103 protein-coding genes and 1 pseudogene (2 of these 104 only partly in view) are annotated in these 112,341 nt (G+C 68.1%); 47 read left to right on the forward strand and 57 right to left on the reverse strand.

The annotated features are described in order from the left end of the window. Window positions 1-2: a 2-nt sliver of a DUF1127 domain-containing protein gene (locus AZOLI_RS24535; protein WP_167331756.1), read on the reverse strand. The gene continues 250 nt to the left of window position 1, outside the view; a 2-nt sliver of its 252-nt coding sequence is all that appears in the window; its start codon straddles the left edge of the window (only 2 of its three bases are visible, at window positions 1-2); the stop codon falls past the left edge of the window. A 259-nt stretch (window positions 3-261) separates the two neighbouring features. Beyond that, window positions 262-1,728: an MFS transporter gene (locus AZOLI_RS24540; RefSeq protein WP_014189324.1), complete on the reverse strand. Its 1,467-nt coding sequence runs from the start codon at window positions 1,726-1,728 to the stop codon at window positions 262-264. A gap of 143 nt (window positions 1,729-1,871) precedes the next feature. Between AZOLI_RS24540 and AZOLI_RS24545 the strand changes: the two genes are divergently transcribed. Both AZOLI_RS24545 and mgrA read left to right on the forward strand, forming a co-directional pair. Continuing rightward, window positions 1,872-2,801, forward strand: a complete 930-nt coding sequence (locus AZOLI_RS24545) for a LysR family transcriptional regulator (protein ID WP_014189325.1) — start codon at window positions 1,872-1,874, stop codon at window positions 2,799-2,801. A 77-nt stretch (window positions 2,802-2,878) separates the two neighbouring features. Next, window positions 2,879-3,937 carry an L-glyceraldehyde 3-phosphate reductase gene (mgrA, locus tag AZOLI_RS24550; RefSeq protein ID WP_014189326.1) on the forward strand — a complete coding sequence of 353 codons (1,059 nt, stop codon included), beginning with the start codon at window positions 2,879-2,881 and terminating at the stop codon, window positions 3,935-3,937. 68 nt (window positions 3,938-4,005) lie between these two features. Here the strand turns inward: mgrA and AZOLI_RS24555 are convergent, their stop codons facing one another. Together AZOLI_RS24555 and AZOLI_RS24560 are read right to left on the reverse strand one after the other, a co-directional pair. Beyond that, entirely contained in the window at window positions 4,006-5,418 is a 1,413-nt protein-coding gene (locus tag AZOLI_RS24555; protein ID WP_014189327.1) for a M20/M25/M40 family metallo-hydrolase, read from the reverse strand. 51 nt (window positions 5,419-5,469) lie between these two features. Next, window positions 5,470-6,555, reverse strand: a complete 1,086-nt coding sequence (locus AZOLI_RS24560; protein ID WP_014189328.1) for a ParA family protein — start codon at window positions 6,553-6,555, stop codon at window positions 5,470-5,472. A gap of 202 nt (window positions 6,556-6,757) precedes the next feature. On the opposite strand from AZOLI_RS24560, the gene AZOLI_RS24565 reads away from it, so the two are divergent. From AZOLI_RS24565 to mmsB, 8 genes are all read left to right on the forward strand, one after another. Further along, window positions 6,758-7,114, forward strand: coding sequence for an ArsR/SmtB family transcription factor (locus AZOLI_RS24565; RefSeq protein ID WP_044553106.1), 357 nt, complete (start codon window positions 6,758-6,760; stop codon window positions 7,112-7,114). Between the two features lie 53 nt (window positions 7,115-7,167). Beyond that, window positions 7,168-7,686 (forward strand): arsenate reductase ArsC, encoded by a 519-nt coding sequence (locus tag AZOLI_RS24570; RefSeq protein ID WP_014189330.1) that lies wholly within the window; start codon window positions 7,168-7,170, stop codon window positions 7,684-7,686. Then, window positions 7,683-8,117, forward strand: coding sequence for an arsenate reductase (glutaredoxin) (gene arsC, locus AZOLI_RS24575; protein WP_014189331.1), 435 nt, complete (start codon window positions 7,683-7,685; stop codon window positions 8,115-8,117). Before AZOLI_RS24570 ends, arsC begins: the two co-directional genes overlap by 4 nt. Window positions 8,118-8,129: 12 nt before the next feature. After that, window positions 8,130-9,203, forward strand: coding sequence for an ACR3 family arsenite efflux transporter (arsB, locus tag AZOLI_RS24580; protein ID WP_014189332.1), 1,074 nt, complete (start codon window positions 8,130-8,132; stop codon window positions 9,201-9,203). Continuing rightward, the gene (gene arsH / locus AZOLI_RS24585) at window positions 9,196-9,972 is read left to right on the forward strand and encodes an arsenical resistance protein ArsH (protein WP_014189333.1); all 777 of its coding nucleotides are present in this window, start codon (window positions 9,196-9,198) and stop codon (window positions 9,970-9,972) included. Before arsB ends, arsH begins: the two co-directional genes overlap by 8 nt. A 138-nt stretch (window positions 9,973-10,110) precedes the next feature. Continuing rightward, window positions 10,111-11,610 carry a CoA-acylating methylmalonate-semialdehyde dehydrogenase gene (locus tag AZOLI_RS24590; protein WP_014189334.1) on the forward strand — a complete coding sequence of 500 codons (1,500 nt, stop codon included), beginning with the start codon at window positions 10,111-10,113 and terminating at the stop codon, window positions 11,608-11,610. Between the two features lie 262 nt (window positions 11,611-11,872). Then, entirely contained in the window at window positions 11,873-13,018 is a 1,146-nt protein-coding gene (locus AZOLI_RS24595; RefSeq protein ID WP_014189335.1) for an isobutyryl-CoA dehydrogenase, read from the forward strand. Between the two features lie 189 nt (window positions 13,019-13,207). Continuing rightward, a complete protein-coding gene (gene mmsB, locus AZOLI_RS24600) occupies window positions 13,208-14,098 on the forward strand; it encodes a 3-hydroxyisobutyrate dehydrogenase (protein ID WP_014189336.1) in 891 nt (296 codons plus the stop codon). Between the two features lie 102 nt (window positions 14,099-14,200). Here the strand turns inward: mmsB and AZOLI_RS24605 are convergent, their stop codons facing one another. Next, window positions 14,201-15,106, reverse strand: coding sequence for a LysR family transcriptional regulator (locus AZOLI_RS24605; protein WP_014189337.1), 906 nt, complete (start codon window positions 15,104-15,106; stop codon window positions 14,201-14,203). Window positions 15,107-15,371: 265 nt separating this feature from the next. Here AZOLI_RS24605 and AZOLI_RS24610 point away from each other — a divergent pair, with 265 nt between their 5' ends. Continuing rightward, the gene (locus AZOLI_RS24610) at window positions 15,372-15,899 is read left to right on the forward strand and encodes a hypothetical protein (RefSeq protein WP_014189338.1); all 528 of its coding nucleotides are present in this window, start codon (window positions 15,372-15,374) and stop codon (window positions 15,897-15,899) included. 7 nt (window positions 15,900-15,906) lie between these two features. Here AZOLI_RS24610 and AZOLI_RS24615 read toward each other — a convergent pair whose 3' ends face one another. Beyond that, window positions 15,907-16,641: a DUF3102 domain-containing protein gene (locus AZOLI_RS24615; RefSeq protein ID WP_014189339.1), complete on the reverse strand. Its 735-nt coding sequence runs from the start codon at window positions 16,639-16,641 to the stop codon at window positions 15,907-15,909. Between the two features lie 17 nt (window positions 16,642-16,658). Beyond that, complete coding sequence (locus AZOLI_RS24620) at window positions 16,659-17,411, reverse strand: ParA family protein (protein ID WP_048816573.1); 753 nt, start codon at window positions 17,409-17,411, stop codon at window positions 16,659-16,661. A gap of 364 nt (window positions 17,412-17,775) precedes the next feature. Between AZOLI_RS24620 and AZOLI_RS33675 the strand changes: the two genes are divergently transcribed. From AZOLI_RS33675 to AZOLI_RS24690, 14 genes are all read left to right on the forward strand, one after another. Beyond that, window positions 17,776-23,085, forward strand: coding sequence for a two-partner secretion domain-containing protein (locus tag AZOLI_RS33675; protein WP_275451551.1), 5,310 nt, complete (start codon window positions 17,776-17,778; stop codon window positions 23,083-23,085). Between the two features lie 271 nt (window positions 23,086-23,356). Next, the gene (gene hmgA, locus AZOLI_RS24630) at window positions 23,357-24,661 is read left to right on the forward strand and encodes a homogentisate 1,2-dioxygenase (RefSeq protein WP_014189341.1); all 1,305 of its coding nucleotides are present in this window, start codon (window positions 23,357-23,359) and stop codon (window positions 24,659-24,661) included. 116 nt (window positions 24,662-24,777) lie between these two features. Beyond that, window positions 24,778-25,299 (forward strand): class I SAM-dependent methyltransferase, encoded by a 522-nt coding sequence (locus AZOLI_RS24635; protein ID WP_014189342.1) that lies wholly within the window; start codon window positions 24,778-24,780, stop codon window positions 25,297-25,299. A 64-nt stretch (window positions 25,300-25,363) separates the two neighbouring features. Then, window positions 25,364-28,510 carry an ABC transporter transmembrane domain-containing protein gene (locus AZOLI_RS24640; RefSeq protein WP_014189343.1) on the forward strand — a complete coding sequence of 1,049 codons (3,147 nt, stop codon included), beginning with the start codon at window positions 25,364-25,366 and terminating at the stop codon, window positions 28,508-28,510. Between the two features lie 106 nt (window positions 28,511-28,616). Beyond that, the gene (locus tag AZOLI_RS24645; protein WP_014189344.1) at window positions 28,617-30,386 is read left to right on the forward strand and encodes an ABC transporter ATP-binding protein; all 1,770 of its coding nucleotides are present in this window, start codon (window positions 28,617-28,619) and stop codon (window positions 30,384-30,386) included. Window positions 30,387-30,598: 212 nt separating this feature from the next. Further along, complete coding sequence (locus AZOLI_RS24650) at window positions 30,599-32,458, forward strand: ABC transporter substrate-binding protein (protein ID WP_244442661.1); 1,860 nt, start codon at window positions 30,599-30,601, stop codon at window positions 32,456-32,458. Window positions 32,459-32,464: 6 nt separating this feature from the next. After that, a complete protein-coding gene (locus tag AZOLI_RS24655) occupies window positions 32,465-33,496 on the forward strand; it encodes an ABC transporter permease (RefSeq protein ID WP_014189346.1) in 1,032 nt (343 codons plus the stop codon). A gap of 26 nt (window positions 33,497-33,522) precedes the next feature. Further along, the gene (locus AZOLI_RS24660) at window positions 33,523-34,710 is read left to right on the forward strand and encodes an ABC transporter permease (protein WP_044553304.1); all 1,188 of its coding nucleotides are present in this window, start codon (window positions 33,523-33,525) and stop codon (window positions 34,708-34,710) included. A gap of 266 nt (window positions 34,711-34,976) precedes the next feature. Then, a complete protein-coding gene (locus AZOLI_RS24665) occupies window positions 34,977-36,290 on the forward strand; it encodes a glycosyltransferase family protein (RefSeq protein ID WP_014189349.1) in 1,314 nt (437 codons plus the stop codon). Window positions 36,291-36,328: 38 nt separating this feature from the next. Continuing rightward, window positions 36,329-37,603, forward strand: coding sequence for a glycosyltransferase family 4 protein (locus AZOLI_RS24670; protein ID WP_044553110.1), 1,275 nt, complete (start codon window positions 36,329-36,331; stop codon window positions 37,601-37,603). Next, window positions 37,600-38,715 carry a glycosyltransferase family 4 protein gene (locus AZOLI_RS24675; RefSeq protein WP_014189351.1) on the forward strand — a complete coding sequence of 372 codons (1,116 nt, stop codon included), beginning with the start codon at window positions 37,600-37,602 and terminating at the stop codon, window positions 38,713-38,715. Before AZOLI_RS24670 ends, AZOLI_RS24675 begins: the two co-directional genes overlap by 4 nt. Beyond that, the gene (locus AZOLI_RS33780) at window positions 38,712-39,506 is read left to right on the forward strand and encodes a histidine phosphatase family protein (protein ID WP_014189352.1); all 795 of its coding nucleotides are present in this window, start codon (window positions 38,712-38,714) and stop codon (window positions 39,504-39,506) included. The genes AZOLI_RS24675 and AZOLI_RS33780 overlap by 4 nt, the downstream gene beginning before the upstream one ends. Next, complete coding sequence (locus AZOLI_RS24685; protein WP_014189353.1) at window positions 39,503-40,648, forward strand: glycosyltransferase family protein; 1,146 nt, start codon at window positions 39,503-39,505, stop codon at window positions 40,646-40,648. The genes AZOLI_RS33780 and AZOLI_RS24685 overlap by 4 nt, the downstream gene beginning before the upstream one ends. Next, window positions 40,645-41,394, forward strand: coding sequence for a polysaccharide deacetylase family protein (locus tag AZOLI_RS24690; RefSeq protein WP_014189354.1), 750 nt, complete (start codon window positions 40,645-40,647; stop codon window positions 41,392-41,394). Before AZOLI_RS24685 ends, AZOLI_RS24690 begins: the two co-directional genes overlap by 4 nt. Window positions 41,395-41,468: 74 nt before the next feature. Here AZOLI_RS24690 and AZOLI_RS24695 read toward each other — a convergent pair whose 3' ends face one another. From AZOLI_RS24695 to AZOLI_RS24725, 7 genes are all read right to left on the reverse strand, one after another. Beyond that, complete coding sequence (locus AZOLI_RS24695; RefSeq protein ID WP_014189355.1) at window positions 41,469-42,110, reverse strand: Abi family protein; 642 nt, start codon at window positions 42,108-42,110, stop codon at window positions 41,469-41,471. A gap of 107 nt (window positions 42,111-42,217) precedes the next feature. Continuing rightward, window positions 42,218-42,703: a helix-turn-helix domain-containing protein gene (locus AZOLI_RS24700; protein ID WP_014189356.1), complete on the reverse strand. Its 486-nt coding sequence runs from the start codon at window positions 42,701-42,703 to the stop codon at window positions 42,218-42,220. A 350-nt stretch (window positions 42,704-43,053) separates the two neighbouring features. Next, the gene (locus AZOLI_RS24705; RefSeq protein ID WP_014189357.1) at window positions 43,054-45,420 is read right to left on the reverse strand and encodes a cellulase family glycosylhydrolase; all 2,367 of its coding nucleotides are present in this window, start codon (window positions 45,418-45,420) and stop codon (window positions 43,054-43,056) included. 618 nt (window positions 45,421-46,038) lie between these two features. Further along, window positions 46,039-46,803: an amino acid ABC transporter ATP-binding protein gene (locus AZOLI_RS24710; protein ID WP_014189358.1), complete on the reverse strand. Its 765-nt coding sequence runs from the start codon at window positions 46,801-46,803 to the stop codon at window positions 46,039-46,041. Then, a complete protein-coding gene (locus AZOLI_RS24715) occupies window positions 46,790-47,440 on the reverse strand; it encodes an amino acid ABC transporter permease (protein WP_014189359.1) in 651 nt (216 codons plus the stop codon). The genes AZOLI_RS24710 and AZOLI_RS24715 overlap by 14 nt, the downstream gene beginning before the upstream one ends. Beyond that, window positions 47,433-48,107 carry an amino acid ABC transporter permease gene (locus AZOLI_RS24720; protein ID WP_014189360.1) on the reverse strand — a complete coding sequence of 225 codons (675 nt, stop codon included), beginning with the start codon at window positions 48,105-48,107 and terminating at the stop codon, window positions 47,433-47,435. Before AZOLI_RS24720 ends, AZOLI_RS24715 begins: the two co-directional genes overlap by 8 nt. Window positions 48,108-48,244: 137 nt before the next feature. Further along, window positions 48,245-49,039, reverse strand: a complete 795-nt coding sequence (locus AZOLI_RS24725; protein ID WP_014189361.1) for a transporter substrate-binding domain-containing protein — start codon at window positions 49,037-49,039, stop codon at window positions 48,245-48,247. 210 nt (window positions 49,040-49,249) lie between these two features. On the opposite strand from AZOLI_RS24725, the gene AZOLI_RS24730 reads away from it, so the two are divergent. Further along, entirely contained in the window at window positions 49,250-50,155 is a 906-nt protein-coding gene (locus tag AZOLI_RS24730; protein ID WP_014189362.1) for a MurR/RpiR family transcriptional regulator, read from the forward strand. A gap of 203 nt (window positions 50,156-50,358) precedes the next feature. Continuing rightward, complete coding sequence (pyk, locus tag AZOLI_RS24735) at window positions 50,359-51,783, forward strand: pyruvate kinase (protein WP_044553113.1); 1,425 nt, start codon at window positions 50,359-50,361, stop codon at window positions 51,781-51,783. Between the two features lie 42 nt (window positions 51,784-51,825). On the opposite strand, the gene AZOLI_RS24740 is transcribed toward pyk, so the two are convergent. Beyond that, a complete protein-coding gene (locus AZOLI_RS24740) occupies window positions 51,826-52,251 on the reverse strand; it encodes an Lrp/AsnC family transcriptional regulator (protein ID WP_014189364.1) in 426 nt (141 codons plus the stop codon). 306 nt (window positions 52,252-52,557) lie between these two features. Then, complete coding sequence (locus AZOLI_RS24745) at window positions 52,558-52,965, reverse strand: acyl-CoA thioesterase (RefSeq protein ID WP_014189365.1); 408 nt, start codon at window positions 52,963-52,965, stop codon at window positions 52,558-52,560. Between the two features lie 488 nt (window positions 52,966-53,453). Here AZOLI_RS24745 and AZOLI_RS24750 point away from each other — a divergent pair, with 488 nt between their 5' ends. Both AZOLI_RS24750 and AZOLI_RS31720 read left to right on the forward strand, forming a co-directional pair. Next, window positions 53,454-55,715: a right-handed parallel beta-helix repeat-containing protein gene (locus AZOLI_RS24750; protein ID WP_014189366.1), complete on the forward strand. Its 2,262-nt coding sequence runs from the start codon at window positions 53,454-53,456 to the stop codon at window positions 55,713-55,715. A gap of 548 nt (window positions 55,716-56,263) precedes the next feature. After that, window positions 56,264-56,458: a hypothetical protein gene (locus AZOLI_RS31720; protein WP_162488420.1), complete on the forward strand. Its 195-nt coding sequence runs from the start codon at window positions 56,264-56,266 to the stop codon at window positions 56,456-56,458. 54 nt (window positions 56,459-56,512) lie between these two features. On the opposite strand, the gene AZOLI_RS24755 is transcribed toward AZOLI_RS31720, so the two are convergent. From AZOLI_RS24755 to AZOLI_RS24765, 3 genes are all read right to left on the reverse strand, one after another. Next, window positions 56,513-57,466 (reverse strand): aldo/keto reductase, encoded by a 954-nt coding sequence (locus tag AZOLI_RS24755; RefSeq protein ID WP_044553118.1) that lies wholly within the window; start codon window positions 57,464-57,466, stop codon window positions 56,513-56,515. A gap of 27 nt (window positions 57,467-57,493) precedes the next feature. Continuing rightward, complete coding sequence (locus AZOLI_RS24760; RefSeq protein ID WP_014189370.1) at window positions 57,494-58,717, reverse strand: MFS transporter; 1,224 nt, start codon at window positions 58,715-58,717, stop codon at window positions 57,494-57,496. A gap of 128 nt (window positions 58,718-58,845) precedes the next feature. Continuing rightward, on the reverse strand, window positions 58,846-59,751 hold the full coding sequence (locus AZOLI_RS24765; protein WP_014189371.1) for a LysR substrate-binding domain-containing protein: 906 nt from the start codon (window positions 59,749-59,751) through the stop codon (window positions 58,846-58,848). Window positions 59,752-59,869: 118 nt separating this feature from the next. On the opposite strand from AZOLI_RS24765, the gene AZOLI_RS24770 reads away from it, so the two are divergent. Both AZOLI_RS24770 and AZOLI_RS24775 read left to right on the forward strand, forming a co-directional pair. Further along, a complete protein-coding gene (locus tag AZOLI_RS24770) occupies window positions 59,870-60,622 on the forward strand; it encodes a TSUP family transporter (protein ID WP_014189372.1) in 753 nt (250 codons plus the stop codon). A 712-nt stretch (window positions 60,623-61,334) separates the two neighbouring features. Then, a complete protein-coding gene (locus tag AZOLI_RS24775; RefSeq protein WP_014189373.1) occupies window positions 61,335-62,723 on the forward strand; it encodes a replication initiation protein in 1,389 nt (462 codons plus the stop codon). 72 nt (window positions 62,724-62,795) lie between these two features. On the opposite strand, the gene AZOLI_RS24780 is transcribed toward AZOLI_RS24775, so the two are convergent. Together AZOLI_RS24780 and AZOLI_RS24785 are read right to left on the reverse strand one after the other, a co-directional pair. Next, a complete protein-coding gene (locus tag AZOLI_RS24780) occupies window positions 62,796-63,314 on the reverse strand; it encodes a DUF2442 domain-containing protein (RefSeq protein ID WP_014189374.1) in 519 nt (172 codons plus the stop codon). Between the two features lie 14 nt (window positions 63,315-63,328). Further along, window positions 63,329-63,571 (reverse strand): DUF4160 domain-containing protein, encoded by a 243-nt coding sequence (locus tag AZOLI_RS24785; protein ID WP_014189375.1) that lies wholly within the window; start codon window positions 63,569-63,571, stop codon window positions 63,329-63,331. 1,221 nt (window positions 63,572-64,792) lie between these two features. Between AZOLI_RS24785 and AZOLI_RS24790 the strand changes: the two genes are divergently transcribed. Further along, entirely contained in the window at window positions 64,793-65,497 is a 705-nt protein-coding gene (locus AZOLI_RS24790) for a hypothetical protein (protein ID WP_014189377.1), read from the forward strand. Window positions 65,498-65,623: 126 nt separating this feature from the next. Here the strand turns inward: AZOLI_RS24790 and AZOLI_RS24795 are convergent, their stop codons facing one another. The 4 genes from AZOLI_RS24795 to AZOLI_RS24810 form a co-directional block, all read right to left on the reverse strand. Beyond that, a complete protein-coding gene (locus tag AZOLI_RS24795) occupies window positions 65,624-66,394 on the reverse strand; it encodes a hypothetical protein (protein ID WP_014189378.1) in 771 nt (256 codons plus the stop codon). Window positions 66,395-66,512: 118 nt separating this feature from the next. Next, the gene (locus AZOLI_RS24800) at window positions 66,513-66,938 is read right to left on the reverse strand and encodes a DUF350 domain-containing protein (RefSeq protein WP_014189379.1); all 426 of its coding nucleotides are present in this window, start codon (window positions 66,936-66,938) and stop codon (window positions 66,513-66,515) included. Window positions 66,939-66,963: 25 nt separating this feature from the next. Beyond that, a complete protein-coding gene (locus AZOLI_RS24805) occupies window positions 66,964-68,742 on the reverse strand; it encodes a DUF2491 family protein (protein WP_014189380.1) in 1,779 nt (592 codons plus the stop codon). A gap of 129 nt (window positions 68,743-68,871) precedes the next feature. Further along, window positions 68,872-69,654, reverse strand: a complete 783-nt coding sequence (locus AZOLI_RS24810) for a lysophospholipid acyltransferase family protein (RefSeq protein WP_014189381.1) — start codon at window positions 69,652-69,654, stop codon at window positions 68,872-68,874. Window positions 69,655-69,801: 147 nt separating this feature from the next. Here AZOLI_RS24810 and ftsE point away from each other — a divergent pair, with 147 nt between their 5' ends. The 4 genes from ftsE (at window position 69,802) to hemP (ending at window position 72,401) form a co-directional block, all read left to right on the forward strand. After that, window positions 69,802-70,542, forward strand: coding sequence for a cell division ATP-binding protein FtsE (gene ftsE, locus AZOLI_RS24815; RefSeq protein WP_014189382.1), 741 nt, complete (start codon window positions 69,802-69,804; stop codon window positions 70,540-70,542). Between the two features lie 4 nt (window positions 70,543-70,546). Next, on the forward strand, window positions 70,547-71,440 hold the full coding sequence (locus AZOLI_RS24820) for a cell division protein FtsX (RefSeq protein ID WP_014189383.1): 894 nt from the start codon (window positions 70,547-70,549) through the stop codon (window positions 71,438-71,440). A gap of 13 nt (window positions 71,441-71,453) precedes the next feature. Beyond that, a complete protein-coding gene (locus tag AZOLI_RS24825; protein ID WP_048816581.1) occupies window positions 71,454-72,092 on the forward strand; it encodes a YdcF family protein in 639 nt (212 codons plus the stop codon). Between the two features lie 141 nt (window positions 72,093-72,233). After that, window positions 72,234-72,401 carry a hemin uptake protein HemP gene (hemP, locus tag AZOLI_RS31725; RefSeq protein WP_014189385.1) on the forward strand — a complete coding sequence of 56 codons (168 nt, stop codon included), beginning with the start codon at window positions 72,234-72,236 and terminating at the stop codon, window positions 72,399-72,401. A gap of 91 nt (window positions 72,402-72,492) precedes the next feature. Here the strand turns inward: hemP and AZOLI_RS24830 are convergent, their stop codons facing one another. After that, window positions 72,493-72,693, reverse strand: a complete 201-nt coding sequence (locus tag AZOLI_RS24830; RefSeq protein WP_014189386.1) for a heavy-metal-associated domain-containing protein — start codon at window positions 72,691-72,693, stop codon at window positions 72,493-72,495. Window positions 72,694-73,049: 356 nt separating this feature from the next. Here AZOLI_RS24830 and AZOLI_RS24835 point away from each other — a divergent pair, with 356 nt between their 5' ends. From AZOLI_RS24835 to AZOLI_RS24855, 5 genes are all read left to right on the forward strand, one after another. After that, window positions 73,050-73,484, forward strand: a complete 435-nt coding sequence (locus AZOLI_RS24835) for an SRPBCC family protein (protein WP_014189387.1) — start codon at window positions 73,050-73,052, stop codon at window positions 73,482-73,484. Window positions 73,485-73,547: 63 nt separating this feature from the next. After that, entirely contained in the window at window positions 73,548-74,939 is a 1,392-nt protein-coding gene (locus AZOLI_RS24840; RefSeq protein ID WP_014189388.1) for a GntP family permease, read from the forward strand. A 2-nt stretch (window positions 74,940-74,941) separates the two neighbouring features. Continuing rightward, window positions 74,942-75,601: a CoA transferase subunit A gene (locus AZOLI_RS24845; protein WP_014189389.1), complete on the forward strand. Its 660-nt coding sequence runs from the start codon at window positions 74,942-74,944 to the stop codon at window positions 75,599-75,601. A gap of 17 nt (window positions 75,602-75,618) precedes the next feature. Continuing rightward, window positions 75,619-76,266, forward strand: a complete 648-nt coding sequence (locus AZOLI_RS24850) for a 3-oxoacid CoA-transferase subunit B (protein WP_014189390.1) — start codon at window positions 75,619-75,621, stop codon at window positions 76,264-76,266. Window positions 76,267-76,278: 12 nt separating this feature from the next. After that, complete coding sequence (locus AZOLI_RS24855; protein WP_014189391.1) at window positions 76,279-77,067, forward strand: 3-hydroxybutyrate dehydrogenase; 789 nt, start codon at window positions 76,279-76,281, stop codon at window positions 77,065-77,067. A 68-nt stretch (window positions 77,068-77,135) separates the two neighbouring features. Here the strand turns inward: AZOLI_RS24855 and AZOLI_RS24860 are convergent, their stop codons facing one another. The 5 genes from AZOLI_RS24860 to AZOLI_RS24880 form a co-directional block, all read right to left on the reverse strand. After that, entirely contained in the window at window positions 77,136-77,516 is a 381-nt protein-coding gene (locus tag AZOLI_RS24860; protein ID WP_044553123.1) for a ribbon-helix-helix domain-containing protein, read from the reverse strand. Between the two features lie 107 nt (window positions 77,517-77,623). Then, on the reverse strand, window positions 77,624-78,334 hold the full coding sequence (locus AZOLI_RS24865; protein WP_044553126.1) for a Crp/Fnr family transcriptional regulator: 711 nt from the start codon (window positions 78,332-78,334) through the stop codon (window positions 77,624-77,626). A gap of 77 nt (window positions 78,335-78,411) precedes the next feature. Then, complete coding sequence (locus tag AZOLI_RS24870) at window positions 78,412-79,164, reverse strand: TfuA-like protein (RefSeq protein ID WP_014189394.1); 753 nt, start codon at window positions 79,162-79,164, stop codon at window positions 78,412-78,414. Next, window positions 79,161-80,432, reverse strand: coding sequence for a YcaO-like family protein (locus AZOLI_RS24875; RefSeq protein ID WP_014189395.1), 1,272 nt, complete (start codon window positions 80,430-80,432; stop codon window positions 79,161-79,163). The genes AZOLI_RS24870 and AZOLI_RS24875 overlap by 4 nt, the downstream gene beginning before the upstream one ends. Before the next feature lie 121 nt (window positions 80,433-80,553). Continuing rightward, window positions 80,554-80,751, reverse strand: coding sequence for a hypothetical protein (locus AZOLI_RS24880; protein WP_014189396.1), 198 nt, complete (start codon window positions 80,749-80,751; stop codon window positions 80,554-80,556). 154 nt (window positions 80,752-80,905) lie between these two features. On the opposite strand from AZOLI_RS24880, the gene AZOLI_RS33410 reads away from it, so the two are divergent. Next, window positions 80,906-81,193 (forward strand): ribbon-helix-helix domain-containing protein, encoded by a 288-nt coding sequence (locus AZOLI_RS33410; RefSeq protein ID WP_081506014.1) that lies wholly within the window; start codon window positions 80,906-80,908, stop codon window positions 81,191-81,193. Window positions 81,194-81,232: 39 nt separating this feature from the next. On the opposite strand, the gene AZOLI_RS31735 is transcribed toward AZOLI_RS33410, so the two are convergent. From AZOLI_RS31735 to AZOLI_RS24910, 7 genes and pseudogenes are all read right to left on the reverse strand, one after another. Continuing rightward, window positions 81,233-81,781: a hypothetical protein gene (locus AZOLI_RS31735; protein WP_014189397.1), complete on the reverse strand. Its 549-nt coding sequence runs from the start codon at window positions 81,779-81,781 to the stop codon at window positions 81,233-81,235. Window positions 81,782-81,799: 18 nt separating this feature from the next. After that, window positions 81,800-82,348 (reverse strand): IS5 family transposase, encoded by a 549-nt coding sequence (locus AZOLI_RS31740; RefSeq protein ID WP_244442499.1) that lies wholly within the window; start codon window positions 82,346-82,348, stop codon window positions 81,800-81,802. Continuing rightward, window positions 82,276-82,554: pseudogene (locus tag AZOLI_RS33415) on the reverse strand (transposase); the annotation flags it as partial. The pseudogene AZOLI_RS33415 and the gene AZOLI_RS31740, both read right to left, overlap by 73 nt. Before the next feature lie 34 nt (window positions 82,555-82,588). Further along, window positions 82,589-85,159 carry an ATP-binding protein gene (locus tag AZOLI_RS24895; protein WP_014189398.1) on the reverse strand — a complete coding sequence of 857 codons (2,571 nt, stop codon included), beginning with the start codon at window positions 85,157-85,159 and terminating at the stop codon, window positions 82,589-82,591. Between the two features lie 244 nt (window positions 85,160-85,403). After that, entirely contained in the window at window positions 85,404-87,269 is a 1,866-nt protein-coding gene (gene ilvD / locus AZOLI_RS24900; RefSeq protein WP_014189399.1) for a dihydroxy-acid dehydratase, read from the reverse strand. Between the two features lie 226 nt (window positions 87,270-87,495). Further along, a complete protein-coding gene (locus AZOLI_RS24905; protein ID WP_014189400.1) occupies window positions 87,496-87,840 on the reverse strand; it encodes a four-helix bundle copper-binding protein in 345 nt (114 codons plus the stop codon). 79 nt (window positions 87,841-87,919) lie between these two features. Further along, entirely contained in the window at window positions 87,920-88,366 is a 447-nt protein-coding gene (locus AZOLI_RS24910; RefSeq protein WP_162488421.1) for a DUF2934 domain-containing protein, read from the reverse strand. A gap of 260 nt (window positions 88,367-88,626) precedes the next feature. Here AZOLI_RS24910 and AZOLI_RS24915 point away from each other — a divergent pair, with 260 nt between their 5' ends. Then, entirely contained in the window at window positions 88,627-90,264 is a 1,638-nt protein-coding gene (locus AZOLI_RS24915) for a glycosyltransferase family 39 protein (RefSeq protein ID WP_014189402.1), read from the forward strand. Here the strand turns inward: AZOLI_RS24915 and AZOLI_RS24920 are convergent. Both AZOLI_RS24920 and AZOLI_RS24925 read right to left on the reverse strand, forming a co-directional pair. Then, the gene (locus AZOLI_RS24920; RefSeq protein ID WP_014189403.1) at window positions 90,261-91,199 is read right to left on the reverse strand and encodes a glycosyltransferase family 9 protein; all 939 of its coding nucleotides are present in this window, start codon (window positions 91,197-91,199) and stop codon (window positions 90,261-90,263) included. The genes AZOLI_RS24915 and AZOLI_RS24920 overlap by 4 nt on opposite strands. Continuing rightward, window positions 91,196-92,464, reverse strand: a complete 1,269-nt coding sequence (locus AZOLI_RS24925) for an O-antigen ligase family protein (protein ID WP_244442662.1) — start codon at window positions 92,462-92,464, stop codon at window positions 91,196-91,198. Before AZOLI_RS24925 ends, AZOLI_RS24920 begins: the two co-directional genes overlap by 4 nt. A gap of 449 nt (window positions 92,465-92,913) precedes the next feature. Here AZOLI_RS24925 and AZOLI_RS24930 point away from each other — a divergent pair, with 449 nt between their 5' ends. Then, window positions 92,914-93,798, forward strand: a complete 885-nt coding sequence (locus AZOLI_RS24930) for a GNAT family N-acetyltransferase (protein WP_014189406.1) — start codon at window positions 92,914-92,916, stop codon at window positions 93,796-93,798. A 35-nt stretch (window positions 93,799-93,833) separates the two neighbouring features. Here AZOLI_RS24930 and AZOLI_RS24935 read toward each other — a convergent pair whose 3' ends face one another. The 7 genes from AZOLI_RS24935 to AZOLI_RS24965 form a co-directional block, all read right to left on the reverse strand. Beyond that, a complete protein-coding gene (locus AZOLI_RS24935) occupies window positions 93,834-94,328 on the reverse strand; it encodes a GNAT family N-acetyltransferase (RefSeq protein WP_014189407.1) in 495 nt (164 codons plus the stop codon). Beyond that, window positions 94,325-94,735: a type II toxin-antitoxin system VapC family toxin gene (locus AZOLI_RS24940; RefSeq protein ID WP_014189408.1), complete on the reverse strand. Its 411-nt coding sequence runs from the start codon at window positions 94,733-94,735 to the stop codon at window positions 94,325-94,327. The genes AZOLI_RS24935 and AZOLI_RS24940 overlap by 4 nt, the downstream gene beginning before the upstream one ends. Beyond that, window positions 94,735-94,986 carry an antitoxin gene (locus AZOLI_RS24945; protein ID WP_014189409.1) on the reverse strand — a complete coding sequence of 84 codons (252 nt, stop codon included), beginning with the start codon at window positions 94,984-94,986 and terminating at the stop codon, window positions 94,735-94,737. The genes AZOLI_RS24940 and AZOLI_RS24945 overlap by 1 nt, the downstream gene beginning before the upstream one ends. Before the next feature lie 90 nt (window positions 94,987-95,076). Beyond that, complete coding sequence (locus tag AZOLI_RS24950) at window positions 95,077-95,982, reverse strand: LysR substrate-binding domain-containing protein (RefSeq protein WP_014189410.1); 906 nt, start codon at window positions 95,980-95,982, stop codon at window positions 95,077-95,079. Window positions 95,983-96,005: 23 nt separating this feature from the next. Then, the gene (locus AZOLI_RS24955; protein ID WP_014189411.1) at window positions 96,006-97,043 is read right to left on the reverse strand and encodes a sodium-dependent bicarbonate transport family permease; all 1,038 of its coding nucleotides are present in this window, start codon (window positions 97,041-97,043) and stop codon (window positions 96,006-96,008) included. A 148-nt stretch (window positions 97,044-97,191) separates the two neighbouring features. Continuing rightward, complete coding sequence (locus AZOLI_RS24960; RefSeq protein WP_014189412.1) at window positions 97,192-97,464, reverse strand: GNAT family N-acetyltransferase; 273 nt, start codon at window positions 97,462-97,464, stop codon at window positions 97,192-97,194. A gap of 88 nt (window positions 97,465-97,552) precedes the next feature. Further along, window positions 97,553-98,260: an RluA family pseudouridine synthase gene (locus AZOLI_RS24965; protein ID WP_014189413.1), complete on the reverse strand. Its 708-nt coding sequence runs from the start codon at window positions 98,258-98,260 to the stop codon at window positions 97,553-97,555. Between the two features lie 401 nt (window positions 98,261-98,661). Here AZOLI_RS24965 and galU point away from each other — a divergent pair, with 401 nt between their 5' ends. The 3 genes from galU to pgmG all read left to right on the forward strand — a co-directional run bounded on the left by galU (window position 98,662) and on the right by pgmG (window position 102,489). Beyond that, entirely contained in the window at window positions 98,662-99,531 is an 870-nt protein-coding gene (gene galU, locus AZOLI_RS24970) for a UTP--glucose-1-phosphate uridylyltransferase GalU (RefSeq protein WP_014189414.1), read from the forward strand. 186 nt (window positions 99,532-99,717) lie between these two features. Beyond that, entirely contained in the window at window positions 99,718-101,049 is a 1,332-nt protein-coding gene (locus AZOLI_RS24975) for a UDP-glucose dehydrogenase family protein (protein WP_014189415.1), read from the forward strand. 39 nt (window positions 101,050-101,088) lie between these two features. Further along, entirely contained in the window at window positions 101,089-102,489 is a 1,401-nt protein-coding gene (gene pgmG, locus AZOLI_RS24980) for a phosphoglucomutase/phosphomannomutase PgmG (RefSeq protein ID WP_014189416.1), read from the forward strand. Between the two features lie 60 nt (window positions 102,490-102,549). Here pgmG and AZOLI_RS32730 read toward each other — a convergent pair whose 3' ends face one another. The 10 genes from AZOLI_RS32730 to AZOLI_RS25020 all read right to left on the reverse strand — a co-directional run. Next, a complete protein-coding gene (locus AZOLI_RS32730; protein WP_162488423.1) occupies window positions 102,550-103,389 on the reverse strand; it encodes a hypothetical protein in 840 nt (279 codons plus the stop codon). Between the two features lie 276 nt (window positions 103,390-103,665). Continuing rightward, window positions 103,666-104,793, reverse strand: coding sequence for an ABC transporter permease (locus tag AZOLI_RS24985; protein ID WP_014189417.1), 1,128 nt, complete (start codon window positions 104,791-104,793; stop codon window positions 103,666-103,668). A gap of 3 nt (window positions 104,794-104,796) precedes the next feature. Then, window positions 104,797-107,652, reverse strand: coding sequence for a ribosome-associated ATPase/putative transporter RbbA (gene rbbA, locus AZOLI_RS24990; RefSeq protein WP_014189418.1), 2,856 nt, complete (start codon window positions 107,650-107,652; stop codon window positions 104,797-104,799). After that, window positions 107,649-108,668, reverse strand: coding sequence for an HlyD family secretion protein (locus tag AZOLI_RS24995; RefSeq protein ID WP_014189419.1), 1,020 nt, complete (start codon window positions 108,666-108,668; stop codon window positions 107,649-107,651). The genes rbbA and AZOLI_RS24995 overlap by 4 nt, the downstream gene beginning before the upstream one ends. Window positions 108,669-108,905: 237 nt before the next feature. Continuing rightward, window positions 108,906-109,400, reverse strand: a complete 495-nt coding sequence (trxC, locus tag AZOLI_RS25000; protein ID WP_014189420.1) for a thioredoxin TrxC — start codon at window positions 109,398-109,400, stop codon at window positions 108,906-108,908. A gap of 119 nt (window positions 109,401-109,519) precedes the next feature. Further along, complete coding sequence (locus AZOLI_RS33420; RefSeq protein WP_244442663.1) at window positions 109,520-109,657, reverse strand: hypothetical protein; 138 nt, start codon at window positions 109,655-109,657, stop codon at window positions 109,520-109,522. Window positions 109,658-109,770: 113 nt separating this feature from the next. Next, window positions 109,771-110,514 carry a periplasmic heavy metal sensor gene (locus AZOLI_RS30745; RefSeq protein ID WP_014189422.1) on the reverse strand — a complete coding sequence of 248 codons (744 nt, stop codon included), beginning with the start codon at window positions 110,512-110,514 and terminating at the stop codon, window positions 109,771-109,773. Next, window positions 110,511-110,954: a hypothetical protein gene (locus tag AZOLI_RS25010; RefSeq protein ID WP_244442664.1), complete on the reverse strand. Its 444-nt coding sequence runs from the start codon at window positions 110,952-110,954 to the stop codon at window positions 110,511-110,513. The genes AZOLI_RS30745 and AZOLI_RS25010 overlap by 4 nt, the downstream gene beginning before the upstream one ends. 11 nt (window positions 110,955-110,965) lie before the next feature. Further along, entirely contained in the window at window positions 110,966-111,532 is a 567-nt protein-coding gene (locus AZOLI_RS25015) for an RNA polymerase sigma factor (protein ID WP_044553130.1), read from the reverse strand. A gap of 336 nt (window positions 111,533-111,868) precedes the next feature. Further along, on the reverse strand, window positions 111,869-112,341 hold the final stretch of the coding sequence (locus AZOLI_RS25020) for an efflux RND transporter permease subunit (protein WP_014189425.1). Its footprint extends 2,647 nt past the window's final position; only the last 473 of its 3,120 coding nucleotides appear in the window; its start codon lies off the right edge, out of view; its stop codon occupies window positions 111,869-111,871.

Consider the following 112,341-nt stretch of genomic DNA (forward strand, 5'->3'; position numbering starts at 1 on the left):
ATCGGATCCTCCATAATCTGGCGCACATCGCTCGAACAATCGAGACAATCAGGATTATGAAGACGTAATCGGCGGGGTCAAACGGAACATTGTCACCATTACATTTCCGATATCGGATGTATCTTTTCGGCCACAGGGAGGATTCCGCCACCGGCGGACCGGAGAAACCCCTTGGAATACAAAGAGGTCCAACGATCCGCCCGGAATGGCTCGCCCGTCCGAATGCTTTGTGTGACAAGCGTCACTGCAATGGCGGGATTGTCATGGCTGCATTGTCTCGCCACGAGGCGCGGCAGGGGGCGCTGCAGGGGGCGCTTGCCGAACCGCTCCCCAGGCGATGGCGAGCGCCACGGCCGCCAGCGCGGCCCCGACGGCGAAGGTCATGCGGGTGCCCGCCGCGACGGCGTCCGGCGCAGCGGCGGCGGCGTCCGTCCCCACCCCCAGCGCGAACACCATCCCCATTGCCGAGGCGCCGGTGACGAGCCCCAGATTGCGCGAGAGACTGAGCAGCCCCGACACCACGCCGCGCCGGTCCTTCTCCACACCCGCCATCACCGCCGTGTTGTTGGCGGTCTGGAACAGCGCGTAACCCGCGGTGACCACGGCAATCGGTACACTATACCCGGCCACGCCAAGCGTCGCCGGCAGCAGCGCGAGCAGGATGCAGCCGCCCGCCACGGCACTCAGCCCCAGGATCGTCATGCCCGGCGCACCGAACCGGTCGACCAGCCGGCCGGCCGGAACGCCGGTCAGCGCCGCCACCAGCGGACCCGCCGACATGGCGATCCCCACCGCCGCCGTTCCCAGCCCCAGGGCGCGGGCGAGGTGGAACGGTCCCACCACCAGCGTCGCCATCAGCACGGTCGCCACCAGCATGCTCATCAACAGACGGCCGCTCAGCCCCCGGTCACGCAGCATGTCGGTCCGCAGCAGCGGCGACGCCATCGCCTTCTCCACTGCCCTCTCCACCGCCAGGAACAGCCCCGCCCCGCCGGCCGCCGCCAGCAGCAGCACGGAGTCGAGCCAACCGTGCCCGCCGGTCATCGCCAGCGCATAGGCCGCCAACGTCAGCGCGAGGATCAGCGTGCCGGCGATGTCGAACCTCCCCTGCCCGCTTCCCGCCGCCACCCGGTCGGCCGGCAGGCCATGCCGCGCCAGCAGGAAGGCCGCCACGCCCGGCGGCACGATGACGAGGAAGATCGCCGGCCAGCCGAACGCGGCGATCAGCGCGCCGCCCAGCGTCGGGCCGAGCGCGGTGCCGATGGCCGACATGGTCCCCATCAGCCCCATCGCCCGGCCGATCCGCGCCTTGGGCACCGTATCGCCGACGAAGGCGGTGGCGAGCGCCATCATCGCCGCCGCCCCCAGCCCCTGCACCGCCCTTGCGGCGACCAGCATCCACAGGCCGGACGCCGCGGCGGCCACCGCCGACGCCGCCGTGAACAGCGCGATTCCCGCCAGCAGCAGGCGCCGCCGTCCGACGATGTCCCCCAGCCGCCCGACGCCGACGATCAGCGTGGTGATCGCCAGCAGATAGGCCAGCACCACCCACTGCACCTCGCGGAACGGCACCTCGAACGCCGACGCCAGCGCCGGCAGGCCGACATTGGCGATGCTGATGCCGAGCGAGGACAGCAGCATCGCCAGCGCCAGCCCGGCCAGGCCCCACCGGACCGTCCCGCCCGCCGCCTCCGCGTCCGCATCGCCCTGCGCAACCGCTTGCCTCATGACACTCCTCCATTTTCAGGTCAGGCGCCAAGGCTAGGACGCGGGATGACATGGCGGAATGCGCAGCGGTTGCACTGTATTCGTGCATCCGACGCCATGTCCCGACAGAGGTGATCGGGACAAATCATGGTACGATCCGGCGCATGACCGCACCCGACCTGAACATGCTCGTCACCCTGGACGCCCTGCTGGCGGAGGGCAGCGTCGCCGGCGCGGCGCGGCGGCTGAGGCTCAGCCCGTCGGCGATGAGCCGGGCGCTGGCGCGGCTGCGCGCGGCGACCGGCGATCCGCTGCTGGTCAGGGCCGGGCGCGGCCTCGTCCCCACGCCGCGCGCGCTCGACCTGCGCGACCGCGTGCGCCTGCTGGTGCAGGAGGCGGAGGCGGCGCTGCGCCCGGCCGAGAACCTCGACCTCGGCCAACTCACCCGGACCTTCACCCTGCGAACCAGCGACGGCTTCGTCGAGAGCTACGGCGCCGCCCTGCTGACCCGCGTCGCGAGCGAGGCGCCCGGCGTCCGCATCCGCTTCCTGTCGAAATCGGACAAGGACAGCGGCCCCTTGCGCGACGGCTCGGTCGATCTCGAAACCGGGGTCGTGGTCCAGGACAGCGGACCGGAGCTGCGGGTCCAGGCCCTGTTCCACGACCGCTTCATCGGCGTCGTCCGCCCCGGCCATCCCTTGTGCGAAGGCGGGATCACCGCCGCCCGTTTCGCCGCCGGGCGCCATGTGCTGGTGTCGCGGCGCGGCGACGACCGCGGGCTGGTGGACGAGGCGCTGGAGCGGCTGGGGCTGCGGCGCAGCGTCGTCGCGACCGTCGGCGGCTTCGCCGCGGCGCTGGCGCTGGTGCGCGGCACCGACCTGATCGTCAGCGTGCCCGAACGGCACAGCGCCGGCCTACGCGCCGGCCTCCACAGCTTCGCCCTGCCCTTCCCCGCCCCGGAGGTGACCGTTTCGCTGCTGTGGCACCCCCGGCTGGACGCCGACGCCGCCCATCGTTGGCTGCGCGGCTGCCTCAGGGACGTAACCGCCCTCTTCCGGGGCGGCGGCGGAAGCCAGACACGCGATTGCATATGACCGGCCGCGCCATTGCGCAGCCTCCCACCGGCGCCCTATGCTGATATATCACTAGAACTCAACATCGGGAGAACGCCATGCAGCCGCCCTACCTTGCCGCCGATCAGCGATACGAGGGCATGAGCTATCGCCGCACCGGCCGCAGCGGGCTCGACCTGCCGGCCATCTCACTGGGGCTGTGGCAGAATTTCGGCGGCACCGACGTGTTCGCGACCGGGCGCGCCGTGCTGCGCCGGGCCTTCGACCGCGGCGTCACCCATTTCGACCTCGCCAACAATTACGGTCCGCCGCCGGGCTCGGCGGAGGAGAATTTCGGCCGCATCCTCGCCACCGATTTCCGCCCCTACCGCGACCAGATGGTGATCTCGACCAAGGCCGGCTACGAGATGTGGCCCGGCCCCTACGGCAACTGGGGCTCCCGCAAATATCTGGTCTCCAGCCTGGACCAGAGCCTGAAGCGGATGGGCCTCGATTACGTCGACATCTTCTATTCGCACCGCGTCGACCCGCGCACGCCGCTGGAGGAGACGATGGGCGCGCTCGACCACATCGTCCGCCAGGGCAAGGCGCTCTATGTCGGCATCTCCTCCTACTCGCCGGAGATGACGCGGCGGGCGGCCGGCATCCTGAAGGAGCTCGGCACCCCCTGCCTGATCCACCAGCCCTCCTACTCCATGCTGAACCGCTGGATCGAGGGCGGATTGCTCGACACGCTGGACGATCTCGGCATGGGCTGCATCGCCTTCTCGCCGATGGCCCAGGGCATGCTGACCAACAAGTATCTGGGCGGCCAGTCGCAAGGTGAAATGCCTGCCGACGCCCGCGCCGCCAAGGGCGGCACCCTGCGGGCGCATTTCCTGTCGCCGGAAAACCTGGAGCGCATCCGCGCCCTGGACGCCATCGCCCAGCGGCGCGGCCAGACGCTGGCGCAGATGGCCGTCGCCTGGGTCCTGCGCGACCCGCGCGTGACCTCCGCCCTGATCGGCGCCCGCAACGTCGAGCAGCTCGACAACTCGCTGGACGCGCTGAACAATCTGTCCTTCACACCGGAGGAACTGGCGGAGATCGACACCCACGCCGTCGCCGACGCCGGCATCAACCTGTGGAGCGCCTCCTCCGCCGCGGAAGCCGGCTGAGCATCGCCGCCTGAGAAGACGGTTGGGAGGGGCGGCCCCGGCCGCCCTCCCCCACCCTCCGGCCGATCTCAGTCCGCCCGCCCGGCCGCCAAGCGCCCCAAAATGGCCGCATGGCTGCGGATGCCGTTGCGCAGGCATTTCAGCTCGAACTTCTCGTTCGGCGAATGGATGCGGTCGTCGTCCAGCCCGAAGCCGACCAGGATGGTGTCGAGCCCCAGATGCTCGCGGAACCAGCCGACGATGGGGATCGACCCGCCGCCGCCGATCAGCACGCCGTCGCGCCCCGTCGCCTCCTTCAGCCCGCCGCGCACCGCCTGCATCCACGGCGTATCGGTCGGCACCTCGATGCCGGGGGAGGAGCTGAAGCGGCGGAAGCCGACCGTGCAGTCGGCCGGCAGCCGCTCCTCGAAGAAGCGCCGGACCGACGCCTCGACGGCCGCCGGGTCCTGGCCGGGCACCAGACGGCAGCTGAGCTTGCACGACGCCTTGGCCGGGATGACCGTCTTCGATCCCTCGCCGGTGTAGCCGCCCCAGACGCCGTTGATGTCGCAGGTCGGCCGGGTCCAGATGCGTTCCAGCAGCGTCCGCCCCGCCTCGCCATGGCTGCGGGTCAGGCCGAGCGCACCCAGGAACTGCGCCTCGTCCAGCGGCAGGCCGCGGATCTGCGCCAGCAGTTCGTCGGGCAGCTCGCGCACGCCGTCATAGAAGCCGTCGAAGCGCACCCGTCCGTCGGCGTCGTGGATCTGGCCCAGGATGCCGCTCAGCACATTCAGCGGGTTGGGCACCGCGCCGCCGAACAGGCCGGAATGCAGGTCGTGGCTCGGCCCGGTGACGGTGGCTTCCAGATAGAGCAGCCCGCGCAGCCGCGTGGTGATCGCCGGGGTGTCGACGTCCCAGGCGTTGGTGTCGGTGACGAGGCAGAAGTCGGCCTGCAGCTCCGCCGCATGCTCCTTCAGGAAGCGCGGCAGCGACGGGCTGCCGGTCTCCTCCTCGCCCTCCAGCAGCACGGTGGCGCGGATGGGGATGCTGCCGTGGACGGCGTGCCAGGCCTCGAAGGCTTCCATGAAGGTCATGGTCTGGCCCTTGTCGTCGGCGGCACCGCGGGCGACGACGCGGCGCCCGCGCTCGGCCTCGACGATCGCCGGCTCGAAGGGCGGGCTGTTCCACAGCTCCACCGGATCGGCGGGCTGGACGTCGTAATGGCCGTAATAGAGCACATGCGGCGTCTCCGCCCCCGCCGGCCCCGGCCCCGGCCCCGGATGATGGGCGACCAGGATGGGATGACCGGGGGTTTCATGGATGGTGACGCTGAATCCCATCGCCGCCAGCCTGTCGGCGCACCATCGGGCGGCACGGCGGACATCGCCGGCATAGGCGGGGTCGGTGCTGACCGAGGGAATGCGCAGAAGCTCGCAAAGCCGGCCGACCGACTCCTCGAAGGACTCGTCCACCTTGCGCAGCACGGCATCGACAGGAAGCATGATGGTCTCTTCTTGAAATTGATTTGCGCGTGAGCGGGGAGAGGGAAAATCCTACCCCCCCAGACCCGCCAGCAGCTTGCCCAGAAACGGCTGCCCGACAAAGGCACCCAGCGCGAAGCCGGCGATCAGCCCGATGACCAGCCCCACAAGCCCCGCCCCCATGCCGCCGCGGCCGGACTGCGCGCGCTCCGCCTGCCGGGCGCCGTTGCCCGCGCCCGACGGCTCGTCCGCCTCGTCGAGGGAGGAGGCGCGCCGGGCACTGTAGGAGGTGTCGGTCGCCTCGTGCCACGCCTGGATGCGCTCCAGCGCCGGCTTCAGCTGGGCGTCGTCGGGCGCGCTGCCGCGGCCATGGACGATCTCCCAGGCCAGCGCCGCGAAACGGGAGGTGGTCCGCCCCTCCGGCGTGAAGATCGCCGCCGGCATGCGGCGATAGGTCGCCTTCACCACATCCACGTCATAGGGGAAGGCGGTGCGGAACATCAGGTCGGGGAATTCGGCGCGCAGCTGGGTCATCGACTCGCGCCCCACCTCGTCGTTGGTGATCGACATCATGAGGATGCCGGCCAGCGACAGGTTGGGGTTCAGCCCGTTCTGGATATGCTCCACCACCTGCAGGGTGCGGCGCAGCCCGTCCAGCGCGTAGCGGCCGGGGAACACCGGCACCACCAGCCGGTCCGACGCCGCCAGCGCGCCGGCCGCCAGATGGCCGAGAGCCGGCGGGCAGTCGATGACGACATAGTCGGGCGGGTTGCGCGAGAAATGCAGCGCCTTGCGCAGGCCGCGCTGCGACCCGCCACGGCTGTCCAGCGCATGCTCCAGCGAATAGAGCTTGCGCGCGCCGACGATCATCGACAGCCCGTCGAAGGCGGTCGGGGTGATGGCGTCCTCGACGAAGGTCTCCTGCCGCAGCAGGTCGTTGATGCCGACCTTCGCCTTGTCGCGCAGCAGGAAGTTGCTGGTGGCGCTGCTCTGCGGGTCGAAATCGATCAGGACGACGCTCTTGCCCATGGCTGCAAGCGCCAAGGCCAGATTGACCGAGGTGGTCGTTTTGCCGACGCCGCCCTTCTGGTTGTAGACCGACAGAATGGTCGGCTGCCGTGTCTGCGGCGTGTCGAAAACGTCTTCGTGACTGGTCATGTTGGTTCCGCTTCGCCGTTCTGCGGCAATCCCCACCTCCCGCACCGGATGGCCCGGCCCGGAAGCGAGGGCGCACTATAAGCGCCGCGACGCCGCAAGTCTTCCCGCACGTTCGGGTGTTCCCCAAGCGGTCCTGCGCGGCGCCGGGCCCGTCACGAAACCGTCACTTGTCCGGCTTCCATATTTCGACTATATTCGAAGCATGGAAATGAAAGCAGCCACCAACGCCTTCGCCGCCCTCGCCCAGGAAACCCGCCTTGCCGTGTTCCGCCTGCTGATCGCGGTCGGGCCGAACGGGCTGACGGCCGGCGATCTCGCCCAGCAGGTGGGGGTCCCCGCCTCCACCCTGTCTCATCATCTGGCGACGCTGGAACGCGCCGGCCTGCTCCGCTCCTGGCGGGTGCAGCGGCAGATCTTCTACGCGTCCGATTACGAGGGCACCCGCCGGCTAATCGCCTTCCTGATGGAGGATTGCTGCCAGGGCCGCCCGGAACTCTGCTCCACCGACCTGACCCTGGCCGTCCCTTGCGGTCCCGACGGATGCGACCACGAGGCCTGAACCCCCGACCCCAACCGCCGCGCGCGCCGCGGCATGGATAAGGCGACCCAGCGATGACCGACCGCGTCTACAATGTCCTGTTCCTGTGCACCCACAACAGTGCCCGCAGCGTCATGGCGGAATGCCTGCTGAACCGCGAGGGCAAGGGTCGCTTCCGCGGCTTCAGCGCCGGCAGCCAGCCCTCCGGCCGCATCAACCCCTATGTCCATGACCTGCTGGTGCGGCTGGGCTTCCCGACCGCGGACCTCCGCTCCAAGACCTGGGACGAATTCGCGACGGCGGACGCCCCGCACATGGATTTCGTCTTCACCGTCTGCGACAACGCCGCGGGCGAGGTCTGCCCGATCTGGCCCGGCCAGCCGATGACCGCCCATTGGGGCTTCCCCGACCCGTCGAGCGCCCAGGGCACCGACGCGGAGAAGGCCGCCTTCACCGCCACGGTGTTCGGGCAGATCCAGCGCCGCATCCAGGCCTTCGTCAGCCTGCCCATCGCCTCGCTCGACCGTCTGGCGCTGAAGCGCAAGCTGGACGACATGGGCAAGACGTCCGCCACCACGGAGGCGGCGCGATGACGCCCGTCACCATCTATCACAACCCGGCCTGCGGCACCTCGCGCAACACGCTGGCGCTGATCCGCAACAGCGGCGTCGAGCCGACGGTGGTCGAGTATCTGAAGACGCCGCCGACCCGCGGCGAGCTGGCCGACCTGATCCGCCGCATGGGCGTGCCGGTGCGTGCCGTTTTGCGCGAGAAGGGCACGCCCTTTGCCGAACTCGGGCTCGGCGACCCGGCGCTCGGCGACGACCAACTGCTCGACGCCATGATGGCGCACCCGATCCTGATCAACCGGCCGATCGTGGTGACGCCGCTCGGCGTGCGGCTGTGCCGCCCGTCCGAAGCGGTGCTCGACATCCTCCCCGATGCCCAGCGCGGCGCCTTCGCCAAGGAAGACGGCGAGCAGGTCGTCGACGCCGCCGGACAGCGCATCGACAAAGCCTCCTGACGGACACCGATCATGACAACCGACATCCACGCCGCCCCGGCGGCCCGCCCCGCCATGGGGCTTTTCGAGCGCTATCTCAGCGTCTGGGTCGCCCTGTGCATCGTCGCCGGCATCGCGCTCGGCCATCTGGTGCCCGGCGTCTTCCAGGCCATCGCCACGGCGGAGGTCGCCAAGGTCAACTTGCCGGTGGCGGTGCTGATCTGGCTGATGATCGTGCCGATGCTGCTGAAGATCGACCTCGGCGCGCTGGGGCGGGTCGGCGAGCATTGGCGCGGCGTCGGCGTGACGCTGTTCATCAACTGGGCGGTCAAGCCCTTCTCGATGGCCCTGCTCGGCACGCTGTTCATCGGCAACCTGTTCGCCCCGCTGCTGCCGCAGGACCAGATTTCCTCCTACATCGCCGGGCTGATCCTGCTGGCCGCCGCCCCCTGCACCGCCATGGTCTTCGTCTGGTCGAACCTGTGCGAGGGCGAGCCGCACTACACGCTGAGCCAGGTGGCGTTGAACGACATCATCATGGTCTTCGCCTTCGCGCCGCTGGTCGGGCTGCTGCTGGGCGTCGCCTCGATCACCGTGCCGTGGGACACGCTTCTGCTGTCGGTGCTGCTCTACATCGTCATCCCCGTGGTCGCCGCCCAGCTCTGGCGCCGCAGCCTGCTGGCCACCGGCGGAGAGGCCGCGCTGAAGCGCGTGCTTGACCTGATCCAGCCGGTGTCGCTGCTGGCGCTGCTGACCACGCTGGTGCTGCTGTTCGGCTTCCAGGGCGAGCAGATCCTGGCCCAGCCGCTGGTCATCCTGCTGCTGGCGCTGCCGATCCTGATCCAGGTCTATTTCAACGCCGGGCTGGCCTATTGGCTGTCGCGCCGCTTCGGGGTGGCGTGGTGCGTGGCGGCGCCGGCGGCGCTGATCGGCGCCTCCAACTTCTTCGAGCTGGCGGTCGCCGCCGCCATCAGCCTGTTCGGCCTCGGCTCCGGCGCCGCGCTCGCCACCGTGGTCGGCGTGCTGGTCGAAGTGCCGGTGATGCTGTCGGTGGTGAAGATCGTCAAGGCGACCAAGCCCTGGTACGAGGGACGCACCCATGCATGATGTCCAGCACGTCGAACACGACTCCTTCCCCAGCCTGGACGAGCCCTATCTCGATGCGCCCGACCTTGCGAAGCTGACGCCCACCCAGCTTTCGACCCACCCGCCGCGCATCCTGCTGCTCTACGGTTCGCTGCGGGAACGCTCCTACAGCCGCTTCCTGGCCGAAGAAGCCGCCCGGCTGCTCCGCCGCATGGGGGCCGAGACGCGCATCTTCGATCCCGCCGGCCTGCCGCTGCCCGACAGCGTGCCGGCCGACCATCCCAAGGTGGCGGAGCTGCGCGCCCTGTCGCAATGGTCGGAAGGCCAGGTGTGGGTCAGCCCGGAACGGCACGGCACGCTCACCGGCATCCTGAAATGCCAGATCGACTGGCTGCCGCTGGAAAGCGGCGCCATCCGGCCGACGCAGGGGCGGACGCTGGCGGTGATGCAGGTGTCCGGCGGCTCGCAATCCTTCAACGCCGTCAACGCCATGCGGGTGCTGGGGCGCTGGATGCGGATGGTGACCATCCCCAACCAGTCCTCCGTCGCCAAGGCCTATCAGGAGTTCGACGAGGCCGGGCGGATGAAGCCGTCGCCCTATTACGACCGCGTGGTGGACGTGATGGAGGAGCTGGTCAAGTTCACCCTGCTGGTGCGCGACCGCAGCGACTATCTGACCGACCGCTACAGCGAACGCCGCGAGGCCGGGCTGAAGGCCGAAACCGAGGCGCAGGCCCTCGCCGCCGCCGCCATGAGCGGGGAGAAGGCCGGCGGAGGCAAGCCCGACTGATCCAATGCAGCAGGCGTCCCGGCCCGCCGCCGGGACCCTTGCCGCATTCCTGCACAACGGTTGCGCAAAGTTTCGGGTCGATCCGCAAGGCCGCTCAGGTCCACATGGTGACAAACAATCCCATGGGAGGACAATAGGATGACCACCGAACTTCAGCACCTGATCGGCGGCAAGCTGGTTGCCGGAACGTCGGGGCGGTTCGCCGACGTCTACTCCCCGATGACCGGCGAGGTGCGCGCCCGCGTGCCGCTGGCGAGCGTGGAAGAGATGCGCGCCGCGGTGGAGAACGCCAAGGAGGCGCAGCGCGGCTGGGCCGCCACCAACCCGCAGCGCCGCGCCCGCGTGCTGATGCGCTTCCTCGATCTGGTCCAGCGCGATTACGACGAGCTGGCGCTGCTGCTGTCGCTGGAGCATGGCAAGACCATCGTCGACGCCAAGGGCGACATCCAGCGCGGGCTTGAGGTGGTGGAGTTCGCCTGCGGCATCCCGCATCTGCTGAAGGGTGAGTTCACCGACGGCGCCGGCCCCGGCATCGACATCTATTCGATGCGCCAGCCGCTGGGCGTCGTCGCCGGCATCACGCCGTTCAACTTCCCGGCCATGATCCCGATGTGGAAGTTCGCCCCGGCCATCGCCTGCGGCAACGCCTTCATCCTCAAGCCGTCGGAGCGTACGCCGGGCGTGCCGGTCAAGCTGGCCGAACTGATGCTGGAGGCCGGGCTGCCGGCGGGCGTCCTCAACGTCGTCCATGGCGACAAGGTGGCGGTGGACGCCATCCTCGACGACCGCGACATCAAGGCGGTGGGCTTCGTCGGGTCCACCCCGATCGCCGAATACATCTACAACCGCGGCTGTGCGGCGGGTAAGCGCGTGCAGTGCTTCGGCGGCGCCAAGAACCATGCGCTGGTGATGCCCGACGCCGACCTCGACCAGGCGACCGACGCGCTGATCGGCGCCGGCTTCGGTGCGGCGGGCGAGCGCTGCATGGCGATCTCCGTCGTCGTGCCGGTCGGCAAGAAGACCGCCGACGCCCTGATGGAACGCCTGATCCCGCGGGTGGAGAGCCTGAAGGTCGGCCCCTCCACCGACAGCAGCGCCGATTTCGGCCCGCTGGTGACGCGCGAACATCTGGAGCGGGTGAAGTCCTACGTCGATCTCGGCGTCAAGGAAGGCGCCAAGCTGGCGGTCGACGGCCGCGGGTTCAGCATGCAGGGCTATGAGAACGGCTTCTACATGGGCGGCTGCCTGTTCGACGAGGTGAAGCCGGACATGCGCATCTACAAGGAGGAGATCTTCGGCCCGGTGCTCTCCGTCGTCCGTGCCGACTCCTATGAAGAGGCGCTGGCCCTGCCGAACGATCACGAATACGGCAACGGCGTCGCCATCTTCACCCGCGACGGTGACGCCGCCCGCGACTTCGCATCCCGTGTCGATGTCGGCATGGTCGGCATCAACGTTCCGATCCCGGTTCCGCTCGCCTACTACACCTTCGGCGGCTGGAAGCGTTCGGGCTTCGGCGACCTGAACCAGCACGGCCCCGACGCGGTGCGCTTCTACACCAAGACCAAGACCGTCACCTCCCGCTGGCCCTCGGGCGTCAAGGAAGGCGCCAGCTTCGTCATTCCGACCATGGATTGATGGGTCCTTAGCCTCCCTCTCCCGCCCCGGGAGAGGGCGTGGAGCCGACGGCCGCAGGCCGGACGAGCGCCGAAAGGCGATCGTAGGCGGAATGCAGTCGCGAGGCTTGCGAGCGACTTCGGGGCCCATGCGCAGCATGGGAAGGGTGAGGGGGACGACAAGGATCGTTGCGCTTATCCTTGGATCACCCCTCACCCTCCCCACCTTACGGTGGGTCCCCTCCCTCTCCCGGGGCGGGAGAGGGCCTTGATTGAGGTGACGCATGTCCTTTGAACTGACCGAAGACCAGGTCGCCATCCGCGACATGGCGTTGTCCTTCGCCCGCGACGAGCTGGCGCCCAACGCCGTCGAGTGGGACCAGAAGAAGCATTTCCCCGTCGACACGCTCCGCGCCGCCGGCGAGCTCGGCATGGGCGGCATCTATGTGTCGGAGGACCATGGCGGCTCGGCGCTGAGCCGCTTCGACGCCGTGGTGATCTTCGAGGCGCTGAGCCAGGGCTGCCCGACCATCGCCTCCTACATCTCCATCCACAACATGGTGGCGGGGATGGTGGACAATTTCGGCAATGACGAGCAGAAGGCCCATTGGCTGCCGAAGCTGTGCAGCATGGAATGGCTGGCCAGCTATTGCCTGACCGAGGCCAACGCCGGCTCCGACGCCGCGGCGCTGCGGACCAGGGCGGTGCGCGACGGCGACAGCTACATCCTCAACGGCGCCAAGCAGTTCATTTCCGGTGCCGGCAGCTCCGACCTCTACCTCGTCATGGCCCGCACCGGCGAGGACGGTCCCGGCGGCATCAGCGCCTTCCTGGTGCCCAAGGACACCCCCGGCCTCTCCTTCGGCGCCAACGAGCACAAGATGGGCTGGAACGCCCAGCCGACGCGCGCCGTCATCATGGAGGACGCCCGCATCCCCGCCTCCGCCCTGCTGGGGCAGGAGGGGATGGGCTTCAAGTTCGCCATGAAGGGTCTGGACGGCGGCCGCATCAACATCGCCGCCTGCTCCATCGGCGGCGCCCAGGCCGCGCTCGACAAGGCGCTGACCTACATGAGCGAGCGCAAGGCCTTCGGCCAGACGCTCGACCGCTTCCAGGCGCTGCAGTTCCGCATCGCCGACATGGCGACGGAGCTGGAGGCCGCCCGCACCTTCGTCCACCGCGCCGCCTCGGCGCTGGACGCGAAGAGCAAGGACGCGACCCGCCTCTGCGCCATGGCGAAGCGCTTCGCCACCGATACCGGCTTCGAGGTGGCGAACAATGCCCTGCAGCTGTTCGGCGGCTACGGCTATCTGGCCGATTACGGCGTGGAGAAGATCGTCCGCGACCTGCGCGTCCACCAGATCCTGGAAGGCACCAACGAGATCATGCGCCTGATCGTCTCGCGCAGCGAGATCGGGCGGATGGCGTAGCGGCAATTGACTCCCTCTCCCGCCCCGGGAGAGGGAAGGGGCCCATGCGGAGCATGGGAAGGGTGAGGGGTGATCCGAACATGGTTCTTGATCCTTGGATCACCCCTCACCCTCCCCGCCTCCGGCGGGTCCCCTCCCTCTCCCGGGGCGGGAGAGGGCTAATAAACCAAAGCAACGGGAGACGCGACGATGGCGGTGATCGGTTTCATCGGATTGGGCAACATGGGCGGCCCGATGGCCGCGAACCTCGTGAAGGCGGGGCATCAGGTGGTGGGTTACGACCTCTCCCCCGCCGCCATCGACGCCGCCAAGGCGGCCGGCGTCACCATCGGCGAGTCCCCTGCGGCAATTGCCGCGGCGGCGGAGGTGGTCGTCACCATGCTGCCGGGCGGCCGCCACGTTCTGGGCGTCTATGACGGCGACACCGGCATCGTCGCGGTCGCCCGCCCCGGCACGCTGCTGATCGACTGCTCCACCATCGACGTGGACTCCGCCCGCAAGGCGCATGCGCTTGCCGCCGCCAACGGCGCCGCTTCGCTCGACGCGCCGGTGTCGGGCGGCGTCGGCGGGGCTGCGGCCGGCACGCTGACCTTCATGGCCGGCGGCGAGGCGGACGCCTTCGAGCGCGCCCGCCCGATCCTGGAGGCGATGGGCAAGAAGATCGTCCATTGCGGCGGCGCCGGTGCCGGTCAGGCGGCGAAGATCTGCAACAACATGATCCTCGGCATCTCGATGATCGGCGTCTGCGAGGCCTTCGTTCTGGCGGAAAAGCTGGGCCTGTCGCATCAGGCGCTGTTCGACGTGTCGTCCACCTCGTCGGGCCAGTGCTGGTCGCTGACCAGCTATTGCCCGGTCCCCGGCCCGGTGCCGGCCAGCCCGGCCAACCGCGATTACCAGCCCGGTTTCGCGGCGGCGCTGATGCTGAAGGACCTGAAGCTGGCCCAGGAAGCGGCGCAGAGCGCCGGCGCCCCCACCCCGCTGGGGGCCGCGGCGGCGCAGCTCTACGCGCTGATGAACGCGCAAGGCGAGGGCGGCACCGACTTCTCCGGCATCATCCGCATGCTGCGCGGCGAAGGCTGAGCTACAGCGTCGTGCGTTTAATATGAAACGCACGACGCTGTAGCTTTATGTTTGGCGATCGGATTCACGCTCCAAATCGATTCCGATTTTACGCGATCCGATCTATGCGGCCGGCGGGGGCAGGAACAGCGCCTGCTCCCGCCGGACCAGATCGGCGATGTAGTCGGCGGTCATGGATATCCGCGCCAGCGACCGCAGATCCTCGTGCACGATCAGCCAGAAGGACCGGGTGATCGTCAGTTCCTCCGGCAGGACCGGCACCAGATCGGGCTCACCGCCGGCGATGAAGGCCGGCAGCATGCACAGGCCGGCGCCCGCCTGCGTCGCCTTCAACTGGGCGACGAGGCTGCTGCTCTTGATCCGCGGCACCACCTCCCCGATGGTCTCGACATAGTCCAGTTCGGGGGCGAAGATCAGGTCGTCGATATAGCCGATGAAGGACTGGCCGCGCAGGTCGGCGCGGCTGCGGATCGCTGGCCGGCTGTCCAGATAGGCCGCGGTGCCGTACAGCCCCAGCCGGTAATCGGTCAGTTTCCGCGCATAGAGCCGCCCTTCCTGCGGGCGCGACAGGCTGATGGCGATGTCGGCCTCGCGCTTCGACAGGCTGAAGACGCGCGGCATGGCGACCAGCTGCACCTCCAGCTCCGGATGCCGTTCGCACAAGGCACCGATGCGCGGCGCCAGGAAACAGCTGCCGAAGCCGTCGGGCGCCCCGATGCGCACCGCGCCGGCAAGCGCCAGATCGCCATCCGCCACCATGCCCTGGGCGAGGAAGGCGGCACTCTCCATCACCTCGGCGGTCTGCTTCAGCCGCTCGCCCTGCGGCGTCAGCGTGAATCCGCTGGGCCGCCGTTCGAACAGGGTGACGCGCAGCGCATCCTCCAGCGCCGAGATGCGGCGGCTGACCGTGGTGTGGTCGGCCCGCAGGCGCTGGGCCGCCGTGGTCAGTGTGCCGGCGCGGGCCACCGCCAGGAAGAATCGCAGGTCGTTCCAGTTGAAATCGGCCATGTCCGCCGGCGCCGCCGTCCGTTCTCTCTGGTGACTCAGGGGCCGAACTGTCCCATCAACCCGCCCCCCTGACAAGAGCGCCAACCCGCCCCTGCGACAACGCCGCACCCGGCGCGATTGGGCACACCGAAAGAGCCTGCCCCGAAGGATTACCGCATCTTCCGGCTAACGCTCCGATTTCGCGTGGACGAAGCGCCCGCCTGCCGCGTTTATCTGTTGGGGAACGCGGCGTTCCTGACCACTGCAAAGACCGAAAGGACGGGCGATGCCGGGCGAGGGCCGGACGAAAAACTGGAGCGGATCGGCCATTGCAAGGACCGTGGCGGCGGCGCTCGCCGTCCTTGTCGCGGCTGCGGCGCTGCCGGCCGCCGCCGAACCGGTGGCGGTTCAAGCGCCGGCAAAACCCCGGACCGACGCCTTCGATTGCTGGCTTCTCGACCCGGACCGGCTGGAGCAGGCGGCCGACCAGGGCCTGTGCGGCGATGCCTTCGCCCGCGCGCCGGACATCGCCTCCCTGCCCGACGCCCCTCCCCTGCCCGCCCTGACGCCGCCGCGCAAGCCGAAGATTCCGGAACGGCGCAGCCGCACATCCAGCCGCAATTCCAGCCACAGCGAAAGCCACGCGATGGGCACGTCGGCCGCGCGGGTTTCCCGCACCGGCGGCGGTGGCGGCGATTTCTTCAGCAACTTCCAGCGCGATTTCCGCGCGCTGACCGACCTGCTGGGCAGCGGAACGTCACCGCGCCGGGGCGACGGCAGCGGCCCCGGCTCCCATACCTCGCACCGGAACTGAGGCCGCCTTACGACGCCTCGTCCGCTTCCGTGCCGACATCCTCCGCTTCCACGTCGATGGTGACGCCGGTGCGCCCCGGCCGGCCATGGTCATGCTCCGGGTCGATGCCGTGGTCGCGCCGCAGCTCGTCGCGGACCTCCGCCATGCGGGTGCTCAGCCTGGCATATTCGGCCAGAAGCTGGCGGCGCCGGTCGTTCGGCGTCACGTCCTTCGGCGGCCGCAGCGAGCGTTTGAAGTCGATCAGCTGGCGGCGGGTCACGTCGGGACGGATCAGCCCCTGCGCCTTCGCGCGCTCCAGCTCGTCCGGCGTCATGGTGACGATCTGGTAGGCGACGCTTTCCGCCCCCGGCAGCACGTCCAGCGACAGCCGGCCGGTGTCCACCGCCTCCGCCACCGCGCGGAAGCGGAAGGCGGTCTCGACCGAAAACGGCATGTCGCTCTCGATCATCGCCTCGAACTCGCCATGCGGCAGAATCTCCTTGGCGCGGTTCAGATAACGGCCGATCGACAGGAATTCCTTGCGGCTGCGGTTCCAGTGGTAACGGATTTCCTGCGCGAATTCCTGCCGGGTGTGGCAGGGCACGATGGCGTCGCTGATGTCCGACGCCCGGCGGTCGGCCTTGGACGGCGCCACCGCCGTGGTCCGCGGCGGCGCGGTGGCCGCGGCGGGCTGGGCAGCCGGCTGGGGAGCGGCCTTGCCCTGCTCCGCCACCTTCTTCATGAAGGATTTCACATTGGCCATCTTCAAATCCCTCGGGTTCAGATCCCCAGCTCGTGCCGGATGAAGTACCAGGCGCCCAGGCATTCGTCGGCGCCGTTCACCGCGCCCACATCGACGATGGAACAGCCGATGTCGTCGACCCGGTGCATGTCCTCGATGTCCGGCACCTCGTGCGGCACCAGCCGGCCGACCCGGCCCAGCTCCAGCTTCGCTTCGCGCAGGCTGACCGAGCGGCGCTTGACCCGGTTCAGCAGGAAGGCGGCGGGGCGGCCGTAATCGCGCAGGAACTCCATCCAGGGGATGACGCTCATCTTGTCGAAACGCCCGACACCGGTCGGCACCAGCACGAGGTCGGCGCGGCGCAGCAGGATCTTGGTCGCTTCGGGATAGAGTTCCACCGACGGCGGCGTGTCGATGAAGACCACGTCGTAGCGGGTAGGATCGATCTGGGCGAGCGCCGAGTCGATCTCCTCCAGCGTGCCTTCGTAATGGTCGATGGCGGCGACGTCGTGCGGACGGCGCAGTTCGTGCCATTGGCCCAGCGTGCGCTGCGGATCGAAATCCAGCGTCGCGACGCGCATGCCGTCCTTGGCCGCCGCGACCGCGGTGTTCTTGCAGCTTGTGGTCTTTCCGGTGCCGCCCTTCGGCGCGCTGTAGACAACCCAGCGGGCGGGCTTCTGCGCGGGTCTCTGTACCGGATCGCCGGCGCTTTGGCCCGCTTGCCTGCCGGACGGTTTACCTGCCGATTTGCCTGCAGATTTCCGTGTGGCGACGGCGGTCGGATCGGCCATCTGTTCCCCCTGCATCGCGTGCCCGTCTTCTGGATGGCCTTCTTATTAGCGGATCGGCCGGCGGGTCGAAAGGGCAAAGGCGGCACCTGGACCATGGAAATAGGAGATCTCTGTACCGAAAAACCATTACCGGTAACGCTTTCCGTGCCAAAGCCGTTACCGGTAACGCTTCCGTCGCGACACACGGCCCCACCCGCGTTGCGGCAACGAAACATTCTGTCACCACTTTGTGCATTTCCGCATCGGTGCGGCGCCGCTAAAATGTTTCGCCTTCCACGAAACCTGACAGGGTATCGCCTTCCCGCACTCTTCAGGGCATGGGGCGGGGCATGGGGTGGGAAGCGGGCTGGGGAACGGATCGGTGATGCGGGGTTCGGGTGTGAAGGACGGATCGTTGCGACAAGCTGTGGACAGCCGGAAGGGGCAGGTCGGGACCGGGTTCAGGCAAGCCCTTTGCCGCACCACCGCATTGGCGGGGACGGCCCGTCTGGCTCTCCTCGCCGCCGTGGCCGCCTTTGGCCTGTCCGCCCTGCCCGCCTTGGCCAATCCCGAAGGCGGCGTGGTCACCGACGGCAGCGCCACCATCCAATCCACCGCCCCCGGCCGGCTCGACGTCATCCAATCCACCTCGAAGGCGGTGATCGACTGGCAGCGCTTCGGCATCCGCGAGGGCGAGCACACCAACTTCCAGCAGCCCGACGCCAACTCCATCACGCTCAACCGCGTCACCGGCCCCGACCCCTCCGCCATCATGGGGCGGCTGACCGCCAACGGGCAGGTCTGGCTCGTCAACCCCAACGGCATCCTGTTCGGCCCGAATGCCCGCGTCGATGTCGGCGGGCTGCTCGCCACCACCCACGACATCCGCAACGAAGACTTCATGGCCGGCCGCCACAGCTTCGAGGGGCGGGCCGGCTCCACCGCCACGGTGGAGAATGAGGGCACCATCACCGTCGCCCAGGCCGGGCTGGCGGCGCTGGTCGCCCCCGGCGTCGCCAACCGCGGCACCATCCAGGCCCGGCTGGGCGAAGTGACGCTGGCATCCGGCCGGCGCTTCGTCGTCGACCTGTTCGGCGACCAGAAGATCAACATTGCCCTCGACTCCCAATCCGACGCCAAAACCGACGCGCGGCCCGTCGGCGCCGACGGCAAGCCGGTGGAGGCGCTAGTCAGCAACAGCGGCAAGATCTTCGCCGACGGCGGCCGGGTGCAGATGACCGCGTCGGCCGCCAAGGGGCTGGTCGACCGCGTCGTCAACATGTCCGGCACCGTCCAGGCCCGGCGAGTGGAGCAGCAGGGCGGCGACATCGTCCTGCTCGGCGACGGCGGCGAGGTGGAGGTGTCGGGCACGCTGGATGCCGCCGGCCACGGCGCCGGCCAGATTGGCGGCTCCGTTACCGTGTCGGGCAATCGCGCGGTGCTGGCGGCCACGGCGCGCATCGACGCGTCGGGCGCCGCCGGGGGCGGCGAGGTGCTGGTCGGCGGCGACGTGCAGGGCGGCAGGGCGTCCGCCGCCACGCTCGCCGGCTACAATATCCGCCCGGCGCGCAAGCCGGTGCCGCCCTCCACCGAAACCGTGGTGGCGCAGGGGGCGACCATCGCCGCCGACGCCACCGGCAACGGCAAGGGCGGCAAGGTCGTGGTGTGGGCCGACGGAACCACCCGCTTCGACGGCACCATCTCCGCCCGCGGCGGGGCGAAGGGCGGGGAAGGCGGCTTCGTCGAGACGTCCGGCAAGCTGTCGCTGCAGGTGCGCGGCCGGGTCGACGCCGGAGCGACGGCAGGGAAGGGCGGGTCCTGGCTGCTCGACCCGACCGACATCACGGTGGCGTCGAGCGGCGGGACCATCACCGCCGAAACCATCCAGACATCGCTGAATGCCGGAACCGACGTCACGCTGCAGACCGAAAGCACCGGCAGCGGGGGCGGCGACATCACCGTTTCCCAGGCCATCGCCAAATCGGCCGGCGGCACTGCGTCCCTGACGCTGAAGGCCCACCGCAACATCTTCGTCACCGAGAACATCACCTCCACCGCCGGCGCCCTGAACCTGACGCTGAATGCCGCGACCGGCACCGGGAACGGCGTGGTGCGGGTGACCGGGCAGGATCAGACGAAGACCGTCAGCATCGCGACCAACGGCGGCAGCTTCATCGTCGGCGGCGGTTCCGACCCGTCGACGAAGCCCGCTGTCGGCCTTTCCGGCGGCTACACCCCGGAGTTCGAGCGGATCGGCGTGAGGTTCCGCTATGCCACCGTCACCACCGGGGCCGGCTGGATCCTCGTCAACGGTGACGGCGGCGAAAACAACCGGGAAGGGAACCACGGCATCGCCCTCTACAACAGCCGGCTGGAAAGCACGGCCGGCTCGATCACGCTGAACGGCAAGGGCGGCAACGGCATCTATGCCGGCAACAACATTGGCGTCCTGCTGTCCGACTCCTCGCTGGTGACGTCCGGGGGCGCAATCGCCATCACCGGCACGGAAGGCGGCGGCGAAAGCTCCGTCGGCAGCAACGCCGTGCACATCGAAGGCACCTCCCGCGTCACCGTTCTGGGCAACGGGCCGATCAACATCGCGGGCGGGACGAATTCGGACGGGGACATCGTCCTGAGCGGTACGGAACTGTCCACCGATGCCGCCGCCATCACTGTGGAGTCGGGCGGAAAACTGCAGCTGAACCAAAGCGCAAGCCTGACGTCCGACGGCGTCGTGACCCTCACGTCGGCGCGCGGAATCCATCTGACCGACAGCACCATCGTGACCAGCGGTTCGCCCGTCACCATCAACAGCAACCGGTCCGGATCCTCCCGGGGCGCCATCCGGCTGATCTCGAGCCGCATCGCCACTTCGGGCGGCGCCATCACGCTGGGGGGCGGCACCGATCCTGTCCAAAATGCAGCCAAGGGCGATTCGGAAAGCCCCGCCGGCGTGACGGTCGCCGACAGCACGGTCGATTCCAACGGCGGCAACATTTCCATCCGTGGCGAAGGTGCCGACTCCGCAGGCGAAGGGCATGGCGTGTCGATCATCGGCGCTTCGACCATCGACTCCGGTGCGGGAACCATCGCCATCCGTGGCAAGGCGGTTTCCGTCAGCGGCTGGAATGCGGGCGTGTCGATCGCTCCCGACGGCAGCGGCCAGAGCGGTACGGTCATCCGGTCGACCTCAACCGCCGCCAATGCCATCACGATAGACGGCGACGCCAGCGAGGTCGATGCCGAGGAGGCCTGGGGTGTCGCAGTCAAGGGTTCGGTGGAAATCGCCTCGTCCGGCGGGATCGCCATCGCCGGCAAAGGCGGAGCATCGACCGCTCTGTACGAGGTTGCCGGGATCGGTCTGGTTGCGGGCACCGGCGAAACCATCCGCATCGCCGCCGGTGGCGGAGAGGTGACATTGCAGGGCACCGCCGGCACCGGCGAGATGGCATTGAACCTGTACGAAAGCGGCAGCGTGACGATCAGCAGCACGCCGGCCCCGCCACCACCACCACCACCACCACCACCACCACCTCCTCCTCCTCCTCCTCCTCCTCCTCCGCCGCCGCCGCCGCCGGTGACGCCGACCGTGCCGGAAGTCCCGACCACGCCGACAACCCCAACCACTCCGACCACGCCCGGAACCGACAGCGGAACGGACACGCCGTCCACCGGTACGGACACTTCAGGAACAGGCACGGGGGGAACGGGCACCGGAGGAACGGGAACGTCCGGGACCGATACGTCCGGCAGCGGGACCGGATCGACGGGCACCGCCTCGTCGGGCGATTCGTCCTCCAGCAGCCAGTCCGCCGTGGCCGGCAACAGTTCCGTCCAGACGGTTCTGCAGACGGTGGCGCAGATCGCTGCGACTCCGACGGCCACGACGACCGCCACGACGACCGCCACGACGACCGCCACGACGACCTCTGCGACGACCGCGACCGTCGCCGGCACGACAGCCCCGACGACCGGCGCCACGGCCGGCGCAACCACGCCGCAGACCTTCCTGTCGTCGCTGGAACAGGCCCCAGCCACCCGGGACAGTGCCACCCAGGACACCGGCACCCAAGGTGGAGAAGGGCAGGGCACCCAGGCGGCGGAAGGCGGATCGCCGTCCGGCACCGGCCCGACGTCCCCGCCGCCACCGCCACCGCCTCCACCCGGCCCGGCAACGGTGGTTCTGGCCTCGGGCCGGTCGGTTTCCTTCACGGCGGAAGCGACCCAGGCCTACGCCTCCGGCGCCACCCTGTCGCAGCCCGGTCCGCAGCTGCTCTCCTCGCCCCAGGTCCAGGCGGCGGCAGGCACCCTGATCCAGGCGGCCGGCAGCGGCGGCATCGTGCAGGCGGTGACGGATCTTTCGACCGGCAGCCTGTCGCTGCCGGAACAGCGCGCCGTGCTGGCCAGCGTTCCGGTCGCCACCCTGATCGGCGGCCTGACCTCCAGCAGCGATCCGGTGGCGGCGCGCGTCGGCGGCATCCTGCAGACCAGCGCGGCGGGCCAGCCGGGCGGCTATGCCCAGGTGCGCGCCGCGGTGACGCAGGCCAACCTGCCGCCGCAGGTCGCCCGCACCTACCTCGCCATGGTGCAGCGGGTGGAGCGCGAACAGCGCACCCAGGCCTTCTCCGGCGCGCTGCGCCAGCTGGTGGCGAACCCGGCGGCGGCGGACATGTTCGGCCGGCCGAACGCCTCCTCGGCACCGCCCAGCCTGCAACAGGCGCGCGGCGGCCGCACCCGCGGCGGCACCATGACCCTGCGCGGCGTCGTCGCCGACAGCGCCAATCTGGCCGAGGCGCGGGTGAACGGCCGCTGGGTCTTCATCGATGAACAGGGGCAGTTCCGCACCAGCATCCCGGTGGAGCCGGGGGCGACCGAAGCCACGCTGACCATGACCGACGAGACCGGCAAGACGACCGAGCAGCGCATCGCCATCGATGCCGCCGCCGCCGCCACGCCCGATCCGGCAGCCCCGCCGAAGCCGCGCAAGATCGCCCTGATGATCGCGGTCGACAGCTACCGCGACACCGGCATTCCCGCCCTGGCCACGCCGGACGCCGACATCAAGTCGGTGGGGCAGGCGCTGAACGACCATCTCGGCTTCGAAACGCGGGTGCTGCGCAACCCGACCAAGGCCCAGATCGGCGAGGCGTTGCGCAAGCTCGGCCGCGAGGTCGGCGAACAGGATCAGGTGATGGTCTATTACGCCGGCCACGGCTATGAACTGGCGGAAACCGGTGCCGGCTATTGGCTGCCGGCCGATGCGGAGACGACCAGCGCCCGCAACTGGGTGTCGAACAACGACATCGGCCGTTTCCTCAGCCGCATGCCGGCCAAGCATGTGATGCTGGTGTCGGACAGCTGCTATTCCGGCGCCTTCACCAAGGAACAGAAGGTCGATGCCAGCCGCATCGCCAACGAGCAGGAGATCCGCCAGCGCCGCTCGGTGATGGCGCTGTCGTCGGGCGGCGACGAGCCGGTGGCCGACGGCGAGGTGAACTCCCCCTTCGCCACCGCGCTGAAGAAGCGGGTGCTGGCGCTGCCGAAGGACAGCAACGGCTTCGCGCTGTACCAGCAGGTCCGCCAGGACGTGACCAGCGAGGCGCCGCAGACCCCGCAATACGGCGTGATCCGCACCGCCGGCTACGACGAAGGCGGCGACTTCCTGCTGGACCTGCCCGATAGAGCGATGAACTGAGGGGGGAGTGGTTGCTATGGGCGCCCCCTCCCTAACCCTCCCCCGCTAAAGCGGGAGAGGGGACTGCCGCTGCTTTGGCAGTGACGTCACGCCGACTAGCGTCCTACCCCCTCCACCGCCAGAGGCGGGGGAGGGAGGGGGAGGGGGCACCCACAGCAACCACTTCCCCAATTTCCACTGGCGCATAGTTTCAAAAGAAACTATATGAGCGACAAATGGTCGCGCCCGGCCCTGTTGCCGGCCGCATCCCCCGGATAAGGGAGCAGCCCGCATGACGCCCTCTGCCTTCACCTACCAGTCCGGCTTCGGCAACGAGTTCGCGACGGAAGCGCTGCCGGGCGCGCTGCCCGTCGGCCGCAACTCGCCGCAACGCCCGCCCTACGGCCTCTATGCCGAACAGATCAGCGGCACCGCCTTCACCGCGCCCCGCGCCCACAACCGCCGCTCCTGGTTGTACCGCATCCGCCCGGCGGTGGTGCATGAGCCGTTCCAGCCGATGGAGTCCGGCAGGCTGACCAGCCGCTTCGACGAGGTGCCGGCCCCGCCGACCCAGCTGCGCTGGAACCCGCCGCCGATGCCGGACATGGCCACCGACTTCGTCGCCGGGCTCGTCACCATGGGCGGCAACGGCGGACCGCAGGCGCAGGCCGGCTGCGGCATCCATCTCTATGCCGCCAACCGGTCGATGGAGGGGCGCTTCTTCTACGATGCAGACGGCGAGCTGCTGATCGTGCCGCAGCAGGGCCGCCTGCGCCTGTTCACCGAGCTGGGCGCGCTGGAGGTCGAACCGCAGGAGATCGCGCTGATCCCCCGCGGCCTGCGCTTCCGCGTCGAGCTGCCGGACGGCACGGCGCGCGGCTATGTCTGCGAGAATTTCGGCGCGCCCTTCCGCCTGCCGGACCTCGGCCCCATCGGCTCCAACGGGCTGGCGAACCCGCGCGACTTCCTGACCCCAGATGCCCGCTACGAGGATGTCGAGGGCGAGTTCGAGCTGGTGGCGAAGTTCGACGGCGCCCTGTGGAGCGCCCCCATCGGCCACTCGCCGCTGGACGTGGTGGCCTGGCACGGCAACCATGCGCCCTGCAAATACGACCTGCGCCGCTTCAACACCATCGGCTCGATCAGCTTCGACCACCCGGACCCGTCGATCTTCCTGGTGCTGCAATCGCCCAGCGACACGCCCGGCGTCGACAGCATCGACTTCGTCAACTTCCCGCCGCGCTGGCTGGTGCAGGAGGATACCTTCCGCCCGCCCTGGTTCCACCGCAACGTCGCCAGCGAATTCATGGGCCTGATCCACGGCGTCTACGATGCCAAGGAGGAAGGGTTCCTGCCCGGCGGGGCCAGCTTGCACAACTGCATGAGCGGCCACGGGCCGGATGCGGAGACCTTCGCCAAGGCCACCGCCGCCGACACCAGCCGGCCGCAGCGGGTCGGCGACACCATGGCCTTCATGTTCGAAACGCGCGCCGTCATCCGTCCGACGCGGTACGCACTGGAAACTGCCGAGCTTCAGCACGATTATTACCGCTGCTGGCAGGGGCTGGCGAAGCGCTTCGACCCGCACCGCCCGTAAGCGGGCAGGGCGGCGGCACCCGCCGGCTCCGACCTCGCGACAATTTGTCTCGACGGCACGCGCGCGGCCTTTCACACTGCGCCCGTGCCGATCCGTGAAGCGCAGGGGAGGGGCCGATGGGGGCCGCCATGGGCAAAGAGATGGAATCCCGGTCGCTGCTCGACCGCATGATCGACCGCCTGACCGTTCAGCGCGACGCGCTGGCCTGGGCCGCGCGTGCCGTGACCGGGCAGGACGGCATGGTGCTGGAGGTGGGGCTGGGCAAGGGCCGCACCTTCGACCATCTGCGCCACCTGTTCCCGCCGCGCGACATCCTGGTCTTCGACATGTGGGTCCGCGTACCGCCGGAGCTGACGCCCGACGACGACCGCCTGTTCGTCGGCGATTTCCAGGAAACCATGCCGGCGGCGGCGGAGCGCTTCGGCCGCTGCGCCCGGCTGGCCCATGCCGATTTCGGCAGCACCGACCGCAGCCACGACGCCCGGCAGGCGGCTTGGCTGGCACCGCTGATCGACGCGCTGATGCTGCCGGGCGGCGTCGTGCTGTCCGACCGGCCGCTGGACCGCCCCGGCTGGACCCCGCTTCCCCTGCCGGCCGACGAACGCTGGCCCTATCATGCATGGCGGGTGGACGGCTGAGCCGCGCGGTGCCCATGCCGGGCTCCGCAGGAACGGACGACGGTCGCGACGCTGAAGGCCTTTGATGGACCGCAATATATTTCAATTCATTTGGAAGCACAGCGGCCGGCAGCAGATCCTGCTCGCCCTGTTGACCATCGCGTCCTTCCCGGTGCTCTACGCATCGCTGGAACTGCCGAAGATCATCATCAACCGGGCGCTGTCCGATCCCCAGCCGGTGCGCGAGATCCTGGGCGTCGCCATGGGTCCGGTGACCTATCTGCTGGTGCTGTGCTTCACCTTCCTGGCGCTGGTGCTCGCCAACGGCGCCTTCAAGATGCGCATCAACACCTTCAAGGGGGTGGTCGGCGAACGGCAGGTGCGGCGCCTGCGCTTCATGCTGCTCGACCGCATGCTGCGCTTCCCGCTGCCGCATTTCTCCAAGGTCAGCCAGGGAGAGCTGATCTCCACCGTCACGTCGGAAACCGAACCGCTGGCCGGCTTCATCGGCGATTCCTTCGCCCAGCCGCTCTACCAGGGCGGCACGATGCTGACGATCCTGCTGTTCCTGTTCATCCAGCAGCCGACCATCGGGCTGGTGTCCATCGCGCTGATCCCGGTGCAGGCCTACATCATCCCCAAATTGCAGATCAAGGTGAAGATGCTGGGGAAGGAGCGGGTGCGCAAGGTCCGGCAACTGTCCGAGCGCATCGGCGAAAGCGTGGAGAATGTCCGCGAGATCCGCGTCAACGGCACGATCCGCTACGTCCTGGCCCAATTCTCGCAGTATCTCGGCAGCATCTACTGGATCAGGCTGGAGATCTACAAGCGCAAGTATTTCGTCAAGTTCCTGAACAACTTCATCAACCAGATCACGCCCTTCTTCCTGTTCTCCATCGGCGGGTATCTGGTCCTGCAGGGCGACCTGACCATCGGCGCGCTGGTGGCGGCGCTGTCGGCCTTCAAGGACCTGACCGCCCCCTGGAAGGAGCTGCTCGACTATTACCAGAACATGATCGACGCCCAGATCAAGTACGAGCAGATCGCCGACCAGTTCTCCCCGCCCTTCCTGTTCGAATGGGCCCCGTCGACGCCCGCCACGCCCACCGACCTGAAGGCCCCGATACGGCTGGAGGCGGTGACCTGGGCCAACGAATACGGCGACCGCATGCTGCAGCGGCTGTCGCTGGAGGTGCCGCCGGGCGCGCTGGTCGGCATCGCCGGCACCAACGCGCTGGCGCTGCGCCGTCTGGCCGAGGTGCTGGTGCGGCTGTCGCCGCCGACCTCCGGCCGGATCGCCATCGGCAACCAGACGCTGGACCAGCTGCCGCTCGACCTGCTGGGGCGCCGCATGGCCTATGCCAGCCCGGAACCGCGCATGTTCACCGGCAGCATGATGCAGAACATCACCTATGGGCTGCGCCACCGCCCGCCACCCGACGATCCGGAAACCATGAGCCCCGCCCGTCGGCGCGAGATCGTGGAGGCCGAGGCGTCCGGCAACTCCGCCGACAGCATGGAAGGCATCTGGACCGACTTCGCCATGATCGGCGCGACCGACTGGAACAGCCTGCGGCCCTGGTTCATGCAGTGTCTGGCGGCCACCGGCGGCGAGAACGCCGTCTACCAGCGCGGCCTGCGCGAGGTGTTCGACCCCGACGACTATCCCTTCGTCGCCGAGCCGCTGCTGCGCGTCCGCCACTGGCTGCGCGACGCCATTACCGAACGCGGCATGGACACGCTGCTGGCCCGCTTCGAGCGCGACCGCTTCAACCCCTATGGCAGCCTTGCCGAGAACCTGCTGTTCGGCCTGCCGGACGGCAAGCGGCTGACCGTCGCCCGCATGGTCTGCGATCCCACCATCCGCGCCCTGATGGAGACACATGGGCTGTGGGACTCCGCCGTGCGCATCGGCCGCCGCTTCGCCATGCGGGTGGTCGGCGTCTATCGCGACAGCGCCGACGGCGACGTCATGATCATGCGCTACCCGCACATCGACGACGCCCTGTTCGAGGAGCTGGTGGAGGCGGTCACCCGCCTGAAGCGCCGGTCCGAGCGGCCCCAGCGCCGCCACCAGGAGGCGGACACGCTGCTGTTCGCCACCATGTTCCTGATGATCGTGCCCAAGCGCGACGGCATGGACTTCGCCCCGCCGCCGGAACGCGAGGCGATCATGGCGATCCGCCGCCGCCTGCTGGACGACATGCCGCAGGAGCTGCGCGACAAGGTCGCCGTCTTCGACCCGGAACTCTATCACCCGCGCCTGAACGTGATGGACAACCTGCTGTTCGGCCGCATCACCACGGAGGATCCCCGCGCGATCACCCAGCTGCGCGCCCTGGTGGATGAGGCGCTGGAGCGGAACGACGCACGGGCCTTCGTGCTGATCCTGGTGGTTCTGGGCGAGGTCGGCATCGGCGGTTCGCTGCTGCCGATCAGCGTGCGGCAGCGCATCCAGCTGACGCGGGGGCTGATGAAGAAGCCCGACATCTTCGTGATCTATCAGGCGCTGAACAGCTACGACCCGGACGAACGGATGCGCATCTTCCTGCGCATGAAGGAGCTGCTGCCGGAAATGACGCTGATCGTGCTGGAGGAGCGGATCGCCGACAACCCGGCCTTCGACGCGCTCTACGACCTGGAGGACGGCCGGCTGGTCCGGCGCGGCCAGAACGGCGGCGACCAGCAGGAGGACACGATGCCCGGCGACGGGGAGGGCACCGACGAGCCCGCCCTGCGGCTGCTCTCGCGCTCTCCCGTCTTTTCCGACCTGCCGGAAACGGTGCTGCGCAGGATGCTCACGGTGTCGGAGTGGCGGACGGTGTCGGCCGGCGACTTCATCTTCCGCAGCGGCGAGCCGTCGGAGTTCGTCTTCGTCCTGGCGGAGGGCGAGGCGGAGATGGTGCGGCTGATGCCCGACAACCAGCCGCCGCTGCACATCGCCTACATCAAACCGCCGGAGGTGATGGGTGAGGTGGAGCTTCTGGCCGGCGTCCGCCGCTTCTCCACCATCCGGGCGCGCACCGACCTGCGTCTGCTGCGGCTGGACGGTGCGGCGATGCTGCGGCTTCTGCCGTCGGTGCCGGACCTGCCGATGCGGGTGATCCAGCAGATCGGCAAGCGCCTGACCAGCGAGGGACCGGCCGGTTCGGTGCCCTCGGATGCTCAAGTCCCTCTCCCGCCCCGGGAGAGGGAAGGGACCCATGCGGAGCATGGGAAGGGTGAGGGGTGAGGCAAGGGGCGATGATCCATATCCACATTGCCCCTCACCCTCCCCACTTCGTGGGTCCCCTCCCTCTCCCGGGGCGGGAGAGGGCATTCCTCCAGGAGACGCGACGATGCTGAAGGTGGAGGGTCTGACGATCCGTTTCCGCACTGCGCCGGTCGACCGTCCGGTCGTCGACGGCGTCGGCTTCTCGGTCGGGGCGGGGCAGAGCGTGGCACTGGTCGGCGAATCGGGGTCCGGCAAGACGCTGACCTGCCGCAGCATCCTGCACATCCTGCCGCGCGGCGCGGAGGTGGCCGGCGGCTCCATCCTGTTCGGCCGGGGGCCGGAGGCGGTCGACCTTCTGCGGGTTTCGCGCTCCGGCCTGCGCGACATCCGCGGCAGCCGCATCTCGATGATCTTCCAGGAGCCGATGAGCGCGCTGTCGCCGCTCCACAGCATCGGCGACCAGACGATGGAGGTGCTGCGGCTGCACGGCCACTGCAACCGCCAAAGCGCCCGCGACCGGTGCCTCGCCATGTTCGAGCGGGTCGGCTTCCCCGATCCGCTGCGCGCCTTCCGCTCCTACCCGTTCCAGCTGTCGGGCGGCCTGCGCCAGCGGGCGATGATCGCCATGGCGATGGTTGCGCGCCCGCAGCTGCTGATCGCCGACGAGCCGACCACGGCGCTGGACGTCACCCTGCAGGCCCAGGTGCTGGCGCTGATCAAGGAGCTGCAGGCCGAGACCGGCATGGCGGTGCTGCTGGTCACCCACGATCTGGGCGTGGTCGCCAACATGGCCGACGCCGTGGTGGTGATGCGCGCCGGCCGGGTGATGGAATCCGGCTGCTGCGCCGACGTGCTGGGCCGGCCGCTGCACGGCTACACCCGCAAGCTGATGGCCGCCGCCCCCTCCATTCCCGAGATGACCTGCGCCCTTCCCGCCGCCGGCGCGGAGGACGCCATCCTGGAATTCCACGGCGTCGCCAAGAGCTACGAGCGCGGCTCCGCCCGTGTGCGGGCGCTGGACGGCATCGACCTGTCGGTGCGGCGGGGGGAGACGCTGGCCATCGTCGGCGAGTCAGGATCGGGCAAGACGACGATGGCGCGGCTAGCGATGCTGGCGGAGCGGCCGGACCCCGGCGGCCGCCTGCTGTTCCGCCCGTCCGCCGGGGAGCCGCCGCTCGACCTCCTGTCCGCCGCGGGGCCGGAGCTGACCGCCTACCGCCGCCGTGCCCAGATGGTGTTCCAGGACCCCTATGCCTCCCTCAGTCCCCGCATGAGCGTCGGCGAGATCATCGCGGAGCCGCTGGCGATCCACGGAGTCTGCGACCGCGGCGAACGGCGCGAGCGGGTGCAGGCGCTGATGGCGCAGGTCGGGCTCGATCCCGCCTGGGCCTGCCGCTATCCGCACGCCTTCTCCGGCGGCCAGCGCCAGCGCATCGGCATCGCCCGCGCGCTCGCCCTCGATCCGCAGCTGTTGATCTGCGACGAGCCGACCTCGGCGCTCGACGTGTCGGTGCAGGCGCAGGTCCTGGACCTGCTGGAATCGATCAAGCGGCGGCTCGGCCTCAGCCTGATGTTCATCTCGCACGATCTGGCGGTGGTGGCGCGGCTGGCCGACCGGGTCGCGGTGATGCGCGCCGGCCGGGTGATGGAGCAGGCACCGCCCGCCGTCCTGTTCTCCGCCCCGCTGCACCCCTACACCCGCGCACTGATCGCCGCCTCGCCCGAACCGGACGTCAGCCGCCCGATCGACGTCGCCACCGTGGCGCTCGGCGCCGGCGCCCCCGACCTGTGGCCGGAAGCCTTCCGCCCCACCCCCGACGGCGCCCCGCCCCCCCTGGTGGAAGCCGCCCCCGGCCATTTCGTAAGGGGCCATTTCGCGAGGCGGGCGGCATGAGGGCCATCATCGACCTTCTTTTCGGCCGTCATCCCCGCGAAGGCGGGGATCCAGGTGCTCCCGTTGCGACGATGCCGGAAAGGCTGGATTCCCGCCTTCGCGGGAATGACGGCCGATTCAGGTTCGGCTCTCTCGGCAAAGCAACACTCGGCCTGACGATTGCCCTCCTCCTCACCACCCCGGCCGCCGCCTTTACCCCGCAGGAGCCGGCGATGCTGCGCGATCAGGTCGTCTACGGCCTCATCCCCCCCGTCAGCCAGCGCATGCCGGCGGAGCCTCTCATCGTCGACCCGACGGCGAAGGGCCGCGATCTCGGCCGTTCCGGCGGCTGGATCCGCACCTTCATCACCCAGCGGCGCAACAGCCGCGTCGCCGTGCTCTACGGCTATGCCCGGCTGGTCGGCTACAACGGGAAGCGGGAACTGGTCCCCGACATCCTGAAGGACGTCACCGTCGTCGACGGCCGCGACTTCACCCTGACCCTGCGCGCCGGCCACCGCTGGTCCGACGGCGCCCCCTTCACCAGCGACGACATCCGCTATTGGTGGGAGGACATCGCCAACAACCCCATGCTCTCGCCGTCCGGCCCGCCGCGCTTCATGCTGGTGGACGGCAAGCCGCCGCAGGTCAGCTTCCCCGACGCGGTCACCGCCCGCTTCCGCTGGGAGGAGCCGAACCCCTATTTCCTGCCCGCGCTCGCCGCCGCCCGGCCGCCCTTCATCTATCGGCCGGCCCATTACCTGAAGCGCTTCCACGCCCGCTACACCGGCGAGGCGGAGCTGTCGCCGCTGATCGCCAAGTACAAGGTCCGCAACTGGGCGGCGCTGCACAACGCCCGCGACGACATGTTCCGGATGGAGAACCCGGACGAACCGACCCTCCAGCCCTGGATGGCGATGTCGAAGGGCACCGGCAGCCATCTGCTGTTCCAGCGCAACCCCTATTACCACCGCTTCGACACCCGCGGCATGCAGCTGCCCTACGCCGACGGGCTGGACGTGACGGTGATGGCCGGCGGGCTGATCCCGGCGCAGGTCGCCACCGGCAAGGCCGACCTCCAGGCCGAAGGGCTGACCTTCTCCCAGGTGCCGGTGCTGGTGGCGGGGGAGGGGGGCGGCAACTACCGCACCCTGCTGTGGCCGGAGGGCAAGGCGGCGGAGATCGCGCTCTACCCCAACCTGAACTACAACGACCCGGTCTGGCGCGGCCTGCTGCGTGACGCCCGCTTCCGCCGCGCCCTGTCGATGGGGATCGACCGGCGGATCATCAACCGCTCGCTCTTCTTCGGGCTGGCGCGGGAAAGCGGCGTGGACGTGCTGCCGGGAAGCCCGCTCTACAAGCCGGAACGCACCGGCGTCTGGACCGGCTACGACCCCGAACGGGCGGCGGCGCTGCTCGACCAGATCGGGCTGAAGCGCAAGCGCGGCGAGGCGTACCGCGACCTGCCCGACGGCCGCCCGCTGGAGGTGATCGTCGAATCGTCGGGCGAGAAGCCGGAGGTGGCCGACGCCCTGCAGATCATCGCGGAGACCTGGCGCGACATCGGCGTCCGGCTGCTGGTGCGCACGGTGGACCGCGACGTGCTGCGCAACCGCGTCTATGCCGGCCAGACCATGATGGCGGTGTGGGGCGGCTGGGACAACGGCGTCCCCGATCCCGACAGCAGCCCGGAGGAGCTGGCGCCGATGACGCAGGAGAATTTCAGCTGGCCGAAATGGGGGCAATATTACCAGACCTCCGGCAGTGCCGGCGAGGCCATCGACATGCCCATCCCGCAGGAGCTGATGGACTTCGCCCGCCGCTGGCGCCGCACCACCGACGAGACCGAACGGCGCGCCCTGTGGTCGGCGATGCTCGACATCCATGCCGACCAGATCTTCGCCATCGGCGTGGTGTCGAAGACGCCCCAGCCCATCGCCGTCTCCAACCGCCTGCGCAACGTGCCTGACAAGGGGCTGTGGCTGTGGGATCCCGGCGCCTATCTCGGCATCTACCGGCCCGATGAGTTCTATTTCGCCGACGCCCGCCCGGCCGACCCGGAGCCGGCCGGCCTCCACCGCGGGGGGGAATGACCGCCCATGCTGCGTTTCATCCTGCGCCGGCTGCTGGTGATGATCCCGACCCTGATCGCGGTGTCGATGTTGATCTTCATCGTCATCAACCTGCCGCCCGGCGATTACCTGTCCAACCAGATCGCGGAGCTGCGGGCCACCGGCCAGGAGGCCGGCCTCGCCAAGGCCGAATTCCTGCGCCGCGAATACGCCCTGGACCGCCCGCTGCCCGAACAATATCTGGTCTGGATCGGCGTCTGGCCGGGGCCGAACGGCTTCAACGGCCTGCTGCAGGGCGACCTCGGCTGGTCCTTCGAGTTCAACAAGCCGGTGGCGGAGGTGGTGGGGGAGACCCTGTGGTTCACCGTCATCCTCAACCTCGCCGCCGTGCTGTTCGTCTATCTGGTCTCCTTCCCGCTGGGGGCGCTGGCGGCGATCCGCGCCAACAGCTGGGTCGATTACCTTGCCGCCACCATCGGCTATATCGGGCTGGCGACGCCCAACTTCCTGCTGGCGCTGATCCTGCTCTATTACGGCCAGAAATGGTTGGGCCTGCCCATCGGCGGGTTGCTGGATGCCCAGTACGAGAACCAGCCGATGAGCTGGGGCAAGATCGGCTCTGTGCTTGAACACCTGATCGTCCCCACCATCGTCATCGGCCTGTCCGGCACCGCCGCCATGGTGCGGCGCCTGCGCGCCAACCTGCTGGACGAGCTGGGCAAGCCCTATGTCGTCACCGCCAAGGCCAAGGGCGTGCCGCCGCTGCGCCGGCTGACCCGCTATCCGCTGCGCATGGCGCTGAACCCCTTCGTCTCCGACATCGGGTCGCTGCTGCCGTCGCTGGTGTCGGGCTCGGTGCTGATCTCCGTCGTGCTCAGCCTGCCCACCATCGGGCCGGCCCTGCTGGGGGCGCTGCGGGCGCAGGACATCTTCCTGTCGGGCTTCATCCTGATGTTCATCTCGCTGCTGGTGCTGGTCGGCATGCTGATCTCCGACATCGCGCTGGCGCTGCTCGATCCCCGCATCCGGCTGGGCAAGGCAAGGAAGGCCCAGTCATGAAGGACCGGAGCATGGAAGGCGGGGGCATGAAGGGCGGAGGCGTGAAGGGCGAAGGCGTGAAAGGCGGCTGGGACCATTACGTCGACAGCCGGCCCTATCCCGATCCCGCCGCGCCGGACGGCCCGGCGACCCGCTTCGATCCGGGCGCCTCGACCGCGCGGCTGATGCTGCGGCGGTTCCTGCGCCACCGGCTGGCGGTGCTGGGGGCGCTGTTCCTCGGGCTGTCCTATCTCAGCCTGCCCTTCGTCGATTTCCTGGTTCCCTACGGCGCCAACGAACGCGACGTGGAGCATCTCTACGCCCCGCCGCAGGGCATCCACCTGTTCCACGACGGGCGGTTCATCGGCCCCTTCGTCTACCCGACCACCGGACGGCCCGACCTGAAGGATTATCGCTGGCGCTACGAGGCCGACGAAAGCCGGCCGATGCAGCTGGAGTTCTTCTGCCCCGGCGCGCCCTTTCGCTTCCTCGGGCTGGTGGAGATGCGGATGCGGCTGGTCTGCCCGCCGCCGGGGGCGACGCTGCATCTGCTCGGCACCGACCGGCTGGGGCGGGACATGTTGTCGCGGCTGGCCATCGGGGCGCAGCTGTCGCTGACCGTCGGGCTGCTGGGCATCGCCGTGTCCTTCGCCATCGGCGTCACGCTGGGCGGCATGGCCGGCTATTTCGGCGGCTGGATCGACTCCGGGGTGCAGCGCCTGTCGGAGATCCTGAAATCCCTGCCGGAACTGCCGCTGTGGCTGGCGCTTTCCGCCGCGGTGCCGGCGCAATGGAGCCCGGTGACGGTGTTCCTCTGCATCTCCGTCATCCTCGGCCTGCTGGACTGGCCGTCGCTGGCCCGCGCCGTGCGCTCCCGCTTCCTGGCGTTGCGCGAGGAGGATTTCGTCATGGCGGCCGAGCTGATGGGCGCCAGCCCGGCGCGGATCATCCGCCGCCACCTGCTGCCCAACTTCGCCAGCCACCTGCTGGCCAGCGCCACCCTGTCGATCCCGGCGATGATCCTGGGCGAGACGGCGCTGTCCTTCCTGGGACTCGGCCTGCGCGCGCCGGCGACCAGCTGGGGGGTGATGCTGAACGACGCCCAGAACCTGATGGCCGTGGAAACCTATCCATGGGTGTCATTGCCGATGCTGCCGGTGATCCTGGTAGTCTTGTCCTTCAACTTCTTCGGCGACGGACTGCGTGACGCCCTGGATCCCTATCATGGCGATTGAGCCCGGAACGGGATGGACGGCCGAAGGCCGGAAAGCCCTCCCCATCTATGCGTTATGTCATAGCTGGATTGCCTCACCCTGGCCGGAAGTCGGCTTGATGCGCGGCACAATCCATGTGAGGGGTTTTGTCCAGGCTGGAGCGTTGCTGCCGGCGCCTGGACAAACCCGCAACCGCCGGCGACCGAACCGGTTCCCAGACAAGAACGACGATCTGTCCCGCAACGGATTTTCGGTTCCGAAGCATTGCTGAAGCGGAGTGTCCGAGCATGCACCAGCCACAGCCATCCCTTCGGTCCCTCCATCCCGACCGGGCACCGCCGCGCATCCTGCTCTACAGCCACGACACCTTCGGGCTTGGGCATCTGCGGCGGTCGCGGACGATTGCCCAAGCCCTGGTGTCGGCCTTTCCCGAGGCCTCCGCGCTGATCCTCACCGGCTCGCCCGTCGCCGGCCGCTTCGATTTCCCGCAGCGCGTCGACCATGTGCGCCTGCCGGGCGTGGTGAAGCAGCCGGACGGCGGCTACACCGCCCGCAACCTCGGCCTGCCGATCGAGGAGACCGCCGCCATCCGGGCGGAGATCATCCGCGCCACCGCCCGCGCCTTCCGCCCGACGCTGGCCATCGTCGACAAGGAGCCGACCGGCCTGCACGGCGAATTCCTGCCGGCGCTGGAGGAGATGCGGGCCGGCGGCAACACCCGCGTGGTGCTGGGCCTGCGCGACGTGCTGGACGCGCCCGAGGCGCTGCAGCCGGAATGGGAGCGCAAGGAGGCGGTGGCCGCCATCGAGCGCTATTACGACCAGCTCTGGATCTACGGCCTGCCGGAGGTCTACCGCCCGCTCGACGGCCTGGAGCTGCCGCCGGAGGTGGCGGCGCGCGTGCGCTACACCGGCTATCTGCGACGGGAACCGTCGGAGGGCGGCGGCGCCGTCCAGGCGGCGGACAGCCTGATGGCGGCGCCCTATGTGCTGGTGACGCCCGGCGGCGGCGGCGACGGGGCGGCCCTGGTCGACTGGACCATCGCCGCCTATGAGAGCGATCCGGATCTCGCCCCCAACGCGCTGATCGTCTACGGCCCCTTCCTGGAGGATGCCCGCCGCCAGGAATTCGCCGCCCGCATCCGCCGGCTGAAGGGCAGGGTGGAGACCATCAACTTCCATTCCCGCATGGAAGACCTCTATGCCGGCGCGGTCGGCGTGGTGGCGATGGGCGGCTACAACACCTTCTGCGAGATCCTGTCCTTCGACAAGCCGTCGGTGCTGGCCCCGCGCACCCGCCCGCGGCTGGAACAGCGCATCCGCGCCGAAGCGGCGGAGGCGTTGGGCCTGCTGCGCACGCTCGACAGCGACCGCGACGGCGGCGACCCGCGGGCGATGGCCGATGCCATCCGCGCGCTGCCCGCCCAGCCGCCGCCCTCGGCCAGCCCGCTGCCCGGCCTGCTCGGCGGGCTGGACCGCATCGTCGAGCTGACGCGCGAGGTGCTGCAAGCCGAGTCGGCGGTCGCCCGCGCCACCCCTGTCACCCCGATCCGCCGGGCGGCGCAACGTCTGTCCCGCGCGGCGATGGGCAAGCGCGCATGATCTCCGGACCGGGGAAGGACGGCCGCGTGCCGTCCCCCATGATTTCGAATGCCGTGCCGTTGAAGCTGACCGTGCCGTTAAAGGTGGCGGTGGTGGTGAAGGGATACCCCCGCCTGTCGGAGACCTTCATCGCGCAGGAGATCCTGGCCCTGCAGGAGCGCGGGGTCGATCTGGCGATCTGGTCGCTGCGCCACCCCACCGACGGCCGACGCCACGCCCTGCACGACCGCATCGCCGCGCCGGTCCATTACCTGCCGGAATATCTGCGCGACGAGCCGCGGCGGGTGCTGCGCGCGCTCGGCCGGCTGCTGCTCCGCCATCCGGCCGGGCTGGCCCGGACGGCGCTGGGCTGGCTGCGCGACCTGTGGCGCGACCGCACTGCCAACCGGGGCCGCCGCTTCGGTCAGGCGCTGGTGCTGGCGGCGGAGCTGCCGGCGGATGTTCCCTTCCTCTACGTCCATTTCCTGCACACCCCGGCGTCGGTCGGGCGCTATGCCGCGGCGATCCGCGGCATCGGCTGGGGCTTTTCCGCCCACGCCAAGGACATCTGGACCACGCCGGAGTGGGAGAAGCGCGAGAAGCTGGCCGACGCCCGCTTCGGCGTCACCTGCACTGCGGTGGGGGCGGCGCATCTGCGCGGGCTGGCGGCCGATCCCGAACGCATCGACCTCGTCTATCACGGCCTCGACCTCGGCCGCTTTCCCGCCCCGCCGGATCGCACGGACGCGCTGGACCGCGACGGCTCCACCCCCGGCCGCGCGGTGGAAATCCTGTCCGTTGGCCGGCTGGTGGAGAAGAAGGGCTACGACCGGCTGCTCGACGCCCTGGCGACTCTGCCGGACGGCCTGCATTGGCGGCTGGTCCATATCGGCTCCGGCGAGCTGAAGCAGGCCCTGCGCGCCCAGGCCGAGCGGCTCGGCCTGTCGGACCGCATCGACTGGCGCGGCGCGCAGGACCAGGCGACGGTGATCGAGGCGCTGCGCCATGCCGATCTGTTCGTGCTGACCAGCGTGGTGGCCGGCGACGGCGACCGCGACGGCCTGCCCAACGTGCTGATGGAGGCGGCGAGCCAGCGCCTCGCCATCCTGTCCACCGCTGTGTCGGCCATCCCCGAATTCATCGCCGACGGCACCCATGGCCTGCTGACCGACGGCACCCCGCCGGCCATCGCCGCCGCGCTGGAACGGCTTGCCAGCGACCCGGCGCTGCGCCTGCGGCTGGGCGGGGCCGCCCATGACCGCCTGCGCGCCGAGTTCGGCATGACCGCCGGCATCGACCGCCTCGTCCGCCGGCTGGAGGAGGCCGCGGCGTGAGCGCCCCACCGGCAACCCGCATCGCCTTCTACGCCCCGCTGAAGCCGGTCGACCACCCCATCCCCTCCGGCGACCGCCAGATGGCGCGGCTGATCCTGCGCGCGCTGGAGGCGACCGGCCCGGTCGAGGTGGCGAGCAGCCTGCGCGTCTATGACGGCTCCGGCGACGCCGCGGTCCAGGCGCATCTCCAGGCCGCCGCCGGCGCCGAGCGCGAGCGCCTGCTGTCCCTCTACGCCGCCGAGCCTGCACGGCGCCCGTCGCTGTGGCTGAGCTACCATGTCTATTACAAGGCCCCCGACCTGATCGGCCCCGTCATCGCAAGCACGCTCGGCATCCCCTATGTCGTGGTGGAGGCGACCCGCGCCCGCAAGCGCCTGACCGGCCCCTGGTCCGCCTTCGCCGCCGCCGCCGAGACGGCCATCGAAGCGGCCGACCTCGTGCTCTGTGTCAGCGCCCGCGACCGGCAGGCGGTGGAGGCCTATGGCCCGCCCGGCCAGCGCGTGGCGATGCTGCCCCCCTTCCTCGACCTGCCGCCTTCCGTCGAACGCACCGGCCCGGCCTCTCCGCCCCGCCTGCTGACCGTCGCCATGATGCGGCCGGGCGACAAGCTGGCCTCCTACCGCCTGCTGGCCGAGTCCCTCGACCTCCTTGCCGCCCGGCCCTGGACACTCGACATCGTCGGCGACGGCCCGGCGGCGGCGGAGGTGTCGGCCCTGTTCGCCCCCTTCGGCCCGCGGGTGCGGCTCCTCGGCGCCTGCGCCCCCACGGACCTCGCCGCCCATTACCGCGCCGCCGACCTGCTGGTCTGGCCCGGCCTGAACGAGGCCTTCGGCATGGTCTATCTGGAGGCGCAGGCCCATGGGCTCCCGGTGGCCGCCATCGACAATGCCGGCACCGGCACCGTCATCCGCGACGGCGTCGGCGGACGGCTGACTGGCCCGACGCCACATGACTTCACCGCGGCACTGGCTGGTCTGCTCGCCGACCCGTCGGCCCTGCGGTCGCTCGGCCAAAGCGCCCGCGCTTACGTCGAGACGCATCACGGCCTGCCCGCCGCGGCGGAGCGCCTGCGCCACCTGCTGACCGGTCTGACGGGACGGGTGCCGGCATGATTCGCCTCGCCTTCCTGCGCCATGGCGTCACCGGCTGGAACCGTGAGGGGCGCATCCAGGGCCGCACCGACATCCCGCTCGACGCGGAAGGCCGCGAGCGCCTGTCCCGCCTGACGCTGCCGGAGGACTGGCGCGACGCCACCCTGCACGCCAGCCCGCTGTCCCGCGCCGTGGAGACCGCCCGCCTGCTGGGCAACGGCCGCCCCGTCCACACCGACCCTCGCCTGATCGAGATGGACTGGGGCGCCTGGGAGGGGCTGCGCGGCCACGACCTGCGCGCCGATCCCGCCAGCGGCTACCGCGACATCGAAGACTGGGGCTGGGACTTCCGCCCCCCCGGCGGCGAAAGCCCCGCCGACCTCCGCGACCGCCTGACCGCCTGGCTGGACACCCTCTCAACCCAGCAAGAATCCCCTCTCCTAACGCAGCATCAATCCCCTCTCCCCCCCGGGGAGAGGGTTAGGGTGAGGGGGTCGCGCGGCGGCCCTCCACCGAGAATCCACGCACTGCATCCCCCTCACCCCGACCCTCTCCCCGCTTTCGGCGGACCAAAGGTCCGCCTGTCGCGTCAGCGCAAACGAAGTTTGCGCGTGAGCGGGGGGGAGAGGGGGATGCACCTCATCGTCACCCATATCGGCGTGATGCGCGTCGCCCTGGCGCTCGCCTGGGGCTGGGACTTCCGCGGCCCGCCGCCGGTGCCGGTGAAGCGCGACCGCCTCTATGCCATGACACTCGCCGCCGACGGCACCCTCCGCCCCACCGGCAACCGCGAGGGGGAGCGCCTGTCGTGAAGCTCCTGATCGCCGTCACCCACCTTCTCGGCACCGGCCATCTCAGCCGTGCGCTCGCCCTGGCCGAGGCGTTCTCCGCCCGTGGCTGGAGCGTCGATGTCGTCAGCGGCGGGCGCCCGGCCTCCCATCTCGGCAGCGGCGGCGCCACCCTGCACCAGTTGCCGCCGCTGGCGAGCGACGGCGCCGATTTCGCCACCCTGCTGACCGCCGACGGGCGCCCCGCCGATGCCGAAACCTTCGCCGCTCGGCGCGCGATGCTGACCGGCCTGCTCGACGCCCTGCGCCCCGACGTGCTGGTCACCGAACTCTTCCCCTTCGGCCGCCGCGCACTCGCTGCTGAGTTCGACGCCCTGCTGGAGCGTGCCCGCGGCCTGCCGGCCCCGCCGCTGACCCTTGCCTCCGTCCGCGACATCCTGGCCCCGCCCTCCAAGCCGGCGCGGGTGGCGGAGACGGAACGCCGGCTGCTCGGCTTCTATGACGGGGTGCTGGTCCATTCCGACCCCGCCGTGGTGCCGCTGGAGGATAGCTGGCCGCTGACCCCGGCGATGCATCCGCTGCTGCGCTACACCGGCTTCGTCGTCCCGCCGCCGGCCGCTGCCGATGGCGGAACGGACGGGCAGGGCGAGATCCTGGTAACGGCCGGCGGCGGCCCGGTCGGGCGTCCCGTCTTCGAGGCCGCCGCCCTTTGCGCCGCCTCCGCCGCCCTGCCACAGCGCTGGCGCCTGCTGGTGGCGAAGGGCGACGCGGCGCTGGCCGACCGGCTGCGCGCCATGGCCCCGCCCGACCACCTGCTGGTGGAGCCGGTGCGCCCCGACTTCCGCGCCCTGCTGGGCCGCGCCGCCGCCAGCGTCGGCCGCTGCGGCTACAACACCGCGCTGGACTGCCTGACGGCCGGCGTCCCCAGCGTTTTCTGCCCGTTCGAGGACGGCAAGGAGGTCGAGCAGACCATCCGCGCCGCCATCCTGGCCCGCCGCCCCGGCATCGCCATGCTGCGCGAAGCGGATCTCACCCCCGACAGCCTTGCCGGCGCCCTGCAGTCCGTCCTGGGCATGCGCACCCCGCCGCTCGACCCGGCATCGCTGGCCGGGGCGGCGCGCAGCGTCGAGATCGTCGAGACCATGCTGGCGGAGAAAAGACCATGAGCGACTGGACCGCCGTAAACGAAGAACTCGCCCGTTGGACGGATCTCGGCCTCCGCTGCGCCATCTGGCTGCGCGACGACGACGCGGTCGCCGCCAGCCCGCAGCTCGACCGATTGCTGAACCGCTGCACCCAGGCCGGCATCCCCCTCGGCCTCGCCGTCATCCCGGCGGAGGCCGAGCGCTCGCTCGCCGACGCGCTGGCGGACCAGCCGCATGCGACCGTGCTGGTCCATGGCTGGTCCCACGCCGACCATGCCGCCCCCGGCAAGAAGAAGTGCGAGTTCGGCCCCGAACGTCCGCCCGACATCCGCCAGGCCGAGGCCGAACGCGGCCTGTCCGTCCTGCGCGCCCTGTTCGGGAACCGCGTTCTGCCGCTGTTCGTCCCGCCCTGGAACCGCATGGCCGCCGACATGCCCGACCGGCTGGCCGCCGCCGGCTACCGCGCCGTCTCCGCCTTCGGCGCGCCGCCGCGGGAGCGGGGCGGCATCGCCTGGATCAACACCCACCTCGACCTGATCGACTGGCGCGGCAGCCGCTCCGCCGTATCGCTCGACGCCCTGCTCGACACACTGTGCCGTGAGTTGCGCGAACGGCGGGAGGGCCGTGGCGACCCGCATGAGCCCATCGGCCTGCTGACCCATCACCGGGTCCATGACGAGGCGATCTGGGCATTGCTCGACCGCCTGCTCGACCGGCTGGCGGGGCATCCGGCGCTGGAGTGGCCGGCTGTCGGCAGCTTGGGGTGACCGCAAGTCCGATAAAAATCGGCAGAGCCAAAAAGACATTAAATTGATATATCCATCGGGAACTTGAAAAGTTTCTAACCCAAAGTAATGATTTCGATTGGATGCACGCTCTCGAAGCGGCTATGCGCTCGACACCATTCCAGCGCAGGCGGTGACAACCATCCAGTTATTTCCAAGATGCTGGCATGCCGCTTCCGCAGGTCCCACATCACTATCGGTTCGTGATGCGCGATTCTGTTCCGCAGGCTGCGGATTTGCGCGAGTGGACCTGAAAAATCCTTGCGACGCAGGCCTTTTCCGTCCATGCGGCGGCCAACCTTGTGCAGGGTCTGCTGCCACAGCGTTTCGTAGTCCTTGCCGAACATCGCCGTCCAGAAGCTGAAGGTCAAAGCGGCTACGATCCGACCGGCTGTCGGTTCCTTCTTGCTCTGCTCGATGTCTTTGATGGCTTTGGCGAGTTGCTCCGGCTGCCACTGACCCAGCAAGACGCTTTCATCCCGGAACCAATTCTCGTGGAAGGCGCCGCTCATCACAGCGTGAATCCGGTTCCGAAGGGCAACTTCAAGCATCTGCAGGGGCGTATAAAGGGCTTCCGACAATGCGGTGTTGAGGGTGTAAAGCTCGATCGCGCGTTCGCGGTCGCCGCCCGCCCAATCAAGGTAGCGGCTGAACCGTTCCAGGGAGAGAGCCTTCTCCAACTCCTCGTAGGAATTCATTTTACGGCTTCCTCTTGCGTTCTTTCCGTAGCTGTCCTATATTAAATTCGTACACCCCGGTACCGTCTCTGCCTCTGGCATGCGGCCGGGGTTCATTTTTTCCCGGATCACATTCTAAGCCCCTTGGGCGTTTGCAGTGCCGCTTTGCGCTCTCTGCGCAGTTTCTTTTCAGCAGCGAACTCCGGCTCCAAAGCCTGCACTCTCGCAACCAGCCCATCCAGATGGTAGATGTTGCTGTTCCAGTCGCCGGCGGCTGTCTTGCGCTGTTCGCGCAGAAGTAGGCCCGCCCGTTCAAGTTTCCTGATGTTGTTCTGGATCGTTTTCTCCGTTACGTCCATACGCTGAGCCAACTCCCGCTTGGTCGGGAATGGCTTGCGCGATGGCTCGCGCCAATAATCCAAAATTTGAATAATGATATTCATCTGCATTGGGTTAATACCTAACCGGCGCTGAGCCTGGATCAACATAGAAGGAATTCCGGCATAGCCATGGCTATAAACGGCCTTGACCCATATCTTCTCAGTAGACGACAGATTTCTTGCTGAACCAGTCGAAACGGCAGCCACGCTCTCTTTCAAATCGCTTTCACTCATTGCACGATGTCTCCTTTGCTGAAGACGATACGCGGAGAAATACAGGCTTTCAATATTCGGCCGGAAAGAGGGTAGGGAACCTACAGGGGGGTCCCTATCCTCTGCTCATTGAGCTGCATCGGCTTTCCCGCTTCAAGGTACACGGTGCTTTGATGGTCGGATTTCGACCCGTCCCCGGGAAACCCAATTACCGTCTGGTGGGTTATTTAATTTCCCCACCCAAAGACCCATGGCCCTTCATACTGGACGCAGCGTAAAGCACACGACCATCGAAAAACGCAACGGGGCCGACCCGCGCCTTTGGCGACGTGGATCGGCCCCGTGCTGCAGTGCTGTCCTCGTGGAAGAGCTTACGCCGCGTGCTCGGTGATGTAACCCGTGGCGGCACCGATGCTGGTGTTGCCGTGGGTCAGGTTCAGCAGGAAGTTCTCCGTTCCTTCATTGCCCGAATTGTCGCCGTTGATGTGGACGGTGACGGTCTTGGTGGTCTCGCCCGGCTGGAAGGTCAGGCTGCCGCTGGCGGCGGTGTAGTCGGACCCGGCCTTGGCGGTGCCGTCCTCGGTCGCATAGTCGATGGTGGTGGCGGTGGTGACCGCCTTGGCCAGCTGCACGGTGAAGACCGCCTCGTCGCTGCCCGCCACGGTGCCGGAGCTGCCGGTGCCGGACGCCAGACCCGCCTTGATGATGTTCATCTTGTTCGGGTCGATGGTCTTGTAGTCGTCCTTCAGCAGGCCGCCGACATCGCCCGATTCCGGCGTCCAGGCCCAATAGGTCCAGTTCATGCCCTGCTGGCCGGCCGGCAGGTCGCTCTTGCCGTCCAGATCCCAGTCGCCGTTCATGTACTTGACGAAGGCGTTGGCCCAGGTCTGCTCGGCGGCGCTGTTCATCTGGCCGCCGAACTCGCCGATCAGCACCGGCGCGATGTTGTTCTTATAGATATAGCCCCACATGCTGTCGTACTGGGCCGGCAGGTTGTTCGGATAGGCCGGGTCGTTCAGCCAGCTGAAGTTGCCGACGCTGTGGCCGTAGGCGTGCGGGGAATAGACCAGCTTGTTCGGCACGTCGAACTCGATGGGACGATCCTTCACGCCGGCCAGCGTGCTGCTCCACTCCGTGCCTTCGACCAGCATCAGCCAGTCCTTGTTGACGGACTGGATGGCGTTGCCGATGCGCTCGGCGGCCGAGGCCCAGTCGGTGGCGGCGTTGCCGCCCCAGGTGGCGGACACGCTCGGCTCGTTGTGCAGGTCGGCGCCGATCACCGCCTCGTTGCCGGCATAATGCTTGGCCAGCATCTTCCAGTTTTCGATGACCTTCGATTCCGGGTTGTTGTCGGTGTACCACAGCCCGTGTTCGTTGGTGCCGGCGCCGCCGTCGTTGCGGTGGTGGTCGAGGATCACCTTCATGCCGACCTTGCCGGCATAATCGATGACCTTGTCATAGACCTCCAGCCGGGTCAGGCCCTTCAGGTCCGGGTTCTTCGAATAGTCGATGCCGTTGGTGACCGCCTCGCTGTCGAACATGTCGTCGGCCCAGGTCAGGCGGATGACGTTGAAGCCCAGGCCCTTCATGCTGTCGATGTGGCCCTGATAGCTGTCGGCCCACAGGCCGGCCGGCACATAGTTGTAGCCCTCGCCGCCGAACCAGTTGACGCCGGTCAGCCGGACGGTGTTGCCGCTTTCGTCGACGATCTGGTTGCCCCTGGTGCTCAGGAAGCCGTTGATCGACCCGCTGCTCTGGCTCTGCACCATGCCCGGATCGGCGACGGTGACGTTGCCGACCTTGACCGACGGCGTGCTGCCGCTGCCGGTGGAGCCCCCCGTGGGGCCGCCTGCGCTGCCGCCGTCGCTGCTGCCGGTATCGCCGCCGGCGTCGCCGGTGGAGGCGTTGAAGTGGCTGGCATCCAGCTTCGCGGTCAGCGTGGCGTTCCAATAGAGGTCGGTGGTGGCGCCCAGATCGGCACCGTCGGCCTCGCGCAGGACCGACACCGCATCGTCGGTCGCCGCGACGGCCTTGCCGTCGACGCTGACGCTGTGGACGTACAGGTTGCGGTCGGCACCGTCGACCATGGCGTCGTTGTCGTATTTCACCTCGACCGAATGGGCCGCGCCCTGGGCCAGATCGGCGGTGAACTTGAATTCCTTGGCTTCGGCGCTGTCGGCGATGCCCTTGCCGATCTCCTTGCCGTCCACCAGCACGGTGAAATGGGCGCCCTCGCCGCCGGCGGCGTTGCCGGCGGCAGTCACGGCGATGACGTTCTGCGCGGTGCCGGCGGCCGGGGCGGTGATCGGAGCCGCGGGGGCGGCCGGGGCGGCGGTCTGGGCACCGGCGTAATAGCTGGCGGGGGTGCTGAAGGTCAGCGCGCCGTCCCACCACATGGCCTCCTGGCCGGCCTGGGTCGGCGCCGGGGCGGCATCGTCATGGCGTTCATAGATGGCGTCGGTCGGCTGCAGCGTGTGGCCGTTCACCTCGATAGACTGGACGTAGAGGTCGCGGTTGGCGCCGGTCGCGGTGTCGTTGTCGTAAACGACCTGGATCTTGTGCGCCATGTTGGCCGCAAGGTTGGCGGTGAAGCTGTAGGCCTTCGACGAGGCGGTCGCCGCATTGGCCGTCCCGACCTCCTGACCATCCACCAGCAGCTTGAAATTCGGCGCGACGCCGTCCGCGGACTGGCCGTAGGCGTTGACGACGATCTTGCTCGGCGCGGTGGTCGTGCTCATGACTTAGTTCCTATATCCGTTGTGTTGAAGCCATGCTGGCGTTCCAATGGTTAATGAAACCTTTCCAAATCCGGTTAAGTTTTCTCGAAGCTTGTGGCAAAATTGGCTCATCCGATCACAGGGGCGTTCAAGGGGTACGGGCTATGTTCGGCAACTATATCCCATCATGGTCACAGGGATCTCCGGTCCATCACCAGACTTTCCTTTAAGCATGCAATATTGGCTTTGAAATACAGAACGCTGGAAAAACAATCTCAAAAGACATAGATCCATCTACTATGAAGCTCACCGCGCATTCCGAATTATTGTTTCGCACATCCGCCGGTTTGCGACCAATCGTTAGCAAAAATACTTAATCTGCGAGGTGCCAGATTGGTCGACATTTTAACGCCGCGAGGTAAGGTCTCAGGGGTAATCCGAAGTCGGAACAGACCGTCTGCGCGCGCAAAAAGGTTAACAATCGTGATCGGTCGAGACTGCACGGCAGCAAAGTGAATGGATTGTTTAATAGACTATATTCCTATTATCCACTCACACGAGAGCGCCCCGCACGCAGGGGCGTACGGGGCAGGGCAGGGCGGGGCAGGGATGGGCGGCGATGGAGGGCGGGCGTGCCGGTCAGCGCGCCTCGACCATGCCGATGAACTGCGCCAGTTCGGGCGTGGACGGCCGGTCGAACAGCTCGGCCGGCGGCCCCTGCTCGATGATGCGGCCGCCATGCATGAAGACCAGCCGGTCGCAGACCTCGCGGGCGAAGCGCATCTCGTGCGTCACCAGGATCAGCGTCATGCCCTCTTCCGCCAGCTTGCGCACCACCCCCAGCACCTCGGCAACCAGTTCGGGGTCGAGCGCGGAGGTGATCTCGTCGCACAGCAGAACCTTGGGCGCCATCGCCAGCGACCGCGCGATGGCGACGCGCTGCTGCTGGCCGCCCGACAGCTGCGACGGGTAGGCGTCGAACTTCTGGCCCAGCCCGACCTTGGCCAGCGCGGCTTCCGCCGCGGCGCGGGTGGTGGCCTTGTCCTGCTTCTTCACCACCTTCAGCGCCAGCATGACATTCTCGCCGGCGGTCAGGTGGGGGAACAGGTTGAACTGCTGGAACACCATGCCGACCTTCTGGCGCAGCGCCCGCAGGTCGATCTGGCCGGGATCGACGCATTCGCCGTCCACCTCGATGACGCCGCCGTCGATGCGCTCCAGCCCGTTGATGCTGCGCAGCAGCGTGCTTTTGCCCGATCCGCTGCGGCCGATCATGGCGACGACCTGCCCCTCCTCGACCGCCATGTCGACGCCCTTCAGCACCTCCACCGGGCCGAAGGATTTGCGGATGCCGGACAGCTTCACCAGAGGCCGACCGGTGGCGGGGGTCTTAACGGGCGACATTCAGCTTCCTTTCCAGCGCCTTGGCCGACAGAGACAGCGGGTAGCACAGGGCGAAATAGATCAGGCCGACCAGCCCATAGACCAGGAAGGGCTGGAAGGTGGCGTTGGTGATCATGGTGCCGGCCTTCGTCACCTCGACGAAGCCGATGATGGAGGTCACCGCCGTGCCCTTCACCACCTGCACCGAGAATCCGACGGTCGGCGGCACGGCGATGCGCAGGGCCTGGGGCAGGATGACGTGGCGCATCTGCTCCCCGAAGGTCAGCGCCAGACTGGCGGATGCCTCCCACTGGCCCTTCGGCACCGCCTCGACGCAGCCGCGCCAGATCTCGGCGAGATAGGCGGCGGTGAACAGCGTCAGCCCGACGGCGGCGGCGGTCCAGGCCGTCGTCTCGATGCCGATCAGCGGCAATGCGAAGAAGACGATGAACAGCTGCATCAGCAGCGGCGTGCCCTGGAAGATCTCGATGAACAGCTTTGCCGCGATGCGCAGCGGCGGCACCGGCGACACGCGGGCGACCAGCAGCAGCAGCCCGGCCACCCCGCCGGAAACGAAGGCGATCAGCGACAGCAGCACCGTCCAGCGCGCCGCCAGCAGCAGGTTGGACAGGATGTCCCACAGGGTGAAATTAAGCACGCGACACCCCCTTGGCGAACATCCGCCGGCCCATCAGGCCGAAGACCCAGCGCAGCCCCACCGCCAGCGCCAGATACAGCGCGGTCGCCAGGAAATAGACCTCGAAGGGCCGGAAATTGCGGGACTGGATGAAGTTGGCGGCGAAGCTCAGCTCCTCCGCCGCGATCTGCGAGCAGACCGACGAGCCCAGCATGACGATCACCACCTGGCTGGTCAGCGCCGGCCAGATCTTCGCCATCGCCGGCCCAAGCACGACATAGCGGAAGATCTGCGGCCCGGTCATGCCCAGGCTGGCGCCGGCCTCGATCTGGCCCTTCGGCGTCGCCTCGATGCCGGCGCGGATGATCTCGGTCGAATAGGCGCCGAGATTGATGACCATCGCCAGCACCGCCGCCTGCCATTCCGCCAGCCGGATGCCCAGCGACGGCAGCCCGAAGAAGATGAAGAACAGCTGGACCAGGAAGGGGGTGTTGCGGATCAGCTCGACATAGGCGCCGACGAGGATCGCCAGCGGCTTGACCGTCGAGGTCCGCGCCGCCGCCCCGCCGACGCCGAGCGCCACCCCCAGCACCGTGCTGACCGCAGTCAGCCCGATGGTGGTCACCACCCCGTCCACCAGCACGGGCGTGTAGTCCAACAGGGACGAGAAATCGAAACTGTAGGCCATTGTGTGGGGTCCGTCGGTGGTTTGCCCCCTCCCCATCCCTCCCCCTCTTCGAGGGAGAGGGGGCCTTGCAGGAGAGCGGCGGCAGTCCCCTCCACCGCCAAAGGCGGGGGAGGGTTAGGGAGGGGGCAAAACGCCGCTCACAGATCCTTCGGCAGCGGCGCGTGCAGCCACTTCTTGGCGATGTCGTTCAGCGACCCGTCGTCCTTCGCCTTGGCGATGATGGCGTTGACCTTTTCCAGCAGCGGGCCCTCGTTCTTGTTCAGCCCGACGAAGCAGGGGGAGTTCTTGACCAGGAACTTCAGGATCGGCTGGCGCGGCGGGTTGCGCTCGAAGATGGCGGCGGCCACCACGTTGCCGGTGGCGACCAGCTGCACCTGACCCGACAGGAAGGCGGAGATGGTGCCGTTGTTGTCCTCATAGCGGCGGACGGTGACCTTGTCCGACACGATCTTCGACAGCTCGATGTCCTCGACCGAGCCGCGGGTGACGCCGACGGTCTTGCCTTCCAGGTCTTCCGGCTTCTCGGCCTTGATGTCGTCGGGGCCGAAGACGCCGTTGTAGAAGGGGGCGTAGGCGGCGGAGAAGTCGATGACCTTCTCGCGCTCTGCATTCTTGCCCAGGCTGGAGATCACCAGATCGACCTTGCCGGTGGTCAGGTAGGGGATGCGGTTGGTGCTGGTCACCGGCACCAGCTCCACCTTGGCGCCCATTTCCTTGGCGATCAGGGTGGCGGTGTCGATGTCGTAGCCGACCGGCTTCAGGTCGGTGCCGACCGAACCGAAGGGCGGGAAGTCCTGCGGAACGGCGACGCGCAGCACCTTTTCCTTGGCGATGCGCTCCAGCGCGTCGGCTTTTGCATGGGTCGGAGCGAGACCGCCGGCGAGAACCGCCGTGGCAAGGCCGAGAGCACCCAGAATCTTTGCGAACCGCATGGCACCTGATCTCCAAACCGAAGGACGATGAGCCTCCCCGTTTCAAACCATGTGCCACTTTCGCCATACGAATTCGGGTGTGCGCCAAAGGGCGGGAATGTTACGGTTATCCCGCTTTCGGCAATCTCCGTTACATTCGTAACGTCGCTTTGGTTGTGGTCACTACGCTTAATTTTTGTGCATATGCCGATCTTGCGAGGCGTTCAGCCCATGAAACAGGCAAGTCAGTCCACCACCGCCACCGCCACGGCGGATCCCTCCCTGACCGCGCGCATCCGCGACCGCTACGGCGCCCTCAGCCGGACGGAGCGGCAACTGGCCGACGTCATCCTCGCCTGTCCGGGCGAGCTGTCGGGCTATTCGGCGACCGAACTGGCGAGCCGGGCCGGCGTGTCGAAGATGACGGTGTCGCGGCTGGTCCGCCGCCTCGGCTATGCCGGCTTCGAGGAGGCGCGGCTGGCCGCCCGGCGGGGTGGCGACTGGGGCTCGCCGCTGTTCCTGCTGCCCCCCGGCGGCCCGCCGCCCGCCCCCGATGCCGAGCGTCCGCCGCTCGACGCCCATTTCCAGCGCAGTGCCGAGGCGCTGGCCGCCACCGCCCGCCAGACCGATCCGGCGATGCTGGCCCAGGCGGCCCGTGCGCTTGCCGACGCCCGGCGCATCTGGGTCTGCGGCGCGCGCAACAGCGCCTTCCTGGCCGGCTATGCCCGCTGGCAGTTCATCCAGGTCCGCGGCGAGGTGCATCAGCTTGCCGCGACCGGCGAGACGATGGCGGAGACGCTGGCCGATCTCGGTCCTGGCGATATGGGACCCGGCGACCTGCTGTTCCTGGTCGGCATCCGCCGCCGCCCGCCCGCCATCGTCCGCCTGCTGCGCATAGCGGGGGAGCGCGCCATCCCCACCATCCTGATCGCCGACAGCCATTCGGCGCTGGAGGCCCCGCCGCCGCCGCTGACCTTCCGCTGCGAGACGCGCAGCCTGGCGGCGCTCGACACCCATGTCGCCGCCCTGGCGGTGATCCACGCCCTCGCCGCCGAGCTGATCCCCCTGACCGGCGAGCCCGGCCGCGCCCGCATCCGCGCCATCGAGGATCTGCACGAACGATTGGAAGAACTCTAACTCCGTGAGCCGCCTTGCTTTCCGGCGGCAATGGCGACACCTTGGTATGGCACGCGAACAGTCGCCGGGCGACCTCACCGGTTGCCCGATCCGGCCGTTCCGTTGCGGACCAGTCACCCCGCCGTCCTGCCAAGGTGCAGCCGCTTGTGCCGGCGCACCGGACGGCCCAGCCAACAGAGGACGGCCCCCGCGGCCGGAACCACATGCGCCGTCATCGCCGCGCCAAGATCGTCGCCACCGTCGGACCGGCCAGCAACTCGCCCGAGATGCTGAAGACCCTGTTCCTGGCCGGCGTCGACACCTTCCGGCTGAACTTCAGCCATGGCACCCACGACGACCACGCCAAGGTCCACCGCGCCATCCGCGAGCTGGAGGCGGAGGTCGGCCGTCCCATCGGCATCCTGCAGGATCTCCAGGGTCCGAAGATCCGCGTCGGCACCATCCGCGACGGCAAGATCGCCGTCGCCACCGGCGAGCAGATCCGCTTCGTCCTGCAGGGCAGCGAGGGCGACAAGCGCTCCATCCCGCTGCCGCACCCGGAAATCTTCGCCGCCATCATGCCGGGCCACCATCTGCTGATCGACGACGGCCGCGTCCGCGTCGAGGTGGTCGAGCTGGGCGATGACTGGATCGAGGCGAAGGTCGTCGTCGGCGGCACCATCTCCAACCGCAAGGGCGTCAACCTGCCGGGCACCGTGCTCGACCTGTCGCCCCTGACCGCCAAGGACCGCGCCGACCTCGCCTTCGGGCTGGAGCTGGGGGTGGACTGGGTCGCCATGTCCTTCGTGCAGAAGCCGGGCGACATCATCGAGGGGCGCAGCCTGATCGGCGACCGCGCCGGCATCATGGCGAAGATCGAGAAGCCGCAGGCGCTGGAGCGGATCGACGACATCATCCGCCTGTCCGACGCGGTGATGGTGGCGCGCGGCGACCTCGGCGTCGAAATCCCGCACGAGGACGTGCCCGGCCGCCAGAAGGAGCTGGTGCGCGCCTGCCGTCTGGCGGTGAAGCCGGTGATCGTCGCCACGCAGATGCTCGACTCGATGGTCTCCGCCCCGACCCCGACGCGGGCCGAGGCGTCGGACGTGGCGACCGCCATCTATGACGGCGCCGACGCGGTGATGCTGTCGGCCGAATCGGCGTCCGGCCAGTATCCGGTCGAAGCGGTGACGATGATGGACCGCATCATCCGCTCCACCGAGCAGCACAAGCTCTATCACTCGCTGATCCAGGCGACCCATCCGGGCGAGGAGCACAGCCCGCCCCATGCGGTGGCCGCCGCCGCCGCCGATCTGGCCAACAACCTGCATTCCTCGGCCATCGTCGCCTTCACCTCCAGCGGCACCACCGCGGCGCGCATCGCCCGCAAGCGTCCGGAGGTGCCGATCCTGGCGATCACCCCGGACACCGCGGTGTCGCGCCGCCTCTGCCTGCTGTGGGGTGCACACAGCGTGCTGTCCGACGACATCCGCACCTACGAGGAGATGGTCGATCGCGCCATCGCCACCGCGCGGGCGGAGGAGTTCGCCGGCCGGACCGGCACCATGGTGGTCGTCGCCGGCATCCCCTTCGCCCAGGCCGGCACCACCAACAACCTGCGCGTCATCCAGATGGAAGCCAAGCCCTGAGGATGAACCGGAGCGGTGGCGCCGCCGCCGCTCCGCCGCCTTCTACCGCTCCATCTTGGTGGACAGCACGATCGACGACATCGTCCGCTCCACCCCCGGCAGCCGGCCGATGGCGTCGAGCGCCGCGTCCATCGCGTCATGGGTTTCGGTGCCGACGGTGGCGCACAGGTCGTATTGGCCGCTGATGCTGTGCAGCCGGATCACCTCCGGCATCTTGCGCAGGGCATGCACGGCGCGGTCGGCCAGCTTGGCGTTCACGCTGATCATCACCAGGGCCGACACGCCGCGCCGCGGCGCCGGGTCGCCCAGCTTCACCGTATAGCCGGCGATCACCCCCTGCCGTTCCAGCCGGGCGATGCGGTCCTGCACGGTGGAGCGCGACAGCCCCAGCGCCCGGCCCAGCGCCGCCGTGCTGGTGCGCGCATTCACCGTCAACAGATCGATCAGCCGGCGGTCGATGTCGTCCATGGAGAACCGTCACAGGGGGGGCAGGGCGCTTGCAAAGCCCTCTCCCCGGGGGGGCTATGGCATTCACACATCTCAGCGTCACTTAAGACGTTGAAATAAAGCAATTCTGTCGGCCGTCATTCCCGCGAAGGCGGGAATCCAGCCACATCCGCCGCTGATCTGCGGAGTTTCCTGGATCCCCGCCTTCGCGGGGATGACGCAAAGTTCCTTTCATCTCAGAAGCTTAGCGATGCCTGGAATTGTGTGAATGCCATAGCCCCGGGGGGAGAGGGAGATACCGCGGGAGAGGGGGAAAACGCTCCAACCCTACCCCTCGCAGCCGGCCTGATAGCGTTCCATCGCCGCGCGGATGTCGTCGGGGATCGGCACCGCGGCGAAATCGTCCAGCGAGGTGGTGACCAGCGTCAGGCTGCCCGACAGCCGGACCTGCCCCTCATGCTCGCCGTTGATGCGCAGTTTGACGGAACTGCGGCCGAGCCGCTCCAGCAGGACGCCCAGCGTCAGGGTGTCGCCCATGCGGCTGGGGATCACGAAGTCGCATTCCGCATGCACGATCGGCAGGCCCAGCCGCCGCTGCAGGATCATCGTCGCATAGTCGATGTCCAGGCCCTGGGTGAACCAGTCCTCCACCGTCCCGTTGAACATGTCGAAATAGACCGGGAAATAGACGATTCCGGCGGGATCGCAGTGGGAGAAGCGAATGGGCCGCTGCATCCGGAAACAGCCCGGCGGCAGTGGCCGGGGACCGGGGTTCTCGTCTGGGCGGCGCGACCGCTCGCTGTACTCGTGCATCTCTCGATCAATCCTTGTTCCGCACAGGCTCCGGACATATGGGGTGGCCGGGCCGTTGCGGTAGCCGCGCCTCTTCCGGCGGCAAACAGTTGTGTCCATCCCAAACAATCCGGGAAAAGCACCTTTCATTCAACGGCTTCCTGCAGGAATAAGGGAAAGCCGCAATATTCGCTCCGCTTGCTGTTGCGGAAATGCTGCAGTGCAATCACCACAATGCCGGGAATCGGCGCACAGTATCGCTGTCCATAATTTGTCGCAGGTTCGGCGGCTTTTAGCCCAAACATCACACAAAGATCCCGCGCTTCCTCGCCATCCTCCGCGCACATCCTGGGTTCAGGCTCAAAACGGACATCCGGCCCGACAGATCCGCGAAGGAACCGTCGGGCCCATCAGGCGAGGACACCGAACCGATGGCCACATCCGCTTCCAAGATCGTCGTGAACGCCCAGGGCAAGGCCGCCGGCGGCGTGAACGCCCATTTCACCCTGCTGGTCGACGGCAAGAAGGTGGGGGAGGGCACAGCCGGCACGACGGCCAAGGATTTCGTCTTCACCCCCGTGCTGACCGCCGACGCCGCGCACAAGGTGCAGATCCGCTACGACAACGACGCCGTCATCGACGGCCAGGACCGCAGCCTGACCGTCAACAGCATCAGCATCGGCGGCAAGACGATCGCGCCCACCGCCGGCATCGTCAGCTACGACAAGGGCGCGCTCGACGGCCGGGACGTCGCCGCCGGCCAGTCGAACCTGTGGTGGAACGGCACGCTGGTCGTCGCTGCCGACAAGAGCTATTTCCCCGCGGCCGCGGCGCCGGTGGCGACCACCGGGGGCAAGGACACCATCGTGGTGAACGCGTCCGGCACCCCGGCCGGCGGCGTGAACGCCCATTTCAAGGTGCTGGTCGACGGCAAGCAGATCGGCGAGGGGACCGCCGGCACCACCGCGAAGACTTTCACCTTCACCACCGACGCCGCCGACCGCGTGGCGCACAAGGTGCAGATCCAGTACGACAACGACGCGGTGATCGACGGCCAGGACCGCAGCCTGAACGTCAACAGCATCACCATCAACGGCCACAGCTATGGCCCGACCGGCAGCGCCGTCTCCTATGACAAGGGCGCGCTGGACGGCAAGGACGTGATCGCCGGCCAGAAGGGGATGTGGTGGAACGGCACGCTGGTGGTGAACGCCCCGGCCTCCGACTTCCCGGCCGGCACGACCACGCCGACCCCGACTCCCACTCCGACCCCCACACCGACTCCCGCCCCCACGGTGCCGTCGCCGACCGAACCCGGCTTCTACGTCGCCAGGAACGGCAACGACAGCTGGTCGGGCAAGCTGGCTGCTCCCAATGCCGCCGGCACCGACGGTCCCTTCGCCTCGCTGCAGAAGGCGCAGGCGGCGATGCGCGCCGATCCCACCATCGACACCACCTATGTGCGCGGCGGCGACTATTACCTGAAGAACGTCGTCTGGATGGACGGCCAGGATTCCGGCGTGACCTTCAGCGGCTACGGCAACGAAAAGGCGGTGATCCACGGCAGCGCCCAGGCGTCCGTGTCGTTCGGGCTGGGCGGCGCCAAGAACGTGACCATCGAAGGCCTGACCTTCACCGACGGTGTCGCGAGCGGCCACTATGTCTACGCCGACAATGCCGCCGGCCTGACCTTCGCCAACAATGTCGTCACCGGCGGCGGCTACGGCATCACGGTGCAGAACAGCGCCAACAGCAAGGTCATCGGCAACCAGTTCGACCGCACCGGCGCCGAGGCCGTCTTCGTCAAGGCCGGCTCCAACGCCACCATCGTCTCCGACAACCTGATCCGGCACCCCAACGCCGCCGACCGCGGCGACGCCGGCATCTGGGTCAACGGCAGCTCCGACGTCAAGATCACCCACAACCAGATCGAGGATTCGCCGGAGAAGGCCATCGCCGTCGGTTCGGTCCAGACGGACGGCAGCGACGCGACCTACCGCGCGACCATCGCCTTCAACAAGGTGATCGACGCCAATCTGGACTCGAACGACGGCGGCGGCATCTACCTGATCAACCGCCAGCAGGATTTGACCGGCCACACCGTCGTCAACAACGACGTGTCCGGCACCACGGCCACCAACCCCTCGGGCGACGTGGCGAGCTGGGGCATCTATCTCGACGACTGGACCAGCGGCGCCACGGTGAAGGGCAATGTCGTCCATGACAACATCGGCGGCGTGTTCCTGCATGGCGGCTGGAACAACAGCGTCACCGAGAACGTGATCGCCGGCAACAGCGGCGCCCAGATCGGCCTGCAGCAGGATGTCGCCTGGGGCGGCTGGAAGGGCAAGGCGATGAGCGGGAACGACATTTCCGGCAACGTCATCGACGTGCGCGAGGGCACCGCCGTCCACATCTATGGCCCGGCCGGTGTCGGCAACATCCACAACAACTTCTACAGCAGCCTGAACACCGCCGGGAAGGAGTTCGACGCCTGGCCGCAGGTGATGTCGAGCGGTGCCTGGGGCACCCTGTCGAACTGGCAGGCTGCCGGCTACGACAAGGGCTCGGTGATCCTCAATCCCGGCTTCGCCAATCCGGGCGCCGACGACTTCAGCCTGTCGGCGAACTCGCCGGTCTTCGGCCTGGGCTTCGACCACATCGCCTACGGCGACATCGGCCTGCTGGGCTGATCCTCTCCCGTGGTCGAGCATCCCCTCTCCCGGGGGGCTATGGCATTCACACATCTCGCCTCTGCGAAATGGCGGCAACCACCGGTGGTAAAAAGCCCTTCTCCCCTTGCGGGAGAAGGGTTGGGATGAGGGGTGCGGCGGCCGCAAGGCCGGTACGATCCTGATTTGCGCCCCCTCACCCCAACCCCTCTCCCGCGAGGGGAGAGGGGCTGTCCTCAATGCCAAGCTGCACGTCTTTTCGCAAACGCGAAATGTGTGAATCCGCTAGCCCCGGGGGGAGAGGGGGATGGTTCGGCTGGAACCTTGGGGCAGGCGTGACGTTGAGGCTTTCGAAAAGTCACCCGGCCTGACGCCGGAGGGATCTTGAAGTCAAGACAAGCCACCCCAACCTGTCACTTCGTCATGCCGCCCCCGCCTTGAAAAAGGACATCGGGAGCCATCCTGTGAAACACATCGGATGTCTCGTCACCGAACCGTCTTCGACACGGGCGGCATGCCGCAGGCTTGGTCGGCGTTCCGCCGAGGACCAGCCAATTCAAGAGGAAACCATGGAACGACGTGAATCCTGGATGAAGGACCCGGAGTTGAAGGCCGCCTACGAGGCGCTCGGCCCGAATTTCCGCCGCGAGGTGGAGATGGCGCAGCAGCGCCGCAACCAGCGCCCCGTGCAGGGCGCCGCCATCGCCGCCCGCACCGGCCGCTCCGCTCCCAAAGCCCATTCGGTCAGCGTCGTCCGCCGCTGACGGCCTCCCCTCACGGGATATTCTGCTCCGCGCCTAGCCTCGCCCGGCCGCTCGCTACCAGGCGCTCGCCCGGTCCAGCCGTCCGATATCGTCGGCATCCAGGCGCAGGTGCGCCGCGGCGATCAGGTCGCCCATCTGTTCGGGCTTCGACGCGCTGGCGATGGGCGCGGTCAGGCCGGGGCGCGCGATCAGCCAGGCGATGGCGACCTGCGACGGCGTCGCGCCATGCCGGCCGGCGACCTCGTCCAGCGCCGCCAGGATCGCCCGGCCGCGGTCGTTCAGGTATTTCGACACCACCCCGTTGCCGCGGGCGCTCTTGCCGGCATCCTCGGCCGAGCGGTACTTGCCGGTCAGGAAGCCGGCGGCCAGCGAGTAATAATTGATGACCCCCAGCCCATTCTCCCGGCAAATCCCCTCCAGCTCCGCCTCATAGCCCTGGCGGCTGTAGAGGTTGTATTCCGGCTGCAGGGTCTCGTAGCGGGGCAGGCCGGTGCGGGCGCTGACCTCCAGCGCCTCGCGAAGGCGTGGCGCCGTCAGGTTGGAGGCGCCGATGGCCCGCAGCTTGCCCTGGTCGATCAGCTCCTTGTAGGCGCCCAGCGTGTCCTCGAACGGCGTCGACGGATCGTCCCAGTGGGACTGGTAGAGGTCGATGCGGTCGGTCTGGAGCCGCTTCAGCGAATCCTCCACCGCGCTGCGGATCCAGGCCGGGGACAGGCCCTTCTTGCCCGGCCCCATCTCCGACCCGACCTTGGTCGCCAGGACGATGCGGTCGCGGTTGCCGCGGCTTTTCATCCAATTGCCGATGATGGTCTCGGACTCGCCGCCCTTGTTGCCGGGCGCCCAGGCCGAATAGACGTCGGCGGTGTCGACGAAGTTGAAGCCGGCATCGACGAAGGCGTCGAGCAGCCGGAAGGAGGTCGCCTCGTCGGCGGTCCAGCCGAACACGTTGCCGCCGAAGCAGAGCGGGGACACCGTCAGGCCACTACGGCCAAGCGGACGTTGATCCATTGCGTCGTCTCCTTTGAAGATCACCGGTCAGGCGGCCGACCGCCCACGGAATTCGGTCAGGTAGAACAGCAGGCCGATGGCGGGGAAGGCGAAGCCGATCCAGGTCACCGGCTCCCACCCGCCGACGGCGAAGGCATAGCCGGCCAGCGCCGAACCCGCCGCCCCGCCCAGGAAGAAGATCGCCATATAGATGGCGTTCATCCGGCTGCGAGTCTCCGCCCCCAGCGAATAGATGGCGCGCTGCCCCAGCACCATGTTCATCTGCACGCCCATGTCGAGCAGCAGCCCGGCCAGCACCAGCAGCGCGATCGATCCCTCGCCCGCCCCCACGCCAGCCTGGGCCACGAAGAAGGACAAGGCCGCCATCGCCAGCGCGAAGCCGGTGGCCGGCCGGGTCCAGCCGCGGTCGGCGATCCGCCCGGCGAGCGGCGCCACCAGCGCTCCCGCCGCCCCCGACAGGGCGAACAGCGCGATCCCCCGCTGGCTGAGATGGAAGGGCGCGCCCATCAACAGCAGCGGCACGGCGGTCCAATAGAGGCTGAAGGAGGCGAACATCATGGTCTGGTAGACGGTCCGCCGCTGCAGCACCGGCGTCCGCACCAGAAGCCGCCCAAGCGAGCCGATCAGCGCGCCATAGCCGGACCGGCCCGTCGGCCGCCGCTGCGGCAGCACCCGCCACAGCAGGATGGCAAATCCCACCATCGCCACTGCCGACAGGCCGAACACCGCGCGCCAGCCGAAACTGTCGGCGATCAGGCTCGACACCGGGCGGGCCAGCAGGATGCCCAGCAGCAGGCCGCTCATCACATTGCCCACCACCTGCCCGCGCGAGGCCTCCGGCGCCATGTGGGCGGCGAGCGGCACCAGCATCTGCACGGCGACGGAGGTGACGCCGATCAGGAAGGCCGCCGCCAGGAACAGCGAGGCGGTGGGGGCGACCGCAGCCACCAGCAGCGCCGCCACCGTGCTGGACAGCGTCACCACCACCAGCCGGCGGTTCTCCAGCAGATCGCCCAACGGCACCAGCAGCACCAGCCCGGCGCCATAGCCGACCTGGGTCAGGGTGACGACGAGGCTCGCGGTCTCCGGCGACAGCCCGACCGCCGGGCCGATCAGCCCGACCAGCGGCTGGGCATAATAGATGTTGGCGACCACCACCCCGCAGGCCAGCGCCATCAGCATGACCAGCGAGCGGGACAGGGCCGGATGGGCGGCGTCTTCAGCCGGATGGGGAACAGCGGTTGGCGGCATCGCGCGGTCCTGTAGGGTCATGACTGCGGGGAAGCAAAACGGAAACAGCGGCCACCCTATGTCGGCACCCGCAGGCGGCGCATCAGCGAATTGTGCATCGGCGAATTGCGCCAAAAGGACAAAGGGGCCTACTCCACCTCGGCACACAGCGCATAGAGCCAGTCGCGGAAGGGCGCCAGCCCGGCATCGTCGCGGCGGGACGCGCGATAGACCAGATACCAGGCATGGACCATCGGCACCGCCAGCCCGAAGGGCGTGGCAAGGCGCCCGGCGGCGATGTCGTCCAGGATGTAGAGCCGCGGCGCCAGTGCCACCCCGACCCCGTCGATGGCCGCCTGCAGCGTCATGGCATAGCTGCCGAAGGAAAGCCCCTTCGACGACGGCCCCTTCGACGATGGCCCCTTGGCCGACACCTCCGCCACCCCGGCGGCGGCGAGCCAGCGCGGCCAGTCCTCCGCCCAATGGGACACATGCAGCAGGGTTGCGCCGGCCAGATCCGCCGGCTGGCGCAACTCCGCCGCCAGCCGCGGCGCGCAGACCGGCTGCAGGGTGGAGGAGAACAGCCGCTCCGCCTCATAGCCCGGCCATTGGCCGTCGCCCAGCAGGACGGCGCAGGTCCAGTCGTCGTTCATCGGCGCGCCGGCCCCGCCGGTGGCGATCCGCACCTCGATCTCCGGGTGGGCAAGGTGGAAGCTGGACAGGCGCGGAATCAGCCAGCGCACCGCCACCGTCGCCCCCATGCCCACGGTCAGCACCGGCCCGGCCCGCATCGCCGACACCTGCTCCACCCGCCGGGCGATGCCGTCGAACGCCTCGGTCAGCGCCGGCTGCAGCGCCCGGCCGCGTTCGGTCAGCACCAGCGCATTGGCCCGCCGGTCGAACAGGGGAAAGCCCAGCCGCTCTTCCAGCAGCTTCACCATCCGGCTGATCGCCGCCTGCGAGACATGCAGTTCCGCCGCCGCGGCGGTGAAGCTGCCATGGCGGGCCGCCGCCTCGAAAGCGCGCAGGCCGTTCAGCGAGGGCAGGCGGCGCATCGGTCCATCCTTACTTAACCCCAACTTTTCCTGAGGCTCAGCATCGAACAATGCCGTTTGCGGCGCAACCGCGCGCGTGCGAGCTTTTCAGCCTGATCTCCGACATTTGGACCGATTCATGCTGACGCTTCCGCTGATGGTGGGGCTTGGCCTTACCGTTCTCGTGACCTCGTTTCTGTCGGGCCTGTTCGGCATGGCCGGCGGCATGGTGCTGATGGGCCTGCTGCTGATCCTGCTGCCGGTTCCGTCGGCGATGCTGCTGCATGGCGTGACGCAGTTCGCCTCCAACGGCTGGCGGGCATGGCTGTGGCGGCACCATGTGGTCTGGCCGATCATCCTGCGATTCGCGCTGGGCGGATCCGGGGCCGGCTTGCTGTTCGCCCTGGTCGGCGCCATTCCCGACCGGGCGGTGTCGCTGCTGATTCTGGGGCTGACGCCCTTCCTTGCGCTGGCGGTGCCCGCGCGCTGGGCGCTGGATGCCCAGAAGCCGCTGCATGGCCTCATCGGCGGCTTCCTGTGCATGGGGGTGCAGCTGGTCGCCGGCATCTCCGGCCCGTTGCTGGACACCTTCTTCATCCGCAGCGCCATGACCCGGCAGAGCGTGGTCGCCACCAAGGCGGCGATCCAGTCGGTCGGCCATCTGGTGAAGATCGCTTACTTCGCTCCGCTGGTCGCCGGCGGCGTGGACGGGACGGTGGAATCGACGGTGATCGTGATGTCGGTCGCCATGGCGCTGCTGGGCACGAATCTCTCCCGCCGGGTGCTGGACCGCATGAGCGACGCGCAATTCCGCCTGTGGAGCCGCTATCTGGTGATGGGCACCGCCAGCGTCTATCTGGGCCAGGGGCTGTTCCTGCTGGCCGCCCACTGAAAGAAAAACATTCTAAATCAGTGATTTAAATCTCCACCGTTCCCTATCCTTACCGCCTGGGGGCTGGATCCCGGCCTCCCGAAGCCAAATGGCCCGTTTCCCGATCCTTACGGCTTGGGGGCGGGCTTCCTTACATCCTGGGGGCTCTCAAACCCCTGGAAATCCTTACATGCCCCGGATAGCGACTCAGTTCGTCTCCAGAATCTGCCGATCCTTACCTCTTGGGGGCCTGGATCTGGCCGTGAGTGCCCCCAAGCCGTAAGGATGGCGCTTGTCCATAGACCCCCGGACAGCAAAAATGGCCGAACGCCCCCAGGGAGTAAGGATGGAGCTGGTCCCATGGGGAGGCTTTCCGGACTCGAGTCGGGCCGATTCGGGTGATGTAAGGATGCCGGAGGGAGAGTTCGGGTGAGATTCGCACTGCGGAAGCCTTGGCAGATCCGGCACTTAGCAGGCGTTCGCGACTCCCTTTCCCTTTTAAGAGGATTCGTCGGCGCGAAACCCTAGGTGAGTCCGCGAGTCGCATCGAATCTTCCTTACAGGGTGGGGGAAACAGCCTTACCGGGTGGGGGCGAGTCGCACACCCCCCGGGGCGTAAGGGTTCCGCCCCCAGGATGTAAGGATGAACAGGATTCTGCGGCGCGACCCTTTCCTTACTTGTTTTTCGGGTAAGGATTGATTTAGCCTCCCTCGATTTCGGCGGAGGACGGCGATGGCGGGGACGGGGCGCAGGAAGGCGCGCGGTGCGGTGGCGGAGGAGTCCGTCCCGTCGGACGCGGCTGCGCCCACCAAGGCGAACACGGCGAAGGCCGCCCCCGGCCTCGTCGTGCTGGGGCCGGAGGATCTGGCCGGCGGTGCGGTGATCGACGGCGACGGTGCCGCGGCCACCCTGCCGTCTGTTGCTGCCGAATCCGCGGCGCCGGTCGCCGGGCTGACCGCCCGCGTCGCCAGTGCCACCTTCGAGCGCGACGGCTACAAGCATCTGATCAAGGCGGCGGAAGCGGTCTACAGCTATCCCGCCAACGGCACGCGCCTGTCGCTGCCGGCGCAGAAGATGCTGAACTTCATGATCCATCTCGCCGGCAGCCAGAATTTCGCCAACAAGCTCTATCGCCTGCCCAAGCGCGTGGTGCGCGGCAACCACAAGGGCAACGAGCGGATCTTCGACGCGCTGAAGGAAATCTTCGATTCCAGCCTCGTGGTCATCGGCCCCTTCCGCGGCCGCCGGTCGCGCGCCGAGCTGCGCATCCTCTCCAGCTATGTCCGGCCGGAGGAGGAGGAGGACAGCGACGCCGCCGACATCCATTTCCAGTTCACCGACGCCTTCCTGGAAATCCAGCGCTCGTCCCAGCTGTGGGCCAAGCTGTCCGGCCCGGCGATGGTCAAGGTCACCAGCACCTACGCGCTGAAGCTGTACGAGATCGGCATGCAGCGCTACCAGATGGATTATCCGTCGCTGGAACTGGACATCGACACGCTGCGCAAGCTGATGAACGTGCCGGAAGGCGCCTATAAGGATTTCGGCATCCTGCGCACCCGCACCATCGACCGCGCGATTGCCGAGGTGAACCAGCTCGCCCCCTTCCGCGTCAGCATGCCGGAAGACAAGATGAAGCGGAAAGGCCGCAAGATCGAGGCGGTGACGCTGGATTTCCACGCCAAGGACGAGGAGGAGGCGGCCGAGACCTATCTGGAGCGCGAACGCCACAGCGCCGGCCGCCGCGCCCGCCGTATCGGCAAGGTCGACACCGTCGCCCCCGCCGACCCGGTGGAGGCCGGCCTCGCCGACCTCGGCCCGCTGCCCGACGCCGACGACGTGACGGCGCTGTGGGCCGCCGTCCTGCACGCCCTGAAGGGCAAGGTCCCCGCCCCGCTGCTGGCCGAACTGGAGCCGGAACGGGTGGAGGAAGCGCCCCAGGGCGGCCGCCGCCTCGTCCTGAAGGCCAGGAACGCCGCCGTCGCCGACACCGCCCGCATGAACCACTGGCCGAGCCTGAAATCGGCCCTGGCCTCGCTGACCGGCGGACTGATCGAGGACGTGGCCTTCGAGGTGGCGGCCCGCAAGGCGAAGACGGCGAAGGCGGCCTCCCCCGAGACGTAAGGATGGGTGGGAGTGGCTGCAGGGGAAGCGGATTGCCGGCCAGCTGTGACGCCGGTTCGCGGATAGCTGGCCCTATTCAGCCGCTGCCGGCGGACGGCCGGGCCGGCGGGGGCGGTACCGGGCGGCGAACAGCAGCGGGTCGCGGCTAAAGGCGCGGCAGACGATGCCGAGCATGGCCGGCACGGCAGTGGCGCCGGTGCGCCAGTTCGACCAGGTGTTGACGTGCACCCCCACCAGATCGGCCGCCTCCTGATTGGACAAGTCGTGGCGATCCTGCCAAGCGATCAGTTCGGGTTGGCCGAAAGGGCGTTGCTGTTCCGCCAGCAGGGCCAGATGCATGCTGTCGATGGCCAGATCCTCGTCGCCGTTCCACTCCACCGTGGTGGCGTCGATCAGGCGGGCGGAGGCGAAGACGGTGGGGTCGCGCAGCTGGCGGAAATAGGGGTGTCCGGATTCCAGCCAGCCGGTCAGGTCGACGCGGTCGGCGCGGCCGTCGTCCCAGGTCAGCGCCAGGACGGCGCCCGCGGCCGGCGCCACGGCGGCGAGCCGCGGGATTGGGCGGGGGCCTTGCGGCAGGACGGGCGGGATCATGGGCGCGCCTCCTTTCAGGCGAAGGGGATGTTGGGGTTCCAGACGTTCCACTCGCTCACCAGCCGGTCCTTGTTGGCGGCGGCCCAGGTCTGGACATCCTTGCGGATGGCGGTGGGCAGGTCGCCGGCGATGACCTCGAAGGTTTCGATCGAGACCAGTGCTTCGAAATCGGTATCCTTGACGTGGAAATGCGGGGGAAGGTGGTCGTTGCCGAAGACCCGGATGGTCGCCTTTCCGATTGTCGCCAGCTTCCCCATCGTGCCCCCATCGGTGACGACTAAGTCTGCCCCAAATATTGGGTGTTGGGAACACAAAATTTGTGTGAGATCGCATGAAGAGGGGCCGCCACGACCAACCGGTGGGCGGATCGGGATCTGGCGGGGGAGGTGGGAAGCAACCGAGCACACGACACTGAACTGGGCGTTCCGAGCGGTTGCCACGGCCGATGATGCAAATACGTGCAATGATGAACAGGCAAATGTCCTGAAAGCGGTTTTGCAAACGCACGGAGCGATGTGCAGGCAAATGTCCTGAAAGTGACTTTCAAACGTGCGCAACGACGCACAGGCAAATGTCCTGAAAACGATGATGCAAACGTACGGAACGACGTTTAAGCAAATTATGCAGTCGTTAGCGATGTTATCGACGTTTGTAACGGAGACGAACATCGGAAATCATATGAACTGAGAGGCGAACGGCGCCAGAATGAAGCCGCGGAAACGTCAACGCACTATAGGTTTCGTAGGGAATCGGGCTAAACCTTTACGCATAGCCCATATATTGACACAAAATATTGTGAATCATCTTGTCAGATGGCTGGCGGCCGCGCAATGATGAGGGTGGCACCGCATGGGACCGTGGGGGGAAAGGTTAGCGCCAACCCCCACGGCCTCCATGAAGCGCATCATCAATTGCTAAGGAGCACTCTCATGAAGAACACCCCCCGCTTGCCGATCCTGAACCGCGAGCGTCTGGAGATCATGACGCTGTGGGTACGCCTGATCGGCGGTATCCTGGTCATCATCCGCGTGCTGCGCGGTTGATGACCAAGCCGGTGATCGGGTGTCTCACCACCCGATCACCAGCACGATCACTATGCGGCGAACGGCCGGATCCCGCAAGGGACCGGTCGTTTTTCGTGCCCGAACCACCAGGGCAATTTGAGCCGGATACAACCTGCGCCGGGCTGCAATCCGGGGCACTTGACGCAATGTTGGGGAACCCGCCCTATCAGGCTTTCCAATAACTTCCACCTCCCGCACGAAGGCGTGGCGGAACAGGGACTTACCCTCCTTACCGCCCGAACAGCCTTTGGACGTTATGGAGAGCCACGAAGTTCAACTAATGGCGCGCAGTAACTGGCCCCAGCGCAACGGCTCAACGCGTTGCTCGCCACGGATTTTCAAAAAACGCCCCATGAAAGGATAACTTTCCCATAACCTCTCCGCACCCGTCCCACCATCCTGCGGAGCCACCCCATGCCCCTCGACAGCCGTACCCTTGCCGACGACCGTTTCCCCTGCTGGGCGGAGGAGCCGCCGGTGCCGTCTGAAGGCTCGCTGGTTCCCGGTTCGCAATTCCATGAGGAACAATGGATCATGGCCGCCGGCATGCTGGCGCGCGGCAGCAGCTTCCTCTATGTCGCCCGCGCCATGGGATGCAGCCGCACCACCCTGTGGCGGGCCTATTACGGATCCAAGGATTTCCGTCACAGGGTCTGGTGGGAACGGCAGGCGCTGAAACGGGAAGCCGAGCTGCGCCTCTCCTCGCTGCGCAGTCTGGTTGTCGAGCAGATCGAGCGGCTGGTCTCCTGCGGCGATCCGTCGACCGTGCGCTGGCTGGCCGACCGGCTCGGCCTCCTCGACGGGCTCGGAGACCAATCGGTCCAGCGGCCGGCCCGGCGGTCGGCCCAGCAGCCGGCGGACTCCGCCACGCCCCAGCCGCCCCCGTTCGAGGACGCTCCCGCCGTCATCGTCCCCGAACTGGACGACGACGACATCCCCGGCGCCTTGCGGGAGCGCCGCGCGCCCGATCCGCGCGCCGTCGCCGCCATCCTCGCCCGTCCGGAATCGGAAGGACCGAAGGGCGTCTATCCCTGGACCTTCAATCCCGACGATCCCTATCCCAACCTTGCCTCCGCGCTGGAACGGCAGGGCGGACAGGCCGCCTTCGGCCGTCTGTAAGGCGGACAGGCCAGCGGACGGGCCAGCGGACGAAATGGAACAGCCGCCGGAAACCGTTCCACGCTGTTCCATCTCCCCCAGGAGGTAAGGATCGGCGGAGTCTCCCCCACCGATCCCCTCTGAATGTCAGCCCTGCTTGGCCTTCAGCGCCGCCAGACGGTCCGACAGGCTCGTGGGCGAGGTCTTGCCCGACGCGGCGGCCAGCGCGGCGGCGATGTTGGGGTCTTCCTTTTCCGGGACCGACGGGCGCAGCAGCTTGGCCTTGGCGTTCGCCGCCTCGGCGGCGGCCAGATCCTTGGCGGCGGTGTCCTGCATCGCCTTCAGCGCAACCGACAGGCCGCTGGTGGCGCCGGCAAGGCCGGCGGCCTGACGGGCGGCTTCGGCCTGACGCTCGGCCATGGCCCGCTGCTGGTCGGCACGGCCCATGTCGCGCTGGGCGCGGGTCAGTTCGGCGCGGGCGGCCTTCAGCTTGGCGCCGGCCTCGGCATAGTTCTTTTCCAGCATCTCCAGGAACTCGCGGGCTTCCACCGCGTCGCGGACCTCGCGCTCGATCTCCGGAGCCATCTCCTCCAGCATGGCGACGATGGTCTCCAGGCTCTTTTCCAGCCCGGCCTTGCGGGCGGGATCGGTCTCGCCGTCGATCTGGCGCTGCAGATGCTCGGCCGCCGCCATGCGCTGGGTCGACAGCGCCTTGATCTCGTCGGCTTCGCGCTGCTCGCGGTCGTAGATGGCGCGGGCTTCCGCCACCTGCCGGCCCAGCCCGTCGAGATGCTGCTCCATGGTCCGCAGTTCCGCCTCGGTCGCGGACTTCGGATCCCAGCGCACCAGCGCCTCCATGGCGCCCTGGACGGCCTGGTCGGTCTTGACACCCATAAGGTTGCGGATGAAGGCAAGCATGGCTCGAATCCTGTCGATGAGGGTTGTTGGAGGCGCCACGCAATGCGCCTCGCCTGCACAGATGGGGAGGGGATGATCCGGCGACCAGACCCCTTATCCTTACCTCTTGGGGGCCGGCCTATCCGGCCATGGCGGCGGCGTTGATCAGCGCCACCCCCAGCTGGACCCCGACCAGGGTCGCGGCCGACGCGACGTTGCCGGATTCGATCTGGCCGCGCAGGTCGCGGATCAGCAGGGTCGCGACCGCGAAGGCGACCAGCTGCAGGATCACCGCCACCACGCCCCACAGAACGATGTCCAGCAGGAAGGCGCTGGTCGCCAGCGTCGCCGCCAGCGGAATGGCGAGCGCGACGATGGAGCCGGCCAGGGTCAGGCCGCCGGCGGCATTCCCTTCCGCCACCAGCCGGCGTTCGTTGAAGGGGGTGATGCGGGTGTAGACGGCGACGCCGACCGCCAGCAGCGCCAGCGTGACGGCGAGCTGGACCAGCAGCACCGGAAGCCCGGTGCCGAGCGCGGTCAGGATGGAACCGAAGGTGCTTTCCATGGGGCCGGCACTCTTGTCGTGTGGGTTAGGACAGGGAGAGGGAGGCGGGGTTCACGTCGATGCCGGCGGCAATCTCGACCGAGGCGCGGCCGGACCGCTCCACCGCCTCCACCAGGATGTATTCCGTGGTGGGGGCGGGGGCCGCGGCACCGGTGGGGGCGCCGTACAGCATGGACTGGCTGACCACCGTCTCGGTTCCGCGCACGGTCTGGCGCGCCTCGCTGAGGGTGAAGGGCTGGATGCGGCTGGCGCCCGGCTGCCAGACTCGGGCATAGAGCTTGCCGTCCTTGGTCTGGAATTCCGGCCAGCCGATCATCCCCTCGGCATCGTCCAGCCAGAAGCCCCACTCGCCCTCGTCGGACGGCGCCACGCTGTCGATGGGCGTGAAATAGCGGCATTCGTCCGGCTGCCCGTCGGGGCCGAGATGGATCTGGAAGAAGCCTCCTCCCGGCAGATGCAGCCGATAGACGGTGGCCGGGCCGGAGGTGACGGTGCCGACCGCCTCGATCGACACCAGCCGGTCGCTGCCGGTGTCCGGCGCCTTCACCTTGGTGGCGCTCTCCGCCAGCAGGAAGGGGGTGGGGTCGATGGTGACCGCCATGCCCAGCCGGAACAGCGACGGGCTGTAGGCCTTGCCGCCGAGCTTCTGGTTCACGTAGTTGCCGAGCGTTCCGAACAGGGGCACGTCCGATCCTCCCTTGGAGACTGGGCCATTGGACACTGGGCTGGGTTTCGCCGCCGGGGCATCCATCCGCCGCCGCGCCCGCCACAGCAGGAACAGCATCGCCACGCCAAGCAGCAGCAGAACCCACAGCCACATGCTGTACCCGGACGTGCGGGGATCGGCGCGGGCCAGATCCGCCGGCACGTCGGGGGGCAATTGGCCGGCTTGGCGCGGGCTGCCGGATTGTGCGGCCACCGACTGGTCGAGCTGGTCCAGCTTGCCGCGCAGTTCCGCATCGTCGCGGGCCAGCCGGTCGGCTTCCTTCCGCCATTCCCGATAACCGGGGTCGTCGGCGTTGTTGTGGAAGAAGGCGGCATGGCCCGGCCGGGTCAGCGTGTCGAGCATGAACCACAGGAACAGCCCGTCCCAGACGCCGAAGCGCCGCGGCGCGGTGTAGGCATAGGACGGCGGGTTCCAGCCGTAGCGGCCATAGGGATTGGCAGGTGCGGGCTGTGTCGACGGGGCGCGGTAGGACGACCCGCCTCCGCCCCACCAGCTCCAGCCCGAGCCGCCGGAGTTGCCGGAGTTGCCGGTACGGCCCTGGGTGGAGGCGGCGGTGGGCGTGCGGTCGGTCTCCTGGCGGCTGCGGTAGCGGTTCAGCGCGTCGGCCGAGCCCTGCTGGCTGAACGTCCGGTCACCGGCGGAGGTCGGGGGGGCGGCGACCGAGGGAGCGCTGCTGCCCGGCCGGGCATAGCCGCCGCTGGAGCTGGCGGAGCCGCCGGAGAACCATCCGCCGCCGCTGCTTCCGGTCGAGGGCGTGCGCGGAGCCGAGGGACGGGAGTAGCCGCTGCTGCTGCTGCCGACGGACGGGGTGCGCGAGGGTCGCGAATAGCCGCCCGAGGACGAGGACCGGCCTCCGCGGGATCGGGCGGAGGCCTCGTCCGGAGCGAGCGCCACAGCGACCGCCGCGGTTGCGGCGATGGCGAGCGGAGCGGGTGCCGCCGGCACGGTCAGGATGGCGCCGGCGGGGACTGCCAGCGGCTGCGCCGTCATCAGCAGGGCGACGGCGGCGGCGCGCCATCGCTGTTTCCAGAGGTCCAGCGGCCGGGTGGGACACCGGGGCTTCGCGGTCTGCGTCATCCGTCCTCTCGCGCGTCAACCGGAGCCGGTTCAACCGGCCCTCCCGGCGATTCGTTGCGCGAGCGTAGGCAGATACGCGGCGGTGCTCAAGGGATTAACCGCCGCGGCCCGCCGGTTGCGGCCGAACCGTCACGACACGGCGGTCGCCGCCTGCTTGTTCCGCTCCGGCTCGGCCTGCGGCGGGCGGATGGTGGGCGGGCCGCCGGCAGCGGTGACGAGGCGGTCGCTGGCGGCCTCCAGCCGTTCCTCCAGATCGCGCATCGCCTCGGCGCGCGGACGGCCGGGAGGGATCGGCGGCAGGAACTCCACCACCACGGTGCCCGGACGCTTCAGGAAGCTGTGGCGCGGCCAATAGAGGCCGGCGTTCAGCGCCATCGGCACGATGGGGATCTTCAGGCTGTCATAGAGCATGCCCACGCCGATCCGATAGGGCCGGTATGTGCCGGGAGCGACGCGGGTTCCCTGCGGGAAGATCACGATGGGCCGGCCTTCGTCGCGCACCGGGCGGGAGTTCCGGATCAGCGACTTGATCGCCGCCCCGCCGGCGCCGCGGTCGACCGGGATCATCTTCGCCTTGGCGGCGTACCAGCCCCAGATCGGGATCCACATCAGCTCCCGCTTTAGGATGATCGCCGGGTCCTTCACCAGAAGGTGGAGCTTCATCGTCTCCCAGGCCGACTGGTGCTTGGCCGCCAGCAGGAAGGGGCCGTCGGGCAGGTTCTCGCGCCCGTGCACCTCGTAGCGGATGCCGACGAGCGTGCGCTCCAGCCAGCCGACGGTGCTGAGATACCATTTCACGACCGCGACCATCTGCGGACGCGGCAGCAGCAGCATCCACAGCAGGGCGAAGCACATCAGCGCGGTCCAGAGGTGGAACGCGATGTTGAAGGCAAGGGACCGGATCCAGATCATGGCCGGCAACTTGTCAGGTCTTCGCCGACTTCTCAAGTATTCCGCGCTGTTGCGGCGATGGTGCCGCTGTGCGGGGCGGGGTGGACTCCGTCCCCCGCCGGGTGCATTGTCCCCGGCACGGAGGGTTGTCGTGGCTGTGGTGGGACCGTGATTCGTTTCGAAAATGTCGGCTTGCGGTACGGCACGGAGGCGGAGGTGCTGCGCGACATCAGCTTTACCCTGTTGCCGGGGTCCTTCCATTTCCTGACCGGTGCCAGCGGGGCGGGCAAATCGTCGCTGCTGAAGCTGATGTATCTGGCCCACCGGCCGTCGCGCGGTCTGGTCACCCTGTTCGGCCGCGACATGGCGATGGCGACCCGCCGCGACCTGCCGGAGCTGCGCCGCCAGATCGGCGTGGTGTTCCAGGACTTCGCCCTGCTCGACCATCTGTCGGCGCTGGACAATGTGGCGCTGCCGCTGCGCATGGCCGGCACGCCGGAGGCAGACGTGGTCGCCCACTGCACCGAGATCCTGCGCTGGGTGGGGCTGGGCAACCACCTGCACGCCAAACCGTCCACCCTGTCGGGCGGGCAGAAGCAGCGGGTGGCCATCGCGCGCTCGGTCATCAACCGGCCGCGGCTTCTGCTGGCGGACGAGCCGACCGGCAACGTCGACGACGGCATCGGCATGCGCCTGCTCTATCTTTTCGAGGAACTGTACAAGCTGGGAACCACCGTGGTGATCGCCACCCACAACGAGGCGCTGATCCGCCGTTTCGACCACCCGCGACTGCACCTCGACAATGGCCGGTTGATGGTGCTGCCTGCGCGCGGAAGCCGGGTTCATGATGGCCATGCGCCCGACGGCCGTGCCGGCGACACGCGCCCGCAAGAGTCGCGGTGGGAGTAGCGGCATGGCGCTTCGTCCGGTCCGTCCCCGCTCCGACCTGCCGCTTGCGGTCGATCCTTCCTCGCGCTTCCTCGGCTGGATCACCGCGCTGATGGCCTTTCTTGCGGTGTTGGCGCTGGCCGGCGCCATGCTGGTGTCGGACATGGCGCAACGCTGGGACAGCGGCCTTGCCGGCGGGCTGACCGTGCAGGTGGCGCCGATGCCGGGCGCTCCGGTCGCGCCGCTGGGCGAGCGGGTGGAGGCGGCGGTGACCGTCCTGCGCGCCTTCCCCGGAATCCGGTCGGCCACCGTGCTGGGCGGGGGCGAGATCGCCCGGCTGCTGGAACCCTGGCTGGGGGCGGGGGCGTCGGACCCGCTGCTGCCGATGCCGCGGCTGATCGACGTCGCCGCCGACGGGCCGGTCGACGTCGCGGCCTTGCGGCTTCGCCTGACGTCGGCGGCGCCGGGGGCGACGCTGGACGACCATGCGGTGTGGCTGGCCGATCTGCGCTCCTTCGCCGGGGCGGTGCGGCTGGCGGCGCTGGGGGTGGTCCTGCTGATCGGGGCGGCGGCGGTGATGACGGTGGTCTTCGCCGTGCGCACCGGCCTTGCCATCCACCGTCCGGTGGTGGAACTGCTGCACCTGATGGGCGCGACCGACCGCTATGTGTCCCGCCAGTTCGAACGGCATGTGGTGTCCTTGAGCCTGCGCGGCGGCGCCATCGGCCTGCTGCTGGCCGGCGGCACGCTGTTCGGGCTGTACCGGGCGTCCCAGGGGCTGCGGGCCAGCCTGCTGTCCGACCTGTCGCTGCAGCCCTGGCAGTGGGCGGTGCTGCTTCTGGTGCCGGGAATGCTGGCCCTGCTGGCGCTGGCGACCGCCCGCTGGACCGTCCTGCGCACGCTGGAGTCCATGCCGTGAGATGGGGGGCGCCATGAGATCCGTGCACCGGCGGCGCAACGGGATGGTGGCGCGGGCGGTGGCCTATCTGCTGGCCGGCTCGCTGGTGGCGGCCGTCCTCTGGCTGGGCGGGCTGGTCTGGTACGCCGCCGACGTGCCGCGCTCATCCCCCGCCGGATCTGAAGCCGAACGGCAGACCGAGGCCATCGTCGTGCTGACCGGAGGCAGCAACCGGCTGGGCACCGGGCTGGAGCTGCTCGCCGCCGGACGGGCGAAGAAGCTGTTCGTCTCCGGCGTCTATGACGGCGTGGATGTGCAGGAACTGCTGAAGCTTTCCCGCCATTCCCCGACCGAGATGGAATGCTGCATCACGCTCGGCTATTCGGCGGACAGCACCATCGGCAACGCCTATGAGACGGCGGACTGGATGCGCGACCAGGGGTTCCGGTCGCTGCGGCTGGTGACCGCCAACTACCACATGCGCCGCAGCCTGCTGGAACTGTCGATGGCGATGCCCGACGTGGAACTGGTGCCCCATCCCGTCGTCGCTCCCACCGTCCATCTGGACGAATGGTGGATGTGGCCCGGCACCGCGAACCTGCTGATCAACGAATACAACAAGCTGTTGGTGGTTGGCCTGCGCTGGATGGTGCATCGGGCGGTCAAGGGCTGACGGCAGGAACCGCGTTGAGAGCTGGGCGGGAAAGCGAATGAGAATGACTTGCAATTGGTTCCGGACGGGCGTAGTGTCCGGTTCAGGGTTCACGCCCGGACATCGCCGACCGCAACGTCCGTCCAGCAAGAAAGACACGCCATGCACGACATCGCCGTCTCCGCTCCCGCTTCCTTCATCGCCGCGTCCCTGCCGGTGGTCGAATCCGCCCGTCTGATGTCGGGCAGCCGCGAGATCGTGATCCAGCACGCCGGGCAGAGCTATCGCCTGCGCGTGACCCGCGCCAACAAGCTGATCCTCACCAAGTAAAAAGACCTTCAAAAGAACCTTCCGGGAATACGCCATCGGGAATGGGCGCCGGCCATATGGCCCGGCGCCCATTCTTTTTGCGGATGGCGCCTCACGCCCGGCCCTGCACCTCATAGCCGGCATCCTCGATGGCCTGGCGGACGGTCGATTCGTCGGCGTCGCCCTCGACGGTCACCTGGCCCTCCTTCAGATCGACCAGGGCGCGCTCGACCGACGGCAGCGCTTCCACCGCCTTGGTCACGGTCTGGGCGCAGTGGCCGCAGGACATTCCGGATACCTTCAACGTCAGCATGGGTCTTCTCCCTTGGCGATGCGACGGCGCACGCAATCTGCACAGGCTGGGCCTTCCAACGGTTGGAAGGTCAAGCGGCATTCCACAAGTCGGCTCAACCGCCTTCCGAGATGATCGTTTCGCCTTGCCGTGGACGTCTATAATTCGAGACTTATTCTCTAAAAACAGACGGATCACTCTTGCGCAATCTCGATTATGAGACAGGCAGCTAGTCGTGGGGTTTTGTGTGCAATGCACAAAATCAGCCTTATCAAAGATTTCCGCTGACACCATCGGGCCGTCCAATCCTGGCACAAGCCTTGCTCTTATGGTTGTACCCCGCTCTCAGGGGACTGCCGCCATGAGAAAGCGCTCCGATGCCGCTCGTCACCGCAACCTCTCATCTGCCCGTTCCAGCGCGCCGCGTGTGGCCGTTGGTCCGGTGGAACGGGGCGTTGGGCGACTGGTATCCCGGTGCGGTCTCCGTGATCGTGGAGGGGGCGGGGAAGGGCGCGCTGCGGCGTCTGCGGCTTTATGACGGGGCGCCGGTCGTCCATCGGCTGGAGCATGTCAGCCGCATCGACGATGCCTACACCTATGCGGTGGTCGAAGGACCGTACCCGGTTGCCGACCTTCTGGCGCAGATCCGTCTGCGCGCCGATGGGGAACGGCAGGCCGCCCTGGATTGGACCGCCACCTTCCGCCCGCTTTCCACCCACCCCAACCAGGGCGCGGAGGCGGAGGCGGAGCGCTTCGTCCGCGACCTTTACGACGCCGGCATGGCCCGGCTTCGCAGTCTGCTTCAGCCGTAAATCCCGAAAACACACCCGTGACGGTCACCGTCCGAAAAGAATAACCGAGGGAGCATCGTCCAAATGAGTTTCCTGATCTGCGTGGGAGCGCTCGCGTTCCTGATGCTGGTCGCCTATCGGGGCTTCAGCGTCATCCTTTTTGCGCCCATCGCGGCGATGGGTGCCGTGCTGCTGACCGATCCGTCCGCCGTGCCGCCCATCTTCACCGGCCTGTTCATGGACAAGATGGTCGGCTTCGTGAAGCTGTACTTCCCGGTCTTCCTGCTGGGCGCGGTATTCGGCAAGGTGATCGAGCTGTCCGGCTTCTCCAAGTCGATCGTCTCGGCCGTCATCAAGCTGGTCGGGCGCGAGCGTGCTGTGACCTCCATCGTGCTGGTCTGCCTGCTGCTGACCTATGGCGGCGTGTCGCTGTTCGTCGTGGTCTTCGCCGTCTATCCCTTCGCGGCGGAGATGTTCCGGCAGAGCGACATCCCCAAGCGCCTGATCCCCGGCGTGATCGCGCTCGGCGCCTTCACCGTCACCATGGACGCGCTGCCGGGCACGCCGCAAATCCAGAACATCATCCCCACCACCTTCTTCAAGACCGATGCCTATGCCGCGCCCTGGCTGGGCGTGATCGGCTCGATCTTCATCCTGGCGCTGGGGCTGCTCTATCTGGAATGGCGCGTGCGCTCGGCCATCGCGCGGGGCGAGGGCTACGGCAGCGGCCACAGCAACGAACCGGAGCCGGTCGCCTCGGAAGCGCTGCCGAACCCGATCCTGGCCCTGTCGCCGCTGGTCGCCGTCGGCGTGCTGAACAAGCTGTTCACCATGGGCATCCCCGGCATCTACGGCACCACCAGCGAGGTGGCGCTTACCCCCGGCGCCAAGCCGCTGGTGACGCAGGTCTCCTCCGTCGCCGGCATCTGGGCGGTGGAAGGGGCTCTGCTCTGCGGCATCCTGATGGTGCTGGCCTTCGCCTGGAAGCCGGTGTCCCAGCGCTTCGCCGACGGAACCAAGGCCGCCATCGGCGGGTCGCTGCTGGCCGCCATGAACACGGCGTCGGAATACGGCTTCGGCGCGGTGATCGCGGCGCTGCCGGGCTTTCTGATCATCCGCGACGCGCTGGCCGCCATCCCCAACCCGCTGGTGAACGAGGCGGTGACCGTCACCGCGCTGGCCGGCATCACCGGTTCGGCGTCGGGCGGCATGAGCATCGCGCTGGCAGCCATGGCCGACCAGTTCATCGCCGCCGCCAACGCCGCCGGCATCCCGATGGAGGTGCTGCATCGTGTCGCCTCCATGGCCAGCGGCGGCATGGACACCTTGCCGCATAACGGCGCGGTCATCACGTTGCTGGGCGTCACCGGGCTGACGCACCGGCAGTCCTACGGCGACATCTTCGCCGTCACCTGCATCAAGACGCTGGCGGTCTTCTTCGTGATCGCCGTCTATTACCTGACCGGGATCGTCTGACCATGAAGAACAAACTCGTTTCCCTGGAAGAGGTCGTCTCGCGCATTCCCGACGGCGCTTCCCTGCTGATCGGCGGCTTCATGGCCGTCGGCGGCCCCAGCCGGCTGGTGGACGAACTGATCCGCCAGGGCAAGCGCGACCTGACCATCATCGCCAACGACACCGCCCGGCCCAACAACGGCCTGGGCAAGCTGGTGGTGGAAAAGCTGGTGCGCCGCGTCGTCACCAGCCACATCGGGCTGAACCCCGAGACGCAGAAGCAGATGATCGCCGGCGACATCGAGGTGGAGTTGGTGCCGCAGGGTACGCTGGCCGAGCGCATCCGCGCCGGCGGCGTCGGCCTGGGCGGCGTCCTGACCCCCACCGGCGTCGGCACGATTGTGGAGGAGGGCAAGCGCACGGTCGAGATCGACGGCGTCACCTACCTGCTGGAGACACCGATCAAGGCCGACTTCGCGCTGGTCGCCGCCAAGCAGGCCGACCTGTACGGCAACCTGACCTACGCGCTGACCGCGCGCAACTTCAACCCGCTGATGGCGATGGCCGGCGCCACCGTGATCGCCGAGGCCGAGGACATCCTGCCGGTCGGCTGCATCCCGCCCGACGCGGTGATGACGCCGTCGGTTCTGGTCGACCACATCGTCACCGCAACGCCGCGCTGATCGGGGAGTATTGAGCCATGGATGAAAAGACCCTGATCGCCAAGCGCGTCGCGCTGGAACTGATGGACGGCGACCTCGTCAACTTGGGAATCGGCCTGCCGACCCTGGTCGCCCGCTATGTCCCCGCCGGACGCCATGTGTTCTTCCAGTCGGAGAACGGCATCGTCGGCATGTCCGGCCCGATCACCGGGGCGGAGAACCACGACCTGACCGATGCCGGCGGTTCGCCCATCTCGGCCCTGCCGGGGGCGGCGTCCTTCGACAGCGCCTTCTCCTTCGGGCTGATCCGCGGCGGCCATCTGGACGTCACCGTGCTCGGCGGCCTGCAGGTGGACCGTGAAGGACGTCTCGCCAACTGGATGGTGCCGGGCAAGATGGTGCCGGGCATGGGCGGGGCGATGGATCTGGTCACCGGCGCCCGCCGGGTGATCGTCGCCATGCAGCACAGCGCCAAGGGCGAACCGAAGATCGTCGAGCGATGCGCGCTGCCGCTGACCTCGGTCCGCCGGGTCGACCTGGTGGTGACCGACCTCGCCGTCATCGAGCCGACCGACGCCGGCCTCGTCTTGAAGGAAACCGCCCCCGGTGTCACCGTGGAGCAGGTGATCGCCAACACCGGGTGCGAACTGATCGTCGCTCCGGATCTCCGTCCCATGCCGCTCTAAGGGTAAAGAACAATGACCAATCTGAAGGGGAAGGCCGCGCTCGTCACTGGGTCTACCAGCGGGATCGGCCTTGGAATCGCACGGCAGCTTGCAGGCCAGGGTGCCGACCTGATGCTGAACGGCTTCGGCGACACCGGCTACATCGCCGAACTGTGCCAGTCGCTGTCGGCGGAGTTCGGCGTGCGCGTCGCCCACAATGGCGCCGACATGTCGAAGCCGGAGGAGATCGAGGCGATGGTCGCCGCCACCGAGGCGGCTTATGGCCGGCTGGACGTGCTGGTCAACAATGCTGGCATCCAGCATGTGGCGCCGGTCGATGCCTTCCCGGTGGAACGCTGGGACGCGGTGATCGCCATCAACCTGTCGGCCGTCTTCCACGGCACCCGTGCGGCATTGCCGGGCATGAAGGCGCGCGGCTGGGGCCGGGTCATCAACATCGCGTCGGTGCACGGCCTGGTGGCGTCGGTCAACAAGTCGGCCTATGTCGCCGCCAAGCACGGTGTGATTGGCCTGACCAAGGTGACGGCGCTGGAACTTGCGGAGACCAACATCACCTGCAACGCCATCTGCCCGGGCTGGGTGCTGACGCCGCTGGTGCAGAAGCAGATCGATGCGCTGGCTGCCTCGCGCGACCTGTCGGTGGAGGAGGCCGGACGTGAGCTGCTCAGTGAGAAGCAGCCGTCGAAATCCTTCGTCACCCCGGAACAGCTGGGTGAACTGGCGCTGTTCCTGTGCTCGGAAGCTGCCGGCAACATGCGCGGGGCCGCGCTGACCATGGACGGCGGCTGGACCGCCCAGTAAGGCGGCCCTTCCAATGCTTCGAGGGGGTGGGTCGAGATGCCTGCCCCTTCCTGGAAGCCCGGGCCTTCTCAGCTTTCGCTGGTGGCGGGAATCGTATCGAAGGGGGTGGCGATGAACGGGCGGCCCTGGCCATGGCCGGCACGGGCGTGGCCGCGCTCGGTCGCAGCCTGCCGGAAATAGCCGACCACGAATACGCGCAGAGCGTTCGCGAGCGATACGCCGGCCTGGGAGGCGCGACGGCCCTGCTGCTCCATGCGATCACGGACATCCCCGCACAGCTCTTCCACCGTCAGGTCTTCCCGCTGGCAGATCTCATCGAGCCCCTCCCAGTAGGACGGCTCCAGACGGATGGACACATCGCGTCCAGACAATTTCAGCGTGCGAAGGGCCAGCGAAGCAACACCCGTGGATTGATCAATGCGAGACCTGTTGTTCCCGTCGCTCGACATGCTCTTAAATCCTCGTCCTGCCCGTGCGATTGCCCCCAACGCGCGCCCACTATAACGCGACCACAACCGGCTTTGGGAACAAAACTTTCGGCAGGTAAGGATTCTCCCTAGGGAGTCCGTTCGGGATCTCCGGCCATATCCTTTAGTAGAGCCAGATCATTGATGACAATAAAACCTTTGGCATATGTCACTGCGCCAGTCCTGCGCAGGGCGCCGAGACACTTGTTCACCATTTCGCGGGTTACACCCAGCATGTTGGCGAGTGCTTCCTGCGACAGCGGCAAGGTCAGGCGCAGGCCGGCCGCAGTCGGCTGTCCGTAGCTGTCCGACAGCAGCAGCAACCTGCGGGCGAGACGGCGCGGGACATCGTGGAAGACGGCATCCTCGATGTTCTCGGACACCCAGCGCAGCCGGTCGCACAGGACCACCATCATGCTGGTGCACAGGCGCGGGTGGCGTTCCAGGAACGGGATGAAGTCGGCGCGGTCGATGCGGTAAAGTTCGACCGGGCGCAAGGCGACGGCGGCGGCCGTGCGTTCGCGGCCGTCGATCAGGCCGATTTCTCCCAGGACGTCGCCGGCCTCCAGGATGTTCAGCAGCATGGTCTTGCCATCCGCCGAGGAGGTCCGGATGGCGATCTGGCCTTTCAGCACGGCGAACAGGCTGTCGCCGGGATCGCCCTTGTCGAAGATGATCTGGTCGGCATCGAAGCGGACGATACGGCCCAGCCCCAGCATTTCCGCCATTTGCCCGGCGTCGAGCTCTCCAAGCAGGCGGTTGCGCCTCAGCACCGCCGCCACATCCATGGGCGCGTTCATCCATCCGTCCCGGCACCGTTTCATGCCTGGGCGACGACAACCGCCACCCCGACGCGATCAGTCTACCGAAAACGCACTTACATCGCGAGGGGGGCAGCGTCGCGCAGGGCACGTTCCCACAGGACGGTCCGTTCGAAATGGAAACGGACTTCCTGCATCGCATCATCGCCGGTCGGACGGCCCAGGCGCCGCGCCATGCTGCGCAGCATTGCCTTGGCATCGTCTCGCTTCTGGTCGAAGCGGCCCTGGGGCAGCCAGCTGCGGAAAGCCGCCAGCTCTTCCGCCGGCAGGCCGATGTCGCCACCCAGCCGCAGCATCCGGCCATAGCCGCGCTCGCGGTAGGGCAGTTCCTTGGCGATGGATTCCAGGCGCAAGGCCGTGCCCGCGGCCAGGACCCGGTCGGTCACCGCGTCGGACAGGGTGCGGCGGATGTTGACCATCGCCTCCGACAGGGCGGTGTAGCCCAGCTCGGCCGGGCCGTGGATCACCGCAACCTCGTCGTCGTCCTCCAGCCGGCCGTCGCGGAACGCCTCGAAGATGGCGCCGACGCCGATCATGCCGAAGGGATGCAGCTCCGCCGCGCGCAGCGCTCCCATGCTGGAGGCACCGAACACAGGGATGCCGGCATGGATAGCGTAGAGGATTTCCTTGTGCCAGACCGACGGCACGCTTTCGAAGAAGCCGTCGACGATGCCGATGGCTGCCGGCTTCTCCGCACACAGCCGCAACACGTCGCCTTGGGCGACCGGTGGCAGATAGGTAGCGTCCAGCTCCAGCACCGCATCCTCGCGCGGCAGGGTGGGGCCGAGGAAGACATAGACGCCGCTCATGCCGCCTTCTCCATGGCTTGGGTGCCGAGTACACGCAGGCCGCGTTCGCCCAGCAGGTAATCGGGGGATTCGTCGGCACCCTCCAACCCAGGCACGACGACGCGGACGACGGGGATGCCGAATTCAGGCTTGGTCAGGTCGACCGCCACCGCCTCTTCGATGCCGACGGCGCGCAGCCGGTCGAGCTGGTGGGCGAGATCGGCCTCGATCGTGGGGGCGGTGCTGGTCGGGCAGTGACGGAAGGAGCGCCGGCCGGCGCCATCGGCGATCATCGCCTTCCAGCGGGCATGGTTGGCCGGGTCGAGGTGCCGTTCATATTCGGCGCGGGGCATGTCGTCGCGGGCGCCGGCAATGAAGGTCAGGCGGCTCTGCGCCGCTTCCGTCAGGGCGCGGGACAGGGCGATCTCGCGCGCCACATGGCAGCCCATGCCGGTGGCCGGGCGGATGGAGTGCTGGGGCAGATCCTCGCGCTCGACAATGCGGCAGAGGAAGGCGGGCAGGCCGATGTCGCTGGTGGTCTCCCACACGCCGACGGCGACGCCGGCGGCATCGAACCGGTCGATCAGCGAGCGGCAGACCGGATCGTCGATGCTGTCCAGGTCGATGCGGGTTGCCCCCTGGGTGGCGGGGTCCTGCAGGCGCCACAGGGTGGTTGCGTCGCGCTCCACCAGTTCGGTGACGGCGTGGCTGATCGCCTCCACCTTGTGGTTGCCCGACGCCAGCCCGTTGGAGCCGGCAAGGAAGGCGCCGTGGCCGGGGGCCATCGGCACGGTGAAATTCAGGTGGACCATCTCGAACGGAACCCATTTCGGGCCGCCGTTCAGCAGATCCTGGCCCTCGATCCACAGGATGGGGCTGTTGGGATTGAAGCAGCCGGTCGACAGCCGGGGCAGGCGGCTGACGTCCACCACCGGGTGGGTCCAGCGCAGCTCCTCGAAGCTGGCGAACTTCAGCGGCAGGGTGATCCGTTCGGCGTGATAGCTTTCGATCGATTCCATGACCCCCGACGCCTTGGCGGCGGCGAGCGTCACCCCCTTGCCCTGCGACACCGAGATGGAACGCGAGTTCGGCCGCGTCACCATCACCACCGGAATGCCGACGGCATCCAGCCCGGTGACGTTGGCGACCCGGGTGATCCCCATTATCGGCAGGAACGGGGTGACCCGAGCCAGGGTCTGTTCGGGGGCCATGACCCGGTGGGTGCCGACCGTGTGGGCCTTCACCGCATCCGAAACGGAGGCTTTGACATCGAGCAGATCGAAGGGCATCGCGGCTTGTCCGGGGCGGAGGAAAATCGAGAGGACGCGTCCCGTTCCCGGGTCCGTGGCCGATCAGCACCTGAAGCGGTGCTGGTGGCCACGGTCCGAAGAACCGGAACCGGGAACCCGATCAGGCGCCCGGGGTGATGCTGTAACGGCCAGCCTCGTGATCGGCGGCATCGAAGGTGCCGCGGTCACCGGAGCGGACGAGATTGCGGACGGTCGACGCCTGGACTTCGGCGATCTCGGTCACGCCCTGGGCGGAAACATTGTACAGACGGCCATCGGCGCCACGAACCATCGACGACTGGGACAGATTGAGCGACATCGTATGTCTCCTTGGCATAAGTGATGCACTCATTTCTTCGAATTCGAACTAACTTGCGCTGTGAAGTTTTTCACTTTGCGAACACCGCCCTTCGGATAACACAACACTTCAAGCTAGGTTTTCGGCCGTGGCTGCAGTTAGGGGGACCTCTGGGATGCTGAACTCTGCCAACAAACAACGTGATTACCGGGCGGGCCACTTATCCAGCTTGATGGCTTGGCCTGCAATGTCGGTTCGCGTTGTATTGGTTGAAGACGGAGAGAGGCGTGTGCGTCTTGAAAATGCCGTGTGGGACGGGCTGGATGCCATCGCGCAAGCTGAAGGATTGCTAACTAAGCAATTGTGCGCGAAATTGGATGCACGACGCTCAAAGAGCGTGGACTTGAGTAGTGAAATCCGAAGCTTTGTTCTGGACTATTTTCGTGGAAACGACGCAATTTGAGTCATTTCTGTTTTCATAATACCATTTTAAATAGACACTTCATCCAATTGTAATTCGTTGATGGTCTGCATGTGTGGTGCGGATGGGCCAACTGCTGAATGTCTTCAGAAAATTCTCAGCGCGTGATGCCAACGACGTTTGAGAAGTGCTGTTAGCGATTTCCAGTCCATCGTTAGCAGCCTGCGAAGCTGCATCCATCTCGCCGGTGGTGGCAAGTGCCTCGGCATACCAAATCAGAACCTGGGGAACACGCCCCAGTGGGTGAAGTCGGCCATTTCCTCCACCTTGCTGCTGAAATAGTGCAAAGCTGTTTTCGAACATGGCGAATCCTGACTTGTGGTTCCCCGTCAGGACCGACGCATATCCGATACCCCCCATGACTAAGGGAAGCAGCAGTGGGGCATGTATGGCGTGACCGACCGATAATGCCGCTTCCAGTGCGGGAATGCTGGCTTTCAACTGCCCGCAGATGATGTGCGTCCAACCCAGATGCGTCAGAGCGAACAGCCGTGAGAAAAGATGGTTGCTCTCCTCCGCGATCTCTACCGACCGGCGGCCGGTTTTGATGGCTTCATCGACTTGGCCCAATTCCGCTAGGGCGTGTCGTCAGTTGAGCCAGATGACAGCCGACACGAGGTAAACAGCCGCCAAGAAAGTGCTGGCAAGCTTGTCGTATCGAGTTGCAATGGCTCGGAAGCCCTTCAGCTTGTTGAAGAATCGCTCGACGAGATTACGTTCGCGGTACAAGGCGAAATCGGTATCGCGGGCGATCAGCCGATTAGCCTTGGACGGGATGACGGGGACGATGTCGCGCTCCTTCAATGCGTCGATCAGGGCGTCGCCATCATAGGCCTTGTCGGCGATGAGGGCCTGCGGCTCGACCGCGTCGAGCAGAGGGGCGGCTTGGCTGAAGTCAGAGGCCTGACCGGGGGTCAGGGAGATCGCCACCGGGTTGCCCAAGGCGTCCACGATGGCATGGATCTTCGTCGTCAGCCCCCCTCGTGATCGGCCGATGGCTTGGCAGGCGCCCCCTTTTTTCGCGCCCCGGCGCTGTGCTGGTGGGCGCGGACGATGGTCGCGTCGAGCATCATGTACTCGTTGTCGCTGTCCTCGGCCAGGGCTTTGAAAAGGCGCTCGAACACCCCGCTCTCGCACCAGCGGCGGTAGCGGCGGTGGGTGTTCTTCCAATCCCCGAACCGGGTGGGCAGGTCGCGCCAGGGAATGCCAGCCCGGTAACGGTACAGCACCGCCTCGACGAACAGGCGGTTGTCCTTCGCCGTCCCCCCGACATGGCCTACCCGCCCCGGCAGAAAATCCTGGACCCGCTCCCACTGATCGTCGCGCAAAGCATAGCGTCGCATTCGTCGGCCCTCCCGTCAGCCGACCCTCTATGAATCACGCATTCCTACCGCTGGGAATCCCATAACTGACGACACGCCCTAGCCCTCTGGCCGCAAGACTGCCCATATGCACCCGCGCGACGGTCGCGAGACCATATCGGTCGTAAGGACGGGACGTCGAGAGCATGCGGGAGCCGTGCTCGAATGTCTTCAGCGCCTCGACGAAAAGTCCCTTGTCCGTTTGCAAGCCGCCCAACCTGAACAGCAACTGCACGCGGGTGCGGCGGTCGTCCCGCTCGTCGAGTGCGGAAAGGCCGTCGCGGCAAAGAGCAAGGCCTTGGTCGAGATCGCCGAACGTCCACAGGAACGATGCCAGCATCGAGCAAGCGCGTGCATAGCGGATGAGATCGCCCGAATCGCGCGCCATGGCGATGGCCCGTTGCAGATGGTCATCCACGCCCATCGACCCCCGTGGCAGCAGGGATCGCGGAAGGGCGATCAGAAGATCGATCTGGCGTGCCGTGTTCCGTGGATGGTCCGGCAGCCGCCGCACGGCGGCCAATGCGTTGGCGTAATGCCGACTGGAGTCCTCCAGCTTGGAGCGGCCTTCCGCCTTTTCACCGGCGCGGCGGCCGAACAGGTGGGCGGCAGGCCAGCTTTCCGCCATGAAGGCGTGGTGGGCCAGCAGGTCCAGGCGGTTCGGCAGGTCGTGGTCGCGGCGGTGGCGCAGTGCCTCAAGCACGCGGGCATGCAGCGCCCGGCGGTCGGACTTGGTCAGGGTGGCGTAGGCGACCTCTTGGATCAGGGCATGCTTGAAGGAATATTCCAGGTTGGGCAGCAGGCGGGTGCGCAGCACGAAGCCGGCGCGCTCGAGATAGGCCAGACAGTCCGACAGCTTCGTCATCGGCAGGCCGGTCAGCGCCTGGAGCAATCCGACGTCGAAGGTCGTGCCGATTACCGCCGCATTCATCAGCAGCCGGCGCCGTTCCAGCGTCATAAGGTCCATGCGCTCGGCCAGCAGGGCGTGCAGCGTGCGCGGCAGCTTGTGGACCACCAGCGGATCGATCAGCCGGTAGGCGCCCGGCGCGCCTTCGATGGCGTTGGAGGCTTCCAGCGTGCGCAGCACCTCTTCCAGATAGAGCGGAACGCCCTGGCAGCGGGCGGCGACCTGGGCCTTCAGCTCCACCAGCGACCAGTCCGGTCCCAGCCAATGGGCCAGGAAGCTCTGCACCTGTTCCGCCGACAGCATGCCCAATTCCATGCGCCGGCCGCCGGGCCGTCCATTCCATCCCTGTTCCTGCGACTCAGGACCCAGCGGCGGCGGTCGTCGGGTGGCGAGCAGCAGCAGTCGGGACCCTGAGCCCGGCAGCGCTTCGGCCAGCCGCTCGAGAAGCCGCACCATCACCGGCCGCGCCCAATGAGCATCCTCGACAAGGACCAGCAACGGCCGGCCGACGACGCCATCCATCGCCTCGCCGGCAGGCTGGGCGCCGTCGCAGCGCCGCAGCGGAGCCGCCAGCTCCAGCGTCGCGCCCACCAGCCCCTCGATTCCCAGCGACAGGCGTTGTGCTGCGTCCAGGCCGGTCCACAGCCGGTCCAGTCCCGGCCGGCCGAACAGAGTGCGCACCGCGTCGCCGGCCAGCGAGCCGGAACGGCGCCCGGCGGCCTCGCAGACCCAGTCGATACCCTGCTCGCTGGCGCAGCCGGCCACCTGCTCCGCCAGGCTCAGTGCCACCGCCTCCAGATCGTCCGGATCGGCCAGCCGCCGGATCGGCATCTGCGGCCATTGCAGCAGGGTCCAGCGCCGGCTGCGCGGGTCGCGCAGGAATTCGCCGACGAGGCGCGACTTGCCGATCCCCGCCTCTCCCTGCAGCAGAAGCTGGACCGGCGTCCCGCCTTCCACCGCATCGGCCATCGCGAACAAAGCCGCCACTTCCTGCTCCCGGCCGACACAGGGGGCGGTGGTGGCCGACAACAGATCGGTGGCGGTGCGGCGCACGGCACGGGCCCCGTCGAGCAGGAAGGCGGGCATCGGCTCCACCTCCTCCGACAGGCGAAGGCTCCCCATCGGGCGCACCGCGACGCCGACCGGGATCAGGTCCAGCGTGTCGCGGGTGAGCTGGGCGGTGTCGGAGGCGGCGCGCTGCTGCAACTTGGCCGCCATATGCACGCATTCGCCGACCGCACGGTAATCGGTCCACAGGCCGTTGGTCACCACATGGGCCACCGCGTCGCCCGAGCTGATGCCGATGCGGATGTGGAAGAGCGGGCGGCCCTGTTCGTCGCGGGTGGCGCTGAGGATGTCCTGGGCAGCCAGGCAGGCGCGCAGGGCGTGGTCCTCCTTGGCGCCGGGAGCGCCGAAGGTCGCCAGGAAACCGTCGCCGAGCATCTGGGTCACCGTGCCCTCGAAACGCGGCACCGCCTCCGTCACGCGGTTCAGGATGGACAGGAGCAGATCGTCGGCGTCTTCCGGATCGCGGCCGGCAACCATGGCGGAGGAGCGGACGATGTCGACGAACATCGCCGTCACCACCTTGCGTTCGCGCGGCTTATCGGCGGACAGACGCGATGCATCCTGTCCGGGACCGCCGTCGTCGGTCGCTGTGCTCCACATGGCGTCCGCCATGTCCGCCCCCCTCGCGAAAATCGCGTCGGCATATTAGAGCATGCATTTCGAATTTTGCGAACATCCGAGCGATGCATCGCTCCAAGAAATTCGCGCAGGCGGAAGCCAGCATATCTGCGTATGTAATTCTGTTCAAAAAGAAAGCGCCGCGACTTGCGCGGCGCCTTGATTGTTACTTGTGATGAATGTTCGCCGTGCCTTATTGGGAGAGATATAACACGAGCGCAGACGGACGATCCCCCACTCAGCGGCGGACGGCGATGTTCTCCACCTGGGTCACGTCGCGCACGGCGCCGCGGTCGGCACTGGTGGTCAGGGCGGCATAGGCGCGGAGCGCAGGGGAGACCACGCGGTCGCGGCTGGCCGGCTTCCAGGCATCGACACCCTTGGTGTTCATCGCGTCGCGGCGGCGCTGCATCTCTTCATCGCCGACGGCCAGGCGGATGATGCGGTTGGGGATGTCGATCTCGATGCGGTCGCCGTCCTGCACCAGGCCGATGGCACCGCCCTGCGCCGCTTCCGGCGAGACGTGGCCGATCGACAGGCCCGAGGTGCCGCCGGAGAAACGGCCGTCGGTGACCAGCGCGCAGGCCTTGCCCAGCCCCTTCGACTTCAGGTAGCTGGTCGGGTACAGCATTTCCTGCATGCCGGGGCCGCCGCGCGGACCCTCGTAGCGGATGACCACCACCTCACCCGCCTTGACCACATCGCCCAGAATGCCGGCGACGGCGTCGTCCTGGCTTTCGAAGACGCGGGCCGGGCCGGCGAAGACAAGGTTGGAGGCATCGACGCCCGCCGTCTTTACGATGCAGCCGTTCTCCGCGATGTTGCCGTACAGCACGGCCAGCCCGCCGTCCTGGCTGAAAGCGTTCTCAGCCTTGCGAATCACGCCCTTCTCGCGGTCGAGGTCGAGCTCGGGCCAGCGGCGCTCCTGGCTGAAGGGAACGACGGTCGGGATGCCGCCGGGGGCGGCGCGGTACAGGGTGTGGACGGCGGAATCCTGGGTGCGCATCACGTCCCAGCGGTCCAGCGCCTCGCCCAGCGTCGGGGCATGGACGGTCGGTGCCTCGCGGTTCAGCAGGCCGGCGCGGTCGAGCTCGCCCAGGATGCCGAAGATGCCGCCGGCGCGGTGCACGTCCTCGATGTGGACGTCGGACACTGCCGGGGCGACCTTGCAGACGTTGGGCACGCGGCGCGACAGCCGGTCGATGTCCGCCATGGTGAAGTCGATGCCGCCCTCCTGCGCCGCGGCCAGGATGTGCAAGACGGTGTTGGTCGAACCGCCCATGGCGATGTCCAGCGTCATCGCGTTCTCGAACGCCGCCTTGCTGGCGATGCCGCGCGGCAGGGCGGTGGCGTCCTCCTCCTGGTACCAGCGGCGGCAGAGGTCGACGGCGAGGCGGCCGGCGGCGAGGAACAGCTCCTTGCGGTCGGCGTGGGTGGCCAGGATGGTGCCGTTGCCGGGCAGCGACAGGCCCAGCGCCTCGGTCAGGCAGTTCATCGAGTTGGCGGTGAACATGCCGGAGCAGGAGCCGCAGGTCGGGCAGGACCCGCGTTCCATCTCCGCCGCCTCCTCGTCGGAAACCGTCGGGTCGGCTGCGGCGACCATGGCGTCGATCAGGTCGACCGACTTGACCTTGCCGCGCCAGTTGACCTTGCCGGCCTCCATCGGGCCGCCGGAGACGAAGACCGCCGGGATGTTCAGCCGCATCGCGGCCATCAGCATGCCGGGGGTGATCTTGTCGCAGTTGGAGATGCAGACCAGCGCGTCGGCGCAATGGGCGTTCGCCATGTATTCGACCGCGTCGGCGATCAGCTCGCGCGAGGGCAGGCTGTACAGCATGCCGCCATGGCCCATGGCGATGCCGTCGTCCACCGCGATGGTGTTGAACTCCTTCGCCACGCCGCCGGCCTTCTCGATCTCGCGCGCCACCAGCTGGCCCAGGTCCTTCAGATGGACGTGGCCGGGGACGAACTGGGTGAAGGAGTTGGCGATGGCGATGATCGGCTTACCGAAATCGCCATCCTTCATGCCGGTCGCCCGCCACAGGCCGCGCGCGCCCGCCATGTTGCGGCCGTGGGTGGAGGTGCGGGAACGGTAGTGCGGCATGGATCGGTCCTCAGCTGGTCGATTCGGGCGAGTTGGCGAAAGGAATGGAACGAAACGGGTGGGCACCTTAGCAATCTCCTGTCGCCCGCGCCAGAGGCGCGATCCTGTTGCGGACGCCGGAGGCGCGACTGCGGCGTTGCCCTGCCATGCACGCCACGAGGACGGTGGCGGCGGCAGGGGCGGAGAGGTGCTCGTGCCAGGGTGCCCGAACCAGGCGGGGCGTCCGTTACGCCGCCATCCGCGACATTGCCCGGCAGCTTTCGGCGCAGCGGCGGCACATGTCGGCGCACCGCTTCATCATCGGGTCGTCGGCCATGCGGTCGCAGTTGTCGGCGCAGGCCGCGCAGATCTCGGCACAGGCGCCGCAGGTGAGGTGATGGAAGCGGGAGCCGCGGATCATGAAGTCGGCGCTGGTGCGGCAGATGTCGATGCAGTCCAGCATCAGGCGGATATGCCCGGCCTCCGCATGCGCACCACCCTTGTTCAGGCAATGCGCGACGGTTTCCAGGCAGATCCTGTGGCAATCGGTGCAGTTGCGGATGCAGTCGTCCATCGACGGTGTGGCGGACATGGCCGGTCCTCCGGGGAAGGTTGCAGGATGAATCCGTCAACCGCCCCAGGCGCCGCGGGGTTCCGAGGTGGAGGGGCGCTTAGCCGGGCGAAGCGGTCTTTCCGCTGTCCTTCTTCGCGCTGCGCGGAGGCTTGGCGGGGGGAGACTTTGCAGCCTTCGCCCCAGTAGCCTTGGCCGGAGCGGGATCCTCCGATGGGGCTGCGGCTTTCGACTTGCCGGGCGGCTTGGCCGACGCCTTCGCCTTGGGCGGCGCGGGCGTGTCGGGCTGGGCTTCCGCCGGGGCGTTCGCGACCTCCGACAGGGATTCGGCGGCGGCGCGGGTGCTCTTGCCCGCGGCCTTGGAACTGCCGGTCTTCTTGCGCGACCCGGCGACCTTTTCGGTCGGCTCCAGTGCGCCGGCACCGCGGATTTCCGCTTCCGCCTGCGCCCAATGGTCGGCATCGCGGCCGTGCGGGTGGCCTTCGCTTTCCCACAGCTCATGGGCGCGGCGTCGGATACGCTCCTGGATGTCGTCGGTATCGGCCATCGAGTCTTCCATTTGCGAGTCCCCCATTTGTCTGCCCGGCGGGTCTGCCATACCGTATTCTGTGGCAGCGACCCGCCAACGTTGCAAAGCCGCTCGTGCGAGGCACCACGAAAGGGGCGGAGACTCCCGACTCCGCCGTTCCATGAGGGCAACACCGTGGAATCGGGGTGGTTCCCGACGTGAGACGGGAGTCGGTTCCCAACAGGCGCATTCCATGCCACAAGGCGCCCGCCGACCTGAACCGTGAGCATGGGAAGCCGATGACGCCCGTTCCCTCCACCGCCCGTCCATCCCTTCTCGACCGCGTCGCGGCGGCGCCATGGTGGCTGCTGTGCGCCGGGCTGGCCGCAGCGATGGCGCTGTCGATCCTGCTGGTGGGGTTCCGGCTGCCCTACTGGGTGCATGCGGACCAGGATCTGGTGTTGGCCTATCATGGGCTCCTGTTCGGCGACGGCTTGCCGCAGGAGTATTTCGATCATCCCGGCTACGGCTATTTCCTGGTGATCGACGTCTGGTACCGGCTGCTGCATGCGCTTGGCTTCCTGCCGGTCGCCATCCTGTCGGCCCTGCCGTCGGGCAGCGACGTCGCGGCGACGCAAGCCGTTTGGCAATCGCTGATCCAGGCCGGGCGGGCGCTGTCGATCCTGCTGACCGCCGCCTTCGCCGTCAGCTTCACCACCCTGCTGCGCGGGCTGGTGGGGGATCGGCGGGTGGCACTGCTGGCCGGCATCCTGCTGGCCTTCGGCGTCGGGCTGACGGCGCAGGGGCGGCAGATGCGCACCGACCTGTTGTCGGCCGGCTTCGTCGTGCTGGGGCTGCTGCTGTTCCTGCGGGCGGTGCGGCCGGCCGAGGGCAAGCGGTGCGGCGGCGCGTCGCTGCTGCAGCTGGCGCTGGGCGGGCTGCTGGTCGGGCTGGCCATGGTGACCAAGGTGCAGGCGGTGTTCCTGGCGATGGGGCTGCCGGTGGCGGCGATCCTGTTCGGACGGCGGGCGGAGCGGGAGGCCGCGTCCGGCACCGGCTGGGGCAAGGGGTGGGGCGTGGCGGCGCTGGTCGGGCTGCTGGCCGCGGCGGCGGCGGTGCCGGCTTTCGGGCTGATCCAGGCCGGTCTGGCCGGCTGGGGGCGGGCGGTCTATCCCTACACCCCCGTCGGCGGCGGGCTGTCGGGCGGCGGCTATCAGGCCGTGGTCGCGGGGTGGGTGCTGGTCGGCATCCTGGTCCATGCGGCGGTGCATCGGGTGCCGCCGGTCCGTGTTGTCGCCGGGGCGGCGGCGGTGCTGCTGGGGCTGGCGGTGGGGCTGCTGGCGCTCGACATCCGCTGGAACGAGCAGAACGCCATCGCCGTGGCGAACTTCGTCGAGCATATGTTCGTCTTCTCCTCCTGGCGGCACGGGGCGGCGCTGCAGGGCCAGGGGAACGTGGTGGGGGAGGGGACGCTGGCGCTTCTGCTGGCCGGCATCGGCCGCACGCTGGCGATCCGCACCATCGTCCTGCACCCCGACAACATCCCCCAGACCATCGTCGTGGAGTGGTTCGCCATCGCCGGGGCGGCGGTGCTGTGGCGGCGCGGGCAGAGGCTGGCCGCCGTGCAGGCGCTGTTCCTGCTGCTGGTCGCCTGGGGGCTGGAGGCGCTGTTCTCGCTGCGCGGTTTCCAGCGCGCCTATGCCGCCTACACCGACCCGCTGGCGATCCTGTCGGCCGCCTGGGTGCTGGCGCGGATGCCGGGGCTGCTGGAGCGGACGAAGTCGCGGCGCTGGATCCTGGGGGGCGTGGCGCTGGTGGTGGTCGCGGCCCATGCCTGGCCGATCATCGAGATCCGCCGCCTGCCCAACCCGGTGACCCATTGCGAGTGGATCCCGATTTACATGCCCAAGGTGGCGCCCTTCCCCTTCTGCCGTTAGGCGCCTCCCTTTTCCCGCGCCCGATCCAAAGCCTCGACCACGCCGGCGCTGTCGATGTCGTTGAAGTCGGGGCGGTGGTGGATCAGCACGCGCGGGCCGGTGCTGTGGATCGGGTTGGAAGCGTCGGAGAAGACGACCACGGTGGGACAACCGACCGCGGCGATCAGATGGGTCGGGCCGGTGTCGTTGCCGACCGCCCCCCAGGCCCGGCGCGCCAGCCCGCCCAGTTCCGGCACGCTGGTGCGGTCGGTCAGGTCGACCGCCTGCGGGCAATACTCCGCGATGGAGCGGGCGAGGTCGCGCTCGATCCCGGTGCCGATCACCGCCGGGACGATGCCGCGCTCCGCCAGCGCCGCCGCCACCTCGGCATAGCGGCGGACCGGCCAGCGCTTGTCCGGCCGTCCGGGGGAGGAGCCGGGGACCAGCAGGGCGAAGCGCTCCGGCAGCCCAAAACCGGAGATGTCGGCGTCGAGCCAGGACAGGTCCGGCGTCTCGTCCGGCACGATGCCGAAGGGGGCCAACTGGCGCACATAGCGCTCGCGCACCGGCACCTTGCGCCGCCCCTCGTAGCGGTCGGGGTGGGAGGCGCCGCTGGCGGTGCCCGACCATTCCGGCCAGGGGCCGGGGAACAGCAGCCGGTGATAGAGGTCGGTGCGCGTCTGCGCCTGGAGGTCATAGACCCGGTCGAAGCGGTGGGCGCGCAGTGTCTTGCGGATCGCCAGATAGGCCGACAGCGAGCGGTCGCGCGGGTCCTCCAGCACCTCGTCGAACAGGCCGCTCATGCGGGCGAGCGGGGCGAGAGAGGGCAGGGTCAGCAGCGTCACCCGGTCGCCGGCATGGTGGCGGCGGATGGCGGCGAAGGCGGTCTGGGCCAGGAAGAAGTCGCCGAAGGCGCCCAGCTTGATGACCAGGATGCGGAGCGGGCGCTTGCTCATCGTGTCTGTTCCCCGATACGGGCCGCCAGCCGCAGCATCAGCGCGGCGGCCAGGAATCCCGACATCCACCAGGGCTGCCAGATGCCGTAGGCGGTGCTGCCCATCGCCAGCGCCGCGGCGAACAGCGCCAATGCGAAAGGTTGGGCGTGGCGGTCGAGCCGGGCGGTGGCGGCCAGCAGCATCAGCAGCACGGCCAACGCCAGAGCCGCCCCCACCGCTCCGGTCTCCAGCCAGACCTGAAGGAAGGCGTTGTGCGGATGCAGCGGCAGCAGGCTGTCGCCGATCGGCGAGAACTCCGACACCGCGCCTTCCGGCGGCAGCGAGCGCGAGGCGTCGATGCCCTGGCCGAAGACCGGCGTGCGCAGCGCCCGCTCCGCCGCATGGCCCCAAATCTCCACCCGGTGCTGGGCCGAACGGAACAGCAGCGGCGAATGGTCGAGGTCGAGCGGGCCGGAGAACAGCAGGGCGGCGGGCAGCACCAGCAGGAAGGCGGCGCTGACCGCGGCGGCGAACAGCCGGCGGGTCCAGCGGGCCGATGCGCGGGCGGCGGCCAGCGTCACCAGCCCGGCGGCGATGCCGAGCATGGCCGAGCGGCTGGTCAGCGGCAGGCAGGCCAGCGCATAGCCGACCGGAACCAGCATGGCCAGCGCCCGGCGGCCGAAGCGGTCCACCGCCAGGGCGGCCGGCCAGACCAGCAGGCAGAGCAGCGCCGCCGTCCGCTTCGGCACATTGCCGTTCAGCAGGTTGGGCAGCTGGTCGTCGGGCACGCCGTTCCACCAGCGGTTCAGCGGGAAGTCCAGCGCCGCCTCTACTGCGAACAGCAGCCCGCCGGCCAGCCCGCCGGCCAGGAACAGTTTGGCCAGCCGCCGCAACTCCGCCGCCGGCATCCCGGCAATCCAGGCGCCGCCGGCCAGCGCGCCGAGCGCGATGTAGCCGATCTCCCCCACCGTCGCCGCCGCGCGGGCGGACGGGCTCCACAGGCTGGAGGCCAGCGCCAGCGCCAGGAAGGCGGTGACCGCCGCGACCGGCGGCGTCAGCCGCAGGATGCGCCCGAAGGCCCCCCGCTGCGCCAGCCCGGCCAGCGACAGCAGCAGCACCAGGATCGCCCACACCGGCAACCCGCGCGGGGCGACCGCGGCCAGCGGCCCCAGCAGCAGCGCCGCCGCCCCGGCCAGCGTCCGCAGCATGGCATCGAGCCCGCCTGCGGCGGGGGCCGAGGTCGGGGCGGTGCGGGGCGTGGCTAGGTCCGGGGAGTTGGCGGGCATGGACTCGGTGGGGATCAGCGGAAACCGGCGGCGACTTAACCGCACTCCCGCCGCGAAAGCAACGGCGCGCGGTCCGCCGTGGAGAGCCGCCGTGCTGAACGTTTGAAACACCGTGAAACAGGGGTGCGGGGGGTGTTCCACTGTTTCATCCGGCGGCAGGGCGGTGCCAAGGCGGTGCCGGACTGAACGTTTGAAACGCCGTGAAACAGGATTCCGGGGGGTGTTTCATTGTTTCATCCAGCGGCGGAGCGGCGTGAGGGTGGTGCATGGCGGTCCTTTCCCGGCGGTTTGCAGGATGATCTTCCTATCATGGATGTCTGCCGGTGGGAAAAGGGTGGGTGAAAAATGCGCGTGCCCCCCTCCCGAGACGGAAGAGGGGGGGCCTTTCCGGGCTGCGAGTTGACGGATACGCTCCATTCCACGGGAACCCGTTCGGAGGAGTGGCAAAGATGCTGGGAACCGAAGAAGAGGCGGCGGACGGCTACCGGATCCGCGTGATGAGCCGGGCCGATCTCGATCTGGCCGTCGATTGGGCGCGGGCTGAGGGCTGGAATCCCGGCCTCCACGATGCCGGCGCATTCCATGCCGTCGATCCGGCTGGCTTTCTGGTCGGGTTGCTCGACGGGCGGCCGGTGGCCTCGCTGTCGGTCGTGCGGTATCCGGCCAACTTCGGCTTCCTCGGTTTCTACATCGTGCGGCCGGAGGCGCGCGGGCGGGGCTATGGCTGGCGGCTTTGGCGGGCGGGACTGCGCCATCTGGAGGGCTGCACCGTCGGGCTCGACGGCGTGGTCGCCCAGCAGGAGAACTACCGCAAATCCGGCTTCGCCCTTTCCCACCGCAACATCCGCTTCGGCGGCACCCTGCCGGACGGCGGAACGGGGCCGGACGGCGGGACGGGCGGAACCACCCTGGTTGACGCGCGGACGGTGCCCTTCGACCGGCTGACGGCACTGGATGCCGAGCTGTTCCCGGCGCCGCGCCCCGGCTTTCTCGCCAACTGGATCGCCCTGCCGGGCGCCACGGCGCTGGCGGCGGTGAAGGATGGCGACCTGATCGGCTTTGGGGTGATCCGGCCCTGTCACAGCGGTTTCAAGATCGGCCCGCTCTATGCCGCCGATGCCGGGGTGGCGCGGGATCTGGTGCTGGCGCTGGGCCGGGCGGCCGGCGAGGGGCCGGTGTTCCTCGACGTGCCGGAGCCGAACGGGGCAGGCTTGCGGATGGCGGAGGAATTGGGGCTGTCGCCGCAGTTCGAGACGGCGCGGATGTATCTGGGACCGGCGCCGGCAACCGATTTGGCGCGGGTGTTCGGGATGACCAGCTTCGAGCTGGGGTGATGGGGAAGGATGTTCGGCATGGCGGCACCGGACACTCAGCTCCCCATGAATTTCACCATCAGGATCTCGTCGACATAGGTCCCATCCACCTTCAGCGCCCGCGGCTCCGTACCGAACGCTTCGAAGCCCAGGCGTTTGTAAAAGCCGATGGCCCGCCCGTTGGTCGCCGCGACGGAGAGGTGGATTTGCTCGACATGCTCCGCGGCATGGGCGAGCAGGGCGGTCATGACCGCATCGGCCAGACCGCTGCCCCGCCTGTTCCCGCGGACATAGACCCCCCAAAGCATGCCCTTGTGCCGCGACTTGGCCTGGGTGGGAACCAGCAGCCCGGCGGTGGCGTCGAGCCGCCCGTCGACAAAGCCGCCGGCGATGTATCCTCCCGCGATCCTGTCGGCGAAGCTGGAAAGGGGACGGGTGCTTTCCTCGGCATGGCTCGATCCGAACGCTTCCGGATGCCGCTGCAGGGCTTCGAGGCGGAGCGAGCGGTACTCCTCCGCGTCGTCCGGCAACAGCCGTCTCACCACCGTCATTCCGGCCGGCTTTCCAGCCAGTTTTCCACGGCCAGTCCCCGGACGCGCTGAAACTCTCGCACATTCGCCGTCACCAGGATGACGCCGAGCGTCCGGGCATGGGCGGCGATCAGCAGGTCGTTGCCGCCGATAGGATGGCCGGCCGTCTCCAACTCCGCCCGGATATTACCGTATTCGGCATCGGCCGGCGGTTCGAGCGGAAGCACGGCGACGTCGGCCAGCAACGCCTCGACCCTCTGCGACAGCTTGGCCGATGCCTTCTTCGCGGCGCCGTATCGCAATTCCGCAGCCACCACGATGCTGGTGCAGATCGCATCCTCGCCGACACGCCGCACATGCCCGGCCACCGGGCCGGCCGGATTGCGGATCAGGTCGCTCATGGCGTTGGTGTCGAGCAGGTAGAGCATCAGAAAATGTCCTTCGGCGCGACCGGCTGATCGTCGATATCGGGGAATTCCTCCTCCAGCGGCTCCCAGCTCTCGAGCAGTGCCAGAAGCCCCTTCTTGCGGATCGGTTCGATGATCAGCCGGTCGCCGTCGCGGCTGATGAAGACGGACTCGCCGGGAAGCTCGAATTCGGCGGGAATGCGGACGGCCTGGCTGCGGTTGTTGCGGAACAGGCGGACTTGCCGGCGCTGCGGCGTCGCTGGCTGTGGCATGGTCGGGCCTCCCGATGCATATGCATGTTGTATATGCCAGGAGTCGCCCGGTGGTCAATCGACCGCCGGGAGGAAACAGGTGGGAGCGCCTCACCCCGCCGCCGTCTTCTCCAGCGAGCGGATGATGTGTTCGGCCAGCAGTTCCACCGCCTTGGGCAGCGGGCCGGGCTGGCGGTAGAGGGCGGTTTCGATGTCGGGCAAATCGGGCAGGTCGTGTTCGGCGTTCACGATGTGGAAGCCGGGGGCCAGCATGTCCTTGGGCAGGATGGTCACGCCCAGCCCGGCCGTCACCGCCGCCTTGATGCCGGCGAGGCTGGGGCTGGTGTAGGCCATGCGCCAGGGGCGGCCGCGGGCGTCCAGCGCGTCGATGGCGCGCTTGCGGTGGATGTCCGGCGGCGGGGCCAGCACCAGCGGGACCGGGGCGCCCGCATCGAGGATCAGGCGGTCGGACGCCACCCAGAACAGCGGCTCGCGCCAGACCTTGACGCCGCCGGCCGGACCCTGCGGCTCCCGCTTGCACAGGACGAGGTCGTATTCGCCGCGGGAAAAGCGGTCGAGCAGGTTGATGGTGAAGTCGCACTGCACCTCCAGCGCCACCTGGGGATGGGCGCGGGAGAAGCGCCACAGCACGTCGGGCAGATGGGCGGTGGCGAAATCCTCCGGCGTGCCGAGCCGCACCACGCCGCCTACCTCCGGCTCCATCAGCAGGGCGCAGGCCTCGCCCGCCATGCCCAGCAGGCGGCGGGCATAGGTCAGCAGGATCTCGCCGTCGGGGGTCAGGTCCAGGCCGCGGCCCTCGCGCAGGAACAGGCGCTTGCCCAAGCCGTCCTCCAGCCGCTTGATCTGCAGGCTGATGGTGGACTGGGTGCGGCCCAGCCGCTCCGCCGCGCGGGTGAAGCCGCCGCTGTCGACGATGGTCACGAAGGTGCGCAACAGGTCGAGGTCGAAGGGCGGCAGCGGAGTGGGCATGGTGGGCGGTGGGGCGGGCGGGGTCATGATGGCGGTTCCAGCTCGGCCGGTCAGCTCAGCACCGCCCGGCTCACTGCGAGGTAGAGTGGAATACCGACGAGGATGTTGAAAGGAAATGTGATGCCCAGCGACAGCGGAAGCGACAGCCCCGGCTCCGCCGCCGGCAGGGCGTGGCGCAGCGCCGCCGGCACCGCGATGTAGGAGGCGCTGGCGCACAGCGTCACCAGCAGGGCGGCGTCGCCGAGGCCGAGCCCCAGGGCGGCGGCGGCGGCCAGACCGATCCCGGCGCCGATCAGCGGCATGACGATGCCGAAGGCGATCAGCCGCGGGCTGAGCGAGGCCGCTTCCCGCAGGCGGGAGGTGGCGAGATAACCCATCTCCAGCAGGAACAGGCACAGCACGCCGTCCCAGGGGGCGATGAACAGGCCGTGCAGGCTCTGCAGGCCGGGCTTGCCGATGACGAGGCCGACCAGCAGCGACCCCGCCAGCAGCAGGACGGAGCCGTTGAAGGCCGCCTCGCGGATCGCGTCCTTGATCGAGCCGCCCCGGGCCGGCTCGCCGCCGCCGGACCCGCCGAGCGGAACCGACCCAAGCGGAACCGTCATGGTGGCGCCGTTGCCGCCAGCCGCGACGCCCGACACCATGCCGGTGGCCCCCGCCAGCAGCAGGCCGCTGACGATGGCCGGGCCTTCCATGATCGCCAGCGCCGCGACCATGTGGCCGCCGAAGGTGACGCCCTGGCTTTCCAGCAGCTTGGTGGCGGTGACGAAGGTGACGAGGCTGACCGATCCGTAATGGGCGGCGATGGCGGCGGAGTTGACCTGATCCAGCCCGACCGCCGAGCGCAGCAGGCCGAAGCCCAGGATCGGCATCAGCAGGCTGAGCAGCGCGGCCGTCAGCAGCAGCGGCAACACCGAGCCCACATCGGCGCCGGCCAGCGCAACGCCGCCCTTCAGGCCGATGGCGACCAGCAGATAGGCGGCAAGCGCCTTGCCGAAGCCCTCCGGGAATGGAATGCGCGCCCCGGTCAGCGCAATGGCGGCACCAAGGCCGAAGAACAGGATCGGTGCGGACAGCAGCGCGTCCATAATGGATCATCCCTTGTCAAAATCGTCAGCGCGGGTCATGCCGCACTGCGGCAACCCCATTGGCCGGACGCTAACGAGGGATGCGCCTCATGGGAAATTGATAGTTTTCTGCACTTCCATTGATTTTTTCAATGACAAGCGGAGTGCGTCACGCCAGCAGATCGTCCTGCCGGTTGCGGCGCATCCACAGGGCGGCGTAGCTGCACAGGGGCAGGATCTTCAGCCCTTCGGCGCGGGCGGCCTCCATCACGCCTTCCATCAGGCGGCCGGCGGCGCCGGTGCCGCGCAGCGACGGCGGGGCCTCGACATAGGAAATCACCAGGGTCCGGCCGTTGCGGCGGTAGTCGGCATAGACCGTCCGGTTGCCGACCGCCAGTTCGAACCGGTTCATGGTGCGGTTGTCGGTGACCGCCTGTTCCATGCTGATCGCTCCGTCGGTTGTGGGGGGGCTCCCTGCAAGGTGGGGTCGGGAGCGGTGGACGGCAGCCCCCTTTTGCGCGGAAGCGCCCTCAGTCGCCCTGCCAGCCGCAGGCGGACAGCGCGTCCCGCATATGCGCCGGTGCCGGGGCGACGGCGCTCACCGCCGCATAGTCGAAGGCCATGCGGAAGGCGACGGAGCGGGCCAGCAGGTGCAGGTTGCCGGGGGGCAGGCGTTCGGGGCCGTAGAAGGGCTCCCCCACCAGCGGGCAGCCGATGGCGGCGCAATGGACGCGGATCTGGTGGGTCCGGCCGGTGCGCGGGCGAAGCTCCAGCCAGGAGCGGCCATCGGCGCCGGTGCCCAGGACGCGGTACTCGGTGACCGCCGGCTGGCCCGCCGGGTCGGGCAGGATGGTCCAGGAGGAGCGCGACGCACCGGGTTCGATCCGCTTCAGCAGCGGCAGGTCGATCACGCCGGATTCGGCATCCGGGATGCCGTCGGCCACCGCCCAATAGGTCTTCTCCACATGGCCGGCGGCGAACATCTGGCCGAAGCGCTTCAGTGCCCAGGGGGTGCGGCCCAGGATCAGGCAGCCGGCGGTGTCGCGGTCCAGCCGGTGGGCGAGCTTGGGCGGCTCGCCGTCCGGCTCGCCGAGGAAGGGCAGGTAGAGCTCCAGATGGTCGGTGATGCGTCCGGCCTTGTGGACGGCCAGACCGGCCGGCTTGTCGATGACGAAGCACAGCTCGTCCTGATGGAGTACGCGGGCGCGCAGCGAGTCGGGGGTCATGGCCCGCAGCATGGTCGCCGCCGCGCCTTTCGCGCAAGGGCCGTGAACCGCATGTCATACGGAAAGCGGGGCGGTGCAGCGATGAGGGGGCGATGGGCGAAACGGGCAGCGGCACGGTGTCGCGCCTTTGGTTTTCCGTAGTTTTACAAGCGTTGCCGCCTATGAGAAAGGTCCGGGGCGGCTTCGGACCTTGCGGATAAAGATCGGCCGGAATGAGGACATTCGGCCGGTTTTCATTTGATTTCGGCCGCCGGGACTAGCCTTTTGCCCGGTCTCGGAAGGTTTGTTGCGCAGTCGCGGAAGGCGTGGCAGAAAGCCCCGGAACACGGTCGTGCTTCCGCCGGCTCCGCTTGCGGTCGGGCAATGCCGTGGGACCATGGATTTGACTTCGCCTCAACCACAAGAGACGTCCAATGCGGAAACCCGTGCGCAAGGTGGTGTTCCCGGTCGCCGGTCTCGGCACGCGCTTCCTGCCGGCCACCAAGGCCATCCCGAAAGAGATGCTGCCCCTGGTCGACCGCCCCCTGCTGCAGCACGCCGTCGAAGAGGCGCGCGCCGCCGGCATCGAGGATTTCGTTTTCGTCACCGGCCGTTCCAAGCGCGCCATCGAAGACCATTTCGACGCCGATACCGAACTGAACCGCACGCTTGAAGAGCGCGGCAAGCAGGACGCACTGGAGGAGGTCCGCCACAGCGAGATCGCCCCCGGCCGCTGCTTCTACACCCGCCAGCAGGTTCCGCTCGGCCTCGGCCACGCCGTGTGGTGCGCCCGCGCCCTGATCGGCAACGACCCGTTCGCCATCGTGCTGCCCGACGATTACGTCCAGGGCAAGACCCCCTGCCTGAAGCAGATGGTCGAGGCCTATGAGGAGGTCGGCGGCAACATCGTCGCGGTGGTCGACGTGCCGCGCGAACGCACCAGCAGCTACGGCATCCTGGACGTCGAGAAGGACGACGGCCGTCTGGCCACCGTCCGCGGCCTGGTGGAGAAGCCCAAGCCGGAAGAGGCGCCGTCGACCCTGTCGATCATCGGCCGCTACATCCTGCAGCCGGAAATCTTCGATCATCTGGAAAAGCAGCAGCGCGGCGCCGGCAACGAGATCCAGCTGACCGACGCCATGGCCAAGCTGATCGGCAACCAGCCCTTCCACGGCCTGCGCTTCGAAGGCACCCGCTACGACTGCGGCGACAAGGTCGGCTTCATCGAGGCGACGCTCGCCCACGCGCTGAACCGGCCGGACATGGCCGACAAGGTGCGCGAGATGCTGCGCAAATATTGCTGACCGACGGGCAGCATGCATGATGCCGCGCCCGCCCCGTCCCCTGACCCGGACGGCGGCGGGCACGTGCGTTCGTGCTGCGCCTTGGAGCAAGCCGGCCGATTCGGAGGCCGGACATGAGGAACGCCCGGCAAGGGCATCCCAGAGACATACAGGTTTCCTGACTTTCAAGGACTTGAGGGGGACGCGATGCGCATAGCGATGATCGGCACGGGCTATGTCGGCCTGGTCTCCGGCGCCTGCTTTTCGGAATTCGGCGTGCACGTCACCTGCGTCGACAAGGACGCGGGCAAGATCGAGCGGCTGAAGCGCGGCGAGATTCCGATCTACGAGCCCGGCCTGGACGACCTCGTCGCCCGCAACGTCGCGGCCGGCCGCCTGTCCTTCACGCTGGACCTGAAGGAGGCGATGCAGGGCGTCGACGCCGTGTTCATCGCGGTGGGCACCCCGTCGCGCCGCGGCGACGGCCATGCCGACCTGTCCTATGTCTATGGCGCCGCCGAGGAGATCGCCCGGCATCTCGACCACTACACGGTGGTGGTGACCAAGTCGACCGTGCCGGTCGGGACGGGCCGCGAGGTCGAGGCGATCATCCGCCGCGTGCGGCCCGACGCCGAGTTCGACATCGCCTCCAACCCCGAATTCCTGCGCGAGGGCTCTGCCATCGGCGACTTCATGCGGCCGGACCGCGTCGTCATCGGCGCCACTTCGGACCGCGCGGGCGAGGTGATGCGTCGGCTCTACCGGCCGCTCTACCTGATCGAGACGCCGATCGTGGTGACCTCGCTGGAGACGGCGGAGCTGACCAAATACGCCGCCAACACCTTCCTGGCCGCCAAGATCACCTTCATCAACGAGATCGCCGACCTGTGCGAGAAGGTCGGCGCCAACGTCCATGACGTGGCGCGCGGCATCGGGCTGGACGGCCGCATCGGCAAGAAGTTCCTGCACCCCGGTCCGGGTTACGGCGGCTCCTGCTTCCCGAAGGACACGCTGGCGCTGGTCCGCACCGCCCAGCAGGTGGGCAGCCCGCTGCGCATCATCGAGACGGTGGTGGACATCAACGACAAGCGCAAGAAGCAGATGGCCGAGCGCATCATCGCCGCCTGCGGCGGGTCTGTGGACGGCAAGACCGTCGCGGTGCTGGGCGTCGCCTTCAAGCCGAACACCGACGACATGCGCGACAGCCCGTCGCTGGACATCGTCCCGGCCTTGCAGGCGGCCGGCGCCCATGTGCGCGCCTTCGACCCGGCGGCGATGCACGAGGCCGAGAAGCTGCTGCCCGGCGTGGAATGGGCCAAGGACGCCTACGGCACCTTGGAAGGGGCCGACTGCGTCGCTATTCTCACGGAGTGGAACGAATTCCGCGCGCTCGACCTGCGTCGGGTGAAGTCGATGCTGAAGCGGCCGGTGATGATCGACCTGCGCAACATCTACAACCCCGAGGACATGGCGAAGGCCGGCTTCACCTATACCTCCATCGGCCGGCCGTCGCCGGCCGGCGGGATGGACCGCGGCTGACGGTCCAAAGACGGCGTCCAACAGAGGACTAACGAGACGATGAGCGAAGCCCATACCTTCCACCCCACGGTGCTGCGCGAGTACGACATCCGCGGCATCGTCGGCAAGACGCTGACCCCGGCGGACGCCCGCGCGGTCGGCCGTTCCTTCGGCACCGTGGTGGTGCGCAAGGGCGGCAAGACGGTCTGCGTCGGCTATGACGGCCGTCTGTCCTCGCCGGAACTGGAGGAGGCGCTGGTCGAGGGGCTGGTTTCCACCGGCCTGCACGTCCTGCGCATCGGGCTCGGCCCCACGCCGATGCTGTATTTCGCCACCCGCGACCGCGAGGCGGCGGCCGGCATCATGATCACCGGCTCGCACAACCCGCCGGACTACAACGGCATCAAGATGATGCTGGGCAAGGGTCCGGTCTACGGCCAGCAGATCCTGGAGCTCGGCACCATGGCGGCCAAGGCCGACTGGGAGCAGGGCCAGGGCTCGTCGGAGAAGATCGACGTCCAGGACGAGTATGTCGCCCGCCTGCTGAAGGATTATGACGGCACCCGCGACCTGAAGATCGCCTGGGACGCCGGCAACGGCGCGTCGGGCGAGATCCTGCGCCGCCTGACCGCCAAGCTGCCGGGCACGCATGTCCTGCTGTTCGACGAGATCGACGGCAACTTCCCCAACCACCATCCGGACCCGACGGTCGAAGCCAATCTGGTCGACCTGAAGAAGGCGGTGGCGGAGCATGGCTGCGACATCGGCATCGGCTTCGACGGCGACGGCGACCGCATCGGCGCCATCGACCACAAGGGCCGCGTGGTGTGGGGCGACCAGCTGGTCGCGCTCTATGCCGCCGACGTGCTGAAGAGCCATCCGGGCGCCACCATCATCGCCGACGTCAAGGCCAGCCAGGCCCTGTTCGACGAGATCGCCAAGCATGGCGGCAACCCGCTGATGTGGAAGACCGGCCACTCGCTGCTGAAGGCCAAGATGGCGGAGACCGGCTCGCCGCTGGCCGGCGAGATGTCGGGCCACATCTTCTTCGCTGACAAGTGGTATGGCTTCGACGACGCGCTCTATTGCGGCGTCCGCCTCGCCGGGCTGGTCAGCAAGCTGAACACCACGCTGGCGGACCTGCGCGACGGTCTGCCGGACATGGTCAACACGCCGGAGACCCGTTTCCAGATCGACGAGGAACGCAAGTTCGCCGTGGTCGAGGAGGTCAAGGGCCGCGTCAAGGCGTCGGGCGCCAAGGTCAACGACATCGACGGCGTCCGCGTGACGACCGACGACGGCTGGTGGCTGCTGCGCGCGTCCAACACCCAGGACGTGCTGGTGGCGCGGGCGGAGTCCTACAGCCAGGACGGGCTGGAGCGGCTGAAGAACGCGCTGATCGAGCAGCTGGTGGCCTCGGGGCTGTCGGCACCGTCCTTCGAGGGCGGCGGGTCGCACTGAGGTTTGAGGGTGGGGTATTCAGGCTTTGGCTGACGAATACCCCCATCCTCTAATTAAGGACTATTTCCGCCCTTGGATCAGGCTCTGAATGAAATCTGGGAGATCAGAGCGCTTTGCTACAATTCGTTCTGAGTGCTTAATTTTTTGACTGAGTAGTATGTTCGAAAATCCTCCATCTCCACGCCAAACGTCGCAGTGAGGAATGTATATGGCATGCAGCATATCGACGAAATCTGATTTTCGGGGCTTGAACCCTTTGTCTCTGCTTGAGCGTCCGTGATACGCCTCTAGTATATCAACGAAATATTCACCAAGTATTTCTGGGCCAAATACGGATCTGATATTTAAACTTTCAAGAGATCTCACCTTATCTTTCCATTGGTCAACAATGGCCCCACTTCCGGGGATAGTTGTTTCTGCTAGTTCGGGCCTGCTGTTGTAAAGTGCGACAAGCTTCTTGAGATCTTCCTTTGCTTTCTGCAGGGCCGCTTGGTGCTGCCCACATATTTTCGCGAAATCCTCAGAAAATTTTCTAACTTTTTCAGTCATGTCATGCCCGAGATTGACATATGTGTTTGATTTTCCGATAGAAAAGAAGGTGATCATAAATGCCCTTGGGTCTTGGAGTATTTTTTTATCCGCAGTTTTTTCCCATTCTAGAGGATACCAGCGACCGTCGTTTGTAAAAACATCGCCATCTAGATTTTCAGGGAATCTAAATGCATTATTCCCGCAGATTTTATGAATAGTATTCATTCTGTTTATTCTATCTTGAAAATGCTCTGGCGAAAAATCCTGCATTAGTTCAAATAAATTTTGGAACGAAAACCCTATAACAATTTCTTTTTCATGTAATTTTCTCATTAGAAAATCGTAGACAAAGGCGTCTTTTGCGTTCATTTGATCTGATGAGAACGCTGAATAGTCATTCGTGTCTAGGTAAATTACTAATGGACGCATTAAGTTCCTCCCTCTAAGGTTGTAACTAAAAATATATGTTAGATTTTACTCAAAGACAGAAAATTAGTGTTAGGGCAAGTTCCTAGAAAGATAGGGCGGCGCTACAGGGAAAACACATTTTCTCTTTGCTAAATCTAAGTTTTACGAATTCAAAGTACGTGCTTAGGAGGATAGCAGCAATCTCTTCCCAGAGCGACAGGGCGGTGGCTCCCGACCCTATCTGAAACTCGCCAAATGCCGCCTGAACCGCGCCAGGCTCCAGGCGAAGAACAGCGCGCCGATCCCGGCGGTGGCGGCGAACCTGGGCCACACCACGTCGAAGCCCGCCCCGCGGAACAGGATGGCCTGGGCGAAGGCGACGAAATGGGTCGAGGGTGACAGCTGCATCGCCGTCTGCAGCCAGTCCGGCTCGCTTTCCAGCGGGGTGAAGCCGCCGGACAGCATGTTCATCGGCAGCACGATCAGGATGAACAGCAGGCCCAGCTGCGGCATCGACCGCGCCACGGTGCCGAGGAAGATGCCGAGCGCCGTCGCGAAGAACAGGTACAGCGCCGTCCCCGCCAGGAACAGCGGCACCGATCCGGCCAGCGGCACCGACAAGAGGCCGCGCAGCACCGCATAGAGCGCCACCAGCGTCAGCACCAAAATCACCGCGCCGTTGGCCAGCACCTTGGCGGCCATGATCTCGGCCGGGCGGACCGGCATCACCAGCAGATGTTCCAGCGTGCCGTGTTCGCGCTCGCGGATCAGGGCGGCGCCGGCCAGCAGCACCGCCAGCATGGTGACGTTGCTGACCACCGACATGGTGCCGGTGAACCATTTGGTGTCCAGCGCCTCGTTGTAGGCGACGCGGACCTGCAGGCTGACCGGGGCGGCGGTTCCCTCGGCCTCTCGGCGGACGAAGCGGCCGACCTCGTCATCGACGATGCCCTGGATGGTGCCGGCGCCGATGCCGGCCTGCATCATCGCGGTGGCGTCGATCAGCAGCTGGATCGCCGGGCTGCGGCCGGCCAGCACGTCGGCCTGGAAGTTCGGCGGGATGTCGAGGACGAAGGTGTAGCGGGCCGAATCCATCGCCGGATCGACTTCGGCATGGCCGATCATCGCCGGGGTCTGGAACTCGGGGCCATGGAAGCTGGAGGCCAGACGCTGCGACAGGGTCGAGCGGTCCTCGTCGACGATGGCGATGGCGGCGTTGTGCAGTTCGTGCGAGATGCCGGTCGCCTGGGAGTAGACGGAGAAGGTGAAGGAATAGACGACGAAACCCAGCATGAAGACGTCGCGCAGCAGGCTGATCCACTCCTTGCGTGCCAATGTCAGGCTGTTGCGGAGGAAGCGCGTCATGGCTCAGCGCTCCTGTTTCGGCAGGAAGGCGACGCCGAGCGCCAGGAAGACGGGGATGAAGGCGGCGGTTGCCAGGATGAAGGGGAGAAGTTCGGCCAAGCCCAGGCCCTTGGTGAAGGCGCCGACGGAGATCTTCAGGAAATGGGTGGTCGGGAACAGCGTGCCGAACAGCCACGCCCCGCCTTCCAGCGTCGCCACCGGCTGCAGCATGCCGGAGAATTGCGTCGCCGGCAGCATGGTGACGATGGCGGTGCCGAACACCGCCGCCGTCTGGGTCGCGGTGAAGACGGAAATCAGCAGCCCCAGCGCCGTGGTCGCCACCACATAGACCAGCCCGCCCAGCAACAGCCCGAACAGGCTGCCCTTCACCGGCACGCCGAACAGGGTGACCGCCATGACGACCATCAGCAGCAGGTTGAAGGCGGCCAGCCCGATATAGGGCAGCTGCTTGCCCAGCAGGAATTCCAGCCGCGTCACCGGGGTGACGTAGAGGTTGGTGATGGAGCCCAGCTCCTTCTCCCGCACCACGCCGAGCGCGGCGAGGATGGCGGGGATGAAGACCAGCAGCAGGCCGATGGTGCTGGGCACCATGGCGTCCAGGCTGCGGAAGGCCTGGTTGTAGCGGTAGCGCATCTCCACTGTGGCGGCCGGGGCGGGCAGGGTGACGCCGGACGCGATGGCGGCATCCTGGATGAAGCGCTGGTGCAGGCCGGAGACGTAGCCCTGGATCGTCTCCGCCCGGAAGGGCATGGCGCCGTCGATGCGCACCGCCACCTCCGGAGTTCTGCCGCGGCGGAGGTCGCGGCCGAAGCCCTCGGGGATCTCGATGGTCAGCGACGCCTCGCCCCGTTGCAGGCGCAAGGACAGGTCGCGGGCATCCACGGCCGGCGGGGTGGCGCGGAAGCTGCGCGAGCCGTCGAACTGCTCGATATAGGCGCGGCTTTCCGGCGTGCGGTCGTGGTCGAGCACGGCGAAGGTCAGGTTCTCCACATCCATGGTGATGCCGAAGCCGAAGACCAGCATCAGCAGCACCGTGCCGAGCAGGGCGACGGTGAGGCGGACGGGGTCGCGGCGCAGTTCGAGGGTTTCGCGCCATGCGTAGGCGAGAAGGCGGCGGCGGGAGAGGGGGATGCGGGGCGAAGGAGCGGGATTTCCCGCGTGGCCGTCGTTTTCGGCGAAGACCGCCTGTCCGCAGCGACCGTCATTCCCGCGAAGGCGGGAATCCACCCGGTTCAGCGCTTTGGTGGCAGAGTTTCCTGGATCCCCGCCTTCGCGGGGATGACGTGCTTGTGAAGGAAGGGCATCGGTGGTGTTGGAGGGTGCTTCCTCCCCCTCTGCCTGCTCCATAAATCCGATGAAGGCGTCGTCCAGGCTGTCGGCCTGCTGTTGGCGGCGCAGTTCGTCGGGCGGGCCGGCGGCGATGACGCGGCCGGCGTTCATGAAGGCGACCCGGTCGCAGCGCGCCGCCTCGTTCATGAAATGGGTGGAGACGAAGATCGTCACCCCCTGGTCGCGCGACAGCGCGATCAGGTCGCGCCAGAACTGGTCGCGAGCCACCGGATCGACGCCGGAGGTCGGTTCGTCGAGGATCAGCAGCTCCGGTTCGTGCAGGATAGCAACGGCCAAGGACAGCCGCTGCCGCACGCCCAGCGGCAGGCGGTCGGCCACCGCGTCGATGTAGGGGGACAGGCCGAAGCGCTCCACCAGTGCCGCCAACCGGGTGTCGGCATCCGCGAGGTCGAACAGCCGGGCGTGCAGGTCCAGGTTCTGGCGCACCGTCAGCTCGCCATAGAGCGAGAAGGCCTGCGCCATGTAGCCGACGCGGCGGCGGCTTTCCAGATCGCCGGCATCCACCGGCTTGCCGAACAGCCGCGCCTCTCCCGCCGTGGCGGGCAAGAGACCGGTCAGCATCTTCATGGTGGTGGTCTTGCCGCAGCCGTTGGATCCCAGGAAGCCGAAGATCTCGCCGCGGCCGATGCGGAAGCCGATGTCCGACACCGCGGTGAAGTCGCCGAAGCGGCGGGTCAGGCCGATGGCCTCGATGGCGGGTTCGGCTCCGGCCGGCTCGGGCGGGCGGGGCGGCACGATCAGGCGTCGATGGCCGCGCCGGGCATCCTCCGGCAGCAGGGCGACGAAGGCCTCCTCCAGGTCGGCGGCGCCGGTCTGCGCCTTGACCGCGGCGGGGGTGTCGTGGGCCAGCAGGCGGCCGGCGTTCATCATCACGACCCGGTCGAACCGCTCCGCCTCGTCCATGTAGGAGGTGGCGACCAGCACGGTCATGCCGGGGCGGCCGGCGCGGATGCGGTCGATCAGCTCCCAGAACTGGCGGCGGGAGAGCGGATCGACGCCGGTCGTCGGCTCGTCGAGGATCAGCAGGTCGGGGTCGTGCAGCAGGGCGCAGCACAGGCCGAGCTTCTGCTTCATGCCGCCCGACAGCTTGCCGGCCGGGCGGTCGGGGAAAGGGGCGAGGCCGGTGGCGTCCAGCAGGTCGGCGATGCGGTGCCGGCGCTCCGCGGCGTTCAGGCCGAACAGGCGGCCGAAGAACTGGAGGTTCTCGGCGACGCTGAGGTCTGCATAGAGGTTGCGGCCGAGACCCTGCGGCATATAGGCGATGCGCGGCTGGAGGGCGGCGCGGCCATGGCGGTCGGCGACGTCGGTGCCGAGAACGCGGACGCTGCCCTGCTGGATCTTCTTGGCGGTGGAGATCAGCCCGAGCAGGGTCGATTTGCCGACGCCGTCCGGGCCGATGATCGCGACGCTGACGCCGGCGGGAATGTCGAGCGATGCGTCCTCCAGCGCCACCGTCCCGCCATAGCGGTGCCGCACGCCGGACAGCGAGACGGCGGGGGCGGGGGTCATGAGCGGGGACCTTGGGTGGAGGAGAGGGGCACCTCCCGCGTCAGGGTCGATTCCAGCCAGTCGGGCCAAGCCGCCTTGTCGTCCAGCTTCACATAGGCCATGCCGGTCAGGCCGGTCTTCACCCGCTCGATGTAGCGGGTCACCAGCGCTTCGGGGACGCGGGCCTTGACGCGGAACATCATGCGGTCGCGTTCGGACTTGGTCTCCACCTGCTTGGGCGTGAACTGGGCGCGCGGGGCGACGAAGGTGACGGTCGCGGGAATCGCCGTGTCGGGAACGGCGTCCAGCAGGATGCGGGCGTCGGCGCCGAGCGCCAGGTTTCCGGCGGTGTCGGTCGGCAGGAAGAAGGTCATGTAGACGTTGGACAGGTCGAGCAGCGTTGCCGCCTTGCCGCCGGCCGCCAGCACCTCGCCGGGTTCGGACAGGCGGTAGAGGACGCGGGACTTGCTCGGGGCCTTCAGCACGCCGTCGGCGACCAGATCGGTCAGCCGGTCGACGTCGCCGGCCGCGGCGGCGATGGATTCGTCGGCGCTGGCGAGGTGGCTCTTGGCGGCGTCGAGCGCGGCGTCGGCGGTGCGGCGGCTGTTGCGGGCCTGATCGACGCGCTGTTCGGCGACATGGCCCTTGCCGAACAGGATCAGCGCCCGTTCCATCTCCTTGGCGGCGAAATCGGCCTCGCTGGCGCGCTGGGCGACCAGGGCGACGGCTTCCTCGCGGGCGCGGCGGGTCTGGCGCAGCTGCGCCTCGGCGGAGCGGAGCTGCGCCTCCAGGTCGCGGGTATCGAGCGTGGCGATGACGGCGCCGGCCTCCACCAGATCGCCCTCCTGCACCGGGATGGTCAGGACGCGGGCGGCGTATTTGGTGGCGACGTCGATCTCGTTCGCCTCGATCCGGCCATTGCCGGAAGCGAAGCCGGCGGGCAGGCGGTTGCCCTGCATCGCCCGCCAGCCATAGGCGGCCCCGGCGCCGAGCAGCGCCAGCAGGGCCAGGGCGATGAGAACACGCTTGACGGTCATGGCTGCGCTCCCTTGCCTGCTTTGTCGTCAATGTCCGGCATGCGACGCAGGGTCAACAGAGCTTTCCCGATCGGTGTCTGTCGCCACAAGATGTCGAAGCGTCAGCATGGGGACAGTCTACGACAGGCCGCGCCGAACAGAGACGCCCAGCCTGCGCGCCAGCCATTCCCGCCCTTGCGCGTCGCGTTTGATCCCGATCATTGGCAGGGCGGGGCGGCCGTGCTTATGGGAGCGGGGCTATCGCCCCAGAGTCTGCCTGACCCACCCCACCAGCGCCGGCAGCGGCATGGCGCCGGCCGTGCGGGCGATCTCGCGGCCGTGATGGACCAGCACCAGCGACGGGATGCTGCGGATGCCGAACCGGGCGGCGAGGTCCGGCGAAGCCTCCGTGTCGATCTTGGCGAGGCGGAGCCGGGGTTCCAGCTGTGCCGCCGCCTGGGCGAACACCGGGGCCATCATGCGGCAGGGACCGCACCAGTCGGCCCAGAAATCGATCAGCAGGGGCAGGTCGCCGCGTTCGGCATGGGCGGCGAAGCGGCTGGCGTCGAGCGCCACCGGCTTGCCTTCGAACAGCGGCTTGCCGCAGCGTCCGCATTTGCCGCCGCCGAGCCGGGCCGTAGGCACGCGGTTCAGGGTGTCGCAGTGCGGGCAGGCGACGTGCAGGCTGTCGGCGCCTGTGGAAGACTGGGTGCCTGTGGAAGAATGGCCTGAAGACTGGGCGGTGGTCGGCATGGCGGGGCTCCTTCCCCTGGCAGCGGTTCCACCGTCGATGTATGGGGCCGGGGCCATCCGCTCAAGGTGGGCCGCTCAAGGTGGGCCGCCCAAGGTGGGATGCCCAAGGCGCACGGTGCCTACTCCCGCCGGCCCATCAGCCCTTCCAGCTTGGCGAAATCCACATACTGCGCCGGCCGGTCCTTCAACAGGTCCGGGGCGGCCTGGGCATTCTCCCGCGCGCATTCGGCGACATAGCGGGCCAAGAGGTCGCGCATGACCTCGGCCAAAGGCGTCTGCCGCTGGCGTGCGTAATTCTTGGCGACATCTTTGATTCGGCGATCAACGCGCAAAGAGATCGTCGCCTTCTTTGGATGAAATGGATCTCCGATCATGACGATCCCCCACCAATCTTGCCGATCCTCGTCATTTGGATATGCCGGATCGGCGGTGGATACAAGGATCGTCGGGAAGAGGGGAGATAAATCTTGGGGATGATAACTTGTGAATTTGTGTGGATAAAATTTCCGCTGGTTTTCTTCTCCACAGAATCTGTGGATAGATGTGTGTGCAATCCCCGAACAGAATCATCCACATCCTTCGCGCCAGCCTGTCCGGCCTGTGGATGACTGGGTTTGCTTATTTTTTTAGGCATTGCTGGCATGCCGGGGGAACCCGGACCGCCGACCAGCCGCAGGCGGCCGGCGGGGGACAGGTCGGGCAGGATGGAGAGGACGGTTTCCTCCGTCAGCTCGATCATCTGGCGGCGCTTGGCGCGGGCCGCTTCGGTCGCGACGCGCAGGGAGTCGTAGTCGACGGGCTCGGCCTGCAGCAGGGCGCGCACCCGCTGCCCGGCCTCGCGGTATTCCCCGGTCAGCGCGTCATAGCGCGGGCGCAGCGGCTCGAAGGCGGCACGCAGGCGCCGGGCGTCGGCATCGGTGAGGTCGGCGGCCATCCGCTCGACGAAGCGGTCGGGCATCGGCTGGTGAGGGGACTGGTGGAACGGCGGGGGAGACTGGCGGACGGTCGCGACCAGCATCGCGCCCAGGAACAGGTTCAGCGCCAGCGAGACCAGCGCCAGCATGCGCAGGCCCGGCCGCCGCAGGAATTGACGGAGCGCGGCGAAACCGCTCATCGGGACTCTCCGTCGAACAGCGTGACGACGTCATCGTGCAGCAGGGCCAGTTCCTGGCCGCGCGGCGTCGGGGCGGCGGGTGCCGGCAGCGTCCCGGCGAGCCAGCCGCCGGTGAGCCAGCCCAGCGCCAGCAGGGCGGCGCAGAAGCCCGCCACCGTCCGCCGCGGCATCCGCCCCAGCAACAGCAGCACAAGCCCGTCCTGCGGCACGGCGCGGGCGGTGGCGCCGGCGGCCGACAGCAGGCGGTCGATGCGGGCATCCTCCACCATGGGCGGGCTGCCGGACAGCAACCGGTCGAAGGCCAGCGCCTCGTCCGCCGCGGCCCGCAGCGCAGGCGAACGGGCAAGCGCGGCCTCCGCCCCGGCGCGCAGCTCGGGCGGCCAGCGGTTCGGGGAAGCGCCGTAGTCGTCCAGGTGGCGGAGGAAGTCTCGGTCGGTCATGGAATCCTCCCTCATGGGACATCGGCGGAGGTGAGCGCGCTCTTCAGTGCCGAGCGGGCGCGGGCGAGCAGCGAGGCGAAGGCGGTCTCACTCATGCTCAGCACCTCGGCGGCCTGCCGCAGGCTGAGCCCCTCCTGGTGGAACAGCACCACGGCGGCGCGCTGGCGGTCGGGCAAGGCGGCCAGCGCCCGGTTGACGCGCTCCGCCGTCTGGCGTTCGGCGATGCGGGCGAGCGCGTCGGGAGACTCGTCGGGCGGATCGCCGGCCTCCTCCAGCGGCGACCAGCCGGGGCGGCGGCCGCGGTCGATGGCGAGGTTCATCACGATGCGGTAGAGCCAGGTGGTGAAGGAGGCCCGCCCGCCGTCCCAGCGCCCGGCATGCTGCCAGACCCGCAGGAAGGCCTCCTGCGCGATCTCGTCGGCATCGGACGGGTTGCCGGTCATCCGCTGGGCGAGCGCCACGGTGCGGCGCATGTGGCGGGCGGCCAGCCGGTCGAACGCCGCGGCATCGCCGCCGGCCACGCGGGCCATCAACTCGTCGTCCGTGCCGCTGGCCTCGATCACCGGGAGTCCGCTCATGCCGTGGGCGGGAACTATGCCCAACAGGATGGAGAGGCGCCAGGGGGACGAGGACAATGTTCCCTCTGCCGTCCCGGGAGAGGGCGTGGAGCCGACGGCCATAGGCCGGACGAGCGCCGAAAGGCGATCGTAGGCGGAATGCAGTCGCGAGGCTTGCGAGCGACTTCGGGGCCCATGCGCAGCATGGGAAGGGTGAGGGGTGATCCAAGGAACCATGCGGCTCGGGATTCTTGAATGACCCCTCACCCTCCCCGCGCCTTCGGCGCGGGTCCCCTCCCTCTCCCGGGGCGGGAGAGGGCGTTTATCCCCGAGCAGCACCACGCCCATCCCGCCCCCCTATTCCGCCGGGGCGGCGATGGCGGCGCGGCGGTTGCGGCGCATCGCCAGCCGTTCCAGCGTCAGATAGACCACCGGCGTGGTGTAGAGCGTCAGCATCTGGCTCACCAGCAGGCCGCCGATGATGGCGACGCCCAGCGGGCGGCGGATCTCGCCGCCGGTGCCATAGTCGAAGGCGAGCGGAACCGCGCCCAGCAAGGCCGCCATCGTCGTCATCATGATCGGGCGGAAGCGGACCAGCCCCGCTTCGCGGATCGCCTCCAAGGGCGACAGGCCGCGCTCGCGCTCCGCCTCCAGGGCGAAGTCGATCATCATGATGGCGTTCTTCTTGACGATGCCGATCAGCAGGATGATGCCGATCAGCGCCACGATCGACAAATCGTAGCCGGTCAGGATCAGCGCGATCAGCGCCCCGAGGCCGGCCGACGGCAGGGTCGACAGGATGGTCAGCGGGTGGATCAGGCTCTCGTACA

Origin of the sequence: Azospirillum lipoferum 4B (assembly GCF_000283655.1) — a bacterium.
Lineage (GTDB): Bacteria > Pseudomonadota > Alphaproteobacteria > Azospirillales > Azospirillaceae > Azospirillum > Azospirillum lipoferum_C.

Excerpts from the sequence above, each read along its gene's own strand:
- pyk (WP_044553113.1), top strand. The coding sequence starts at position 50,359 with ATGCGCCGTCATCGCCGCGCCAAGATCGTCGCCACCGTCGGACCGGCC.
- AZOLI_RS24710 (WP_014189358.1), bottom strand. The coding sequence starts at position 46,803 with ATGTCGCCCGTTAAGACCCCCGCCACCGGTCGGCCTCTGGTGAAGCTG.
- AZOLI_RS24965 (WP_014189413.1), bottom strand. The coding sequence starts at position 98,260 with ATGCTGCGGGCCATGACCCCCGACTCGCTGCGCGCCCGCGTACTCCAT.
- AZOLI_RS24770 (WP_014189372.1), top strand. The coding sequence starts at position 59,870 with ATGCTGACGCTTCCGCTGATGGTGGGGCTTGGCCTTACCGTTCTCGTG.
- AZOLI_RS24800 (WP_014189379.1), bottom strand. The coding sequence starts at position 66,938 with ATGGAAAGCACCTTCGGTTCCATCCTGACCGCGCTCGGCACCGGGCTT.
- AZOLI_RS24540 (WP_014189324.1), bottom strand. The coding sequence starts at position 1,728 with ATGAGGCAAGCGGTTGCGCAGGGCGATGCGGACGCGGAGGCGGCGGGC.
- AZOLI_RS24780 (WP_014189374.1), bottom strand. The coding sequence starts at position 63,314 with ATGATCCCGCCCGTCCTGCCGCAAGGCCCCCGCCCAATCCCGCGGCTC.
- arsC (WP_014189331.1), top strand. The coding sequence starts at position 7,683 with ATGACGCCCGTCACCATCTATCACAACCCGGCCTGCGGCACCTCGCGC.
- AZOLI_RS24910 (WP_162488421.1), bottom strand. The coding sequence starts at position 88,366 with ATGGCCGATACCGACGACATCCAGGAGCGTATCCGACGCCGCGCCCAT.
- AZOLI_RS24755 (WP_044553118.1), bottom strand. The coding sequence starts at position 57,466 with ATGGATCAACGTCCGCTTGGCCGTAGTGGCCTGACGGTGTCCCCGCTC.
- AZOLI_RS24845 (WP_014189389.1), top strand. The coding sequence starts at position 74,942 with ATGAAGAACAAACTCGTTTCCCTGGAAGAGGTCGTCTCGCGCATTCCC.
- AZOLI_RS24850 (WP_014189390.1), top strand. The coding sequence starts at position 75,619 with ATGGATGAAAAGACCCTGATCGCCAAGCGCGTCGCGCTGGAACTGATG.
- AZOLI_RS24720 (WP_014189360.1), bottom strand. The coding sequence starts at position 48,107 with ATGGCCTACAGTTTCGATTTCTCGTCCCTGTTGGACTACACGCCCGTG.
- ilvD (WP_014189399.1), bottom strand. The coding sequence starts at position 87,269 with ATGCCGCACTACCGTTCCCGCACCTCCACCCACGGCCGCAACATGGCG.
- AZOLI_RS24955 (WP_014189411.1), bottom strand. The coding sequence starts at position 97,043 with ATGGACGCGCTGCTGTCCGCACCGATCCTGTTCTTCGGCCTTGGTGCC.
- AZOLI_RS24745 (WP_014189365.1), bottom strand. The coding sequence starts at position 52,965 with ATGCAGCGGCCCATTCGCTTCTCCCACTGCGATCCCGCCGGAATCGTC.
- AZOLI_RS24865 (WP_044553126.1), bottom strand. The coding sequence starts at position 78,334 with ATGAACGCGCCCATGGATGTGGCGGCGGTGCTGAGGCGCAACCGCCTG.
- AZOLI_RS24820 (WP_014189383.1), top strand. The coding sequence starts at position 70,547 with ATGGCGCTTCGTCCGGTCCGTCCCCGCTCCGACCTGCCGCTTGCGGTC.
- AZOLI_RS24670 (WP_044553110.1), top strand. The coding sequence starts at position 36,329 with ATGATTTCGAATGCCGTGCCGTTGAAGCTGACCGTGCCGTTAAAGGTG.
- AZOLI_RS24605 (WP_014189337.1), bottom strand. The coding sequence starts at position 15,106 with ATGGCCGATTTCAACTGGAACGACCTGCGATTCTTCCTGGCGGTGGCC.
- AZOLI_RS24810 (WP_014189381.1), bottom strand. The coding sequence starts at position 69,654 with ATGATCTGGATCCGGTCCCTTGCCTTCAACATCGCGTTCCACCTCTGG.
- AZOLI_RS24995 (WP_014189419.1), bottom strand. The coding sequence starts at position 108,668 with ATGACCGTCAAGCGTGTTCTCATCGCCCTGGCCCTGCTGGCGCTGCTC.
- hmgA (WP_014189341.1), top strand. The coding sequence starts at position 23,357 with ATGACGCCCTCTGCCTTCACCTACCAGTCCGGCTTCGGCAACGAGTTC.
- AZOLI_RS24975 (WP_014189415.1), top strand. The coding sequence starts at position 99,718 with ATGCGCATAGCGATGATCGGCACGGGCTATGTCGGCCTGGTCTCCGGC.
- AZOLI_RS24740 (WP_014189364.1), bottom strand. The coding sequence starts at position 52,251 with ATGGACGACATCGACCGCCGGCTGATCGATCTGTTGACGGTGAATGCG.
- AZOLI_RS24650 (WP_244442661.1), top strand. The coding sequence starts at position 30,599 with ATGCTGCGCGATCAGGTCGTCTACGGCCTCATCCCCCCCGTCAGCCAG.
- AZOLI_RS24565 (WP_044553106.1), top strand. The coding sequence starts at position 6,758 with ATGGAAATGAAAGCAGCCACCAACGCCTTCGCCGCCCTCGCCCAGGAA.
- AZOLI_RS33780 (WP_014189352.1), top strand. The coding sequence starts at position 38,712 with ATGATTCGCCTCGCCTTCCTGCGCCATGGCGTCACCGGCTGGAACCGT.
- AZOLI_RS24835 (WP_014189387.1), top strand. The coding sequence starts at position 73,050 with ATGCCGCTCGTCACCGCAACCTCTCATCTGCCCGTTCCAGCGCGCCGC.
- AZOLI_RS24925 (WP_244442662.1), bottom strand. The coding sequence starts at position 92,464 with ATGCCCGCCAACTCCCCGGACCTAGCCACGCCCCGCACCGCCCCGACC.
- mmsB (WP_014189336.1), top strand. The coding sequence starts at position 13,208 with ATGGCGGTGATCGGTTTCATCGGATTGGGCAACATGGGCGGCCCGATG.
- arsB (WP_014189332.1), top strand. The coding sequence starts at position 8,130 with ATGACAACCGACATCCACGCCGCCCCGGCGGCCCGCCCCGCCATGGGG.
- rbbA (WP_014189418.1), bottom strand. The coding sequence starts at position 107,652 with ATGACCCCCGCCCCCGCCGTCTCGCTGTCCGGCGTGCGGCACCGCTAT.
- trxC (WP_014189420.1), bottom strand. The coding sequence starts at position 109,400 with ATGCCGACCACCGCCCAGTCTTCAGGCCATTCTTCCACAGGCACCCAG.
- AZOLI_RS24610 (WP_014189338.1), top strand. The coding sequence starts at position 15,372 with ATGCCGGGCGAGGGCCGGACGAAAAACTGGAGCGGATCGGCCATTGCA.
- AZOLI_RS24545 (WP_014189325.1), top strand. The coding sequence starts at position 1,872 with ATGACCGCACCCGACCTGAACATGCTCGTCACCCTGGACGCCCTGCTG.
- AZOLI_RS24825 (WP_048816581.1), top strand. The coding sequence starts at position 71,454 with ATGAGATCCGTGCACCGGCGGCGCAACGGGATGGTGGCGCGGGCGGTG.
- galU (WP_014189414.1), top strand. The coding sequence starts at position 98,662 with ATGCGGAAACCCGTGCGCAAGGTGGTGTTCCCGGTCGCCGGTCTCGGC.
- AZOLI_RS24860 (WP_044553123.1), bottom strand. The coding sequence starts at position 77,516 with ATGTCGAGCGACGGGAACAACAGGTCTCGCATTGATCAATCCACGGGT.
- AZOLI_RS24615 (WP_014189339.1), bottom strand. The coding sequence starts at position 16,641 with ATGGCCAATGTGAAATCCTTCATGAAGAAGGTGGCGGAGCAGGGCAAG.
- hemP (WP_014189385.1), top strand. The coding sequence starts at position 72,234 with ATGCACGACATCGCCGTCTCCGCTCCCGCTTCCTTCATCGCCGCGTCC.
- AZOLI_RS24725 (WP_014189361.1), bottom strand. The coding sequence starts at position 49,039 with ATGCGGTTCGCAAAGATTCTGGGTGCTCTCGGCCTTGCCACGGCGGTT.
- AZOLI_RS24895 (WP_014189398.1), bottom strand. The coding sequence starts at position 85,159 with ATGGCGGACGCCATGTGGAGCACAGCGACCGACGACGGCGGTCCCGGA.
- AZOLI_RS24915 (WP_014189402.1), top strand. The coding sequence starts at position 88,627 with ATGACGCCCGTTCCCTCCACCGCCCGTCCATCCCTTCTCGACCGCGTC.
- AZOLI_RS24750 (WP_014189366.1), top strand. The coding sequence starts at position 53,454 with ATGGCCACATCCGCTTCCAAGATCGTCGTGAACGCCCAGGGCAAGGCC.
- AZOLI_RS24645 (WP_014189344.1), top strand. The coding sequence starts at position 28,617 with ATGCTGAAGGTGGAGGGTCTGACGATCCGTTTCCGCACTGCGCCGGTC.
- AZOLI_RS24985 (WP_014189417.1), bottom strand. The coding sequence starts at position 104,793 with ATGACGCGCTTCCTCCGCAACAGCCTGACATTGGCACGCAAGGAGTGG.
- arsH (WP_014189333.1), top strand. The coding sequence starts at position 9,196 with ATGCATGATGTCCAGCACGTCGAACACGACTCCTTCCCCAGCCTGGAC.
- AZOLI_RS24705 (WP_014189357.1), bottom strand. The coding sequence starts at position 45,420 with ATGAGCACGACCACCGCGCCGAGCAAGATCGTCGTCAACGCCTACGGC.
- AZOLI_RS24665 (WP_014189349.1), top strand. The coding sequence starts at position 34,977 with ATGCACCAGCCACAGCCATCCCTTCGGTCCCTCCATCCCGACCGGGCA.
- AZOLI_RS24950 (WP_014189410.1), bottom strand. The coding sequence starts at position 95,982 with ATGACCCCGCCCGCCCCACCGCCCACCATGCCCACTCCGCTGCCGCCC.
- AZOLI_RS24830 (WP_014189386.1), bottom strand. The coding sequence starts at position 72,693 with ATGCTGACGTTGAAGGTATCCGGAATGTCCTGCGGCCACTGCGCCCAG.
- AZOLI_RS24785 (WP_014189375.1), bottom strand. The coding sequence starts at position 63,571 with ATGGGGAAGCTGGCGACAATCGGAAAGGCGACCATCCGGGTCTTCGGC.
- AZOLI_RS24945 (WP_014189409.1), bottom strand. The coding sequence starts at position 94,986 with ATGCCACAGCCAGCGACGCCGCAGCGCCGGCAAGTCCGCCTGTTCCGC.
- AZOLI_RS33675 (WP_275451551.1), top strand. The coding sequence starts at position 17,776 with ATGCGGGGTTCGGGTGTGAAGGACGGATCGTTGCGACAAGCTGTGGAC.
- AZOLI_RS24620 (WP_048816573.1), bottom strand. The coding sequence starts at position 17,411 with ATGGCCGATCCGACCGCCGTCGCCACACGGAAATCTGCAGGCAAATCG.
- AZOLI_RS24775 (WP_014189373.1), top strand. The coding sequence starts at position 61,335 with ATGGCGGGGACGGGGCGCAGGAAGGCGCGCGGTGCGGTGGCGGAGGAG.
- AZOLI_RS24560 (WP_014189328.1), bottom strand. The coding sequence starts at position 6,555 with ATGACCAGTCACGAAGACGTTTTCGACACGCCGCAGACACGGCAGCCG.
- AZOLI_RS24905 (WP_014189400.1), bottom strand. The coding sequence starts at position 87,840 with ATGTCCGCCACACCGTCGATGGACGACTGCATCCGCAACTGCACCGAT.
- AZOLI_RS33420 (WP_244442663.1), bottom strand. The coding sequence starts at position 109,657 with ATGCGCGACCTCTTGGCCCGCTATGTCGCCGAATGCGCGCGGGAGAAT.
- AZOLI_RS24875 (WP_014189395.1), bottom strand. The coding sequence starts at position 80,432 with ATGCCCTTCGATCTGCTCGATGTCAAAGCCTCCGTTTCGGATGCGGTG.
- AZOLI_RS24655 (WP_014189346.1), top strand. The coding sequence starts at position 32,465 with ATGCTGCGTTTCATCCTGCGCCGGCTGCTGGTGATGATCCCGACCCTG.
- AZOLI_RS24805 (WP_014189380.1), bottom strand. The coding sequence starts at position 68,742 with ATGACGCAGACCGCGAAGCCCCGGTGTCCCACCCGGCCGCTGGACCTC.
- AZOLI_RS24590 (WP_014189334.1), top strand. The coding sequence starts at position 10,111 with ATGACCACCGAACTTCAGCACCTGATCGGCGGCAAGCTGGTTGCCGGA.
- AZOLI_RS24730 (WP_014189362.1), top strand. The coding sequence starts at position 49,250 with ATGAAACAGGCAAGTCAGTCCACCACCGCCACCGCCACGGCGGATCCC.
- AZOLI_RS24790 (WP_014189377.1), top strand. The coding sequence starts at position 64,793 with ATGCCCCTCGACAGCCGTACCCTTGCCGACGACCGTTTCCCCTGCTGG.
- mgrA (WP_014189326.1), top strand. The coding sequence starts at position 2,879 with ATGCAGCCGCCCTACCTTGCCGCCGATCAGCGATACGAGGGCATGAGC.
- AZOLI_RS24870 (WP_014189394.1), bottom strand. The coding sequence starts at position 79,164 with ATGAGCGGCGTCTATGTCTTCCTCGGCCCCACCCTGCCGCGCGAGGAT.
- AZOLI_RS24700 (WP_014189356.1), bottom strand. The coding sequence starts at position 42,703 with ATGAGTGAAAGCGATTTGAAAGAGAGCGTGGCTGCCGTTTCGACTGGT.
- AZOLI_RS24855 (WP_014189391.1), top strand. The coding sequence starts at position 76,279 with ATGACCAATCTGAAGGGGAAGGCCGCGCTCGTCACTGGGTCTACCAGC.
- AZOLI_RS24660 (WP_044553304.1), top strand. The coding sequence starts at position 33,523 with ATGAAGGGCGGAGGCGTGAAGGGCGAAGGCGTGAAAGGCGGCTGGGAC.
- AZOLI_RS24570 (WP_014189330.1), top strand. The coding sequence starts at position 7,168 with ATGACCGACCGCGTCTACAATGTCCTGTTCCTGTGCACCCACAACAGT.
- AZOLI_RS31720 (WP_162488420.1), top strand. The coding sequence starts at position 56,264 with ATGGAACGACGTGAATCCTGGATGAAGGACCCGGAGTTGAAGGCCGCC.
- AZOLI_RS24880 (WP_014189396.1), bottom strand. The coding sequence starts at position 80,751 with ATGTCGCTCAATCTGTCCCAGTCGTCGATGGTTCGTGGCGCCGATGGC.
- AZOLI_RS24940 (WP_014189408.1), bottom strand. The coding sequence starts at position 94,735 with ATGCTCTACCTGCTCGACACCAACGCCATGAGCGACCTGATCCGCAAT.
- AZOLI_RS24935 (WP_014189407.1), bottom strand. The coding sequence starts at position 94,328 with ATGACGGTGGTGAGACGGCTGTTGCCGGACGACGCGGAGGAGTACCGC.
- AZOLI_RS24640 (WP_014189343.1), top strand. The coding sequence starts at position 25,364 with ATGGACCGCAATATATTTCAATTCATTTGGAAGCACAGCGGCCGGCAG.
- AZOLI_RS24760 (WP_014189370.1), bottom strand. The coding sequence starts at position 58,717 with ATGCCGCCAACCGCTGTTCCCCATCCGGCTGAAGACGCCGCCCATCCG.
- AZOLI_RS25010 (WP_244442664.1), bottom strand. The coding sequence starts at position 110,954 with ATGACCGACCGAGACTTCCTCCGCCACCTGGACGACTACGGCGCTTCC.
- pgmG (WP_014189416.1), top strand. The coding sequence starts at position 101,089 with ATGAGCGAAGCCCATACCTTCCACCCCACGGTGCTGCGCGAGTACGAC.
- AZOLI_RS24690 (WP_014189354.1), top strand. The coding sequence starts at position 40,645 with ATGAGCGACTGGACCGCCGTAAACGAAGAACTCGCCCGTTGGACGGAT.
- AZOLI_RS24930 (WP_014189406.1), top strand. The coding sequence starts at position 92,914 with ATGCTGGGAACCGAAGAAGAGGCGGCGGACGGCTACCGGATCCGCGTG.
- AZOLI_RS24840 (WP_014189388.1), top strand. The coding sequence starts at position 73,548 with ATGAGTTTCCTGATCTGCGTGGGAGCGCTCGCGTTCCTGATGCTGGTC.
- AZOLI_RS24765 (WP_014189371.1), bottom strand. The coding sequence starts at position 59,751 with ATGCGCCGCCTGCCCTCGCTGAACGGCCTGCGCGCTTTCGAGGCGGCG.
- AZOLI_RS30745 (WP_014189422.1), bottom strand. The coding sequence starts at position 110,514 with ATGAGCGGTTTCGCCGCGCTCCGTCAATTCCTGCGGCGGCCGGGCCTG.
- AZOLI_RS24795 (WP_014189378.1), bottom strand. The coding sequence starts at position 66,394 with ATGCTTGCCTTCATCCGCAACCTTATGGGTGTCAAGACCGACCAGGCC.
- AZOLI_RS24555 (WP_014189327.1), bottom strand. The coding sequence starts at position 5,418 with ATGCTTCCTGTCGATGCCGTGCTGCGCAAGGTGGACGAGTCCTTCGAG.
- AZOLI_RS24920 (WP_014189403.1), bottom strand. The coding sequence starts at position 91,199 with ATGAGCAAGCGCCCGCTCCGCATCCTGGTCATCAAGCTGGGCGCCTTC.
- AZOLI_RS25015 (WP_044553130.1), bottom strand. The coding sequence starts at position 111,532 with ATGAGCGGACTCCCGGTGATCGAGGCCAGCGGCACGGACGACGAGTTG.
- AZOLI_RS33410 (WP_081506014.1), top strand. The coding sequence starts at position 80,906 with ATGCTGAACTCTGCCAACAAACAACGTGATTACCGGGCGGGCCACTTA.
- AZOLI_RS32730 (WP_162488423.1), bottom strand. The coding sequence starts at position 103,389 with ATGAACGCAAAAGACGCCTTTGTCTACGATTTTCTAATGAGAAAATTA.
- AZOLI_RS24635 (WP_014189342.1), top strand. The coding sequence starts at position 24,778 with ATGGGGGCCGCCATGGGCAAAGAGATGGAATCCCGGTCGCTGCTCGAC.
- AZOLI_RS24595 (WP_014189335.1), top strand. The coding sequence starts at position 11,873 with ATGTCCTTTGAACTGACCGAAGACCAGGTCGCCATCCGCGACATGGCG.
- AZOLI_RS24960 (WP_014189412.1), bottom strand. The coding sequence starts at position 97,464 with ATGGAACAGGCGGTCACCGACAACCGCACCATGAACCGGTTCGAACTG.
- AZOLI_RS24695 (WP_014189355.1), bottom strand. The coding sequence starts at position 42,110 with ATGAATTCCTACGAGGAGTTGGAGAAGGCTCTCTCCCTGGAACGGTTC.